The sequence below is a fragment of the Streptomyces sp. NPDC040410 genome (assembly GCF_055595715.1).
The window spans coordinates 196,575-311,917 of the sequence record NZ_JBVIVK010000006.1; the positions used below are offsets into that span (position 1 = coordinate 196,575).

Annotated in this window: 91 protein-coding genes, 8 pseudogenes and 1 riboswitch; of the genes and pseudogenes, 52 read left to right on the forward strand and 47 right to left on the reverse strand. The window is 70.7% G+C overall.

All coding sequences use genetic code 11. From position 1 onward, the window contains the following. Positions 1-70: 70 nt before the first annotated feature. Together ACZ562_RS15280 and ACZ562_RS15285 are read right to left on the reverse strand one after the other, a co-directional pair. Entirely contained in the window at positions 71-742 is a 672-nt protein-coding gene (locus ACZ562_RS15280; protein ID WP_471178335.1) for a class F sortase, read from the reverse strand. A 134-nt stretch (positions 743-876) separates the two neighbouring features. Next, positions 877-1,287 carry a hypothetical protein gene (locus tag ACZ562_RS15285; protein WP_471178338.1) on the reverse strand — a complete coding sequence of 137 codons (411 nt, stop codon included), beginning with the start codon at positions 1,285-1,287 and terminating at the stop codon, positions 877-879. A 166-nt stretch (positions 1,288-1,453) separates the two neighbouring features. Between ACZ562_RS15285 and ACZ562_RS15290 the strand changes: the two are divergent. After that, positions 1,454-1,719, forward strand: a pseudogene (locus tag ACZ562_RS15290) (SRPBCC domain-containing protein); the annotation flags it as partial. Positions 1,720-1,786: 67 nt separating this feature from the next. Here the strand turns inward: ACZ562_RS15290 and ACZ562_RS15295 are convergent. From ACZ562_RS15295 to ACZ562_RS15305, 3 genes and pseudogenes are all read right to left on the reverse strand, one after another. Continuing rightward, positions 1,787-2,044, reverse strand: a pseudogene (locus tag ACZ562_RS15295) (lipoprotein); the annotation flags it as partial. Then, a complete protein-coding gene (locus ACZ562_RS15300; RefSeq protein ID WP_471178341.1) occupies positions 1,996-3,534 on the reverse strand; it encodes a CYTH and CHAD domain-containing protein in 1,539 nt (512 codons plus the stop codon). The gene ACZ562_RS15300 and the pseudogene ACZ562_RS15295, both read right to left, overlap by 49 nt. 50 nt (positions 3,535-3,584) lie before the next feature. Next, a complete protein-coding gene (locus tag ACZ562_RS15305) occupies positions 3,585-4,076 on the reverse strand; it encodes a MarR family winged helix-turn-helix transcriptional regulator (RefSeq protein WP_471178344.1) in 492 nt (163 codons plus the stop codon). Between the two features lie 182 nt (positions 4,077-4,258). On the opposite strand from ACZ562_RS15305, the gene ACZ562_RS15310 reads away from it, so the two are divergent. Continuing rightward, positions 4,259-5,623: a pyridoxal phosphate-dependent decarboxylase family protein gene (locus ACZ562_RS15310; protein WP_471178347.1), complete on the forward strand. Its 1,365-nt coding sequence runs from the start codon at positions 4,259-4,261 to the stop codon at positions 5,621-5,623. Between the two features lie 48 nt (positions 5,624-5,671). On the opposite strand, the gene ACZ562_RS15315 is transcribed toward ACZ562_RS15310, so the two are convergent. Both ACZ562_RS15315 and ACZ562_RS15320 read right to left on the reverse strand, forming a co-directional pair. After that, positions 5,672-7,642, reverse strand: a complete 1,971-nt coding sequence (locus ACZ562_RS15315) for a SpoIIE family protein phosphatase (RefSeq protein ID WP_471178350.1) — start codon at positions 7,640-7,642, stop codon at positions 5,672-5,674. A gap of 53 nt (positions 7,643-7,695) precedes the next feature. Then, entirely contained in the window at positions 7,696-8,340 is a 645-nt protein-coding gene (locus tag ACZ562_RS15320; RefSeq protein WP_471178829.1) for a class I SAM-dependent DNA methyltransferase, read from the reverse strand. 159 nt (positions 8,341-8,499) lie between these two features. Between ACZ562_RS15320 and ACZ562_RS15325 the strand changes: the two genes are divergently transcribed. Then, positions 8,500-8,778 (forward strand): hypothetical protein, encoded by a 279-nt coding sequence (locus ACZ562_RS15325; RefSeq protein ID WP_471178353.1) that lies wholly within the window; start codon positions 8,500-8,502, stop codon positions 8,776-8,778. Between the two features lie 12 nt (positions 8,779-8,790). Here ACZ562_RS15325 and ACZ562_RS15330 read toward each other — a convergent pair whose 3' ends face one another. Both ACZ562_RS15330 and ACZ562_RS15335 read right to left on the reverse strand, forming a co-directional pair. Continuing rightward, on the reverse strand, positions 8,791-9,462 hold the full coding sequence (locus tag ACZ562_RS15330; RefSeq protein ID WP_471178355.1) for a hypothetical protein: 672 nt from the start codon (positions 9,460-9,462) through the stop codon (positions 8,791-8,793). After that, positions 9,459-11,114: a serine/threonine-protein kinase gene (locus tag ACZ562_RS15335; protein ID WP_471178357.1), complete on the reverse strand. Its 1,656-nt coding sequence runs from the start codon at positions 11,112-11,114 to the stop codon at positions 9,459-9,461. Before ACZ562_RS15335 ends, ACZ562_RS15330 begins: the two co-directional genes overlap by 4 nt. 204 nt (positions 11,115-11,318) lie before the next feature. Here ACZ562_RS15335 and ACZ562_RS15340 point away from each other — a divergent pair, with 204 nt between their 5' ends. After that, complete coding sequence (locus tag ACZ562_RS15340) at positions 11,319-12,068, forward strand: YqjF family protein (RefSeq protein ID WP_471178832.1); 750 nt, start codon at positions 11,319-11,321, stop codon at positions 12,066-12,068. A 42-nt stretch (positions 12,069-12,110) separates the two neighbouring features. Here the strand turns inward: ACZ562_RS15340 and ACZ562_RS15345 are convergent. Then, positions 12,111-12,530, reverse strand: a pseudogene (locus ACZ562_RS15345) (5-methyltetrahydropteroyltriglutamate--homocysteine S-methyltransferase); the annotation flags it as partial. Between the two features lie 69 nt (positions 12,531-12,599). Here ACZ562_RS15345 and ACZ562_RS15350 point away from each other — a divergent pair. The 5 genes and pseudogenes from ACZ562_RS15350 to ACZ562_RS15370 form a co-directional block, all read left to right on the forward strand. Beyond that, positions 12,600-12,734, forward strand: a pseudogene (locus ACZ562_RS15350) (transcriptional regulator); the annotation flags it as partial. 139 nt (positions 12,735-12,873) lie between these two features. Further along, positions 12,874-13,626: an IclR family transcriptional regulator gene (locus tag ACZ562_RS15355; protein ID WP_471178360.1), complete on the forward strand. Its 753-nt coding sequence runs from the start codon at positions 12,874-12,876 to the stop codon at positions 13,624-13,626. 98 nt (positions 13,627-13,724) lie between these two features. Continuing rightward, positions 13,725-15,071: a PP2C family protein-serine/threonine phosphatase gene (locus ACZ562_RS15360; RefSeq protein ID WP_471178362.1), complete on the forward strand. Its 1,347-nt coding sequence runs from the start codon at positions 13,725-13,727 to the stop codon at positions 15,069-15,071. Between the two features lie 244 nt (positions 15,072-15,315). Then, positions 15,316-15,756, forward strand: a pseudogene (locus tag ACZ562_RS15365) (PLP-dependent aminotransferase family protein); the annotation flags it as partial. Between the two features lie 54 nt (positions 15,757-15,810). Beyond that, positions 15,811-17,577, forward strand: a complete 1,767-nt coding sequence (locus ACZ562_RS15370) for a serine/threonine-protein kinase (protein WP_471178365.1) — start codon at positions 15,811-15,813, stop codon at positions 17,575-17,577. A gap of 101 nt (positions 17,578-17,678) precedes the next feature. Here ACZ562_RS15370 and ligA read toward each other — a convergent pair whose 3' ends face one another. After that, on the reverse strand, positions 17,679-19,766 hold the full coding sequence (gene ligA / locus ACZ562_RS15375; protein WP_471178367.1) for an NAD-dependent DNA ligase LigA: 2,088 nt from the start codon (positions 19,764-19,766) through the stop codon (positions 17,679-17,681). A 121-nt stretch (positions 19,767-19,887) separates the two neighbouring features. Between ligA and ACZ562_RS15380 the strand changes: the two genes are divergently transcribed. Next, a complete protein-coding gene (locus ACZ562_RS15380; protein WP_471178369.1) occupies positions 19,888-20,154 on the forward strand; it encodes a hypothetical protein in 267 nt (88 codons plus the stop codon). Positions 20,155-20,209: 55 nt separating this feature from the next. On the opposite strand, the gene ACZ562_RS15385 is transcribed toward ACZ562_RS15380, so the two are convergent. Together ACZ562_RS15385 and legP are read right to left on the reverse strand one after the other, a co-directional pair. Then, the gene (locus tag ACZ562_RS15385; protein ID WP_471178371.1) at positions 20,210-20,899 is read right to left on the reverse strand and encodes a hypothetical protein; all 690 of its coding nucleotides are present in this window, start codon (positions 20,897-20,899) and stop codon (positions 20,210-20,212) included. 948 nt (positions 20,900-21,847) lie between these two features. Beyond that, positions 21,848-23,680: a Dot/Icm T4SS effector Zinc-dependent metalloprotease LegP gene (gene legP / locus ACZ562_RS15390; protein WP_471178373.1), complete on the reverse strand. Its 1,833-nt coding sequence runs from the start codon at positions 23,678-23,680 to the stop codon at positions 21,848-21,850. Positions 23,681-23,810: 130 nt separating this feature from the next. Here legP and ACZ562_RS15395 point away from each other — a divergent pair, with 130 nt between their 5' ends. Continuing rightward, a complete protein-coding gene (locus ACZ562_RS15395) occupies positions 23,811-24,149 on the forward strand; it encodes a YbaY family lipoprotein (RefSeq protein WP_471178376.1) in 339 nt (112 codons plus the stop codon). A gap of 223 nt (positions 24,150-24,372) precedes the next feature. Here the strand turns inward: ACZ562_RS15395 and ACZ562_RS15400 are convergent, their stop codons facing one another. Continuing rightward, positions 24,373-26,127, reverse strand: coding sequence for an FAD-dependent monooxygenase (locus ACZ562_RS15400; protein WP_471178378.1), 1,755 nt, complete (start codon positions 26,125-26,127; stop codon positions 24,373-24,375). Positions 26,128-26,667: 540 nt separating this feature from the next. Here ACZ562_RS15400 and ACZ562_RS15405 point away from each other — a divergent pair. The 3 genes from ACZ562_RS15405 (at position 26,668) to ACZ562_RS15415 (ending at position 29,350) form a co-directional block, all read left to right on the forward strand. Further along, a complete protein-coding gene (locus ACZ562_RS15405; RefSeq protein ID WP_471178380.1) occupies positions 26,668-26,892 on the forward strand; it encodes a hypothetical protein in 225 nt (74 codons plus the stop codon). A gap of 247 nt (positions 26,893-27,139) precedes the next feature. After that, positions 27,140-28,903 (forward strand): DNA polymerase/3'-5' exonuclease PolX, encoded by a 1,764-nt coding sequence (polX, locus tag ACZ562_RS15410; protein WP_471178382.1) that lies wholly within the window; start codon positions 27,140-27,142, stop codon positions 28,901-28,903. A 21-nt stretch (positions 28,904-28,924) separates the two neighbouring features. After that, a complete protein-coding gene (locus tag ACZ562_RS15415) occupies positions 28,925-29,350 on the forward strand; it encodes a CBS domain-containing protein (protein ID WP_471178385.1) in 426 nt (141 codons plus the stop codon). Between the two features lie 205 nt (positions 29,351-29,555). Here ACZ562_RS15415 and ACZ562_RS15420 read toward each other — a convergent pair whose 3' ends face one another. After that, positions 29,556-30,008 (reverse strand): YbhB/YbcL family Raf kinase inhibitor-like protein, encoded by a 453-nt coding sequence (locus ACZ562_RS15420; protein ID WP_471178387.1) that lies wholly within the window; start codon positions 30,006-30,008, stop codon positions 29,556-29,558. A 428-nt stretch (positions 30,009-30,436) separates the two neighbouring features. On the opposite strand from ACZ562_RS15420, the gene ACZ562_RS15425 reads away from it, so the two are divergent. Next, positions 30,437-31,267 carry a ribonuclease BN gene (locus ACZ562_RS15425; protein ID WP_471178390.1) on the forward strand — a complete coding sequence of 277 codons (831 nt, stop codon included), beginning with the start codon at positions 30,437-30,439 and terminating at the stop codon, positions 31,265-31,267. 379 nt (positions 31,268-31,646) lie between these two features. Here ACZ562_RS15425 and ACZ562_RS15430 read toward each other — a convergent pair whose 3' ends face one another. Both ACZ562_RS15430 and ACZ562_RS15435 read right to left on the reverse strand, forming a co-directional pair. Next, positions 31,647-31,973 (reverse strand): antibiotic biosynthesis monooxygenase family protein, encoded by a 327-nt coding sequence (locus tag ACZ562_RS15430; protein ID WP_471178392.1) that lies wholly within the window; start codon positions 31,971-31,973, stop codon positions 31,647-31,649. 162 nt (positions 31,974-32,135) lie between these two features. After that, entirely contained in the window at positions 32,136-34,487 is a 2,352-nt protein-coding gene (locus ACZ562_RS15435; RefSeq protein ID WP_471178395.1) for a transglycosylase domain-containing protein, read from the reverse strand. A 538-nt stretch (positions 34,488-35,025) separates the two neighbouring features. Between ACZ562_RS15435 and ACZ562_RS15440 the strand changes: the two genes are divergently transcribed. Continuing rightward, positions 35,026-36,033 carry an NADP-dependent oxidoreductase gene (locus tag ACZ562_RS15440; protein WP_471178397.1) on the forward strand — a complete coding sequence of 336 codons (1,008 nt, stop codon included), beginning with the start codon at positions 35,026-35,028 and terminating at the stop codon, positions 36,031-36,033. After that, entirely contained in the window at positions 36,030-36,809 is a 780-nt protein-coding gene (locus ACZ562_RS15445) for an SDR family NAD(P)-dependent oxidoreductase (protein ID WP_471178400.1), read from the forward strand. Before ACZ562_RS15440 ends, ACZ562_RS15445 begins: the two co-directional genes overlap by 4 nt. A 409-nt stretch (positions 36,810-37,218) precedes the next feature. On the opposite strand, the gene ACZ562_RS15450 is transcribed toward ACZ562_RS15445, so the two are convergent. Continuing rightward, the gene (locus tag ACZ562_RS15450) at positions 37,219-38,448 is read right to left on the reverse strand and encodes a PP2C family protein-serine/threonine phosphatase (protein WP_471178402.1); all 1,230 of its coding nucleotides are present in this window, start codon (positions 38,446-38,448) and stop codon (positions 37,219-37,221) included. A 203-nt stretch (positions 38,449-38,651) separates the two neighbouring features. Continuing rightward, positions 38,652-38,719: riboswitch (guanidine-III (ykkC-III) riboswitch) on the forward strand. An 11-nt stretch (positions 38,720-38,730) separates the two neighbouring features. Here ACZ562_RS15450 and ACZ562_RS15455 point away from each other — a divergent pair. Beyond that, entirely contained in the window at positions 38,731-39,609 is an 879-nt protein-coding gene (locus tag ACZ562_RS15455) for an MBL fold metallo-hydrolase (protein WP_471178405.1), read from the forward strand. A gap of 189 nt (positions 39,610-39,798) precedes the next feature. Here ACZ562_RS15455 and ACZ562_RS15460 read toward each other — a convergent pair whose 3' ends face one another. Next, positions 39,799-40,779, reverse strand: a complete 981-nt coding sequence (locus ACZ562_RS15460; RefSeq protein ID WP_471178408.1) for a DMT family transporter — start codon at positions 40,777-40,779, stop codon at positions 39,799-39,801. An 81-nt stretch (positions 40,780-40,860) separates the two neighbouring features. On the opposite strand from ACZ562_RS15460, the gene ACZ562_RS15465 reads away from it, so the two are divergent. After that, positions 40,861-41,793 (forward strand): LysR family transcriptional regulator, encoded by a 933-nt coding sequence (locus tag ACZ562_RS15465; protein WP_471178411.1) that lies wholly within the window; start codon positions 40,861-40,863, stop codon positions 41,791-41,793. Positions 41,794-41,853: 60 nt separating this feature from the next. On the opposite strand, the gene ACZ562_RS15470 is transcribed toward ACZ562_RS15465, so the two are convergent. Then, the gene (locus tag ACZ562_RS15470; protein WP_471178414.1) at positions 41,854-42,630 is read right to left on the reverse strand and encodes a polysaccharide deacetylase family protein; all 777 of its coding nucleotides are present in this window, start codon (positions 42,628-42,630) and stop codon (positions 41,854-41,856) included. Between the two features lie 327 nt (positions 42,631-42,957). On the opposite strand from ACZ562_RS15470, the gene ACZ562_RS15475 reads away from it, so the two are divergent. Beyond that, positions 42,958-43,809 (forward strand): GNAT family N-acetyltransferase, encoded by an 852-nt coding sequence (locus tag ACZ562_RS15475; RefSeq protein ID WP_471178417.1) that lies wholly within the window; start codon positions 42,958-42,960, stop codon positions 43,807-43,809. A 28-nt stretch (positions 43,810-43,837) separates the two neighbouring features. On the opposite strand, the gene ACZ562_RS15480 is transcribed toward ACZ562_RS15475, so the two are convergent. After that, on the reverse strand, positions 43,838-44,068 hold the full coding sequence (locus ACZ562_RS15480; protein WP_471178420.1) for a response regulator transcription factor: 231 nt from the start codon (positions 44,066-44,068) through the stop codon (positions 43,838-43,840). Between the two features lie 301 nt (positions 44,069-44,369). Between ACZ562_RS15480 and ACZ562_RS15485 the strand changes: the two genes are divergently transcribed. Beyond that, positions 44,370-46,859: a SpoIIE family protein phosphatase gene (locus ACZ562_RS15485; RefSeq protein WP_471178422.1), complete on the forward strand. Its 2,490-nt coding sequence runs from the start codon at positions 44,370-44,372 to the stop codon at positions 46,857-46,859. 153 nt (positions 46,860-47,012) lie between these two features. Here the strand turns inward: ACZ562_RS15485 and ACZ562_RS15490 are convergent, their stop codons facing one another. Next, positions 47,013-47,783 carry a hypothetical protein gene (locus ACZ562_RS15490; protein ID WP_471178423.1) on the reverse strand — a complete coding sequence of 257 codons (771 nt, stop codon included), beginning with the start codon at positions 47,781-47,783 and terminating at the stop codon, positions 47,013-47,015. Positions 47,784-48,505: 722 nt separating this feature from the next. Beyond that, entirely contained in the window at positions 48,506-49,492 is a 987-nt protein-coding gene (locus ACZ562_RS15495; RefSeq protein ID WP_471178424.1) for a serine/threonine-protein kinase, read from the reverse strand. Between the two features lie 411 nt (positions 49,493-49,903). On the opposite strand from ACZ562_RS15495, the pseudogene ACZ562_RS15500 reads away from it, so the two are divergent. Together ACZ562_RS15500 and ACZ562_RS15505 are read left to right on the forward strand one after the other, a co-directional pair. Next, positions 49,904-50,020, forward strand: a pseudogene (locus ACZ562_RS15500) (ankyrin repeat domain-containing protein); the annotation flags it as partial. A 184-nt stretch (positions 50,021-50,204) separates the two neighbouring features. Continuing rightward, a complete protein-coding gene (locus tag ACZ562_RS15505; protein WP_471178426.1) occupies positions 50,205-51,113 on the forward strand; it encodes a serine hydrolase in 909 nt (302 codons plus the stop codon). A 142-nt stretch (positions 51,114-51,255) separates the two neighbouring features. On the opposite strand, the gene ACZ562_RS15510 is transcribed toward ACZ562_RS15505, so the two are convergent. Continuing rightward, positions 51,256-52,158 (reverse strand): hypothetical protein, encoded by a 903-nt coding sequence (locus ACZ562_RS15510; RefSeq protein ID WP_471178429.1) that lies wholly within the window; start codon positions 52,156-52,158, stop codon positions 51,256-51,258. 408 nt (positions 52,159-52,566) lie between these two features. Between ACZ562_RS15510 and ACZ562_RS15515 the strand changes: the two genes are divergently transcribed. Beyond that, a complete protein-coding gene (locus ACZ562_RS15515) occupies positions 52,567-53,457 on the forward strand; it encodes a universal stress protein (RefSeq protein WP_471178431.1) in 891 nt (296 codons plus the stop codon). A gap of 72 nt (positions 53,458-53,529) precedes the next feature. On the opposite strand, the gene ACZ562_RS15520 is transcribed toward ACZ562_RS15515, so the two are convergent. From ACZ562_RS15520 to ACZ562_RS15535, 4 genes are all read right to left on the reverse strand, one after another. Continuing rightward, entirely contained in the window at positions 53,530-54,555 is a 1,026-nt protein-coding gene (locus tag ACZ562_RS15520) for a 6-phosphofructokinase (protein WP_471178434.1), read from the reverse strand. Between the two features lie 212 nt (positions 54,556-54,767). Continuing rightward, the gene (locus tag ACZ562_RS15525) at positions 54,768-55,577 is read right to left on the reverse strand and encodes a LamG domain-containing protein (protein WP_471178437.1); all 810 of its coding nucleotides are present in this window, start codon (positions 55,575-55,577) and stop codon (positions 54,768-54,770) included. 88 nt (positions 55,578-55,665) lie between these two features. Next, positions 55,666-56,487 (reverse strand): SCO6745 family protein, encoded by an 822-nt coding sequence (locus tag ACZ562_RS15530; protein ID WP_471178439.1) that lies wholly within the window; start codon positions 56,485-56,487, stop codon positions 55,666-55,668. Positions 56,488-56,491: 4 nt separating this feature from the next. Beyond that, complete coding sequence (locus ACZ562_RS15535; protein WP_471178442.1) at positions 56,492-57,373, reverse strand: alpha/beta fold hydrolase; 882 nt, start codon at positions 57,371-57,373, stop codon at positions 56,492-56,494. A gap of 485 nt (positions 57,374-57,858) precedes the next feature. On the opposite strand from ACZ562_RS15535, the gene ACZ562_RS15540 reads away from it, so the two are divergent. The 3 genes from ACZ562_RS15540 (at position 57,859) to ACZ562_RS15550 (ending at position 60,971) form a co-directional block, all read left to right on the forward strand. Further along, positions 57,859-59,058 (forward strand): acetyl-CoA C-acyltransferase, encoded by a 1,200-nt coding sequence (locus ACZ562_RS15540; protein WP_471178445.1) that lies wholly within the window; start codon positions 57,859-57,861, stop codon positions 59,056-59,058. 171 nt (positions 59,059-59,229) lie between these two features. After that, on the forward strand, positions 59,230-59,868 hold the full coding sequence (locus ACZ562_RS15545) for an HAD family hydrolase (RefSeq protein ID WP_471178447.1): 639 nt from the start codon (positions 59,230-59,232) through the stop codon (positions 59,866-59,868). A gap of 410 nt (positions 59,869-60,278) precedes the next feature. Further along, positions 60,279-60,971, forward strand: coding sequence for a TetR/AcrR family transcriptional regulator (locus ACZ562_RS15550; RefSeq protein ID WP_471178450.1), 693 nt, complete (start codon positions 60,279-60,281; stop codon positions 60,969-60,971). Positions 60,972-61,158: 187 nt separating this feature from the next. On the opposite strand, the pseudogene ACZ562_RS15555 reads toward ACZ562_RS15550, so the two are convergent. Continuing rightward, positions 61,159-61,677, reverse strand: a pseudogene (locus ACZ562_RS15555) (ROK family protein); the annotation flags it as partial. A gap of 62 nt (positions 61,678-61,739) precedes the next feature. On the opposite strand from ACZ562_RS15555, the gene ACZ562_RS15560 reads away from it, so the two are divergent. Beyond that, positions 61,740-61,910 (forward strand): hypothetical protein, encoded by a 171-nt coding sequence (locus ACZ562_RS15560; protein ID WP_471178452.1) that lies wholly within the window; start codon positions 61,740-61,742, stop codon positions 61,908-61,910. A gap of 179 nt (positions 61,911-62,089) precedes the next feature. Here the strand turns inward: ACZ562_RS15560 and ACZ562_RS15565 are convergent, their stop codons facing one another. Beyond that, positions 62,090-64,156 carry a SpoIIE family protein phosphatase gene (locus tag ACZ562_RS15565; protein WP_471178454.1) on the reverse strand — a complete coding sequence of 689 codons (2,067 nt, stop codon included), beginning with the start codon at positions 64,154-64,156 and terminating at the stop codon, positions 62,090-62,092. 207 nt (positions 64,157-64,363) lie between these two features. Between ACZ562_RS15565 and ACZ562_RS15570 the strand changes: the two are divergent. Further along, a pseudogene (locus tag ACZ562_RS15570) lies at positions 64,364-66,824 on the forward strand (SpoIIE family protein phosphatase). A 63-nt stretch (positions 66,825-66,887) separates the two neighbouring features. Here the strand turns inward: ACZ562_RS15570 and ACZ562_RS15575 are convergent. Together ACZ562_RS15575 and ACZ562_RS15580 are read right to left on the reverse strand one after the other, a co-directional pair. Further along, positions 66,888-67,373 (reverse strand): SRPBCC family protein, encoded by a 486-nt coding sequence (locus tag ACZ562_RS15575; RefSeq protein WP_471178457.1) that lies wholly within the window; start codon positions 67,371-67,373, stop codon positions 66,888-66,890. Continuing rightward, positions 67,370-67,744 carry an ArsR/SmtB family transcription factor gene (locus ACZ562_RS15580; RefSeq protein WP_471178460.1) on the reverse strand — a complete coding sequence of 125 codons (375 nt, stop codon included), beginning with the start codon at positions 67,742-67,744 and terminating at the stop codon, positions 67,370-67,372. Before ACZ562_RS15580 ends, ACZ562_RS15575 begins: the two co-directional genes overlap by 4 nt. Positions 67,745-68,064: 320 nt before the next feature. On the opposite strand from ACZ562_RS15580, the gene ACZ562_RS15585 reads away from it, so the two are divergent. After that, a complete protein-coding gene (locus ACZ562_RS15585) occupies positions 68,065-68,505 on the forward strand; it encodes a DoxX family protein (RefSeq protein WP_471178463.1) in 441 nt (146 codons plus the stop codon). A gap of 151 nt (positions 68,506-68,656) precedes the next feature. Here ACZ562_RS15585 and ACZ562_RS15590 read toward each other — a convergent pair whose 3' ends face one another. Then, on the reverse strand, positions 68,657-71,302 hold the full coding sequence (locus ACZ562_RS15590; protein ID WP_471178466.1) for an AMP-binding protein: 2,646 nt from the start codon (positions 71,300-71,302) through the stop codon (positions 68,657-68,659). Between the two features lie 189 nt (positions 71,303-71,491). Here ACZ562_RS15590 and ACZ562_RS15595 point away from each other — a divergent pair, with 189 nt between their 5' ends. The 3 genes from ACZ562_RS15595 (at position 71,492) to ACZ562_RS15605 (ending at position 75,231) form a co-directional block, all read left to right on the forward strand. Continuing rightward, a complete protein-coding gene (locus ACZ562_RS15595; protein ID WP_471178469.1) occupies positions 71,492-72,535 on the forward strand; it encodes an iron ABC transporter substrate-binding protein in 1,044 nt (347 codons plus the stop codon). A 108-nt stretch (positions 72,536-72,643) separates the two neighbouring features. Further along, the gene (locus tag ACZ562_RS15600; protein WP_471178834.1) at positions 72,644-74,191 is read left to right on the forward strand and encodes an ABC transporter permease; all 1,548 of its coding nucleotides are present in this window, start codon (positions 72,644-72,646) and stop codon (positions 74,189-74,191) included. After that, entirely contained in the window at positions 74,188-75,231 is a 1,044-nt protein-coding gene (locus tag ACZ562_RS15605; RefSeq protein ID WP_471178471.1) for an ABC transporter ATP-binding protein, read from the forward strand. Before ACZ562_RS15600 ends, ACZ562_RS15605 begins: the two co-directional genes overlap by 4 nt. A 315-nt stretch (positions 75,232-75,546) precedes the next feature. Here the strand turns inward: ACZ562_RS15605 and ACZ562_RS15610 are convergent, their stop codons facing one another. Further along, positions 75,547-76,047 (reverse strand): GNAT family N-acetyltransferase, encoded by a 501-nt coding sequence (locus ACZ562_RS15610; RefSeq protein ID WP_471178472.1) that lies wholly within the window; start codon positions 76,045-76,047, stop codon positions 75,547-75,549. Positions 76,048-76,173: 126 nt separating this feature from the next. Between ACZ562_RS15610 and ACZ562_RS15615 the strand changes: the two genes are divergently transcribed. From ACZ562_RS15615 to ACZ562_RS15630, 4 genes are all read left to right on the forward strand, one after another. After that, complete coding sequence (locus ACZ562_RS15615) at positions 76,174-76,860, forward strand: FadR/GntR family transcriptional regulator (RefSeq protein WP_471178474.1); 687 nt, start codon at positions 76,174-76,176, stop codon at positions 76,858-76,860. After that, a complete protein-coding gene (locus ACZ562_RS15620; RefSeq protein WP_471178476.1) occupies positions 76,857-77,771 on the forward strand; it encodes a hypothetical protein in 915 nt (304 codons plus the stop codon). Before ACZ562_RS15615 ends, ACZ562_RS15620 begins: the two co-directional genes overlap by 4 nt. 152 nt (positions 77,772-77,923) lie before the next feature. Further along, positions 77,924-78,271 carry a hypothetical protein gene (locus ACZ562_RS15625; RefSeq protein ID WP_471178479.1) on the forward strand — a complete coding sequence of 116 codons (348 nt, stop codon included), beginning with the start codon at positions 77,924-77,926 and terminating at the stop codon, positions 78,269-78,271. Then, complete coding sequence (locus ACZ562_RS15630) at positions 78,268-79,827, forward strand: TetR family transcriptional regulator (RefSeq protein ID WP_471178482.1); 1,560 nt, start codon at positions 78,268-78,270, stop codon at positions 79,825-79,827. Before ACZ562_RS15625 ends, ACZ562_RS15630 begins: the two co-directional genes overlap by 4 nt. A 134-nt stretch (positions 79,828-79,961) precedes the next feature. On the opposite strand, the gene ACZ562_RS15635 is transcribed toward ACZ562_RS15630, so the two are convergent. Next, the gene (locus ACZ562_RS15635; RefSeq protein ID WP_471178485.1) at positions 79,962-81,620 is read right to left on the reverse strand and encodes a carboxylesterase/lipase family protein; all 1,659 of its coding nucleotides are present in this window, start codon (positions 81,618-81,620) and stop codon (positions 79,962-79,964) included. A 33-nt stretch (positions 81,621-81,653) separates the two neighbouring features. Then, on the reverse strand, positions 81,654-82,904 hold the full coding sequence (locus ACZ562_RS15640) for a choice-of-anchor Q domain-containing protein (protein ID WP_471178487.1): 1,251 nt from the start codon (positions 82,902-82,904) through the stop codon (positions 81,654-81,656). 834 nt (positions 82,905-83,738) lie between these two features. Between ACZ562_RS15640 and ACZ562_RS15645 the strand changes: the two genes are divergently transcribed. Further along, positions 83,739-85,766 (forward strand): FUSC family protein, encoded by a 2,028-nt coding sequence (locus tag ACZ562_RS15645; protein ID WP_471178489.1) that lies wholly within the window; start codon positions 83,739-83,741, stop codon positions 85,764-85,766. Between the two features lie 53 nt (positions 85,767-85,819). Here the strand turns inward: ACZ562_RS15645 and ACZ562_RS15650 are convergent, their stop codons facing one another. Beyond that, on the reverse strand, positions 85,820-86,413 hold the full coding sequence (locus ACZ562_RS15650) for a DUF2867 domain-containing protein (RefSeq protein ID WP_471178492.1): 594 nt from the start codon (positions 86,411-86,413) through the stop codon (positions 85,820-85,822). 94 nt (positions 86,414-86,507) lie between these two features. Here ACZ562_RS15650 and ACZ562_RS15655 point away from each other — a divergent pair, with 94 nt between their 5' ends. From ACZ562_RS15655 to ACZ562_RS15665, 3 genes are all read left to right on the forward strand, one after another. After that, complete coding sequence (locus ACZ562_RS15655; RefSeq protein ID WP_471178494.1) at positions 86,508-87,065, forward strand: TetR/AcrR family transcriptional regulator; 558 nt, start codon at positions 86,508-86,510, stop codon at positions 87,063-87,065. Positions 87,066-87,352: 287 nt separating this feature from the next. Beyond that, positions 87,353-88,408, forward strand: coding sequence for a PP2C family protein-serine/threonine phosphatase (locus ACZ562_RS15660; protein ID WP_471178497.1), 1,056 nt, complete (start codon positions 87,353-87,355; stop codon positions 88,406-88,408). A gap of 105 nt (positions 88,409-88,513) precedes the next feature. Continuing rightward, positions 88,514-88,954 (forward strand): OsmC family protein, encoded by a 441-nt coding sequence (locus tag ACZ562_RS15665; protein ID WP_471178500.1) that lies wholly within the window; start codon positions 88,514-88,516, stop codon positions 88,952-88,954. A 28-nt stretch (positions 88,955-88,982) separates the two neighbouring features. Here the strand turns inward: ACZ562_RS15665 and ACZ562_RS15670 are convergent, their stop codons facing one another. Further along, positions 88,983-89,876 carry an oxygenase MpaB family protein gene (locus ACZ562_RS15670; RefSeq protein ID WP_471178502.1) on the reverse strand — a complete coding sequence of 298 codons (894 nt, stop codon included), beginning with the start codon at positions 89,874-89,876 and terminating at the stop codon, positions 88,983-88,985. Positions 89,877-90,038: 162 nt separating this feature from the next. Between ACZ562_RS15670 and ACZ562_RS15675 the strand changes: the two genes are divergently transcribed. Beyond that, positions 90,039-90,836, forward strand: coding sequence for a VOC family protein (locus tag ACZ562_RS15675; protein ID WP_471178505.1), 798 nt, complete (start codon positions 90,039-90,041; stop codon positions 90,834-90,836). A 57-nt stretch (positions 90,837-90,893) separates the two neighbouring features. Here ACZ562_RS15675 and ACZ562_RS15680 read toward each other — a convergent pair whose 3' ends face one another. From ACZ562_RS15680 to ACZ562_RS15695, 4 genes are all read right to left on the reverse strand, one after another. Continuing rightward, entirely contained in the window at positions 90,894-91,328 is a 435-nt protein-coding gene (locus tag ACZ562_RS15680; protein ID WP_471178507.1) for an ATP-binding protein, read from the reverse strand. A 191-nt stretch (positions 91,329-91,519) separates the two neighbouring features. Further along, complete coding sequence (locus tag ACZ562_RS15685; protein WP_471178510.1) at positions 91,520-92,569, reverse strand: hypothetical protein; 1,050 nt, start codon at positions 92,567-92,569, stop codon at positions 91,520-91,522. Between the two features lie 185 nt (positions 92,570-92,754). Then, positions 92,755-93,021, reverse strand: coding sequence for an HPr family phosphocarrier protein (locus tag ACZ562_RS15690; protein WP_471178513.1), 267 nt, complete (start codon positions 93,019-93,021; stop codon positions 92,755-92,757). 31 nt (positions 93,022-93,052) lie between these two features. Continuing rightward, on the reverse strand, positions 93,053-94,288 hold the full coding sequence (locus ACZ562_RS15695) for a PTS transporter subunit EIIC (RefSeq protein WP_471178516.1): 1,236 nt from the start codon (positions 94,286-94,288) through the stop codon (positions 93,053-93,055). A gap of 287 nt (positions 94,289-94,575) precedes the next feature. Between ACZ562_RS15695 and ACZ562_RS15700 the strand changes: the two genes are divergently transcribed. The 6 genes from ACZ562_RS15700 to ACZ562_RS15725 all read left to right on the forward strand — a co-directional run bounded on the left by ACZ562_RS15700 (position 94,576) and on the right by ACZ562_RS15725 (position 99,223). Continuing rightward, positions 94,576-95,304 (forward strand): GntR family transcriptional regulator, encoded by a 729-nt coding sequence (locus tag ACZ562_RS15700; RefSeq protein WP_471178518.1) that lies wholly within the window; start codon positions 94,576-94,578, stop codon positions 95,302-95,304. A gap of 467 nt (positions 95,305-95,771) precedes the next feature. Then, positions 95,772-96,005, forward strand: a complete 234-nt coding sequence (locus ACZ562_RS15705) for a PTS sugar transporter subunit IIB (protein WP_471178520.1) — start codon at positions 95,772-95,774, stop codon at positions 96,003-96,005. Next, positions 96,002-96,466 carry a PTS sugar transporter subunit IIA gene (locus ACZ562_RS15710; RefSeq protein ID WP_471178522.1) on the forward strand — a complete coding sequence of 155 codons (465 nt, stop codon included), beginning with the start codon at positions 96,002-96,004 and terminating at the stop codon, positions 96,464-96,466. The genes ACZ562_RS15705 and ACZ562_RS15710 overlap by 4 nt, the downstream gene beginning before the upstream one ends. After that, a complete protein-coding gene (locus ACZ562_RS15715) occupies positions 96,463-97,197 on the forward strand; it encodes an HAD family hydrolase (protein ID WP_471178525.1) in 735 nt (244 codons plus the stop codon). Before ACZ562_RS15710 ends, ACZ562_RS15715 begins: the two co-directional genes overlap by 4 nt. Then, positions 97,194-98,213, forward strand: a complete 1,020-nt coding sequence (locus tag ACZ562_RS15720) for a Gfo/Idh/MocA family protein (protein ID WP_471178527.1) — start codon at positions 97,194-97,196, stop codon at positions 98,211-98,213. The genes ACZ562_RS15715 and ACZ562_RS15720 overlap by 4 nt, the downstream gene beginning before the upstream one ends. After that, a complete protein-coding gene (locus tag ACZ562_RS15725; protein WP_471178530.1) occupies positions 98,210-99,223 on the forward strand; it encodes a Gfo/Idh/MocA family protein in 1,014 nt (337 codons plus the stop codon). The genes ACZ562_RS15720 and ACZ562_RS15725 overlap by 4 nt, the downstream gene beginning before the upstream one ends. A gap of 110 nt (positions 99,224-99,333) precedes the next feature. Here ACZ562_RS15725 and ACZ562_RS15730 read toward each other — a convergent pair whose 3' ends face one another. The 5 genes from ACZ562_RS15730 to ACZ562_RS15750 all read right to left on the reverse strand — a co-directional run bounded on the left by ACZ562_RS15730 (position 99,334) and on the right by ACZ562_RS15750 (position 107,691). Then, positions 99,334-103,749 (reverse strand): AAA family ATPase, encoded by a 4,416-nt coding sequence (locus tag ACZ562_RS15730; protein WP_471178532.1) that lies wholly within the window; start codon positions 103,747-103,749, stop codon positions 99,334-99,336. After that, positions 103,739-104,836: an effector-associated domain EAD1-containing protein gene (locus ACZ562_RS15735; RefSeq protein WP_471178534.1), complete on the reverse strand. Its 1,098-nt coding sequence runs from the start codon at positions 104,834-104,836 to the stop codon at positions 103,739-103,741. Before ACZ562_RS15735 ends, ACZ562_RS15730 begins: the two co-directional genes overlap by 11 nt. A gap of 4 nt (positions 104,837-104,840) precedes the next feature. Continuing rightward, the gene (locus ACZ562_RS15740; RefSeq protein WP_471178536.1) at positions 104,841-105,875 is read right to left on the reverse strand and encodes a trypsin-like serine peptidase; all 1,035 of its coding nucleotides are present in this window, start codon (positions 105,873-105,875) and stop codon (positions 104,841-104,843) included. A 38-nt stretch (positions 105,876-105,913) separates the two neighbouring features. After that, positions 105,914-107,269, reverse strand: a complete 1,356-nt coding sequence (locus ACZ562_RS15745) for an alpha/beta hydrolase (protein WP_471178539.1) — start codon at positions 107,267-107,269, stop codon at positions 105,914-105,916. A gap of 305 nt (positions 107,270-107,574) precedes the next feature. Further along, positions 107,575-107,691 carry a GlyGly-CTERM sorting domain-containing protein gene (locus tag ACZ562_RS15750; protein WP_471178542.1) on the reverse strand — a complete coding sequence of 39 codons (117 nt, stop codon included), beginning with the start codon at positions 107,689-107,691 and terminating at the stop codon, positions 107,575-107,577. A gap of 262 nt (positions 107,692-107,953) precedes the next feature. On the opposite strand from ACZ562_RS15750, the gene ACZ562_RS15755 reads away from it, so the two are divergent. The 4 genes from ACZ562_RS15755 (at position 107,954) to gap (ending at position 115,266) form a co-directional block, all read left to right on the forward strand. Then, positions 107,954-109,216 (forward strand): AAA family ATPase, encoded by a 1,263-nt coding sequence (locus ACZ562_RS15755; RefSeq protein ID WP_471178836.1) that lies wholly within the window; start codon positions 107,954-107,956, stop codon positions 109,214-109,216. Next, complete coding sequence (locus tag ACZ562_RS15760) at positions 109,213-112,998, forward strand: hypothetical protein (protein WP_471178545.1); 3,786 nt, start codon at positions 109,213-109,215, stop codon at positions 112,996-112,998. Before ACZ562_RS15755 ends, ACZ562_RS15760 begins: the two co-directional genes overlap by 4 nt. A 212-nt stretch (positions 112,999-113,210) precedes the next feature. Further along, positions 113,211-114,167 (forward strand): GlxA family transcriptional regulator, encoded by a 957-nt coding sequence (locus ACZ562_RS15765; protein ID WP_471178548.1) that lies wholly within the window; start codon positions 113,211-113,213, stop codon positions 114,165-114,167. Positions 114,168-114,267: 100 nt separating this feature from the next. Continuing rightward, positions 114,268-115,266, forward strand: coding sequence for a type I glyceraldehyde-3-phosphate dehydrogenase (gene gap / locus ACZ562_RS15770; protein ID WP_471178551.1), 999 nt, complete (start codon positions 114,268-114,270; stop codon positions 115,264-115,266). Positions 115,267-115,343 lie beyond the last annotated feature (77 nt).

Genomic DNA, 115,343 nt, shown 5'->3' on the forward strand with positions numbered 1-115,343 from the left:
CAGTGGTCTCGGTACAGACGCTACGACCGCGACAGGGGATGCACCACTCGAACGGAGCAGGCGCGCCGGCCTAGACGAGGTGGGCGAAGACCACCAGGTTCTCCGTGTAGTCCTTGACGGTGCGGTCGTAGGCACCCGCACAGGTGATGAGCCGGACCTGCGCCTGCGGGGTGTCGCCGTAGACCCGCTCGCTGGGGAAGTTGTCCTTGTTGAACGTCTCGACGCTGTCGACGACGAAGGACGCCTTGCGCCGGTCGGCGCGTACGACGGAGAAGACATCCCCCTTCTTCAGATAGCGGAGTCCGACGAATACGGCCGCGGACGTCTTCGTGTCGACGTGCCCGGCGATGATCGCTGTGCCCGCCTCGCCGGGAGAGGCTCCGGCGGCGTGCCAGCCGACGAGGTTGGTGTCAGCGGCGGGCGGGGGTTCGAGCTGACCCGTGGGGCCGATGGCGAGGTCGGTGAAAGGAGCGTCGACCGAGATCTTCGGGATGAGCAGCCGTACCGGTCTCGATCGCGGCAGGTGCTTTCCCGCCGGAGCAGCCGCGGGTGGGGCCGCCGGGGCGGCCTGCGCGGCGACCGGCGGCAGGGGGGAGCTGTCGGACGGTGTTTCCCTGCCGCCGAGCAGGCTCACCGCCAGGACCAGGAGGGCTACGGCGCACAGCACCATCAGGCTGGTGCGGGGTCCCTGTTCGGTGGGCGCCGGTTCGGTGCTCGTGGGGGCGGATGGATGAACTGCCATCGACATCACCTCTTCTGGGGCACAGCGGTACCTCTTCTGGGGCACAGCGGTAGACGGGACGGGGTGGCGGAACGCGAACCGGGCCGCCACACAGCGCGCGGGGGCGGCCCGGCTGCTATCGCGTCCGGCATGGGTCAGGCCACACTTCCGGCTGCCTTGTTGCGGCGCATGGCGTACATGCCGGTGGCGGCGACCGCCAGGACGGCGAGCCCGCCCGCGGTCATGTCCGGTGCGGCGAGCGCGCCCCCGCCGGTGTGCATACCGCCGTGCGGCTTCCTGTGTTCACCCTTCTTGTAGGTCTCGGGGTCGTACTTCGGGTCCTTCGCGGTGGCCCAGTCGTCGCCGCCGACCGCGGTCAGCGCACCGCCGCCGGTGTGCACACCGCCGTGTGGCTTGCCGTGGCCGTCCTTGTCGTGCTCCTTCTCCTGGCTGTAGGAGGAGTCCTCGTGGCTCCAGTCACCCCCGGCCGCGTAGGCGCCGGGTGAGGCGATCGCGATGACGGCCGAAGCCGCAGCGACCGAGAGAAACGTGCGGGCAGAACGCATCTGACAGTCCTTCCGCCACGGCCGGGCAGCTGTCGCTTCGTCAGCTGATGTGACCCGGCCCTGACGTGATCGACCGTCAGACAGTTCTTGCGATCCCACCACTCAAGGCGCCCACTCGGGGGAATGCCGAGCGGTCGGCTGGCGACCGCGGCACTGGTTTGGCGTCATGTACTCCACGCGGGTCCCGTGGCATGTGGACGCCTCGCGCACGGCCGTGTACCGGGCGCTGGTGGACGCCGACGCGATCGCGAAATGGCGGGTGCCGGACGGGATGAGCAGCAAGTGCACGCGTTCGACGCCCGCGAAGGCGGAGTGTTCCGCGTCTCGCTGACCTGTGACGTGCCGACCGGTACCGGCAAGTCGCACCCGCACACCGACACGTACCACGGTCACTTCGTGCAGCCCGTGCCGGACGAGCTGGTGGTCGAGGTGCACCTGGTTTTCGACGCGGCCTCGAAACCCGGCGGGGCGGGCGTTCAGCTCGCGGCAGGTTCCGCTTCGCCAGTTCGTACGCCGGGAGCCTCGCCTCGTGTTCCGCGGTGTCCATCCCGCCCAGGTGCAGGACGACCGGACCGTCCGCGGTGGTGACGGCGAGGGCGCGCTCCTTCTTGTTCTCCTCCAGAATCTCGCTCGTGTAGAGGTACTCCACCTCGACACCGGCGAGGTCGCCCGACGTGAAGGCGCGGTACTTCTCCTTGCTCGCGCCTGTCAGCGGCGGAGCGCCTTGCGCAGTCCGGGCTTCGACGCGCGGGCCCACGCCTCCGGCACCTGCCGCTCGCGCTCGCGGGCCACGGCTTGTTCCTGGCCGTACAAAAGGCCCCAGGTGAAGCCGGGCTCACCCGTCGAGTGTGCGGCCAGCGCCAGCTTCCGCAAGGCGCCCCGGGCCACGACGCTGTCCTGGTGGTCGCCGAGGACCTTCTGTACGGCCTTGACGCGTTTGCCGAGACGCTTCGCGGGTTTGCCGAGCGAGGCACGTGCCGGTTCCGTGGCGTAGCGGACCTTCTTGGCGGACTTGCGGGCCTGATGGAGTGCCGTGTCGCGCTCCGTCCCGGGGGGCAGCTCCAGCGCGTGTGCCGCCCGGCCGGCCAGCCGGTCGAACTCCTTGAGAATCGCCTTGATCATCACCTTCTCCGGCTTGCCGGCGGCCTTGCGACGCAGCGGGGGCCGCGCTGTCAGCGTGGCCAGCGAGTCCAGAAGCATGAGGTGGCGGCGCGAGTTGAGCGCGTCGAGAGTGCGCTGACGCGCCTCCGAGCTGTTGGTGACGTGCCACACCTGAAGTCGGGCGGTCACGGGGCCGAGGACCAGTTCCCGCGGCAGCGCCCCGATGCGTGCGCCGAGCCGTTCCTGGAGGACCTCGTGGTCGCGTTCTGCGCCGAGTTCGCCGCCCAGCCACTTGAGCTCCGCGCGGACCGGATCGGTGGCCTTGCGATCCAGCACGGACCGGTAGGAACGCAGGATGCTGCGCAGCCGGCGGCACGCGACACGCATCTTGTGCACCGAGTCGGGCAGATCACGGCGTACCGCCGGGTCGAGGGCCACAAGGGCGTGCACCTGCTCCGCCACGTACTTCAGGACCTCTTCGCCGGCCGAGCCCGGCACCACGCTCTGGGCACGCCTGTCGGGCAGGCGGGGCGCTGCGATCCCGGTCTCGTCCAAAGCCCGGGCCAGTTTGGACGCGTGGCTCGCTCGGTCGATGCCGTGCTTGCGCAGCGTCTTGTCCACGATGTCCAGAAGCGAGGGGTCGGTGTCCTCGGCGACTTCCACCTCCATCTCGGTCCAGGAGGCCACTGTGTCCCCGCCGAGCAGGGAGGTGGCGCGGACCGCGTCGATGCTCAGCTCGGCGAGGACGGTGCCCTCGGTGTCGACGAGCTGCCGGGTGCGGCGGGTCGAGCGGATACGGACGACCGGTCGCAGTTCCGCACCGCGGGTGCGGGAGAGGGCCAGGTCACGCAGTGTGTCCGGAACCCCGTCGCTCAGCGGGGCCTGCACCTCGTCCCGGCTGTCCCCCGACACGGGCAGCTTGAGGTGCCAGCCGGCATCGGCCCCGCCCGTCCTTCGCCGCAGTGCGGCCGACGTGCCGGCGAGGCGCAGGTCGTCCGTGTCGTAGTACACGGCGTCCAGTTCCCCGGTGTCCCGTTCCACGACGGACTCGATGCCGTCCACGCCGCTGAGGTCGGGCAGCCACGCGGTGCCGTCGGCGGAAGGGGCTTCGTACTTTCGCTCTGTCTCTCGCTTCGACTGGGCCATATCCTGCGCGTACACGCCTGGGCCCGGATCAAACGCTCGCGGGACAGGTCCTACCCGGCGTCGTCGCGCAGCGCCCTGTGGATCTCGCTCAGCGCGCTGGTCAGCCGTCCGTAGTCGTCCTTGGCCACAGGCTTGACGAAGTACTCCTCGACGACGTGGGCGTGGACGTCCGCTGCCCGCAGGAACACCCGGCGGCCCTCGCCGGTCGGTTCCACCAGGGCCACTCTGCGGTCCTCGGGCGACGGCACGCGGCGCACCAGACCGCCCTCCTCCATGCGGTCGATCAGACGCGTGGTGCCGCTGCTGGTGAGCGTGAGGTCGTCGGCCAGATGCCGCTGGGAGACCTCCTCACCTGGTTGACGGCACAGGCGGATGAGCACCTCCAGCATCGTGTGGCTGATCCCGCACTCCCGGCGCAGCGCACTGTCGATCCGCTGTTCCAGGAGGGTGGCGGACTTGATCAGCAGCCCGAAGTCGCGCACGAGCGGGCTGTTGGCGGCGCTGGCGGCGGCTTCGTCGCCCCGCCGGGTCGTGTCGTCCACCTGTTCTGGCCCTCCGGGTCCGGTCTGTGTGGCCCCCGACGGGCCACCACCTGTCCTGCGACTCTACTGCCAGATCACCTACTGACGTCTCAATCGCTGAGCAATCAATTGCTGACTAGTCAACTAAATCCTATGGTGGGTCCAGTCACCAACCGCGGCGCCACCAGAGGAGAGGGGTAGCAGTGGATCTGCAGCACTGGCTCGGCCGGGCCACCCACGCGATACAGGACTGGGCCGACGCCTTCGGCCCCTACCAGCCGCACCCGTCCGTCCTGGTCGACGACGACCGCTTCGGCGCGGCCTTCGAGGAGTTCACCGGGAGGCTCAAGCACAACTACCCGTTCTTCCACCCGCACTACGCGGGACAGATGCTCAAGCCCCCGCACCCCGCCGCCGTGGTCGGTTACCTCACCGCCATGCTGATCAACCCGAACAACCACGCCCTGGACGGCGGACCCGCCACCGCCCGAATGGAACGCGAGGCCGTCGCGCAGCTCGCCGCGATGTTCGGCTTCGACACCCACCTCGGCCATCTCACCACCAGCGGCACGATCGCCAACCTCGAAGCCCTCTTCGTCGCCCGGGAGCTCCACCCGGGCCAGGGCGTCGCGTACAGCGAGGACGCCCACTACACCCACGGCCGCATGTGCGGTGTCCTCGGCATGAAGGGCCATCCCGTACGCACCGACGGCCAGGGCCGGATCGACCTCGACGCACTGGAAGACCTGCTGCGCACCGGCGAGGTCGGAACGGTCGTCCTCACCACCGGCACCACCGGACTGGGCGCCGTCGACCCCGTCGACCGGGCCCTGCCCCTCGCCGGGCGCTACGGCGTCCGCATCCACGTCGACGCCGCCTACGGCGGCTTCTTCACCCTGCTCGCCGGCGCCGACGCCCCCGAAGGACTCCCGCCCGAGCCCTGGCGCGCGATCGCGCAGTGCGACTCGATCGTCGTAGACCCGCACAAGCACGGGCTCCAGCCATACGGCTGCGGCGCCGTACTCTTCCGCGACCCCGAGGCGGGCCGCTTCTACCTCCACGACTCGCCGTACACCTACTTCACCTCCGCCGAGCTCCACCTCGGGGAGATCAGCCTCGAGTGCTCACGCGCCGGCGCCTCCGCCGCCGCACTGTGGCTCACCTTCCAGCTCCTCCCGCCCACCCCCGACGGGCTCGGCCGGGTGCTGGGAGCCGGCCGACGAGCCGCGCTGAAGTGGGCGGACCTGATCACCGCGGCCGACTTCCTGGAGCTCTACCAGCAGCCCGAGCTGGACATCGTCAGCTACTTCCCCGCGGCCGAACCCGCCACCCTGACCGGGATCGACACCGCGTCCGCCCGCATCCTCGCGGACGGCATGACCAGCCCCGACCCGGTGTTCCTGAGCACCCTCAAAGCGGGCCGGACGGCGTTCACCGCACGCCACCCCAAGATCACCGCGGACGCCGAGGGAGCCCGGATCCTGCGCAGCGTCCTCATGAAACCGGAGTCCGAGCACCACGTCGAACACCTTCACACCCGGGTGGAACAGCTCGCCCGGGACCGGTGACCCCGGGCGGGTGCGGGTCGCTGCCACTGCGGCCGGACACCGCGGATGCTATGCGCCCGGGATCTGCTGTTCGAACCAGACCACCTTGCCCGTGCTCAGCCGAGTCGCTCCCCAGCGCTGTGCGAGCTGATTGACCAGGAACAGGCCGCGGCCGCCCTCGTCGCCCGGCTCGGCGTGCCGCATCCTGGGCACCTGGGGCGAGTCGTCGGTCACCTCGCAGCGCAGCACGTCCGTGCGCAGCAGCCGTAGCGCGATGGGCCGGGAGGCGTACCGCACGGCGTTGGTCACGACCTCGCTGACCATGAGCTCCGTCGCGTCGAGCAGGTCTTCCAGGCCCCAGCGGCGCAAAGCCCTGCGCGTCAGGCGGCGCGCCTGTCCCGCGGTCATCGGATGGGGGTCCAGGTACCAGTACCCGACGCTGTCCGGAGGGAAGCCCTCGAGCCGCGCGGTGAGCAGCGCGATGTCGTCGTCCCGCGAGCCCGGGACCATCGAGCCCAGGACATGGTCGCAGAGGAGCTCCAGCGAAGGGCCCGTGAGCCCCTCCACAGCGGCCTGGAGGCTGGTGCGCAGAGCCTCGACGCCCGTTCCCACATCCGTGTCGCGGGATTCGACCAGTCCGTCCGTGTACAGCAGCAGGGTCGCGCCGGTGGGCGCGGGCATCTCCACGCACTCGAAGCTGACGCCGCCGACCCCGATCGGTGCGCCCGGCGGCACGCGGAGCACGTCGCAGCGGCCGTTCGGGTACAGGAGCGCGGCGGGCGGGTGGCCCGCGCTCGCCATGAGCAGCCGGTGCGAGATCGGGTCGTAGATCGTGTAGAGGCAGGTGGCGATGTGGTCGCTGCCCAGGCGCTGGGCCTGTTCGTCGAGGTGGTGCAGGACCTCGTCCGGCGGCAGGTCCAGGCCCGCGAGGGTCTGCACGATGGTGCGCAGCTGGCCCATGATCGCGGCGGAGGTCATGGAATGGCCCATGACATCACCGACGATCAGCGCGACGCGGTTGCCCGGCAAGGGGATCGCGTCATACCAGTCGCCGCCGACCTGAGCGGTCTTCGACGCGGGCAGGTACCGACTGGCCAGCCGCACGCCGGTCGGCTCGGGCAGCGACGAGGGGAGCATGGTGCGCTGCAACGTGTCCGCCACGGACGCTTCATGGCCGTACATCACCGCCTTCTGGATGCCGATGGCGGTGTGGGTCGCGAGCTGTGAGGCGACCAGCAGATCGTCGCCGGTGAAGGCGGAGCGTTCCGGACCGCGCAGGAGAACCACGGTGCCCATGACGTGGCGGCGACCGCGCAGCGGGGCGATGATCACTCTGCGGCCGGGTGGCAGCAAATCCGCCTCACTCGCCAGGGGGCCGAGCAGCTCGGCCACCGCGGGCACCACCCCTGGCACATCGCCGAACGCCGGCCGCCCGGCCAGCAGCAGCTGCGTGAGCCGGCCCGTGACGGCTGGCTGCACGTGCTCGGCCACATTCGAGCGCGTGGGACGGGTTGCGCGCGGCGGCGTCCGAGACGGTTCCGCGTGCGCGGCCTCCGGTGCGTTGTCGATGCTGTGCAGCCGCAGGACGACGGGGGCGGCCGACTTCTCCTCGCCGACGGGCAGCGGATCGTGCAGATGGACGATGACCGTGTCCGCGAAGGCGGGGACGGCCGCCCGGCGCAGTTCCCGAAGGGTCTCGTCCAAGTCCATCCCGCGGGCGATCCGCCGGGTCGCCACGTCGAGATACTGAAGCCGGTCGGTCTGTGCCCCGACACCGCCTGCCGGCGGCGAGGCCGGTTCCTCCGCGGACTGTTCGGCTGTCGGCCGCCCGGCTGCCGACTGCCCTGTTGCCGCCTTCCCGGCCGTCGACTGCCCCGCCTTGCCTCCGGCGCTTCGGCCGTGCGGAGGCGGCGGCGGGGGTTTCCGGGTGGCCCTCGAGCCCAGCGGCCTGACAGGTGCGACGGGCTCGGCGAGGCCCGGCGGACCCGACCGCCGGACGGCCTCGCCGGGGCCTTCATGCAAGGGGTGGTGCTCCGTCACGCGTTTCGTCCCGTCCAGTGGGGTCGCGGTCCGCGGTGATCGTCCGTGCCTCCTCAGTCACGCCGCCGGCAGCAGAGGAAGATCTGCTCCTCGGGCGGGACGTCGGCGACCGCCGGGGCATAGGTGTACGAGGACTCCCTGACGATCTCGAACCCCTCGTCCTCGATGACCTTGTGCAGATCCTCGCGCAGGTAGCCGGAGACGCGGATCGTGTTTCCGAGGAACGGGATCTCGAAGTCGTCCACGTCGGCCTCCACCATCGACAGGACGAACAGCCCACCGGGAAGCAGCAGATGGCGGACCGTCCGCAGGGCGAGGGGGATCTCCGCGCGGGGCAGCATCAGCAGCGAGAAGAAGGCGGCGACGGCATTGAAGGAGCCCAGGTCGCGAGGGCCGCCCGGGCGCAGGTCGGCGAGGTCCAGCTGATGGAACGTCGCGGCGGGGACGTACTGGCGGGCGAGTTCCACCATCCTGCCGGACAGGTCGACGCCCACGACGTCGAAGCCGGCATCCGTCATCTGGCCCGCGGTCGGCACACCTGTGCCGCAGCCGAGGTCGAGCACGCGGGATCCCGGCCGCAGGGACTCGATCAGCCAGTCCCCGGCGGAAACCTGGCCCTCCTTGTGCGGGAAGGCCTCGTCGTAACGGTCGCCGATGGCGTCGAAGGCCTCGGCCTGACCTGTGCGGTCAATCTGCATGCCCGCGTAGCCAGTACCGCTGTCCCTGTCGATCACGAAAGCAACCTTTCGTAGAGCATGGTGGATTATTTCATAAACGGGTGAACGCCGGTCGGTCCGATACGAACGCGGTTCCGCTCGACGCGCGGAAGACGAGCAGGCTACCTATGATCGTTATGCGTGGCACATACCTTCGACGAACTCGTCGAGAAACAGCGCGCAGCGCGTCAGGCGCACAACCGGGTGGAAGAACTGCGGAACTCTTATGGCCCGCCCACCCAGCACACGTGGACTGCGCAGGAGACCGGAACCTACGAGACCGCCCTGCGGGCCTGGCGTGACCTTGACAGGGACGCACGGACCGCGGTGGCCGACTACGCGAAGGAGCAGAGCCGTCCGCGCCAGGAGGTCGAGGCGGAACTGGACGCGGCTCTGCGGCAGACCGGCTCGGACACATAGGCCGGCACACCGTCAGGAGCAGTCGTATGTGAAGCGTGTGGTGGCCGTCTCGCGGGTGGGGGAGAGGATGCGCAACTCCGCCTCGGCCCCGTAGCGGCCCTCACCCTGGAACGTCCACAGCAGATGTACCCGTGCCCGCTTCTGGCCCCGGGACATCACCTCACGCAGGACACCCGACGTCGTGCCGTCGCTGCGCACCCACCGGTAGGACACGGTGCCCGGCCGGCCGTTCGTCGTGATCGCGCCGACGATGTCCGCCGTGCTGTCGCATTCCAATGCCGTCTGGCGGGTCGTGACGGTCACCGCTTCAAGATCGAGGGCCGTGCCGGAACGGTGCCAGGCGAGGAACGCGATGACCACGATCAGCACCAGCGTCGGCAGAGCATGACGGCGCAGGCCGCGGCGCGGACGCGGGGCGGGCATCGGCACCGCGGGCAGCGTCGTGTGGGAACGGTGCGCGAGAGCGGCGGTCACACCGGGGCCGAAGCGCAGCACGGTGCCCTCGACGCGATCGGGCCGGGTCTTCGGCGTGGGCGGCGCCTCGGCGGTCCGGTCCTCGACCAGCGTGGTGTCCGGCTCGGGTCTCTGGAACCAGTGGCTGGCCAGCACGGTGGCGCTGTACTCGGCGTCGGCGGTGGGGGCGTCGCCGGCGGACGGGGGAGTGCGGTCGTCGGCCGGAGTCATCGGATGGTGCACCGCCTCGTCAGGAGTTGCTGCGACGCGCCGCCGTCGGCGGACGCGGGGGCCGTCGTGGCCTGCACGGCCCAGTAACAGCCGTTGCCCTGAAAGGTGTGGTCGACGGTGAGCGTGTACTGCGTGGCGCCGCTGCGGTCGAACGTCTGGGGCGCGCCGTCCGGCGTGCCGAGCTGCCCACTCGTGTCGCCGGTGTACCAGGAGACGGTGACGGTGACCGGCCCTGGGCCGTCCGTGGTGACGGTGACGGTGGTCGTCCCCGTCGTCGGGCCTGTCTGACGGAACTCGGACACGGTGACGTCCTTGACCGCGGGCGCGACGGGCCCGGTGGGCGCGGTGGGGGATGCGGCCGTCGGGGTGGTCGTGGCCGTCGCCCCGCCGGGTGTGGTCTCGTCGGCCGTGGCCGGGGCCGACACGGACGCTGACGGGCCGTCGGAAGCCGAGGTCTCCGACACGGACGGGGAGGGGCCGGGCGATTCGGTGGATGTCGAGGACGCGGACGGGCCGGCGGACTGGGCCGGCGTGGCAGGGCCGCCCGGCTCCACTCCCGGCTGTGCACTGGTCGTGGCGAGCGCTTGGGCCGCCTGCTCGCCGGCCACGCCGCTGTTGTCCGGCATCCCGTACGCCAGAAGGATCGCCAGGAGCGCGGCGGCAGCGGACACGAGCATCCCCGGGCCGGTGGGCCGCCACGCCGGTGCCCGCCCACCGGCCCGGCCCGGCCCGCGGCGCAGGACCGTGCGGGCGGTGTCCGTCGCGGTCTCCGGGCGGCCGGCACGGGCCGACGGGAGGAGCAGCGCCAGCAAGGCCGCGAGCGCCGCGAGCCTGGCCCGGCCGCGCTCCTCCCAGTCGGGGCCGTGGGCGGCGACGGCCGCCGCCTCCAGCTCTGCGACGAACTCCTCGGCGTGCGAAGGCCGTTCCTCCGGCGACTTGGCCAGGCCACGACGGACCAGCGACCGCAGCCCCTCCGGAACCTCCTCGGCCGGGATGGGCGCATCGACGTGCCGCAGCGCGAGCTCGGCGAGATTGCCGCCCGCGTACGGCTTACGGCCCGTCAGGCACTCGAAGAACGTCGCCGTGGCCGCGTACACGTCGCCGGCGGGGGAGGCAGGCGCACCCGTCCACTGCTCCGGGGCCATGTAGGACGGCGTTCCGGCCACGCCGGCGGTCTCACCGTTGGACACCGCGATGCCGAAGTCGACGAGCTTCGACGCGCCGTCTGGCATGACCAGGACGTTCTCGGGCTTGTAGTCACGGTGGACCACGCCGATCCGGTGCGCGTCGGCCAGCCCGAGCAGAGAGCCCTTGAGGATCACGAGTGCGGCCTCGGGGTCCAGCGGTCCCTGCCCGGTCAGCAGGGACCGCAGTGAGACGCCGTCCACCAACTCCATCACGATGGCGGCACCGTCGGGGCTCTCCACGTACTCGTACAGCCCGGCGACGTACGGGCTGTCCAGTCCGCCCAGCAGCCGGGCCTCCGCGCGGAAGTCGTGTACGAAGCCCGGGCGGGTCTGCAGCGACCCGCTGAGGTACTTCACGGCGACCGCGATGCCGGTCCCCTCGTGCACGGCCAGCACGACCCGCCCGCTCGCCCCGGAGCCGAGCTCCAGCGACTCGGTGTACCCGGGAACTGCCCATGTGTTCATCCGCATCCCCTCTGGGCGGTACCTCCACGGCCGTGTGGCTTCGGGCCACGCGACCAGAGACACATTTTTCGGCCACCTCGGTTGCAGTGGGCGGGACCCGGTTGCGGCGCCGGAGTCGGAGGTCCTTCGGCCGACAAGGCGTCCGGCCGTCGGCCTGAAGGACATACTGACGGGGTGACGTCAGCATCACACCCGTACGTCCCGGTGCCACCCAAGGCCGTCACAGCCGATGCCCCGGGGAGGATCGGGCGGCCTCTGCTCACCCAGTCCTGGCTCGACCTGACCTTCCTGCACTGGGCCGCGGATCCGGCCGACGTGGCCGGCGTGCTGCCGCCCGGGACCGTCCCCGACACCCTGAACGGCGTCACCTATGTGGGTCTGGTCGCGTTCCGGATGCATCGCGTCGGTTGGCTCCGGCTTCCCGGCGTCCCCTACCTCGGCAGCTTCCCCGAGACCAACGTCCGCCTCTATTCGGTCGACGCCCACGGGCGGCGCGGAGTCGTCTTCTGCTCGCTCGACGCCTCCCGCCTGGTGCCGGTCGCGGTCGGGCGGCTCGGCTTCCGGATGCCCTACCTGTGGTCCCGCATGGCCGTCCGCAGCGACGGCGACACCGTCACCTACACCAGTTCGCGGCGGTGGCCCGGCCCGCGCGGCGCCCGCGGCAACATCACCGTCCGGGTGGGCGAACCCATCGAGGAACCATCGGAGTCGGAGCACTTCCTGACGGCCCGCTGGGGCATGCACAGTGCCTTCTTCGGCCGCCCTGTGTACCTGCCCAACGCCCACCCGCGCTGGCCCCTGCGCCGAGCCGAACTGGTGGAGTGCGACGAGGACCTGGTGGCCGCGGCAGGTCTTCCCGAACCGGTGGGGGAGCCGGTGAGTGTGCTGTACTCGCCGGGCGTACCGGCCCGCTTCGGCCGCCCCGCCCGCCCGGCCGGCATCCCGGCGCCCTGACCGACGAGTCCGCCGCAGCGCAGCGTGGCCGTCGCAACGGCCGGCGGCGAAGACGGTGTCGGGGCCCAACTCGGGCACGACATAGTGGTAGTTGGTGTCGAACCACTTGGTCATCTCCAGCGGCGCGACGTCCTCGGTGCCGCGGGCCATGGCGAGTAGCCGTCCAGGGCGTCCGCTTCGACGGCGGCGCGATGCCGTGAGGGGATCGCGCCGACCATGACGGTGGTGTCCAGTACGTGGTCGTAGTACGAGAAGTCGCCGGTCGGCACCTCGTGGAGGCCCGCGTCGGTCATTTGTCGCCAGTTGGCGCGGCGCAGGCCGACGGCGGTCCGGTGGAGGGCGGCGGCGGTGACGCGGCCCTTCCAGTAGCCCTCGACTGCCTTCTTCAGTTTCCGGTTCGGGCCTTGGCGGGGTAGCCGTACTGGTGGCCCGTGCTGCCGCGGCTGCGGACTGCGATGTCACGAAACTCTCCTTCGCGAGCTGTGTTCGTCGAACGACCCCGGCGACGGGGTGAGGACGCGAAGGAATCACTGGGACCGCGTCGTCACCGCCTGGGCCGCAGGCGGCGACCAGGCCATGGGCGACGCCTGGATCGAGCAGATCGTCGATCTCGGCTCCCGGTGGGGCCAGTACGAATATGTCACCAACATCGGCTTCGCGGCCTAGAGGATCTGCTCAAAGCGTCCCCAATGGCATCTGAGCGGGAAGCCTCCGCTCAGGAGGCTCGGCGGTCTTCGGCTCCCCCGAGCCGTGGAGGGGCTGCGCGTGCCTTGCCTGTGCCGCGCGCCCGGCGCAAGGTGGTCGTATGGGTGACGGCCCTACGCTCATCACCTCCGTGCAGCGGGCCTTCCGCCTGTTGGAGGCGGTGGGCTCGCACGTGAACGGCGCGCCGGCGAAGCAACTGGCGCGTGAGACGGACCTGCCCCTGGCCACCGCCTACCACCTGCTGCGGACGCTGGTCCACGACGGATACCTGCGGAAACTGGACGACGGCGGGTTCATCCTGGGTGACAAGGTGCAGTCGCTGCGCACCACGAGCCGCGGGCAGGCGCTGCTCAGCCGTGTCCGGCCCACGCTCGCCGCTCTGCGGGACGAACTCGCGACCGCCGCCTACCTCACCTTCTACGAGGACGGCGAGATCCGGGTCGCCGAGATCGTCGACGGTCCAAGGACGCCCCGGGTGGATCTTTGGGTGGGATTCGAGGACGCGGGGCACGCCACCGCGCTGGGGAAGTCCGTACTGCGCGAACTGGACGACGACTCCCGCAAGGACTATCTCTCCCGGCACACCCTCGCCGACCTCACGCCGCGGACCATCACCAGCCCTCCGGAACTGCTCCGGCAGGTCGACTCCTCACCCGTGGCCCCGGCCGTCACGGATCTGGAGGAGTACTCTCTCGGCACGGTCTGCGTCGCCGTGCCCGTCTACAGCGGGGACACGCTCGGCTCGCTCGGCGTCTCGCTTCCGGCGGACCGGCTGTCCCGGCTCGAGGAGATCCGGACGCGGCTGATTCCGACCGCAAGCCGCGTGACCAGGGGCCTGTCGCTCACTATCTGAAAATCCTCTCCTTGTGGCGTCCGATCCGAACCCGTTTCCTGGATGAAACGGAAATTCCGGGAATGTGCCCGCGCACGAGTGAGGACATCGGACACAACATGAGCCAGGCCCGAGACCATGGTGACGACCACCGGCCGACGCGGCCTTTCAGGAACCGACTGGCCCGATCCGGCGCGTCGGCCCGCAAACGCCCCGCCGCACGGCTGGCCTCCGGTACGCCCGTACTGCCCGTGCTGATCGTCTCCGTCATCGTGCTCGTCGACCTCTTCGGCGGAGCAGGGATGATCTGGCTGCCGCTGCTCGCGGCCGGGCCCGCGCTGGCCGCCACCACCAGCGGGCCGCGCGGGGTTTTGTGTGTCGGTCTCCTCGCCGCCGTGCTGGGCGCGACACTCGGAGCCCGGGACGGTGTTCCGGGCCACGAGCTGACCGCCGTCCTGTCCGCCCTGGTGGCCGTCACCCTGGCGAGTGGCCTGGCCAGCGCCCTGCGCGGACGTCGCGAACGGGTCCTCGCCGCCGTCCGCTCGGTCGCCGAGGCCGCCCAGCACGCGCTGCTCAAGCCCGTACCGGCCGCGGTCGGCCCGTTCCACGTGGCCGTCCGCTACAGCGCGGCGGCCGCGGAGGCCCGTATCGGAGGGGACCTCTACGCACTGGTGCCCACGCCGTACGGCGTCAGGCTGATCGTCGGCGATGTGCGCGGCAAGGGGCTGCCGGCCGTGGGGACCGCCGCACTCGTGCTCGGTGTCTTCCGCGAGGCCGCCTACGACGAGCCCGACCTCCTCGCCGTCGTCAGCAGGATCGAGCGCAGCCTGGCGCGCAACCTCGGTCACGACGACTTCGTCACCGCCGTCGTCGCCGGATACCCGCACTCAGGGCATCTGGAAGTGGTCAACTGCGGACACGCCCCTCCGCTGCTGGTACGGGAATCCGGAAGCGTCGAGGCGCTGGAGCCGACCCAGCCGGCGCCGCCCCTCGGACTGCGCGCCCTCACCGGCGAGACCCCCAGCCTCCAGGTGCTGCCCTTCACCGAAGGCGATCAGTTGCTCCTCTACACCGACGGCGTCACCGAGGCGCGCAACCACGGCCGCGAGTTCTACCCGCTCGCCGAGGGGCTCGCCCGCCACGTGTCCGACGAGCCGGAACGCACCCTCACCGCGCTCCACGACGAACTGCTGGCGCATGTGGGCGGCCGACTGCACGACGACGCGGCGCTGCTCCTGCTCCGTAAACCGGCCACGACCGAGCACGCCATTCCCCATGCGACCGCCCCCGAACAGGCGACCGAGTGCCCTCGCGGCGGCGGGCCCCGCACCACCCCGTCCCCTTCCGGGTCCTCCGCCCCGGACGAGGGCAGCGGCGGAAGCCGGGCTGCTCAGAAGAGCGAAGGCGCGGTGGACCCGGACCTCACGCTCGCCTTCACACCGTGCGGCCGAAACAGCAGCGGCTGACGGCCCCGTTCACCGTCCCGCGGCAGACCTCCGTGGACGGTCATGGGGACGGTCATTCGACCCGGAAGGCGCGCCGCCGGCTGCGGATCCGGGCGGTTGCTCCAGTGCCCGCAAAGCATTCGATCCGATCACGGCGGCTGACCACCGGCGGCCGGAGGCTGACCGTACGGTGCCGGGCCCTGGCGCGGCCGGTACACCCACACCCCCTCCGCAGCCCCGCCCCGCGCAGCCGTAAACAACCGGCGAACTGGGCACGCTGCCGTACGAGCTGCTGGCCGGCGCCCGTGCGGCGGTGGACTTCCTCGCCGCCCTGGCACCGGAGGCGCCGGGCAGCCGCCGCGAACGTCTGCTGGCCGCCTTCACGGCGATCGAGTCCCACGAGGACACCCTGCGGATTCGTATCGAGCGCGGGCTGACGGAGATCGGCGGAGTCACCTTGTACTCCAGGGCCGTACGACGCACCCCGACCCTGCTGCTGACCCTCGCCGGCCGCGAGTCGGCGGCCGTACCGAAATAACTGGCAGAGCGTGGCGTCGACGCCCCGGCCGGAACCTTCTACGCCGCTGAGGCCGCGCGTCGGCTGGGGCTCGGGGACGTGGGGGGGCGTTCGGACCGGTCTGGCACCCACAACTGTGTCGAGGACGTGGACCGGCTGCTGGAGGCGTTGGCGAGCGTCGCCCCCTGACGGAAGCGGAGGGCCGGAGCGCCGGAGCGCCGGGCGTCGCATAAGCTCCTCCGCATGAGTGAGGGGGAGAACGGCAGACGGGTCGTCGACGGGCGCTTCGAGCTTGAGGCTCGGCTCGGTGGCGGCGGGATGGGCACGGTATGGCGCGCCCGCGATCTGCTGCTGCACCGGAATGTGGCGGTCAAGGAGGTCCGGCCGCCGGACGTGGACCTCGCCGAGTACGACCCCGAGAAGGCGGGGATGCTGCGTGAGCGGGTCCTGCGAGAGGCCCGCGCCCTGGCCCGGGTCGAGCATCCGAACGTGGTGACGATCCATCACATCGTCGACGGCGGCGAGGGCACCTACCCCTGGCTCGTCATGGAACTGGTCGAGGGCGGCTCGCTCGCCGACCGGCTGGCCCGCGGCCTGATGCCCCCCGCGGAGGCGGCCCAGATCGGGCGCGGCGTACTCGACGCCCTGCGCGCGGCGCACGAGGTCGGCGTCCAGCACCGCGACGTGAAACCCGCCAACGTCCTGCTCCGCACCGACGGCCGTCCGGTGCTCACGGACTTCGGCATCGCCGCGATCCGGGAGTCCACCACCCTGACCGTCACGGGATCGATCATCGGCACGCCCGACTACATGGCCCCGGAACGGATCTCGGGCGACCGGGGCGGACCCGCCGCGGACCTGTGGTCGCTGGCGATGATGCTGTACGTGGCCGTCGAGGGCCTGCATCCGCTGCGACGCGACACCACGCTGGCCACGCTGGCCGCCGTACTCCAGGAAGACGTACCGCCGCCGGTACGGTCTGGGGCCTTGGCGCCGGTGCTGGCACGGGTCCTGGTCCGCGATCCCGCGGCGCGGCCGGACGCCGGGACCGTCGACCGGATGCTGGCCGCCGCGGCGCAGGCCGAAGAGCACCACGAGCCCACGTCCTACCCGCTCGCATCTCCGGCGTGGCCCGGAGCACCGACCTCGACGACGGGCGAGACCTGGTCCTCAGGAACGTCGTACCCACCTCACGGACCCCTGACGGGAGGGACCTGGCAGCCGCAGGACGCTCCCCCGGCACACCTGCCGCCGCCACCACCGCTGCTGCCTCGCACCGCCGATGTCCAGGCGGCGAGAGCCGTTCCGCGGCCGAGGCGTTCGCGGCGCGTCACGGTCGCCTCTTCCGCGGCAAGCATCGTGCTGGTGGGCACTCTCACCTGGATGGTACTGCCGGACGGCAGCGACGCGGACGCGACGACGACCCAGGGCGGTGCCTCGGGAACCCGTGCGGGCCAGTCCACGTCCCGGTCCACGCCTCAGTCCACGCCCCAGTCCACGCCCAAGGAGGTCAAGGAGACGCCGTCCACCGGCGACACCGCCTCGAATACCACCGACCTGCTCACCCCCGACGGCATCCGGACCGCGATCAAGGCCATCGAGGAGGCGTCGGGAAGCGACACCTTCGGTGACTTCACCGTCTATCCGGACTATGTCTCGGCGAATGTGATGGTCAAAGGCAGCCGGACCCGGTACGTCAGCTACGACTACCGCGCCAACGGTGGCGCGGAGGAGGGCATCATCAAGGGGCAGCTGATGGGGGGTGAGGAGCCGGTGAGCCTGGAGAACTTCGATTGGGACGCCGTTCCCGCGTTGCTCAAGCGTGCGGACAAGGAACTGAAGGTCGAGAATCCGACGAGCCGCTACCTACTGGTTCGTCAGCCGAACAACATCTTCAACACGCCCGCGGGCATGGCTGTCTACCTGAGCGACGATTACGGCGTGGGTGGCTACGTGGAGGCCGACACACAGGGCAAGGTGACGAAGGTGATGGCGGACGACGACTCCTGACGAGGTGTCGAAGCCGATCACGGCGCACATCACGAGGAAGCCGAAGCGTCAGCCAGTCGGAGAGTCACACCCCCGAGCGGTGCCATGGCCGGTCCTCACTGTCAGTCGAGGAAGTCGGCTATGAGGGTGGCGAATTCGTCGGGGGCGGCCAAGCGGATGCCGAGGGCTTCGGCCTTGTCGCGCTTGGATCCGGCTCCCTCTCCGGCGACGACCAAGGTGGTCTTCTTGGAGACGCTGGACGAGGAGCGGCCGCCCGCGCGTTCGATGAGCTCATTCATCTGGTTGCGGCTGAGCTTCTCCAGTGCTCCGGTCATCGCTCCGGTCACCACCACTGTCATCCCGGACAGCGGCCCGCCCGCAGGTTGCGCGCCGGCTTCCTGACCGCCGGGGTCACTGCCTGCCGGGGCCGGTGGAGTGGCGCCGGGTTCGGTCATGTTCACCCCGGCCGCGACGAGTTTGTCGATGAGCGGGGCGAGTTCGGCGAGTTCGGCCACGATGGACGGGGCCTTCTCCGTGCCGATGCCCTCGACCTGCTGCATGGAGGCGGCGTCGGCGGCGCGGATGGTGTCCATGGTGGCGAAATACCGGGCGATGCGGCGGGACATGGACCGGCCCGTGCCCCGGACGCCGAGGGCACACAGCACCCGTGACAGCGGCCGGCCCTTGGCGGAGCTGATCGCCGCGAGAAGGTTGTCGGTGCTGGTCTCGCCCATCCGCTCCAGGCCCAGAAGCTGTTCCCGGGTGAGAGCGAACAGGTCGGCGAGATCGGTCACCAGGCCGGCCTCGACGAGCTGGACGACCCGGGTGGCACCGAGGCCCTCGATGTCGAGCTGGTCGCGGCCGGCGGCGTAGGACAGCGCGGCCACCAGATGGCAGTTGCGGCCGTTCTCACACCGCCAGCGCTGTTCGCTGGTGTCGATGCCCGAGCCGCACCGCGGACACTCCTCGGGGAAGAGGATCGACTGCTCGTCACCGGTGCGCAGATGGGCCACGGGGGCTTCGATGCGCGGGATGACGTCTCCGGCGCGGTACACCATGACGTGGTCGCCCATACGCAGGTCGCGGCGGGTGATGTCGGCCGGGTTGTGGAGGGTGGCGTACGTGATGGTGGAACCGTCGATCTCGACGGGTTCCAGGACGGCACGCGGCGCGATGATGCCGGTGCGGCCCACGTTCCACTCCACGTCGAGCAGTCGCGTGATCTTCTCCACGGCGGGCAGCTTGTAGGCGATCGCCCACCGCGGCGCACGCGACCCGGAGCCCGCGGCCTGCTGGTCGGCGGCCAGGTCGGCCTTGATGACGATCCCGTCGATCCCGAACGGCAACCGCGCGCGGAGCGCGGCGATCTCCTGGACGCGGGCCAGGACCCGCTCGACGGTTTCGGCGGTGATGCCGGGCACGGCGGTGGTGGCGGTGGTGTTCACCCCGAGCACGGCCGCCTCGGTCATGAGGTCGCTGTGCGGGAGGTCGCCCAGCCGCGCGGCGAGGGCCGAGTCGCTCGCGGCGAGGGGCAGCAGGCCGTAGCCGAAGAACGTCATCGGCACCGTGTAGGCGCGGTCCTTGGCGCGCAGGGTGCCTGCCGCTGCGTTGCGCGGGTTCGCGAACGGCTGCCCGCCGTGGGCGGTACGCACCTCGTTGGCGTGCTCGAACTGGGCCGTGGTCATCAGGACCTCGCCACGCACCTCCAGGGTGACCGGCTCGGCCAGCTCGTCCGGCAGGCCCTCTATCGTACCGATCGCGTGCGAGACATCCTCCCCGGCCGTTCCGTCGCCGCGTGTGATCAGCCTCGTGAGGCGGCCATGGGTGTAGCGGGCGGCGATCGCCAGCCCGTCGAGCTTCGGCTCGACACTGAACCGGCTGACGTCGTGGCCGATCCGGCGGGCCAGCGAGGCGGTCCAGGCGGTGAACTCCTCGGGCGAGAAGACGTTGTCCAGGCTCAGCATCGCCACCGTGTGCGGTACGTCCCCCTCCACGGCGCCGCCGGCGACCTTCCCGGTCGGCGAGTCGGGCAGCACCTCATCGGGATGATCGGCCTCCCACGCCGCGATGCCGCGGACCAGCCGGTCGTAACTCTCGTCGTCCAGCACCGACGTGCCGCCCGCGTAGTAGGCGGCCGAAGCCTTCACGGCGTCCTCCACGGCCTGTGCGTAGGCGGCGGCGTCCACGATCACTGTTGCAGGTGATGTCATGCGGACCATCCTGCCTGCCACCACTGACAATCCCGCTGACCTGCAACTCCGGGATCCGGAAAATGACCTCCTTCACTTGCGCGGCGGTCCGTTGTCAGTGCCGGGTGCGACGCTGCATGTCATGGATGAGCTCGAGTTCATGCGCGGCCGGGTCTACGGCGCCGACCACGACGACGCCGGACCCGTCCCCGGCCGTGCCTACGTGGAACTGGTCGGCGGGCCGCTGGACGGCCTGCTCCTGGACGTCACCAGTCGGCCCTGCCACGAGCTGCGCGAAGGCGTGGCGTTGCCGACGGAGATAGGCGGCTACGGGCCCGGCGGCCGTGCCCTGTACGCACCCCGTGCCGAGGGAAGCCGCCGCTTCGACTGGCGCGGCGACACGCCCTGACCGCGCCCGGCCCGGCACAGTCGGGTCGGTCCGCTCACGGTCGGGCACGCCGGTGTCAGGCGTTCGCTGGTGCGGGCTGCTCCTTGTCCTGTGAGGCAGCCGTCTGCTGCTGAGTGTCGGGTGCGGTGTAGAAGACGGCTGCGCCCTGCTTGTTGCGCTGGGCCTGGTTCCTGGCGACCAGCCCTTCGAGCGTGGTCCGCACGACGGTCGCCTTGACGTTGCGTTCGGGATGGGCCTGGCCGAGTGCCGTGGCAATCTCCGCCGCCGATCGCGGTTCGCTCTGCTCGCCGAGGTGTCGGCGCACCAGGTCGACCAGCGTGGGCTGCGCGGTCTTCGCGGCCGCTTCCTTGCCCGTGCGCTTGGTGGTTGCCGCCTTCCCGGCGGCGGACGGGGCTTCAGTGGGGGTCTTCTTGGTCCGTGCACGCTTGCCCGTGACGGACTTGGCGGACTTGGCGGGCTTGGCAGCCGTGGCGGACTTGGCGGCAGCCCCCTTGCGGGGACCGGGTACCACGCTGCCGTCCGAGGGGGCCTCGGCCTCAGCGGGAGCGGGCGCCGGAGCGACGTCGATGGCTCGCTGGATGTTCACCAACACGGTGTGGTCACGCTGGAGTGCTGCCAACTGCTCCTGCAACGCGGCGATTTCAACGCCGATTCGTTCCTGTTCTTTGGTGTTGTGTTCAAGGTCGGCGGTGACTTGAGCGGTGTACTGCGATGTCAGTTCGGTGACGGAGACGGTCTCGGACATGGGGGGTACAGCCTTTCCTCGATACGGGGCCGGAGGTGAACAGTCTGCCGAACGTGTGTGGCCCTCCGGCCATGTGCCTGCGGGGCGCTGGAACAAGCCGATGCGCAGTGCCTTGCCTAAGAGATAGTACGGACAAGCGGAACAGGCCGTTCGTCTCTTGCACGCATGTAATCGGCGAGAGGGGGCGTGGCAGAGGCCGCCGAGGTGACGGAATCGCATCCCAGTGTCACTGGCGTCAGCATGAACGACGGGTGACTTTTCGTACAGGCATCGGCTTGGGCCGTGTGTCTCGCATGGTGTGTGAGCCACATGTGACGGCTCGTCAGATCATCGGCTCGCATCCCTGTGAGCGGGAGGTTCGTGCGCCCAGGAGCGATTCGACGACTGACGTGCCTGAGGAACCTGATAGGCAGGGTGACCCTTTGGGCGTCGTAAATCGGATGCCCGGCTTCGGTGTCCGCAGTACGGTGGGCGTCGTTCAGGTGCGAAGGCTGCGGCTACTTCTCCTGTCAAGAGAGCAACGCGGGTTCGAATCCCGTCGCCGGCCTCGGCCGGTGTCGTCCAGTGGCCCAGGACGCTTATGTGCCGCCGCCGAGTCAGATCTCTGAACAACCGAACGCGAGCCGTCCGCCACGGGGGATCCAGGCGGACGGCTTTCGTCGTGCGACGAGTTCGCGGGGGCTCCTCGGACAGGGGGGTTTCCGGCAAGGCTCCCAACACGTGAGCGACCCACGCGGCCGCCGACGCGGCGGGCTGGTCACGGTTCCGGTCGAGTTCCTTTTGCAGTGGGACGAGTTGATGCCCCGCCGATCGGGCCTCGCACCCTTGCGACGCCTTCGCTACCCACGAGAAGACGCTGCGTGCCAACCCGGGCCGCCACATGGGCGTCCCCGCGTTGGAGCCGGAGAGCTCACTGTTCTTCCCACGTCCGGCGGCTGCGGACCAGCCTCAGTCAGTGAACCGGGTGACGATTCCGCCGAGGGACTCCCAGCCCGTGACGCTGGGGCCCCACACCTTCCCGTCCCACCACTTGTGGAACAGGGCGGAGTCGGTGCCCGTGAGGAAGAGATCGAGGCGGCCGGGCTCCCAGGAAACGGCGGTCGGCGGGCTGGTGCAGATTCCGCCGAGGGATTCCCAGCCCTTGACGCTCGGGCCCCAGGCGTTTCCGTCCCACCACTTGTGGTAGAGCGCGGAATCGGTGCCGACCACGAAGACATCGAGCCTGTTCGCGCCCCACGAAACGGCGGCGGGGGTTCCCATGCAGGTTCCGCCGAGGGATTCCCAGCCGGTGACGCTCGGGCCCCAGGCGTTTCCGTCCCACCACTTGTGGTAGAGAGCGGAATCGGTGCCGACCACGAAGAGATCGAGACGGTTCTGTCCCCACGACACCGCCACCGGCCGGCCCATGCAGATGCCGCCGAGGGATTCCCAGCCCTTCACGCTCGGGCCCCACGAATTCCCGTCCCACCACTTGTGGTACAGGGCGGAATCGGTGCCGACCACGAAGACATCGAGGCGGTTCGCACCCCACGAAACCGCCACGGGGTCGCCCATGCAGATTCCGCCGAGGGATTCCCAGCCGCTGACGCTCGGGCCCCAGGCGTTTCCGTTCCACCACTTGTGGAAGAGCGCCGAGTCCGTCCCGATCACGAACAGGTCGAGGCGGTCGGGTCCCCAGGAAACCGCCTCGGGCGGGCTGGTGCAGATTCCGCCGAGGGACTCCCAGCCCTTGACGCTCGGGCCCCAGGCGTTTCCGTCCCACCACTTGTGGAAGAGCGCCGAGTCCGTGCCGATCGTGAAGACGTCGAGGCGGTCGTGGGCCCAGGCCAGTGACGTCGGGCGAGTCCTGCAGATTCCGCCGAGGGATTCCCAGCCCTTGACGCTCGGGCCCCAGGCGTTTCCGTCCCACCACTTGTGGTAAAGCGCGGAATCGGTGCCGATCCCGAAGACGTCCAGCCGGTCGGACTCCCACGACACCACCGGGCCCGAGGACGGCGAAGGCCCGTACATCGCGTGTACGGCGGCGATGTCGTCCGTGCTCAGGCCCGTGCGCTGTCCGATCGCGGCGCCCTGCACGGTGGGTACGACGGTGTCCTGGCCGTTCTTGGAGAAGGCGCTTCGCGGGTAGTGCATGATCGACCCGTAGTCGTACGCACCGATGTCGTCGCCGTCCGATATGTGCTGGTCGAAGTTGTGCTCGAATCCGGTCTGGATGTTGGCCCAGACGATCGTGACGAACTTGTCGCGGTCCTCGCGGCTCTGCTCGTGCCAGAGCCCGACCGCGTGCCCGATCTCGTGGATGCAGTTGCCGGCCGTGCAGCCGGTGCCGAGGGTGATGTCCTGGCGGCCGCCCTGGCGCCCGACGTGCGAGGAGCATCCACTGCCCGGCACGAACCGCACGTAGTCGGGGAACTGGCCGGAATTCGCCGCTGTCCGCAGCACGAAACGGATCCGGGTACGGGACTGCCAGTGCGCGATGGCGTCGGTGACCCGCTGCTGGTTGGGCAGGGTGCCGTCGATCTCGTACGGCACCAGGCTGTTGGGCCACCGGAATTGGCGCCCGGTGATGATGACGGCCGACTCCGGGATCTTTCCCTCCGATTCCGCCTTGAGTTCCGCGGTGCGTCGTTCCACTTCCGCGGTCGTACCGAGGACGATGTCCCCCTCGAAAATGGCAAGACCGTCGATCTCCACGTACTGGACCGGCTTGGCCGCGAAACTCACGCCGTCGATCAGTGCGGTCTTCACCCCGCCCGAGGACCGGAATTCACCGTGGCCCACACCTGCAACACTGGACTCTGCTCCGGACACGTCTGTTCCCCCTGTTTTCGACTTCCCACCCACGCGCACAGGGCGCTATTTTGCGGAAAGTAGCGGGGAATATGACGACCAACAAGGCCTGGGTGGGCGTATGCCAAGCGTAGAAATCGCTGTCTCTCTCGCACCCGGCACTCCGGTTCCGGACGATCCGGTGACGCTGCGGGCGCAGGTCGAGGAGGTCACGGCCGCCGATGCGCCGGCCCGCGTCGTCTCCCGCGTCGTCGCCCACGAGGTCCGTCTCACCCACACCACCCGTCTCACCCTCTCCGTGCCACCGCCCGATCCGCGGGCGCGGTACACCGTGCGCGTCCACGCGGACCTCGACGGCTCCGGCGTGATCGCCCCCGGTGACCTCGTTTCCACCAGCAGCAACCCGGTTCTGACCCAGGGCGGACCGGAGCAGGCCGACGTGCGGTTGAAGCCCGCCTGAGGTGACCCCGACCGCCGGTCGGCCCTGAACGGTGAATCGGTCATGGACGGCCCATGTGGTCAGAGGCTCAACTCGCTGCGCTTCTCCGGCGATTGCCGCCCGGACGGGATTCCGGAACCACGGCGCAAGTCTGCGGCACCTGCACGCCGGCGGTCGCGGCCACCCCTTCGTCCACATCCAGGTGAGCAATCGGCTACGCCGGAGGACGCCGAGGCACGGCTGTTCACGCCGGTACGCACAGCGTCGCGAGGTAGGCGGACAGGGCCGGCGCCGTGTCGGTGAGCGGGAAGCGGGCGCCGAGGTACCCGTCGGGGCGGACGACGAAGCCGGTCGAGTCGTTCGGACGATAGAGCCGGGCGAACTCCCCGGCGGCGTCGCGGTATCCGGGGATGGGCAGGGTGTCGGGGGCGGTCAGAGCGGCTTCGCGGGCGAGGACGGCGATGGTGTGCGGACCGGTCCCGGACAGCTGGCCGGAGGTGTTGCCCGTGTCGCTGCCGGCCGTCAGCGGCAGCCTGGCACCGACGGCGGCCTCGGTCGCCGCAGCGGCCGCGGCCAGGACGGCATGGTGGGCCCCGTACAGGAGAACCACGTGCCCCGTACGGCCGCGCAGGATGTCGAGCAGGCGCAACGGGTAGGCGGCGACGGGCACGGTCAGCCCCGCGCAGTCCGGGGCACGGTCGCCCGGCTGGGGCGCGTCGGACGGCCCGTACCGGCTGCCGGCGAGCGGGCCGCCCCGGTAGCCGACGAGCAACTGGGCTTCGCGGAGCATCAGGGTCCGCCGGTCGTCCGGGTCGGTCTCCATGCCGCGCGTGGCGTGCCGGACGGTCCGGCCGACGACCTCCTCGCCCACGGGGCGGCGCTCGGCGTCGTAGCTGGCCAGCAGGGCGGGCCCGGCCTCGCCCCGGACGACGAGAGCGAGCTTCCAGGCCAGGTTGCAGGCGTCCTGGATGCCGGTGTTCATGCCCTGGGCTCCGGTGGGCGGGTGGATGTGGGCGGCGTCGCCCGCGACGAAGACCCGCCCGTCCGCGTAGCGGTCGACGATGCGGTGGCTGATGCGGAAGACGGACGACCAGCGCAGCCGGGAGAGGGCGCCCGGCTTGGGGGAGAGGCGGTCGACGACAGCCTGTATGTGGGCCAGCTCCGGGACGCGCCCGCCCTCCAGGCCGTGCGCCACGCCGTCGCCCTGTACAGGCACCTCATCACTCGCCCGCGTGGAGAGTTCGGGCGGGACCAGCATCGACATCCGGTAGCGGCCCGTGCCTGGCAGCGGGATGCAGACCAGCACATCGTCGGTGGAACCGTCGTCGGCGCGGTGGCTCGACCGTATGCCGTATCCGTGGGGCATGTCCCAGTCGGCCTCGACGTCGCCCAGCATGTACTCCTCGGCGAAGGCGGCGCCCTCGTAGGTGAGGCCCAGCCGCTTGCGGACGATGCTGTGTGCTCCGTCGCAGCCGATGAGATAGCGGGTGCGCAGCTCCTCGTCGGCGCCGGAAGCGTTGCGCAGCCGGGCGGTGACCCCGTTCTGGTCCTGGGTGAATGAAAACAGCTCGGTGCCGCGTTCGACGACCGTACCCAGACCGGCGACGTACTCCTCCAGGAGGCGCTCGGTCTCGTACTGCGGTAGCGCGGCGAATTCGTAGGGAACCTCGGGCGGCAGCGCGAGATCGATCCGCGCCATTTCCTTGCCGTTGACGTAGATCAGCTGGCCGCGCAGGACAGCGGCGGCCTCCAGGACGGTACGGGCCAGGCCCATCCGGTCCCAGATCTCCAGGGTGCGGGGCTGAATGCCCACCGCCTTGGCATACGGCAGGCGGGTCGGCAGCCGGTCGACAACACGGCAGCGCACTCCGTGCCGGCACAGCTCGGCGGCCGCGCTCAGCCCCACCGGGCCGGCGCCTGCGATCAGTACGTCGGTTGTCGGGGCGTGCGCCACGGGTGCCTCCCAGTGCCTGGCCCCCGGACCGGTCCCGTACTCCATACTCACCCGACGGCGCATGGGTCGCGAGCCGGGCACGGCCCCGGGCTCCAGGCCCCCGGGCACTTCCGTGGGAGTCCGCAGCCGGGTGCCCGGCTGGGAACGCAGCCGTGCTGCGAGAGTGGTGGCGTAACGGGTGCAGGGCTGCGCTATGCTGGATCCGAAGCAGGCCGCCGAATTCCGGTCGGCTGGCTGTGCGTTGGTGGTCCAAGGAAAGACGTCCCGCTTCCTGCGGGGAGATGCAGGTGCAAGGCCTGCCCGGCGCTCAAGTACGGACCCTGCCCCCGAATGCCCGTGGGGGCGGGGTCCGTTGTCGTCGGCGAAGCCGATCGTGTCGTGCCTCTGGCTGAAACACCGGCTCTGTGACCGCTGTCCGGCCGAGTTCGGTCCGTGTCCCGCGGCTCTCGAGCGCGGCGCCGACCGTGTGCCGCGACGAGTCGTGGTGTGACGGACGGTCCGACCTGACGTGCCGGGCATCAGGTGAGGGCGAGGCGACGCTGGAGGCTGACATCCGCGACGACCTGGCCGGCAGGGGACGGGCTCGTGCAAGGCGGTGTCCTCCACGTCGAGTGGCGCGAGGCACCCGACCCCGGGATCCGGTCCGCCCACGACGCGCTCGTGGCGCCGGTGGCCGCCACCTCCTGCGATGTGGACTCCGCGATCCTGGCCGGACATGTCCTTCCCGACTCGCCGTTCCCCCTCGGCCACGAGCGCGTTCGGCACGGCCGCGCCGGGCTGACCGCGCACCGAGGCCTGCGCGGCACCTGACGAACACGCGGCTCGGCACGCGCCGATCGGACTGAGCCGTGCCGCCGAGGCCCGGACGAGCGGGGAGACATGTCGGCGACGGGACGTCGCCGCCGTCATGCACGAGGCGGCACACGGCAGCGAGTGGGTCCGACGCAGTGCCCTGATCACCGGCCGACGAGGTAGACCACGGTCCGGTCCAGCCCGCTGGAGCGGTTCGCGGGGATCCAGGGACGTGGACGGCCTGCCGCCGCCCTACCCTGGAAGCGTGGCTCGGTCCAATGACGAGGTCGCCGCACTGTTCCAGGAATACGCGGACCTGATCTCGATCACCGGAGGAGACGCGTTCAAGGCGCGTGTCTACGAGAAGGCCGCCCGGGCGATCGGCGGCTACCACGCCGACGTCTCCACGCTCGACCTCAAGGGGCTCCAGCAGATTCCGAACGTCGGCAGGTCGATCGCCGAGAAGGTCGTCGAGTACTTCCGCACCGGCGGCGTGTCCGCCGTGGACGCGCTCCGGGCGAGGATCCCCGCCGGGGTACGGCGGCTGACGGCGATCCCCACGCTCGGCCCGCGGAAGGCTCTGATGCTGTACGAGGAGCTGGGCATCTCCTCGATCGACGAGCTGGCCGACGCCATCCGCGCGGAGCGGCTTCGCGATCTGAAGGGCTTCGGCCCGCGGACGGAGGAGAACATCCTCCACGGCATCGGTCTGCTCCAGGCCTCCGGAGACCGCGTCCTGCTCGACGTCGCCATGGATCTCGCCGAGGGCATCGTCGCCGAGCTGTCCACGGTGACCGGCTGCCGGCGCTGCGCGTACGCCGGGTCGCTGCGACGCCTGCGCGAGACGATCGGCGACATCGACGTCCTCGCCGCGGCGCACGACTCGGGCCCGCTCATGGGGGCGTTCACCGAGCTGCCGTACGTCACGGAGGTCGTCGCTCGGGGCGGGACCAAGACATCCGTCCGCACCACCGAGGGCCTGGCGGTCGATCTGCGGGTCGTACCGCCGGACGCCTGGGGAGCGGCGCTGCAGTACTTCACCGGATCGAAGGCGCACAACATCCGCACCCGCGAGCTGGCCGTGCACAAGGGGTTCAAGCTCTCCGAGTACGGGCTGTTCGACGTCGAGGGCGGAGAGAAGATCGTCTCGGAGACCGAGGAGGAGGTGTACGCCCGTCTCGGCCTGCCGTGGATTCCGCCGACGCTGCGCGAGGACCGCGGAGAGATCGAGGCCGGGCTGCTCGGCGAGCTGCCCGAGCTGGTGGCAGAGGCGGACATCCGGGGCGACCTGCACACGCACACCGACCTCACCGACGGGCTCGCCCCGCTGGAGGAGATGGCCCAGGCGGCCGCCGAGCGCGGATACGCCTACTTCGCGGTCACCGATCACGGGCCGAACCTGTACATGCAGCGGATGACCGACGAGCGGATGCTGGCACAGCGTGAACGTGTGCGCGAACTGGACCGCGCGTACGGCAGGCAGGGCAAGCGCGGCGGCATGCGCCTGCTGCACGGTGCCGAGTTGAACATCGACCCGGACGGCGGCGTGGACTGGCCGGAGGAGTTCCTGGACGGCTTCGACCTGTGCGTGGCCTCGGTGCACTCGCACTTCAACCAGGGACGCGGGGCGATGACGCGCCGGATCGTACGGGCCTGCGAGAACCCGTACGTCAACATCATCGGTCATCCCACCACCCGCCTCATCGGCAAGCGTCCGGGCATCGACGCCGACCTCGACGAGGTGTTCGCCGCCTGTGCGCGTACGGGTACCGCCCTGGAGGTCAACGCCCACCCGGACCGGCTCGACCTGCGCGACGAGGACATCCTGCGGGCCAGGCGGCACGGGGTGAAGTTCGCGATCGACAGCGACGCCCACGCCCCCCTTCACCTGGCAGGCATGCGCTACGGCGTGGGAACCGCGCAGCGCGGCTGGCTGACCAAGGACGACGTGATCAACACCTGGCCCGAGACACGGCTGCGGCGCTTCCTGCGCAAGGGGCTGCGCGGCCGACCCGCGTCACCCCACTGATCCTGGACCTGGGAGGTCTCCATGACCCGGCTGATACGCGACGTGATGTCGCCCGGTGCGGCCGCCGTCGAGCCCATGACGACGCTGGCGCGGGCCGCCCGCATGATGCGCGAGCAGGACATCGGGGACGTCCTGGTGGTGTACGACTGCGACCTGTTCGGTGTGCTCACCGACCGTGACATCGTGGTCCGGGCCGTCGCCGAGGGACTGGATCCCGACACCGCGACCGCCGGTTCCTCGTGCACACGTCCGCCGGTGGTGACGCTGACGCCGGACGACACGACCGACCGTGCGGTGGAGCTGATGCGACAGCACGCCGTACGCCGGCTCCCGGTCGTGGAACGCGGTGGCTGCCCCGTCGGCATGGTGAGCCTCGGCGACCTGGCCACGACCGAGGACCCGCACTCCGCGCTGTCGGACATCAGCAAGGCCGACGCGAACCACTGAGCCGTTCCTAGTGCCGCGTCAGCCAGGGTTTGCCCGTCAAGGAGCGGCGTCCGGCGCGTGCTCTCGGCGTGCCGGCCGGAAGTCCTCGTACTGGACGTACTCGGGCTTTCGGCCGGTGCGGCGGGTGGGGGCATCTCCCATGCCCTTGAGGCAGTGGGGGAGGGTGCCGGGCGTCGCGACGGGGCGAACCTTGGCTGACGCGGCACTAGCGTTGGTACAGCCCCACGAGGGTGCCACTGGCGATGTGCCGTTCGTCCAGCGCCCGGTGCACCTGGTCGGCGCTGGGAGCGTGGGGCAGGACGCAGGGTTCCGCGAGGGCGTAGAGACGGAAGACGTAATGGTGGGCCTCGTCTCCCGGGGGTGGATGCGGTCCGCCCCAGCCCTCTCTCCCGTAGCCGTTGACGAGTTCGGTGCCGCCGGGCGGGCGCTGACCCGGATCGACACCGTCACTGTGCGGATCGATGCCGACCACGATCCAGTGCGTGAACGTGCCCGACGGCGCGTCGGGGTCCTCGCACAGCAGAACCAGTTCGGCCGCGTCGTCCGGGGCGCCGCTCCACGTCAGCGGAGGGGAGACGTTCTCTCCCTCCAACGCGTACCGGCGCGCGATGAAGGATTGGTCGTCGAACGCGCTGCTCTTGAGATCGATACCAGTCATGTGCCCCGGAGTACCCCTGCCGGTGCCTGACATGCGGGAGGCCGTGGCCTTCGAGGGGCCTCGCCGGAATCGCCCTGCCCGGACTCGCGGGCGGTCAGAACGATCAGAGCAGAAGACTTCTGGAGGGGCGGGAGGGTATGTACGGGGTACGGGAAGGCCGGGCGGGAGACGACAGGGTGTGCGCCCGGTGCATCGCCGGGTTGCTGCGTTGCCGACACCTACGCGCTCGGCACTGCCGGGTGATCCATGTGGGTGTGTCAGGTTTCGCCCGTCTCCGAGTCGGGAAACCGTCAGCGGCGCTCCAGGCGGCCGGGGGTCATGGTTCTTCCCGGACGGCTGCGGGCCGGAGCGCGAGATCGAGGGGCGCCGGCTGCCGAGTGTCGTGCGATGCGCGAAGGCCGGGCCGGCGCCCCGGGGAGCGAGGCGGTATGAGGGATTCCTCCGGCGCGTCCCGGGAGCGGCGGCGCGAACCGGGGCGTTTGCGGACCGCCTGGCACCACTCGGCCGCCGGACGGCTCTGGCAGCACGGCGGAGAGCTGGAACTGCTGCACCGGGCCATGGGATTCGCGGCGCTCGGTCTGGTCACCCTGGCCCCATTGCTGATCGTCGTCGCGGCCGCCGCGCCCTTTCAGCAGCGGGGCTTCGCCCTGTGGGTGATCGACGGTATGAGCTTGTCGGGGCGCCCGGCGGAGGCCGTACGGAACCTGTTCACCGCGCCCCGGAAGGTGCTCAGCACGACCAGCGCGTTCAGCGTGCTGGTCCTTGCGCTGTTCGGTGTCGCCTTCGCGGCCAGCGTGCAAAACGGGTACGAACGGATCTGGCAGCTTCCCGCAGGTCCGTGGCACGCGGTGTGGCGGCGTGCGGTGTGGCTCGCCGCGCTGACGGCGTATCTGTTCGCCGAGACCCAGAGCGTCGCGGTGATGCGCCAGGGTCTGACGGCGTCGGCCGTCCGTATCCTGCTCACCGCACTCTTCGGGGTGCTGTTCTTCTGGTGGGGGCAGTACTTCCTGCTCGGTCAGCGGGTGTCGTGGGGAGCACTGCTGCCGGGCGCCGTGGCCACGATGGCGGGCCTGGTCGGCCTGCGCTGGTTCTCGTATCAGGTGTTCTCACCGCTGATCGTGAACAACGCGGTCAACTACGGCGCCGTCGGCACCGTTCTGATCGTGCAGTCCTGGCTGATCGGCGTCGGCTTCGTGGTCTTCGGCGGCGCCCTGCTGGGCTGCCATGTTCACAACGCCTGGCAACGGAGGGCCGGGTGACCTGTCGGGGGCCGGTTCATTCGTCAGGGCGACGCGAGCGGCCGAGAGGTTCCGGCGCTCGCATCGCTTGTTTGGGAGGTGGCCCCACTCGCCGCACCGGGCCCTTGCCCAAGTACATTCCCGTACGAGGGCCAGGGCCCGGCACGCCGAAGCACGCACCTGACGCCGCGGGGCCCCGCCCACCGGGCGGACGACGGGAATCTGACGACAGAAGCTAGTGCCGCGTCAGCCAAGGTTCGCCCCGTCGCGACGCCCGGCACGCCCTCTCGCCGCACCGGCCGAAAGCCCAAGTACGTCCAGTACGAGGACTTCCGGCCGGCACGCCGAGAGCACGCACCGGACGCCGCTCCTTGACGGGCAAACCTTGGCTGACGCGGCACTAGGCCTTCGTCGGCGCCGCCTGCTGCACGACCTCGAAGGACCACAGCGTGGACCCGCTCGCCGCCGGCTTGGGGCGCTCGCCCTGCGCGTCACCGCCCTGGTGGGCCGCTTTCATGGGGCCCTCCATCCAGGCCTGGAAGGACTCCTCGTCACGCCAGCGCGTGTAGACGAGGTAGCTGTCGGTGCCCTCGACGGGACGGAGGAGTTCGAACCACTCGAACCCGTCGGAGCTCTCCACCGCATGGGCACGGGAGGCGAAGCGCTTCTCCAGCGTCTCCCGCTGCTCGGCGGGGACGGTCAGTACGTTGATCTTGACTACGCTCATGTGCCCCATCCTGCCGCACCTCGCCCGGCGGATGCGGAGCGGCTCGTACCCCACGCGGCTCCACGGGGCGCCGCCCGGACCGGAGGAGGGGGCACCTGGCCGGAGGTGATGGCACGACTGCTGGGACAGCAGGCGCGCCCGCCGGTTCTCGGGGGGGCGCCGCTACGGAGATCCCGTGTCGCCGGTGCCGGTCCCGTTGAGCGACGGTCCGGTGTCGGCAGGGCCGGACTGCGCCGTCGTGCTGGGGGCGGGGCCGGGCGGAGGAACGGTGGTTGGCACAGGAGCTGTCGTCGTGGGCGTGGTCGTAGTCGGTGGGGGAGCGGTCGGCGCGACCGTGCTCGGTGTCGGCGTGGCCGCAGCGGTCGTCGCCGGGGTGAGCGGGGGCGTCGGTGTCGGCCCGTGGGTGGGTGCCGTGGTCCGTGTCGGTTCTGCCGACGCGGGCCTGCTTGCCGGGGCTTGGGCGCCGTGGGGCTGCGCGGGTGCCGTCAGACGGAAGTCCTCCACCGGCTGGCCCTTCAGGGCGGCGGTCATGTAGGCGGTCCATATCCGGGTCGGATACGAGCCGCCGTTGACACGGCTGATGCCCGCGGCGTCGCCCAGAGAGACACGGGTGTGGGTGGTGGGCTTCTCGGCGAACATGGCGACGGAGGTGGACAGTTGGGGGGTGTAGCCGACGAACCACGCGGAGAGGTTGTTGTCCGTGGTGCCGGTCTTGCCCGCGGCGGGCCTGCCCAGGGCCGTGGCCAGATAGCCGGTGCCCTCCGCGCTGACGACGTTCTTCAGAACGGACGTGACCTGGTCGGCGGTGGCCCGGGTGAACGCCCGGACGGCCCGGTGGCCGGGCAGGTCGTAGGACTTGTCGTTCCGGGTGAGTTTCTGCACCGACCAGGGAGCGACGCGCTTGCCGTGGTTGTCGAAGGTGGCGTATGCCCCGGCCATGTCGAGCGGGCTGGGGGTGGCCACGCCGAGGGGGAGGGCGGGGGTGGCGCCCATGTCGGGTGTGTCGGAGGGGAGGCCCGCGGCGATGGCGGCCCTGCGGACGCCTGCGAGACCGGCGTCGGCGCCCACCTGGGCGTACACCGCGTTGACGGACTTCATCATGGCCTCGCGCAGGCTGATCCGGCCGTAGTCGACGTCGTCCTCATTGGGCGGGCAGTAGTGCAGACCGCGGGGCAGGCCCGTCACGCAGCGGCGGCTGGTGCCGTCGTAGTGCGTGCGGGGGGTGATGGCGTGACCGTCCTGAGTGGTGGCGCGGTGCTGCAGAGCGGCGGCGAGAGCGAACGGCTTGAACGTGGAACCGCCCTGGAGGTCGTGCCGGATGGCGTCGTTGTAGGGACGGGCGGCGTAGTCGGGTCCGCCGTAGGCAGCGACGATCTTTCCGGTGGACGGGTCCACGGACGCTGCGCCGACCCGGATGTACGTGGCCTTGCGGGTGTCCGGCAGTGGCCGCAGTCCCTTCTTCGCCGCCGCGGCCAGTGCGTCCTGGTTCTTCTTCACGAAGGTCGTGGTGATCTGCCAGCCGCCCGCCCCGAGTGTGGCTTCGTCGAGGATCTTGTTCTCGACCAGATAGCGACGGGCGATGTCGATGAGGTACCCGGCCTGGCCGCCGACCCCGGGGGTGGGCTCGGGGGCCCGGGGAACCGGGAAGGTCATCTTGGCGCGCTCGCCGCCGCGCAGGTAGCCCATCTCGACCATCCCGTCCAGGACGTAGTTCCAGCGGGCGATGGCCGCCGCCCTGTGTGCCGGGGTCGCTGTGGAGACGTCGTAGATGCTGGGAGCCTTGAGCAGGGCGGCGAGATAGGCGCTCTGAGGGACGTTGAGCTGCGAGGCGCGGATGCCGTAGTACGCCTGTGCGGCGGCTCGGATGCCGTACGAATTGCGGCCGAAGTAGCTGGTGTTCAGGTACCCCGCCATGATGGCGTCCTTGCTCTGCGTCTCACTGACCTTGATCGCGATGATGGCCTCCCTCACCTTCCGGCTGAGAGTCCTTTCAGGGGTGAGGTAGTAGCTCCGTACGTACTGCTGGGTGATCGTGGACCCGCCCTGCAGCTCCTTGCCGGTGACGGTGCTCCAGGCCGCGCGCAGGATGCCACGGGTGTCCACCCCTTTGTTGGAGTAGAACGTACGGTCCTCGGCCGCGACCACGGCGTGCTGCGCGTTGACGGAGATCTCCGACAACGGCAGCGATGCGCGGTTGACGGCGCCGGTACGGCCGATTTCGCCGCCGTCGGCGTAGTAGTAGACATTGCTCTGGCTCACGGCGGCCGTGTTGGGATCGGGAACCGGGACGGTCACGTACAGGGCCAAGAAGGCGACGACGGCGAGCAGGACCACGGTGATCAGGCTGCTGAGCAGCATGCGCCAGGTGGGGAACACCCGGCGCCACCAGGGCATCGCGTGACGTGCCGCCTTGCGGATCCGCCGAGCGCGCGTACGGGTCTGGCGCGCGCTCCGCAACTGCTCGCGCCAGTCCGCAGCCGCTGAACGGGCCGGTTCGCTCTCCCCTTTGCTCATGCGTCCGCAACTCCTCTGGCCGACATGATCGGTGTGCGCCGCCCTGGTGGCGGAGGGGCCGGCCGGATGCGGTGCGCCACTCGGAATCGCCGTATGTCTGCCTGATGGAATACCGTCTTCCCTTTCGTGGCCGAACCTCACTCACCATCAGTCGACCCGCCTGTACTGCCCGACCGGTGCGCACTCGGGGACGGCAAGGGCGCCGCCGCCCAGCGTTGTTGCGAGGGACTGCGTGAGGGCCGAGTCGGTGAAGGGTTCAGCAGGCTGAGTCGAGTCCGGCCAGGCCCGGCCGCGCGCCCTCTGCGACGGCCGCGGCGGCGGCGGGTGGCACCTCCGCCCAGGCCGGAGCGGCACGTCATGTCCACAGGACCCGCCCCCGGCTACCCGCCTGTCAACCCAGCCCGCCTCCCGACCTGCGCGCTTCTCCGTCGGACAGGCGTTCCGGGCCCGCCGCGAGCGGCGTGTGGTGAACGTCACGCCACTCAACGTACCTACTGGTCGGTATGGTCACGTGGAGCCGTGAGCGACAGGAGGCGTCATGTCTGCGACCAACCGCCAGATCCGACTGGCAGCCCGCCCCATGGGCGAGGTGAAGCCCGATGACTGGCAGCACTGTTCGGAGCCCGTCGAGGAACCGGGACCGGGCCTGTTCGTCGGCCGGACACGCGTCATCTCCCTGGACCCCGCCATGCGGGGCTGGCTGGACGACCGCCCCTCCTACCTGCCGCCGGTGGGCATCGGCGAGGTGATGCGCGCCGGATCGGTCGTCGAGGTCACCGCATCCGACCACCCCGACTTCCAGCCCGGTGACCATGTGGTCGGCACGTTCGGCGTCCAGGAGTACGTGGTCTCCGACGGCAAGGGAGCCATGAAGATCGACACCTCCCTCGCACCGCCCTCGACCTATCTCGGGGCGCTGGGCATGCCCGGCATGACGGCCTACTTCGGACTTCTGGACGTCGGGGCACTCAAGGACGGCGAGACCGTCGTGGTGTCGGGGGCGGCCGGCGCGGTCGGCACCATCGCGGGTCAGATCGCGAAGGCCAAGGGCTGCCGGGTCGTGGGCATCGCCGGAGGACCGGAGAAGTGCGCCCTGCTCACCGACGAGCTGGGATTCGACGCGGCGATCGACTACCGCGCCGACGACGTGAGGAAAGCGCTGCGCCGGCACGCCCCCGACGGCATCGACGTCTACTTCGACAACGTCGGAGGGGACATCCTCGACGCGGCCCTGACCCGGCTGGCGATGCACGCGCGCGTCGTGGTCTGCGGTGCGATCAGTCAGTACAACAACGCCACACCGGTCAAGGGCCCCTCGAACTACCTCACGCTGCTGGTGCGCCGTGCCCGCATGGAGGGCTTCGTCGTCTTCGACTACGCCAAGCGCTACGCGCAGGCCGCGCAGGAGATCTCCGCATGGATCGGCGCCGGCCGCATCAAGGTCAAGGAACATGTGGTGAGGGGGACCGTGGACGACTTCCCCGACACGTTGCAGATGCTCTTCCGCGGCGAGAACGTCGGCAAGCTCGTACTGGAGCTGGCATGACAGCAGCCGAGACCGGGTCCGGCGGCCCGCTCCGGGGCAAGGTGGCGATCGTCACGGGCGGAGCCGGCGGGCTGGGCCGGGCCACGGCGCTCGCGCTGGGGAGGGCCGGGGCGCGTGTGGTCGTCGCGGACCTCGATGCGCAGGGCGGCCGGGAAGTGGCCGACATGGTCGGCGGCACATTCCGCGCCTGTGACGTCTCCGACCTCGACGGCAACCGTGCCCTGGTGGACTTCACCCAGGAACAGTACGGCGGCGTCGACATCGCGTTCCTCAACGCGGGGGCGGCGACCGGCTGTGGTGTGGGCGCGGACTTCGATCTGGCGCGCTACCGCCGGGCGATGGGCGCCAACCTCGACGGCGTGGTCTTCGGCACCCACGCTGTGCTGCCCGCGCTGCGGGCCCGCGGCGGAGGCTCGATCGTGGCGACCGCGTCCCTGGCGGGCCTCGCGGCGGTGCCTCTCGACCCTCTGTACGGAGCCAACAAGCACGCGGTCGTGGGACTCGCACGCGCACTGGGACCGGCTCTCGCGCCGGACAACGTGCGCTTCAACGCGGTCTGCCCGGGGTACGCCGAGTCGGGGATCATCGAACCGCTGCGCGACATGCTCGCCGAGCAGCAACTGCCGATCATCCCCGCCGAGGTCGTGGCGGACACGGTGCTGCGGATCGTCGTCGGCGACGCCACCGGGGAGTGCTGGTTCATCCAGGCCGGCCGGGAACCGGAACCGTTCCGTTTCCGCGGCGTCCCCGGCCCGGGCAAGCCTGTCGGCGTCTGAGCACATGCGCGCCCGTTCGCGTCGGCGGGCGGGGTGCCGGTGTCACGGCCGGTCGGGCGAGCGGGGGAGCGTGGTATCGGCGGAGCGGAAGCCCTGTGTGGGCGGGAGGGGTCGCGCGGCGGCCGGCCCATGGACGCAGTCGGCACCCTGTTGTCCCATGTGCTGCCGCCGACGACCGGCCGGCCGCTCCCCACGCCGGCTCTCGGCGGCCCGCGGCAACCGGCCGGACCGGGCGCGCCTCACGTACGACCCGGCCCCCTCCCGCCCCGCGGCCGCGGGGGGACCGGCCCGGAAGCCTCAGCCGGTGCTCGGGCCGAACCCCTCGCGCGTGTCCGCCGGTTGGCCGGAGAACGGCCACCGCCGTGCCGCGGCGAGCGACGGCTGCCTCGACGGCACCCCGCACACGCGGTCACAGCCGGATGACGATCAGGGCGGTGTCGTCGGTGTTGCCGGTGGGCGGGAGCAGGTCGGCCAGGAGAGCGTCGGCCAGGGCCTCGGGAGCGGCGTGCCGGCGCCGGGTGAGGGAGTCGGCGAGGCGCGCCAGGCCGGTGTCGATGTCCTCGTCGCGGCGTTCCACGAGGCCGTCGGTGTACAGGATGAGGGTGGCGCCCTCGGTGAAGGGCGTGCGCGCCTGTGGGCGGGACAGGTGCTCGGGGCGGGCCGCGAGTGGAGGGTCGGTGGCCCGGTCGAGGAAGGTGACGGTGCCGTCGGGGTGCGCGAGCGCGGGTGGAAGGTGGCCGGCGGAGCTGTAGGTGATGGTGCGGCTGTCCCAGTCGATGAAGGTCGTCACGGCAGTGGTTGCCTCCGCACCGTCGACGAAGCGGGCGTACAGGCCGAGGGCCTCCAGGGCCTGGGCCGGACCGTCGGCGACGCGGCAGGCCGCGCTCAGCGCACTTCGCAGCTGGCCCATGGTGCAGGCGGCTGCCAGACCGTGGCCGACGACGTCGCCGACGGCGACCGCGAGGTTGTCGCCGGGCAGGTCGACCAGGTCGTACCAGTCGCCGCACACGTTCAGCGCGCCGATGGCGGGCCGGTAGCGGACGGCCGCCTCATGCGGCCCGGTCGGGCCGGGCGCGGGCAGCATGGCCGCCTGCAGGGCCAGGGCGACCTCGCGTTCGCGGGCGTGCGCCGAGCGCAGGAGTTCGTTGACCTCCTGCAGTTCGCGGGCGCGGGTGTAGAGCTCGGCCTCCAGCACGCGGGCCCTGCTGTCGCCGCCCGGGCCACCGCGGGCCCGGATGAGTTCCGTGACCTCCTCCACCCGGTGCACGATCAGCGCCACCCGCCCGTCGCGACCGACGACGGGTGCGTTGACCGGGCTCCAGTAGTGCACCCGCCACACGCCGGGCCGCTCGGGATCCTCGATGTCGTAGCGGATCAGTGCCATCGTGTCGCGCTCGCCGGTGTCCACCACACGGAGCATCGACGCCTGGGTCTCCCGCATGCCGGCCGCGGCCGGTTCGTTCGGGTTCTCGGGGAAGACGTCGAAGATGTACCGGCCCAGCAGCTGCTCGCGCGTGCGCCCGGAAAGGCGCACGAAGTCGTCGTTGGCGTCGGCGTACACCAGGTCAGGGGTGAGCAGCGCCACCATGCCGGGCAGGGCCCGGAAGACCTCGGCATAGTCGATCTGCGGTTCCCACATGTCCTGCCTGCCTCGGCGCCGAGCGTCACTGTGCCGTTCCACGATAGGAGCGAACCCGCCCACGCGGCCTGGGCACTGCTCCCTCCGGGGCCAGGAGTGCTCCGGAAACAGCGTGGAAGCACGCTTGCGGATCAGAAGCATCCGTATACCGAGCCTGACCCGCTGCTCGTTGATCAGCCCGGTCCGCGCGTAGTAGATTCCGCTCGGCGGCGCGTGAGCGCCTGCCCCGGACGAGATGGGCGCCGTACCCGGCCTGCTAAGACGACGCTCTCGGGAGGCGTCATGGCCGGAAACGCACAGCAGGCCGACTTTGTGTCCGAGGCCCCGGAGCCGCGCGCGCTGGACGTGGACTGGATCCATGGATCGCCGTCCGCGAAGCACAACACCGATCCGGACATCCAGGTCCACGCATACGACGAGCACACGTTCATCCTGCGCCAGAACATGGCCATCGACTATGAGGCGCCGTTCCTGTTTCTGATCTTCGGCAACGCCCGGGCCGTACTCATCGACACGGGAGCCACCGAGTCCGCCGAGTTCTTTCCGCTGCGCCGGGTGGTCGACGACTTGATCGGGCGCTGGTTGGCCGGGCATCCACGGGACGGCTACACCCTCCTCGTCCTGCACACCCACGCCCACGGCGACCACATCGCGGGCGATGCCCAGTTCATCGACCGCCCCGGCACCGAAGTGGTGCGGGCGGATCTCCACAGTGCCTGGGAGTACTTCGGATTCGCCGACGACCCCGACCGGGTGACCCGCGTCGACCTCGGCGGCCGGGTGCTGGAGTGCCTCGCCACCCCCGGTCACCATGAGGCGGCCGTCACGTACTACGACCCGCACACCGGATTCCTGCTGACCGGCGACACGGTGTATCCCGGACGGCTGTACGTGGAGGACTGGGCCGCCTTCGGCAGAACCGTCGACCGCTTGATCGCGTTCGCTGACACCCGACCGGTCACCCACATCCTCGGCTGTCACATCGAGATGACGAACGAGCCCGGCGTGGACTACCCGGTCCTGACCACCTACCAGCCGGACGAGCCGCCCCTGCAGATGACCACCCGCCAACTGCGCGAGATCCGCGAAGCGATCGATGAGATCGGTGAGCGGCCCGGACGGCACCCTTTCCCCGGCTTCATCATCTGCAAGGACGAGTGAGCACTCGCGGCCCCCGAAGACGGCCGCTTCGCCTGTCCCGACACCGAGTCCGCTCTGTCGGCCCCCGGCTCGCCGTGGGCGGCCCTCGGATACGACGCTGACCACCTCGCCTTCGGCCGCCGCAGCCTGGACGACCGCGTCGGGGCACTGCGCGCGCCGGGGCAGGCCTGTCGCCACGACGGGGGCTGTTCAGCCCGTGAGGGCGGTCGGGGAACGGTGTGGGCAAAGCGGAGTTGCCGGTGTGGCGTTCGGTGTGGTCTCGCAGCAGCCGGCTTCGGCTGCGTCCGCGGGGGCGACGCGCCGGGCGCGTTCGACGGCCTGTCCCCAGTACGTTCCGGCGACGACAAGCATGGCTCCGAGAGCGGAGGGCACGGTGAGACGGTCGTCGCCGAAGCCGATGCCGACCAGGAGGGCCCAGACCGGTTCGGTGCCCAGGAGGAGACTGGCCCGAGTCGCGGACGTGCGCTGCACGGCCCAGGTCTGGGCCAGGAAGGCGAACAGGCCGCAGAACAGGGCCAGGTAGACGAGTTGGGTCCAGGTCCCTGCGTCGGCCCGGGCGAGGACCGGCAGCCCGCCCGCAGCGGGCAGGAAGAACAGTGCCGCACCGACGACGCTCTGCACGGTCGTCAGCTGCAGTGGGCGCAGCGTCCGGCCGGTGGTGACCCGTCCGACGAGCACCACATGAGCCGCTCGGACCACCGCTGCCGCGAGCATCAGCAGATCACCGGCCCCGGGAGGGCGCAGGCCATTGCCGGACACGAGCAGGCCGACGCCCGCGACGCACAGACCGACCGCGAGGAAGAACCTGGCCGGCGTTCCGCCCCGCCGTCCCGCGCGATCCAGGAGCGGTGTGAGCACGAGGGTGAGGCTGATGATCAGACCGGCGTTCGCGGCACTGGTGTACGCGACGCCGTAGGTCTCCAGCGCGAGGACGGCGGCCTGCGTGAGACCGAGCAGGGAACCGAAGCCGATCTCGCCTCGGGTGAAGAAACCGGGTCTGCGCAGAGCGGCGACGACCGCGACGCAGGCGAGAGCGGAAATGAGATAGCGCAGGAACAGGACGATCAACACCGACGTGGCGCCCGTGGCCGTCTTCGCCGTCAGATAGCTGGAGCCCCAGACGATGGCGACGGCCAGGAGCACCACATCCGTACGACGGGTGGCTGGCATGGCGCCTACGATTCACGACCAGCATTTTGAAGTAAATGACGAGTTGCTCAACCAACCCTTTAGCAAAGCTACACTGGACCTGTGGACGAAAGACAGCTGCGCGTCCTACGGGAACTGGGCGAGCTGGGAAGCGTCACCGCGGTCGCGGAGGCGATGCGGGTGACACCTTCGGCGATCTCGCAGCAGCTCCGGCTGCTGCAGCGCTCGATCCCCGTCCCGCTCACCGAGCGCGACGGACGGCGGCTTGTCCTCACGGCCGCCGGGCAGGCTCTGGCCGACGCGGCGATCGGGGTGGAGGCGGCTCTGGCCCGAGCGCGCCACACCATCGACGCATTCGTCGAAAAGCCCGACGCCGCGGTGTCGGTGGCGGCCTTCCACAGCGGAGCCGCGGCGTTCTATCCCCTGTTGCTGCGGCGCCTCAGCGCCCCTGGATCCCCCCAACTCTCCCTCCACGACGAGGACGTGGCGCAGGACGACTTTCCACCCCTGACCCGCCACTACGACCTCGTCATCGCCCACCGGCTCGACCACGCGCCGGCGTGGCCTCGGACCGCGATGGCCACCGCCCTGCTGAGTGAACCGCTCGACGTCGCCCTGCCTGCCGATCACCCCCTGGCCGCGAAGCCCTGCCTGACATCTCGTGATGTCGCCGACCAGCCCTGGATCACGGTGCACGACGGCTTTCCGCTCATCGCCACCGTCGAGGCCATCTCCGCCGCCGCGGGACGACGACTCGAGATCGCCCATCGCATCAACGAGATCTCGGTGGTCGCCGAGGTGGTCGCCGCCGGCGGCGGAGTCGCCCTGATGCCGCGCTGGACGGCTCGACCGCACCCGGCTGTGGTCCTCCGGCCTCTGAGCGACGTTCATGCTCACCGCCACGTCGACGTGCTCCATCGTCCCGAGCGCGTGGCGCGAAGGGCCGTACGGACCGTGCTCACGGAACTGGTACGCGCCGCGGAAACCGTTCGAGGCCGGGGCGGCGCCGGCGGTGATCAGGACGCAGGACGGTAGGAGGCAGCGGGGTACCGGGCGAGACCCGAACCCAGTGCGGGCCGGGCCATGACCCATATTTCAGCGCACCGGGAAGCCGAACGAATATCCCTGCTGCTTCAGCCACGGCAGGACCTCGCGCAGGGCGGCCACGGTCTGGGAGCGGTCCCCGCCGGCGTCGTGGAAGAGGATCGTCGGGCCGTTGGCGATCTCGTTCTTGACGGTGGCGACGATGGCGTCAGCGCCCGGGCGCTCGAAGTCCTTGGAGTCGACGTTCCAGCCCAGCGGCCGCATCCCCCGGGAGGCGGCGAGGTGGCGGCTGTAGGGGGTGAAGGCTCCGCCCGGGGCCCGGTAGTACATCGGTTGGACGCCTCCGGAGGCCTTGGTGATCATGCGTTCGGCGTCGAGGATCTGCTGCGACTGGTAGGAGTCGGCTTTGGTGTCCATGGTGGTGTCGTGCGCGACGGAGTGGTCGCACAGCCGGTGTCCGGCCGCCACGACCGCCTTGACCAGGTCCGGGTGGGCCGCGGCCTGGGTGCCCACCATGCAGAAGGTGGCCTTCACGCCGTTCTCCCGCAGCACCTCCAGTACCTGGGGCGTCCAGACGGGGTCCGGCCCGTCGTCGATGGTGATGTTGACGCCCCGGGTGCCGTGGTCCGAGGCGTGGGAGATGCCCACGGAAACCGGCGCCCGGCCGGAAGGTGCGGACGGGCGCGCCGAGACGCCCGTCCCTGCTTGCCGCCCGTCTGCGGAACCGGCCTGAGCGGTCCATACCGAGGTGGCGGCCGCCACCGCCGTCACCCCGACCGCCGCCGCGATTACCCGGCTGTACCATCCCCGCCCGCCATGCCGCGCCATGTCAGCCCTGTTCCTTCTCGTCCCGGTGGGTCCCCTGCACTGGTCAGGACGGAGCAAGGGCACTGCGGGATCCGTCTGTTACCGATCACGGACAATTCCGCAGGGGTTCCGAAACGCATGAGCATCCGCACGCGGAGCGGATGAGTACGTACCAACCTCCCCTGGGCTCGGCGGCGGTGCCGCTTCCGCGGCCGTGCCGATCTCGTCGATGCCCCGACGGAACGCTCTGCTCCCTGCTGAGCCGCAGCGGCGGCTCCGCCGACAACGGCGGCCAGACGCAGCCGACGAGGGCGATGGGCCGGCACTGCCCCGTGATGGGATGTGCTCATGAGTGAGTCGTCGCTGCGAGACCGTATGGAGACGTACTACGCAACCGTGCCCCTGCTGTTCGCCGAAGCCGAGGATCACGGTCCGCTGCGCCTCTTCGTGCGAAAGGAGCCCGGCGCGCCGTACTACGGCGGCCCCCATCACGCCAGGCCCGCGTCGGCGAGCTCCGCGGCTGCCACCGCTGCCGACATCGCCCTGGTGCGTGCCCGGCAGCGAGAGCTCGGCGTGCCGCATGCCTTCGAGTGGCTCGCCGAGGTAACGCCTTCGCTGCGCGTCGTTGTCGAAGAAGAGGGGCTCTCGGTCGCTGAACGCCCGCTGATGGTCCTCGATCCGGATCACCGGCTTCCCCCACAACGCCTTCCCGACGGCTTCACGATCCGGGCCCTTGACGCCGGTGATCCCGCTCTGCCCGCCGTCCTCGCCCTCCCGGGACTGGCCTTCGCGGCAGCGGCCACGGTAGGGGCGCCGACAGGCCGCACCGAGCTGGCGACGGCAGCCGGGAAACTTGCCGTCGACGGCACGACGGAAACGACCCGCCCGTCACTCCGCGCCGGCCACAAGACGCTCGTCGCAGCTTTTGCCCCGGACGGTGTCCCCCTGGCCGCAGGCCACTACCACCCGGCCGCCGGAGCCGCCGAGATCGGCGGCATCTGCACCCTCCCCATCGCCCGACGCCAGGGGCTCGGCGCCGCTGTCACGACGGCTCTGGCCCACCACGCCCGCGACCACGGTGTGCGCACCGTCTTCCTCGCCTACGCCCAGCAAGCAGTCGCCCGCATCTATGCCCGCCTGGGGTTCCGCCCGGCCGGCACCACTCTGCTGATCGCCGGCCAGCCGGCTCGCGGTCAGTGACGGGAATGGGTGGCGTCGGTGGTGGGGGTCAGAGGCCCAGGGTGATGGCCAGTCGGGTGAGTTCGGCGGTGGTGTTGATGTTGAGTTTGGTGCGGATACGGCGCAGGTAGGCGTCGACCGTGTGCTTGGAGAGCCCCATCTGGCGGGCCGCCTGCAGATAGGTGCAGCCGGAGGCGATGTGTCGCAGGGTCTCCAGCTCGCGCGGGGCCAGATCGGTCGCGGGGGCTTCGGTGGACGGCGCGGTGGGTGTGAGGCTCATGGGATGTTCTCCGCCGGATCGGCTCGGGCATCGCTGCTCACACCCTCGTAAGCAGGGGATAAATGCCTGAAAGCTGCGATTTATCCACTTTTGAAAATGCTGCCCGCCTGACGTCATCACCGTGTCCGCCGACTGTCACAGGCGCGTCACAGGCCTTCCCGGACCCCGCGCCCGAACGCCCCCGGACAAGGCCCTCGTGCCCTTGGTGGGGTGGTGCCGGGTTGGTGGTCCGGGTGTTTGCGGATGATGCTTGTGAGGGGGCCCCGGGCTGTGCGGGTCGGCGAAGGGCTGATGAGTGGTGATGGAGCGTTATCCCTCTCCTCCCGGTGAGCAGGCGCCGACGGGCGCTGTGGCGCGGGCGGCGTATACGGCCTCGGCGATCGTTGACGAGCGGGGCGTCGTGACGGGGTGGAGTGAGGGGGCTCGGCGACTCTTGGGCTATGGATCCTCGCAGGTGGTGGGGCATCCGGCGGCGCGGCTGCTGGCCGAGGGCGTCGACGGTGTGGGCGAGCGGGCGCGACGGGGTGTGGCCGGGAGACAGAGGTGGAGCGGGGCCGTGGTGCTGCGGCACCGAGACGGCCGCCGTCTGGAGCGGCGGCTGCTCGCACACCGCAGGCGGCACGGCCCGGTCGCTGAGTGGCTGGTGGTGTCCGCCGTGGTAGGAGCGCCGGGCCCACTGGAAGGTGAGCTGTCAACGCCGGGAGGTGAGGCGTCAGCGCTGGGGGAGTGGGTGTTTCACCAGTCCCCGTGCCTGCTGGCCGTCTTCGATGCGGATCTGCGGCTGGTGCGGGCGAACGACGGCATGAAGGGTGCGCTGTCGCTGAGCGAGGAGGAGATGCGGGGGCTGCGGCTGCCGGAGATCGTGCCGGATCCGGTGAATGATCGGACGGAGGCGGCGATGCGTCTGGTGCTGGAGGGCGGCGAGGCGCAGCACATGGACGCCGCCGTCGGCCCCGCCGGCGGCACCGCGGAGCAGAGCCGGCCGGCGTCGCTGACCCCGCTGAAAGACGCGGCCGGCCGGGTGCACGCGGTGTGCCTGACGGCACACCATCCGCTGCCCGGGCATCTCGCGGGGCAACGGATGCTGTGGCTGGACGATGCGAAAGCCCGCATCGCCGCTGCCGGGGATGTGCAGCACACGGCGCAGGAACTGGCCGACGTCGCAGTCCCCCGTTTCGCGGACTTCGCCGCCGTGGACCTGCTGGACGTTCCCCGGCGTGGCGGTGAAACGCCTGCCGTTCCTCCGGCCGGGCCGCTGAGCATGCACCGCACGGCTGTGGCCTCGGTCCGCGAGACCGGCCCCGCCTCCGGCTTCGCGGCGGAGGAGCCCTCCTCCTTTGCCGCGGGCAAGTCCTTGCGCTATCCGGCGGTGTCGCCGGTGGCCCGGTGCCTGGCTGAGGGCCGTGGCGCGGTGTACGGCGTGGGCGATCCGGCTTTCGACGACTGGGCGGCGCAGGACGGTCATGCCGCGTGGCTGCGGGAGGCGGGGATTCATTCGGCGATGGTCGTGCCGATGCGGGCCCAGGACGGCGTCACGCTCGGGGTGGCCCTGTTTGGCCGCCACCGGCGCCGGGAGCGCTTCGACGCCGGCGATGTGGCGGCGGCGGAGGAGCTGTCGGCCCGGGCGGCCGCGGCCATGCACGGCGGGCGCCGTACGGGCCGGGAGCACACCACGACGATGACCTTGCAGCGCAGTCTGCTGCCGCAGACGCTGCCGGATCAGCAGGCGTTGGAGGTCGCCACCCGATATCTGCCGGCCGGCGGCCGGGCCGGGGTGGGCGGGGACTGGTTCGATGTGATCCCGCTGTCCGGCACGCGGGTGGCATTGGTGGTGGGGGATGTGGTCGGGCACGGCATCCGGGCATCGGCCACGATGGGCCGGGTGCGGACCGCGGTGCGCACCCTGGCCGATGTCGATCTGCCGCCGGACGAGTTGCTCACCCACCTCGACGACCTGGTCATCCACCTGTCCGCGGAGGAGAGCGGTGCGGAGGGCTCGGCGGAGAGTGCCGGGGGCATCGGCACGACCTGCCTGTACGCGGTCTACGACCCCGTCTCCCGCCGCTTGAGCCTGGCCCGGGCGGGTCATCCGCCGCCGGCGGTGGTGAGTCCGGACGGCGCGGTCCGTTTCCTGGACGTGCCGCCCGGCCCGCCGCTGGGGCTGGGCGGGCTGCCGTTTGAGACGTTCGAGACCGAGCTGCCCGCCGGCAGCGTGCTCACCTTGTACACCGATGGTCTGCTCGCGGCGCGCGAGCACGACATCGACGAGGCCCTGGACCAGATGTTCCAGGCGTTGGCCCGCCCCGCGAGCACGCTGGACGCGGTCTGCGACCGGATCCTGACCTCGATGCTGACCCACCGCCCCGACGACGACGTCGCGCTGCTGGTGGCGCGCACCCGTTCCCTGGGCACGGACCGGGTCGCGACATGGGAGGTGGCCCACGACCCGGCGGCCGTCGCCCGGGCCCGTCGGCAGGCCGCCGACCAACTGGCCGCCTGGCAGCTGGACGAGGCCGGCTTCATCACCGAACTCGTGGTCAGCGAGCTGGTCACCAACGCCATCCGGTACGGCCGTCCCCCGGTCCGGCTGCGCCTGATCCACGCCGGTACGACCCTGATCTGCGAGGTCTTCGACTCCGCCGGCACCGCCCCGCACATGCGCCGTGCCCGGGTCTTCGACGAGGGCGGGCGGGGCCTGCTGCTGGTCGGCCAGCTCGCCCAGCGCTGGGGCACCCGGCACACGGCGGCCGGAAAGACCGTCTGGGCCGAGCAATTCCTCACCCTCGACTGACAGTGGGGATCCAGACCCGGCCCCAGACCCATCGGCAGTGTCCTTGCGGGGGCAGGGAAGAGTAAAAGGCGACGAGGTGAAGGCTGTGGTGGGCCTTCACCCCGTCGCGTTGGGTGTGGTGGTCGGGAGTCAAAGATCCCGTCCGTGCGTGTCCTACACCGCCGGGGCCGGTTCAGCGGGCGCCGGGGCAGCCGGGGCCGGTTCGGCCGGGGCAGGCTCCGCCGGGGCGGGCTCGGCCGGGGCCGGGGCAGGCTCAGCGGGTGCCGGCTCAGCGGGCGCCGGTTCGGCCGGGGCCGGGGGCGCCGGGGCAGCCGGGTCGGGCTTCGCGGGGTCCGGCTTCGCGGGGTCCGGCTTCGCCGGGTCGGGCTTCGCGGGGTCGGGCTTGGCCGGGTCGGGCTTCTTGTCGTCCGGCTTCTTCTCGTCGGGCTTCTTCTCGTCCGGCTTCTTGTCCTCCGTCTTCTTGTCCTCCGTCTTTTCGTGGGTCTTCTCGGCCTCGTGCTCGTCCTTCCAGTGGTCCTTGTGCTTGTCCCAGTGGTCCTCGTGGTGCTTGTTCTTCTCCCAGTAGTGGTAGTCGTTGTAGGTGTCCCAGAAGTACCACTTGTGGTGGTGCTTGACGATGTAGTAGCAGTCGTAGTGGTCGTCCCAGTAGTACTTGTAGTACTTGCCCCAGCAGTAGTACTTCTTGTGCTTGTTGTGCTTCTTATGCTTGTTGTGGTGCTTGCTCCAGCAGTAGTTCTTGTGCTTGCCGTGGTGGGCGGGAGCCATGGTCGACGGTGATGCCTCGGGCATGGGGGCCGCCGTGGCGGCGGTGGCCGGCAGGATGACGCCTCCGCCGACGACCACGGCCGACGCCACCGCGGTGGCGATGCCCAGCCGGCGCTTGGGGCGGGTGGTGTCGTCCTGCTTGCGGATGATGCGGTTCACGATTCCTCCTGAAGGAAAAGGGTGCGTATCTGTGCCCGGGGCCTCGTTGGGGTTCCGGTGTTCTGGTGAGGCCCGCACTTCAAGTAGGCCCGCCCGGTCCCGGCGGGTCATGTTCCGAGGGCTCGGGACTTGACGGATTCCACGGCGCCGGGTACAAGCCCCGCAGTCATTGCGCCGCCGCCGGGTGCGGCGCACGGAAAGCGCCTGACTCCCGCTACGGCACCGCCGCACATACCGCTGCCGTCCCGCCGCCGTGAATTCGCGCTGGCGTGCGGGGAATTCGCCACGTCGTGCCGGGAATTCGCCACGTCGTGCCGGGAATTCGCGTAGCGCGCGAGATGGAGGGAAGAGCCGGAGGCGCCGGTTTCGGCAAGGCGGCGGACAGCGGGCTCACCGGACTGCTGGATCGTGCGCCAGGCAAGCGTCTGGCCTGCGGATCGGGTGGCCGGTGCGCATACGTGAGTCCGAGGTGGAGCTAGCGCAACCGGGCCGCGTATGTGCCGCGTTGCAGGAAGCGGGCTGCACTCATGATCTCCCGGCTGGCTCCTGGCCGGCACCGCCTCGCCATGCCCTACGCCGCTCCGGCGACGCCGCTCGGCCGGCCTGGCCCGGGACGCGAGGCGTGCTCCCGGCGCTCGGCGGCCGGGGCCGCCGCGGGTGCTGATGCCGCATCCCCGCCGCACGGCACAGGCATCGACCACCGTCCCCGCCCACGTTCCGCCTCAGGAGCCGGGAGGCCGGGCAAAGACCGGCCGGGCCCAGACGGGCGGATCGGGGGGCGGTTCGGAGGGTGGTGTGGCCCGGGCGGCGTGGTGGTCCACCTGTGTCGGCGGGTGCGTGCTCGGGCCCGCCTCATGCGCGGCGGCGCGCAGGGCGGCCACGAATTCCAGGCAGGAGCCATAGCGGTCCTCGGGGACCTTCGCCAGGGCTTTGGCCAGGGCGTCGTCCATGGCCGTCGACGTGCCGGGCCGTTTCTCGCTCAGGGCGGGCGGCTGGTCGTACTGATGCGCCCACAAAAGCGCCATGTCGTCGTCCCGCCGGAACGGCGGGGCGCCCGCGAGGGTCTCGAACACGACGCAGGCGAGGCTGTACAGGTCGCATCTGCCGTCCACCGGGCGGCCGGAAATCTGCTCGGGCGCCATGTAGTCGATCGTGCCCACGAACTCGCCCACGGTGGTGAACCCGGTCAGGGACAGCGATTTCTTCGTCAGCCCGAAATCCGTGAGATAGACGTGCTCGGGGTGTTCACTGTCGGTGCCCCGGGCGACCAGGACATTGCCGGGCTTGACGTCCCGGTGCACCAGATCATGTTCATGGGCTGCGTCCAGGGCGGAGGCGACCTGGGCGGCGATCCGCAGCGCGGTTGCCACGGGCAGCGGGCCGTCGCGGGCGAGCAGTGCCCTCAGATCCAGCCCCGGCACATAGCGCATGGCGATATACAGGACACCGTCCGTCTCGCCGGCCTCGAAGATCGGCACGATGTGCGGATGGTCGATCGCGGCGGCCACTCGCGATTCGTGCGCGAAACGGCGGCGGAAGGTGTCGTTGCGGACCATGTCCGGGGTCAGCAGCTTCAGTGCCACCATGCGGTCCAGACGCAGATCCCGTGCGCAGTACACCACGGCCATTCCCCCGCGGCCGAGCTCACGCTCCACCCGGTAGCCCGCGATCTGCGTCCCGATCAGCCCCGACGCACGGCCCGCTGCCACACCCCTGCCCTCCGGCCCGCGCGGCCGCGTACGCCACGCATCCGGCCACGCACCAGCACGTACCCTCCGCCCGCACCTGACCGGCAGCGGAGCCGCGCGCCCCGCAGGCCGCCGCCCGCGCCGCGCCATCGGCCCCGATCGGTCACCCGGACAGGGGCCGTCCCGGCGGCCCACCCCGGTACGCCGAAACCGATAAACCTCCCATTCATATACAAATACTATCCAGCGGCCCATGTCATCGCCCGGCCACGCCGCACCACCCGGCCACCGGCCGGCAACCCCCTCGTGCACCTGGGCCGCCCTTGTCGGAGACGCTTCTCGCGGGCCGTAGCCCGGTGCTGGTCGCGGCGCCGGAGAACGGGCCACGCAGTCCCTTCCGCGTGCTTCGGCCGCCTCGGGGGAGCGGAGATCGCCGACCTGCTCCTGGCGGCCGGGGCCTGCCCGGATACTGAGAGCAGCGGCCTCGGTCCGGAGGGCACGCCGTTGTGCGCGGCCGCATCCCGGGCGCACACGGAGACAGTGCGCGCATGCGTCACGGCGCGGGGCGGCGGAGTCGCGGAGTCAATGCCGGGATGACATCCGCCCCGAACCTGTGGCTGTCCTCACAAAAAGTGCCGAATGGGTCTTTTCGTGGCGCCGGTCACGTCACGAGGCGGGCGTCTTGTCTACGTTCGCAGGTCCGTGCCCCTGTCACAAGAACCGCCGAGGCCCCATGCCGCACCGCCCGTCCCCCCAGCCGCCCCCGCAGAGCACGAGAAGGCGCAGCCCGCACGGCAGGCGCGCCGGGTTCGGCGCGGCACTGCTGGCCGGCTCGGTGGCGACGCTCCTCACGGTCGGCACGCCCACCCCGGCGCCGGCGGCGGCAGCCACGGCGGCGGAGCGTTCCGATGCCGCCGCGTCCGACGCCGCACGGACACATCCGCAGGGGAGGGGGCGGGTGACGGCCGCGGTGCTCGAACTGGACAGCCCGGGCGGGGAGCCGCAGGTGTACGGCGACGACGTCCCCTACGACACCGCCAGTGTCATCAAGGTCGACATTCTCGCCGCGAGGCTGGTCCAGGCGCAGGACGCCGGGCACCGCCTCACCCCACAGGAGCGCACCCAGGCTGAGGTGATGATCGAGCGCAGTGACAACGCGGCGGCGAACGCGCTGTGGCGGCGAATCGGTCTGGCCCCGGGTCTGGAGACGGCGAACAAACGGCTCGGGCTGACCTCGACCACGGGTGGGCCCGGGGCCAAGTGGGGGCTCACACGGACGACGGCAACCGACCAGATCCGCCTGCTGAGCGCGGTGTTCGACACCGGCCGGGACTCACAGGCAGGCTCCACGGGCCTGAGCGAGGCCTCCAGGAACTACATACGCACGCTGATGACCCACATCACCGAGGGGCAGGCGTGGGGCGTCTCGGCGGCCTCCGACTCCGGTTGGGCGCTGAAGAACGGCTGGCTGCAACGCGACACGACCGGGCTGTGGGACGTCAACAGCGTCGGACGGATCACCGCGGGCGGACGCGACTACCTCGTCGCGGTCCTCTCCGACGGCAACGCGACGATGAAGGACGGCATCGCGCTGGTGGAACGCACGGCCCGCGCGGCGGTCTCCTCGGTGACGCACGCGTGAGGTCACGCGCCCACGCTTGTCGGTGTGGCCGTGGGTTCCTTCTGTCATCGCACGGCATCCCCGTCGGGTCTTGCTCCGGGGAACGTGTCGTGCCACGCAGGCACGGGCGCGCGTGTTCGGCCTCGGGGGGCTCGTGGCGCGGTCAGGGTCGGCCGGTGCACATCCGCTCGATGGCATCCAGGACACCCTTGCGGTTCGCGTGTGTGCGTTCGTAGCGCTTGAGAACGCGCAGATCCGAGGCGGACAGCGCGTGGAGCCGCCGCTCGATGTCCTCCACGCTGAGCTGGCTGAAGCCGACGACGGGCAGGTCTTCTTCCCTGCCCTGTGCTCCTTGGTCCTGCCCGGTTGTGCCGGTCACCTCCGGCACTTCCGCCACGAACTCCTCAGCAGCGCTGTTGTCCTGTCCGGGCCATGCCGCCTCGCGCAGCCGGTCGACGACGGCCCGCACCGTGCGGGTGGCCGCATGGGCGAGGCCGCCGTTCTTGGTCTCTTCCACGCGCAGGGCGTCATGCGCGGCGGCCACCGACCGGGCCTGTTGGGCGAGGCTGTCCTCCAGCCTGTTCAGCAGCTCCTCGTCCTGTCGGCGAACCGTGGTGAGCAGATCGAGAGTGGCGCGGTCCTCGACCCATTCGGCGAGGACCTCACCGGCCCGAGTGGCGGCCAGCGCCCGGGCCGCGACGGCGTACTCGTCCTCGGTGTTCCTCAGCAGCTGCCGCTCGTCGGCAGGTCCCCGGCCCCGCAGGACTCCCGTCACCGTTCTCTGCCCGACCGTCAGCGGCAGCATGGCCGTGCGGACGGTGGTGCGGGCGGCGAACCGCGCCAGGTCGACCGTGCCGCCGAGGAGGCCGCGGGGGCGCAGGCCACGTACATGGCGTTCGATGCGGTGAATGCTGTCCTGTATGTCGTCGGCCTGGCATTCCAGCATCTCCTGGTACGGGCCGGGCGGTGCGACCGCCGCATCCGCCCGCAGCCGGTCGAGCGCCGCGGCATGGGCCCGGTGGGCATCCTCGAGCGCCAGCACCAAGGTCTCGGTCATCACTGCCATGGGGACTCCCTGCATGCGGGGATCGGGCGGCGCACAGCCACGCAGGAGACACGGCTGCCCCCTGCCACCCGGCGGCAGGGGGCAGCCGGGACCATCCTGCGAGGCTCGTCCCAAGATCACCCGTCGGGAACGACCCCCGCGCATGGCCCGCCACCCTGCTGGAGGACGGCGGCCCCGCGTTGTCGCCGGCATGCCGACGGCACACGCCATTCACCCATACGGGTGACTTCAGGCAGCTGCTCGTGAGACCGGACCCGGCACGAGGCCCGGTCGTCGATGGCGCGGACTACCGGAGAAGCCGCGCATCCGGTACGGGCGCCGGTGCGGGCGTGCCGTGGAACAGTGGACGGGGAGGGACACGGGCCGTGTGCGTGCCTCAGGCGGGTGCACGCCGGGCGAAGGAGCGCGATGAGTCATCCTGTGCTGGCGGGTATCGACGGGTCCGCAGGCAGTTCGGCTGCGGCGGACTGGGCTGCGCGGGAGGCCGTTCTGCGGGGCGTCCCGCTGTGCCTGGTACATGCCTCCCCGGTGCTCCCGGGCACGGCGGTGCCCCCGACGGCCGTGGACAGGCTGCGTGACGTGGGTGAGCGGACGCTCCGGCGGGCGATGGCCGACCTCAGCGACCGCCACCCGGACCTCGAGGTGCGGGGCGAGCAGGCCGATGAGGCCCCGGCCCCGGCACTCCTCGCAGCGGCACGGACTGCCGGGCTCCTCGTCGTCGGCACACGGGGTACGGGCGGATTCGACGGTCTCGCGGTCGGCTCGGTGGCCCTGCGGATGGCGGCGGCCGCTCCGTGCCCCACCGTGTTGGTGCCCCCACGGCCCGCCGGTTCCTTCGGAGAAGGGACGCACGCGGCACGCGGCGCCGCCCGGGTAGTAGTGGGGTTCGCCGCGGACCGCCCGGTCAGTGAGGCGGCGGACTTCGCGTTCGCGGCCGCCGAGGCGCGCGGAGCATGTCTGCAGGTGGTCCGGGCATGGGCATTTCCTGCCGAGTCCGTGTCTCCCAGGACGCTGGTGGTGACCGAGGAGGACCGCGCCACTTGGGAGGACCAGGAGGTCGTGCGGCTCTCCGACGCGCTGCGCCCATGGGAGGAGAAGTACTCGCAGGTGACGGTCCGCGCCGATGTCAGGCTGCTCCATCCCGCGGAAGCTCTCTTGCACACGTCCTGGGGTGCGGAGCTGCTCGTCGTGGGCCGCCGTACCGATCCGCGGGCGGCCGAGGGCCGACTGGGCCCGGTCGCTCACGCCGTACTGCACCACACCCGTTGCCCCGTGGCGGTCGTACCGCACACCGGCTGACGGCGGCTGACCCGCAAGCAGGTCCTGTGGCGGAACGGCTGTCCGACGACGATCCCGCGAGTACCCGGTCCGTCAGCCGAAGAACACCTCGAACTCGTCGTACAGCGACGGATCGACCAGCTTGGCGGCCGCTGTGGCATCGGCGAGCGGGTGTCGGACGATCTGCGTGCCGTGCAGGGCTACCATCACGCCGAAGTCACCGTCCTTGACGGCGTCGACGGCGTGCAGGCCGAAGCGCGTGGCCAGCCACCGGTCGAAGGCGCTCGGGGTGCCGCCGCGCTGGATGTGACCCAGGACCGTGGTGCGGGCATCCTTGCCCGTGCGTTCCGAGATCTCCTGGGCCAGCCACTCGCCGATGCCGGACAGCCGTACATGGCCGAACTCGTCCAACGTTCGGTCCTTGAGGATCATCTGTCCCTCCTTGGGGACAGCCCCTTCGGCGACCACGACGATCGGCGCATAGTTGATCTTGAAGCGGCTCCTCACCTGCTCACAGACCTGATCGATGTCGAAGGGCCGCTCCGGGATGAGGATCACGTTGGCGCCGCCCGCGACGCCGGCGTGCAGGGCGATCCAACCCGAGTGCCGCCCCATCACCTCCACCACCAGGGTGCGCATGTGTGACTCGGCGGTGGTGTGGAGGCGGTCGATGGCCTCGGTCGCGATACCGACAGCGGTGTTGAACCCGAAGGTGAAGTCGGTGCCGGACACGTCGTTGTCGATGGTCTTCGGTACGCCCACCAGGTTGATCCCGTGACGGCCCAGCTCGGTGGCGACACCGAGCGTGTCCTCGCCGCCGATCACGACGAGCGCGTCCACGTCGTGCGCGGCAAGGGTGTCCCGCATGCGCCGCAGTCCGTCCGCGTGCTTGAGCGGGTTGGTGCGGGAGGAGCCGAGGATGGTTCCGCCGCGGGGCAGGATTCCGCGCACGCTGGGGATGTCCAGCGGCACGACATTGCCCTGCAGTGCGCCGAGCCAGCCGTCCCGCAGCCCGACGAAGTCGAAGCCGTACTGCTGGACGCCTTTGCGGACGACACTGCGGATCACGGCATTGAGGCCGGGACAGTCACCGCCGCCGGTCAGCACTCCGACCTTCATGGCTTCCTCCCTCTGGCCGGTCACCCCGCCTGGTCGCAGTCGCATCGGGGATCCGATCCGCTGGCGGGGCCATGGATCAGCCCCCTCCAGCCTCCCTCCATTCGATCCGCGGCCGCCACTCCGCCGAAGTCCAGCGGGAGATCTTCGGCCCGTCCCGCACCTGCGCCCCGCACACACGTGGCACGACGCCGGGGCGGCCGGTCAGGGACCGGTCATCGCGCGGTGAATGATGTGTCCCACCCGCGCACGCGGTGGATGCGAGCGGTCTTGGGGTAGGAGGCGGCGGTCTGGGAGCGAGGGCCGATCTCGAAGAGGTCGATCATCAGAAAGAGCGGATAACGGGGCGACTGAGGTACTCGTTTCACAACGACGCCCTCGCAACCGATGATCGTGCCCGACGGTCCCCAGACGGCCGTCCAGGTGTGCGGCTTCGACGCGTCCAGGGGAAGGGCGACTTCCGTCATGTCGGTCGTCAACCGCTTGTCCGAATGCGCTTTCATCCCGCACCGGGCGTGGCTCTCGCCCGCGCCGACAGCGTCAGCGTCGATCTCGAAAACGCAGATCTCGCCGCTGTCCTCCTCGGACAGGTGCTCCGTCCCCACGAGCCACGCCGCGAGCATGCACCCTTCGTCCAAGCTCGCGCTCACGGTCACCTCCACATGTCCGGCGGCGGGCGCCCACAACAGACGTTCCGGTGTCTCGGTGCGGACGACGAGCCCGTCCGGACGATGCCGGTGTGTTCCTCGTCCAGAGCCGGACGGCCCGGAGAAGACCCCGGTCTGCAGGTTGGACACGCGCAGTGGGGCGTCTTCCTCTCGCCAGTCCGGCTGATCGGCGTCGATACGCAACCGCAGCCCGGAGCTGTCGATGTCGTACCGTGCCCGAGACCGCTCTGGCGATGTCCAATGCGGCAGGTAGTGACCGACCCAGCGATCGTCCCTGAGATGCGGAGCGGTGAAATCGTCCTCGAAATCCGGCTCATGAGCGGGCGGTTCGGGGAGACGATCTGCGTTGGCCATCATGACGACATCATGCCGGATGAGGACTTCACACAGGGCGGGGCAGGGCAGGGTGCGGCGAGCGTGCGTGCCAGGCGGCGGGCGCCCGGAGTCAGCCCACCTTGAGGAGGCCGGCTTCGACGACGGCGCGGCCGAAGGGGCTCGCGAGGTCGGCGAGACGTTCGCAGTCGCCGTCACCCAGGACGGCGTAGGCGGGAAGGGCCAGGCGGTCGGTGCGGTCCTCGATGTGCCGGCGCAGGCGTATGCCTTCCGGGCTGAGGGAGTCGCCTTCGAGGAGACCTCGCGTGCGCAGGCGCTCCTCGGTGGCGGCCCACTCTTCCTCGGGCCATGCGCGGCTCGCCTTGAGGAAGTCGACGGGAACCTCACCGGTGGCGGCGTGCAGAATCAGGGCTTCCAAGCCCCCGACGCCCTCGCTCAGCAAGCACGCGACATGGCCGTCGCCACGGAACTCCCTGAGCAGCGTCTGGGCATGCCACAGCCGCAGTACTGGTTCCTCCGGCCAGGGCAGCGCGGCATGCGCGGCGAACAGCGGACGGCCCTGGGCGCGTTCGCAGGCCGCCTCGGCGGCCCTGCGGGTCAATGCCAGGACCTCGTCCAGGGCGGGGAGCTCGTGGATCCCGGCCCGTCGCAGGGCCTCGCTCGCCGCGGCGTGCCGCGCGTCCAGCACCTGCTGCGGTGTCGCCGCGTCCCAGACCCCGTCGACCGCCTTCCGCACCACATGGGGGTTGAAGTTGTAGAAGGTCGAGACGACCAGCTCGGCGGATGCTCGGCCGAAGGCGGCGCTCCGGGAGGCGAAGTACCCGGCGCGTCCGCTCAGTCCGAGGTCCGCGTACCGGCGCCTTGCCTCGGGGGCGAAGTAGATCATGCTGTGCACGGGCTCGAGCCGGCGCCAGGCTGCTCGCGCTGTCTCCATGAGGTCACCTCTTCTGAGAGTCGGCTGACGGGGTGTTCGCTGTGTTTCCGTACTCGCCGTGGGTTCGCAGGTGTTCGAGCAGCAGGCGGTTCAGCATCTCGGGTGCCTGCTCGGGAACCCAGTGGCTGACGCCCTGAAGGGTCTCGAACCGGTAGGGCGCGTCGACCCAGCGCCTGGTCTCCTGCGCGGCAGCCGGGCCGAACGCGCTGTCCTCCGTGCTCCAGACGTACAGCGTGGGCACGTCGATGACGCCGATCGCGCCGTCAGGGCGGCCGGCTCGGTACCAGTTCAGCGCCGCGGTGAGAGCACCCGGCTGTGACAGGTGCCGCACGTACGCCTCGACACTGTCCTGCGGAACCTTCCCGGCGTAAGAGGCGCGAAGCGCCTCGGCGTCGCCTGCGAGCATGCGCTCCTCGGTCGCGGGCGTTTCGCGCCAGTCGATCATGTACTGCGATCGTTCGCGCTGGTCCTGATCGGTGCGCAGGGTCGTGGCCAGGGCGCCGGGGTGCGGGGTCGAGACAACCGTCAGGGTACGTACGCGGCCGGGGTGGGCGTCAGCGGTCCACCAGGCCACCGCGCCTCCCCAGTCATGGCCGACGAGGTCGAACGCAGCCCAGCCCAGTTCTTCCGTGATCGCGACCACATCGTCGACCAGGACGCCGATGCGGTAGTCCTCGGGCCGCTCGGGGCGAGCCCCGGGGGAGTACCCGCGCTGGTCGGGCGCCACCACCCGGTAGCCGTGTGCGCCCAAGGCCGCGATCTGCCGCTGCCATGCGAGCCCCGTCTGCGGGAAGCCGTGCAGAAGCAGCACCGGGCGGCCCCCGGGCGGGCCCGCCACGATCGCGTCGAACTCGCCCGCAGCAGTGGAGATGCTCAGCTGGGTCACGATCCGCCCCTTCATACCGACTGGTCGGTTAGCTTTCAGTCGTGCAAACGGGTTGTCAAGGCCGAGGGTGCGCGGACGCTCTCGCGACGGCGGCCGCGCGCCGTCTTTCGGCCAGTCGCCGGGAGTCGATTGCGGCTGGTTTCGCGCGAGACGGGTGGCGTCGGCGCTGCCCGTGCGGTGCGACCCGCGGGGCCCCGGGGCGGGGGTGATCGTGGCGCCCTGGGGCCCCACTCGTGACCCGGGGCACCCGCGAGCCTCGGTTGAACATGACGCCAGATTCAACTATAACGGGTGCAGGTCGGCCTCGTCGCCCCGCCCGGCGGCCGTGAGGCATGTCGCCGGTATCGGGGAGACGGTCAACGACCGCTCACAGCGCCCCAGTCGGCGCTCGGCACCGGCTACCGGCGTCGAGCCCGGCTCACCGAGCTCGGGATTCGCCCCGAAGCTCCCAGACGAACCGGACCGACAGGAAAGAGTGAGGCGACATGAGGGAAGCAGTGATCGTTTCGACGGCACGGACGCCGATCGGCAAGGCGTACCGCGGCGCGTTCAACGACACGCAGGCACAGGAACTCGCCGCCCATGCCCTGTCGCACGCGGTGCGGCGTGCCGGGCTCGAGGGAGGCGAGGTCGAGGACGTGATCTTCGGCAGCTCCCTACAGCAGGGGTCGTCCGGGGGCAACATCGGGCGCCAGGCCGCTCTCCGTGCCGGACTTCCGGACACCGTGTCGGGGATGACGCTCGACCGGCAGTGCTCGTCGGGCCTGATGGCGATCGCCACGGCCGCCAAGCAGATCGTCGGCGACGGGATGCAGGTCGCTGTCGGGGGTGGTGTCGAGTCGATCTCCCTTGTGCAGAACGACCACATGAACACCCACCGCATGGCGGATCCGTGGCTGGTCGAGCACAAGCCGAGTATCTACATGCCGATGCTGCAGACGGCGGAGATCGTCGCCGAACGCTACGGGGTGAGCCGGGAACGCCAGGACGAGTTCGCGCTGATGTCACAGCAGCGCACCGCGGCGGCGCAGGAGGCCGGGCGGTTCGACCAGGAGATCGTCCCGCTCGACAGCGTCAAGAAGGTCCTCGACAAGCAGTCCGGACAGGTGCTGGACGAGGCCGTGGCCCTGACCCGGGACGAAGGCAACCGCCCGTCCACCACACTCGAGGGTCTGGCAGGACTGGCGCCGGTGCTGGCGGACGGTCAGGTGACCGCGCACGCCACCGTGACGGCGGGCAACTCCTCGCAGTTGTCGGACGGGGCCTCGGCTTCGGTGCTGATGGAGGCGAAGGAAGCCGGGCGTCGCGGACTGGAGCCGCTGGGTACATACCGGGGTATGGCCGTTGCCGGTTGCGGTCCGGAGGAGATGGGGATCGGCCCGGTGTTCGCCATACCGAAGCTGCTGAAGCAGCACGACCTCACCATCGACGACATCGGTCTGTGGGAACTCAACGAGGCGTTCGCCTCCCAGGCGCTGTACTGCCGGGACGAACTGAACATCGACCCGGAGCGGTTCAATGTCAACGGCGGCGGAATCTCGGTCGGCCATCCGTACGGGATGACCGGTGCCCGCCTGGTGGGGCACGCCCTGATCGAGGGCAAGCGCCGTGGGGTGCGGTATGTGGTCATCTCGATGTGCGTCGGCGGCGGCATGGGCGCAGCGGGACTGTTCGAGGTCGCCTGATGTCCGCCGCCCATGGAGAGGACCGGTCGGTGGCCGCGGCAATCGCCTCGTATTCCTAGGCTCTGTCGTCCCATCAAAGGCAGATGAGTCGGGTTCTCGTGCGGCCGGCGGCACATGGCTGCCGTCGCACGGGTCGGTCGAGAGCCGTCCGCGGCAGAAGGAGTGGATACCGTGTCGAACGTGGTGGACAGGGCCAGAACCGCGGTCCTCGTGGACTTCGGAGGGGTCATCACCTCCAGCGTGCTGCAGGCTTTCACCGATTTCGGCGCCTCGCTCGGCGGCGACCCGCGCCTGCCGCTGCGCCTCCTCAGCCGGGACCAGCCGTCACGCACGCTCCTGGCAGACCACGAGTGCGGCCGTATCGACGCGACAGCCTTCGAGCGAGGATTCGCCGAGCGTCTCCGCGCCCACGGCGCCGACGTCCCGGCCGAGGGGCTCACGGCCAGGATGCAAGCGGGGATATCGACGGACCAGGACGTGCTCGCCCTGCTCGGTGATCTGCGCGCCGCCGGGTATCCCGTGGCGCTGGTATCCAACTCGTTCGGAACCGGCACCTACGACGGTGTCGACCTCGCGGCTCTGGCCGACGTGGTCGTCATCTCCTCCGAGGTCGGGGTCCGCAAGCCGTCCCGGCGCATATACGCGATGGCATGTGAGCGTCTCGGCGTCCATCCCGAGGAGTCGGTCATGATCGACGACCTGCAGCAGAACCTCGACGGAGCGGCGCGGATCGGTATCGGGGGCGTGCTGCACACCGGTGCCGCCGACACCCGCCGGCAACTCGCCGAACGCTTCATGATCACCGCCTGACCGGTCGGACCGGGCGATCCCTCCTGCGGCAGCGTCGTCAAGCGCCCCGCCGGAGGGCGCGCCGAGATGGGACATCGCCGTCAGCGCTTGTGCGTGTGTGTCCCACCGCACCACACAACAGGGCGCCGCCCCCGGAGAGTACGGCGACCCGGTGCGACCGGCGCGTCCCGGCGCGGAGGCAGTGGCACCCGGCCGTACAACTGCCTTGGGCGGCAGGGCAGTACGGCGATGCCCTTTCACGACACGGACGGTGCGGCGCTGCCCTCGAACCTGGCCGGAGTGCCTGAAACCTCGGCCGATTCGGCGTCTTTCGTACACAGCGGGAACCGACTCCGGAATGTTTCCGCGAGCGCCGAGCACAGCCTGGCGCATTTGTGACTCTGGCGTCGGATTCAAGTATCGTTCCGGGAATGGAAACCACTGCGTCCGAGGAGAATTACAGCGAGAAGGCACCGCCGATGGCACCTCTCTCGCCACTTCGCGAGCCCCCGACGACGAAACGCGGAGCGCGGACACGGGCCGCATTGGTGAAGGCCGCGCGGAAGGTGTTCGAGCGGGACGGCTACCTCGACGCCCGCCTGGCCGACATCACCAAGGAGGCCCGGTGCGCGGCGGGATCCTTCTACACCTACTTCGCCAACAAGGAAGAGGTGCTGGCCGCCGTTCTCCTGGAGGCGCAGGAGGACATGATGCACCCAGGCATGGCCCGGGTGCAGGGTACCGACGAACCGTATGCGGTACTCGAGGCGAGTAATCGCGCGTATCTCGAGGCATACCGACGGAACGCGAAGCTGATGGGACTGCTCGAGCAGGTCGCACAAGTGGAGCCGGAGTTCCGTGAATTCCGAAGCCGACGCGCGGACGCGTTCATCGGCCGCAACGCCCGCGGCATCGCCGACCTGCAGGCGCGGGGTGTCGCAGACCCTGAGGTCGATCCGATGATGGCTTCCCGCGCGCTGTCGGGCATGGTCAGCGCGATGGCCTACAACGCGTTTGTACTCGGCCCTAGGCACGCGGAAGGCACGCCCACGGAATTCGAGGAACTCGTGTCCACGGTCACCCGGCTCTGGGCCAACGCCCTGCGGTTCCCCGGCCACCGCTGACACGGGAACAGCCCGGCAGATCATGTCCGCCCCCGCCAAGCCGTGCGGGATCAGCGGCTGTGGCGCCGTCGCAGCGCCGGCCGACGCGTCCACCGCGGGACCGCCGGATCGCAGGACGTGAGTCCCTTGCCCGGTCGCGCCGCCGGTCTCGGGGGGCGTGTTCTTCGCGGTCGGCGCTCTTGCCCGGTCAGTCCGACAGAAGCGCGGACAGTTGCGGTGAGTAGGTCGCGTGCAGTACCAGCGCGGCGCTGCCCACGACGGCGGCGTCCGTGCCGAGCGGGGAGGCCGCGACCTCCACGGCACGGATGTGACGGGCCAGCGGTCTGCCGGCCAGCGCGGAAGCGACGACGTCGACGTACCGCGACTCCACATGCTCGATGCCGTGTCCGCCGAGGATGATGAGGTCCACGTCGATGAAGTTGGCGATGCTGACCGCGACCGAGGCGACATGTTCCGCGGCCTCGTCGATGACCGCGGTGGCGACGGGGTCGCCGGCTCCCGCTGCGAGCTGGATCGCGGCATGGTCGACGGAGGTCGGATCCTGGTCGAACGGTTGCGACAGCACACTGTTGCCGCCGGGGCGGGTGGCGAGTCGTCGGTGCACCTCGGCGACGATCGCGGACGGGTTGACCAGCCTCTCCAGGCAGCCTCGGTTGCCGCAGTAGCATTCCGGCCCGTCGGGCAGTACGGAGGAGTGGCCGAACTCTCCCGCGTTGAACGAACCGCCTCAACAAGGACACCCGCAAGCTCGTCGCCGAGACCGTCGACATGGTCAAGTCCCTGCGGAAGGGCGACAAGCCGGAGATCAACGACGACAAGTCGTACGACAACGGCTCGAAGGTCGTCCCGGCGTACCTCCTCCCGCCGGTCATCGTGACCGAGCAGAACGCGGCCGAGGTCTACGCCGGCGACCCGAAGCTGGCGCCGCTCACCAAGTAGGCCTCAACCGCTGCTGTCCCGCGTCACCGGGGGCCACGTGCCTGGGCGCGGGACAGCAAGGCGGGGTGGACGGCCGACGACTGCGCGCCGGATGTACAGCGGCCGACGGCTGTGCCCTTCGCGCGGACCGGTGGCTCCCGGCCCGGAGGGCGGGCGCTCCCGGCGGGCCGCTGTACGGGCTACAGGGCTCGAGCGACCAGGAGGGCGACGTCGTCGTGGTCGTCGGGGTGGCGGAGTCCGTACAGCAGGAGGTCGCATGTCTGCTCGAGGGGACGCTGCGGCTCGTCGAGGAAGCTGAGGAGGACGTTCAGGCGGTCGTCGATGGGGTGGTGGCGGGTCTCGACGAGGCCGTCCGTGTAGAGGACCAGCAGATCGCCGGGTCTGAGTTCGATCGTGGTGGCCTCGAAGGGGATGCCACCGACGCCGAGCGGCGCCCCGGTGGGGAGTTCGAGCAGTGTGGGGGCCTCTCCGGGACGGGCCAGCGCCGGCGGCATGTGTCCCGCGTTGGCGATGCGGCACCGTCTCGTGCGGGGGTCGTACACGGCGTAGAGGCAGGTGACGATGTAGTGCTCCAGGTCGCAGGTGATTTTGTCCAGGTGCTGGAGAACGGCGGCGGGGGCGAGGTCGAGGTCTGCGTAGGCGCAGGTGGCGGTGCGAAGCCGGCCCATGGTGGCGGCGGCGTCGATGCCGTTGCCCATGACGTCGCCGACGACGAGGGCGGTCTTGTCGCCGTCCAGGGGGATGACGTCGTACCAGTCGCCGCCTACTTCGCTGGTGGCCTGGGCGGGCTGGTACCGCGAGGCGAGTGCCAGACCGGTCTGGTGCGGCGGGTGGTCGGGCAGCAGGCTGCGCTGGAGAGTGAGGGCGGTGTTGCGCACGCTCTGGAACCAGCGGGCGTTGTCGATGGCCACGGCGGCGCGGCTGGCCAGCTCACTGGCGAGGACGACGTCGTCCTCGTCGAACGGGAGCGGGTTGCGGGTGCGCTTGAGGTCGAGGGCGCCGAGGACCTCGCCGTGGGCGATCAGCGGCACGGCGAGATAGGAGTGGACGCCGGCGCGGGCCAGGAGCGTGGTGGCTTCGGCGTCGCGGGCGATGCGCGGCAGATCCCGTTCGCCGACGTGGCGTACCAGAACCGGGCGGCCGGAGTGGACGCACAGGGTGACCAGGCGGTCACCCTCGTAGGCGGCGAGGTCACCCGGAGGGTCGGCGGCGCGCAGGGCCACGGTGGGGTGGGCCGCCTTGAGGGCGAGGGCGCGGAAGAGTTCCGGGCCGTTGTCCGGTCTGCGCGTGCGGCGGCAGGCCAGGGCTGCGTCGAGGACGTCCACGGCGACCACGTCGGCGAGCTCGGGGGTCGCGACCTCGGCCAGTTCATGAGCGGTCCGCTCCACTTCCAACGTCGTGCCGACGCGGGTGGAGGCGTCGGCGATGAGCGCCAGGCGTCGCCGGGCCCGGTCTGCCTCTCCCGCCGCACGGTGCCGCTCGGTGACGTCGACGACCGAGGCTGCCGCACCCAGGACACGCCCGCCGGGATCCTCAAGCCGGTAGAAGGACATGGACCAGGCGTGCTCGTGCTCGGGGTCGGCCGGGGGGCGGCCGACGTGGTACTGGTCGAGCAGCGGGGTGCCGGTGGTGAGCACCTGGCGCAGTGCCGACTCGACGGTGTCCACGTCGGGGAAGGGCAGGGTCTGTCTCAGATGACGCCCGATGTGGTCTTCGGCGGGGATCCCGTCGATACGTTCCAGCGCCGGGTTGACCAGGAGATACCGCAGGTCGGGGTCGAGGAGGGCCAGGCCGATCGGGGACTGGTTGATCAGCCGCTCGCCCAGGGCCAGGTCGGTCTCGACACGCTGGAGCAGGCTGTGGTCGGCCGCGATGCCCAGGGCGTATACATCTCCGAGATCGTCCAGCAGGCGTATGTTGCGGAACTCCATCAGGCGGCTGCTGCCGTCCTTGTGCCGGATGGGAAAGGCGCCGGCCCAGCTCCGGCCGGTCTCCAGCACCTCCGTGAACAGGCTCGCCACGGCCTGCAGGTGATCGGGGTCGATGAACAGTCGCGCCGCGTACTCGCCGAGGGCTTCTTCCGGGGTGTAGCCGAAGAGCTCCTCGGCCTGCGGGGTCCAGAACACGATGCGTCCGCGGGCGTCCACGACCACCGCGGCCAGGCTCAGCACATCCAGCAGGCCGGTGGGCCGGGGCGGCTCGGGGCCGTACTCGTCACCGTCGGGCTGGACGGATTCGGCTGCCATCACATCCTCCTCCGCCGGCGGCAGGATGTGCCGGCCTTTGCCGGCGTACCGCACGCCTGGGTTCCGAGCACCCCCTTCCATGCTGCCTCCGGCTTTCCGTCTTGCCCAGCCCGGTGCTGCCCGTCCGTGCCGGCCGGCAGCCGTCCGCCGGGGGTCGTGCACGTCGGGCGGACAAGCAGGAACATGGTCCTGTAAAGGATGGCTGCCATGGATTCTGCGCGAGAGGGGTCCGCCGCGCCCGCGTCCACAGGGCCGCGCGATCTCTTCGACGCCTCCACCGACGCGGCGGCGGTGGTGTCCTCGGCCGGTGTCGTCGTCGGCTGGACCCGTGCGGCCGAAGCGCTCCTCGGCCACCCGGCGCCTGACGTTGTCGGCGGCTCCGCCGCGCGCCTGCTGGCGCTGCCCGGGGATCCGGTACGGGTGGCAGGCATCGCGGAACGGTGCCGTGCCGGGATGGGGTGGAGCGGTCTCATCCCCCTACGGCATCGCGAGGGCGGCCACATCGACGTCGACCTGCGCGTCTCCGCGTCCTTCCGCATCGGCGCGGACGAGTGCTTTCTGATCTCGGCACGGGAGCAGAAGCAGCCATGGACGGTGGGCCAGTCCGTTCTCGACGGGTTCCTGACGCGTGCGCCGGTCGGTATGGCGGTGATGGACCTGCAGCTGCGCTATGTGTGGCTGAACGACACCCTGGAACGCTTCGGCGGTGTGCACCGCGAACAGCGGCTTGGGCTCGGCTGAGCGACCTGTTGCCCGGGCTGCAGGCGCAGACCATCGAGGGATTGATGCGCAAGGTCCTGACGACCGGCACGCCGGTGACCGACTACGAGTACACGGGATGGAGTTGGGCCGATCCACACCGTCAACACGCCTACTCCACGTCCTTCTTCCCGCTGGTGGACGCCGACAACTCCGTGACCGGAGTCTGCTACATGGTGCAGGACGTCACCGAGCGGTGGAACGCCCGCCGGCTCCTGTCGCTGGTCAACGAAGCCGGGACCAGCATCGGCAACACCCTCGATGTGATGCGGACGGCCCAGGAGCTCGCCGACTTCGCTGTTCCCCGGTTCGCGGACTTCGTCATCGTCGATCTCCTGGAGCCCGTCCTCAGTACCGAGGGGCACGGAGCGTGGCTGACCGATGCGGGGCCGGCACCGGCAAAGCCGGTGATGCGCCGCGCTGGAATGCGTTCCGTGCGAGAGGGCTGCCCGGAGGCCGTGGCGCGGATCGGGGACAGAGTGGACTTCCTGCCTCCGCCGCACGGCGTGGACCTGCTCATCAGCGGCGAACCGGTCCTCATCCCGGTCCTCGACCCGGCCGATGACCTGTGGGTCGCCGAACAGCCCGCGAGAGCGGCAAGCATCCGCGAGTTCGGACTGCACTCCCTCATCTCCGTGCCGATGCGGGCGCGGAACACCGCTCTGGGCCTCACGACGTTCGTACGGTCGCTCAACACCGTCTCCTTCCAGCCTGACGATGTCCTGCTGGCCCGGGAGCTGGTGGCACGAGCGGCGCTGTGCGTCGACAACGCCCGCCGCTACACCCGGGAACACACGTCAGCCGTCACCCTTCAACGCAGTCTGCTGCCGCAGGCTCTGACGGGCGGGACTGCGCTGGAGGTGGCCTCTTCCTATCGGCCGGCGGACCCGACGGGTGGAGTCGGTGGCGACTGGTTCGACGTGATTCCTCTGTCCGGCGCCCGCGTGGGCCTCGTCGTCGGCGATGTGGTCGGCCACGGCATCACCGCGGCGGCGAGCATGGGCCGGCTGCGCACCGCGGTGCAGACCCTCGCGGACATGGAGCTGCCTCCCGGCGAACTGCTGGCCCACCTCGACGACCTCGTGCTCCGGTTGAGCGAGGAGAAGACCGACGGCGAGGAGGCCGGCCAGAGCGCGACCGCCTTCCTCGGCGCAACCTGTCTGTACGCCGTCTACGATCCGGTCACCAGGCGTTGCACCATGGCCCGGGCCGGACACCCGCCCCCGGTCGTCGTCGCACCCGACGGGCACGTCTCCTTCCCGGAACCCCCTGCCGGACCTCCGCTCGGTCTGGGAGGGATGGCGTTCGAGGCCGCCGAGATCGAGCTCGCCGAGAACAGCCTGCTCGGCCTCTACACCGACGGCCTCATCGAGGGAGCCGACCGCGACATGGAGCTGGGCATGTCCCGGCTGGGCGAGGTGCTGGCCCAGGCGGGCTCCGACCTCGGAACACTGTGCACGTCCGCGGTGCAGCAGCTCGTGCCCGTGCCGCAGCCCGACGACATCGCTCTCCTCCTGGCGCGCACCCACGCCCTGGGCGCCGATCACGTGGTCTCGTGGGACGTGCCCCCGGATCCGGCCGCCGTCAGTGACGTCCGGGCCCGGTCGACTCGCCAGATGGCAGCCTGGGTCTAGGGGAACTGGCCATGACGACGGAACTCATCGTGAGCGAGCTGGTCACCAATGCGATCCGCTACGCCGAACCGCCCGTACGGCTACGACTGCTCCGCGACGACCACTTGACCTGTGAGGTCGCCGACGCCATCAGCACCGCCCCACGGCTGAGGCATGCCAGGAGCATGGACGAAGGCGGCCGCGGCCTCTTCCTGGTGGCCCAGCTCACCCATCGCTGGGGCGCCCGGTACACGGCCGAGGGCAAGATCATCTGGGCTGAGCAGGAGATCCCGTGAAGCGACTCCGAAGCAAGTCCGGGTGCTTGACGACCACACAACGGGTGGGGCGGGCCTGGGCGTTCAGCCGGCGAGGAGGTCGTCCATTTGGCCGACCGCCTGCTTGAGGCCTTCCTCCATGCCCATGGTCATCAGTTGTTCCATCTGCTCTCGGGTGTCGAAGGCGGACCGGATCTCCATGCGGGTGCCGTCGCCGTGCTCGGTCAGCGCTACGCGCACGGTGGTGGTCGGCATGGTGAGGTTCGGGGCTCCGTCCTGGTCGGCGAACCCGTCGGTGAACTCCAGGGACGTGGGCGGGGCGACCGACGTGACACGCCACCAGCCGCGGTGTTTGTCGCCCTCGGGGCCGGTCATGAAGTAGGTGACCTCGCCACCCGGGGTCAGGTCATGGTTCTCGACGGTGGCCGGGTAGGTCGGCGGTCCCCACCAGCGCTCCAGCCGACGAGGGTCCGCCCACAGCTGCCACACCGTTTCGACCGGTGCTGCGAAGTCGGCGATCAGAGTGAGGGTGAGGTTCTCGAAGTCCTTGTCCACACTGGTCACGCTCATCTGTCCTGTCCTTCCTGCGGATTGTGCGCTGCCGCCCGGGGGGCCTGCGTGAGCAGGGAGGACATCCGCTCCACCCTGCCGCGCCACAGAGCTTCCAGTTCGCCGAGGGCCTGCCGTGCCCGCGCCACGGCATCGGGCTCGGTGAGGACGAGTTGCTCCCGTCCGCGACGCTGCTTGGTGACCAGCCCGGCTCGCTCCAGCACCCTCACGTGTTTCTGGACCGCGGCGAAGCTCATCGGGTAGGCCGAGGCCAGGCGTGAGACCGACAGCTCGCCGTCGACGCAGCGGCGGAGTATGTCCCTGCGCGTCGTGTCCGCAAGGGCGTGGAAGAGCCGGTCCAGGCATCCGTCGGCAGCTTCATCTACAACCATTTGGTTGTATGTTAGTCCGTCGCATGCCGTGTGCAAACCGCTGACATCACGCTCGGCGGGGCCGACCCGGCTGGCCGGCACGACGAAGGCGCAGCCGGTCTCTCACCTCGCCTCGGGCGCGCCGAGGCGTTCCGTGAGGCGGAGGCAGCCGGCAATGCGCCCCGCTCCGGCCTGAAGTACGTTCCACGTGCCGGTTTCGCACGAAGTGATGTGAACTTCCCGGCCGATCTACACGTATACAGCAGACGCGGGGTGGGGGCAGCGCCGCGCCCCGGCCGCAGATCACCGTACAGCTGTATTCACACTCATCAGGAGCGACGATGGACGCCTCGAAACTCACCGCCCGCCAACCCCTTGCCCTCGGGCTGTTCCGTACCGTGATCGGCTTCCTGTTCGCCTGCCAAGGAGCGGCGACGGTCTTCGGTCTGCTGGGCAGAGAAGCGACCGAGGCGGGGGATTGGCCCTACTGGTACGCCGGCGTGATCGAGGTCGTGTGCGGGTTCCTCGTCATGGTCGGCATCGGCACGCGCGCTGCGGCGTTCCTGAGTTCGGGCGCCATGGCCTTCGCCTACTTCACCGTCCATCAGAAGGATGGCTTGTTCCCCCTGCAGAACGGGGGAGAGGGCCCCGCTCTCTACTGCTGGTCCTTCCTGCTGCTGGTGTTCACGGGACCGGGAGCCCTGTCGCTGGGCGAGCTTTTCCGCGCTCGTCGCACCGGAGCCGAGGCGCGATCCCGGGAGACGGCCGTCTCGTCCGCCTGATCCGAGGCGCACGGCCGTGTACGCCCCCGACGGCGGTCTCGGTCACATCCCACGCGGCACGGACCTGACGGGTCTGTGCGCGCCGGGCACCGGCTTACGGTCTGAGGCAGCGGGCTCCCCGAATCGGAAACCGGAGCCCGCTGCGACGGCGTCACAGCCACCGGACCCTGCGCGCCACCCTGGTCACGACCGCCGCGTAGCCGACGCCGATCACGAGGGAGGCGGCCATGGCGGTGAGGGGGAAGTCCTCCTGCAGGTAGGGGTAGACCTGGTAGTGCGTCAGGTAGATGTAGAGGGAACTGCTTGCCAGGATGCCCGCGAGCGCGCTGAGCGGGCCGAGGCTTGGCAGGGTCGGCACCCATATCAGCAGCGCCAGGCCGGCGATCACGAGGGTCGTGCGCAGGGGCTGGTCCTGGAACAGGCCGGGCACGGTGAGCAGCAGGACCGCCGTCAGCAGCGCCCGTCGGCGCGTGGTGCCGGCCCGCGCCGCGGCCCACCCGAGCGCGAACAGCCAGAAGACCACTGCGGGGTTCAGCTGGGGGCGGAGGGAAACCAGGTCCAGCAGGTCGTAGCGGCCGACCAGGCCGACGCCCACAAGGGCCAGCGGCACGCCGAACGCGTGGCGCCGCTCCAGCCGGTCCAGCAGCGGTACCGCCATCAGGGCAGCGAGGACGATCAGGTAGTAGACGAGGGCCTCGACGAACCAGTAGGCCCATTCGAAGCGGTCGGTTCCCTGGTCGAGCAGGCTGTTGAGCAGCACGGCGTTGGCCGGATCGTAGAAGTCGGTCAGGAGCACCGCGCCGGTGATCCACACCATGCTGGGTACCGCGATGCGGGCGATGGTGCGCCCCACATGCCGTACGCGCTCGCGGCGGCGGGCGTCCGTCAGCTGGAAGCGGGCGAAGTTGTAACCCGCGACGCCGATGAGGATGTGGGCGAAGCCCTTGAGGGTGAAGACCTGGATGTGCGAACCGACGATGAGGACGATCCCGACGGCGCGCAGGGCGATGCTGGTCTCCAGGGTGCGGCGGGTCCTGAAGGACCTGGGGACCGTCCAGGATCGCGGCACCCTGCGGACTCCCGGGGCCCGTTGCCCCGGCGGCGGTTGCGCTCCGTCCCCTCCCAACGGCCCCTTCGCCACGGGCGCTGCCATGGTTCGCAGTTCGCGGATCGTCTTCGTGTGCCAGTCGGGGGGCAGGTGCCCCAACGCCTCCTCCAGGCGCAGGGACATCTCGACGTAGCAGAGGGAGTCGCCGCCCAGGCTGACGAAGCTGCTGTTCTCGGTGACATCGGCGCCGTCCAGGATCTCGGCGTACAGGTGGAGGAGGTCCGTGCCGGGGCCGGGCGGCTCCTCCTCCGCGGGACGCGTCGATCGCCGTACGGCCTCGTAGTCGGGCTTGCCCGTGGCCAGGCGGGGGAGTCGGGCGAGCGCGCGGACCCGTACGGCGCGGGCCGGGAGGCCGCACTCCTGCATCACCAGCCGCCGGATCCGTGCCTCCTCACCGGCAGCGCACAGCGCGGCCACCGCAAGCGCCTCCCCGTCTCCCGCGCAGTACGCCGTGACCCCGTGCTCCTCCAGCAGGTTCTCCACCTGCTGCGGGTCGATCCGCAGCCCGAGGATCTTCGCGAAGCGGCTGCGGCGGCCCACGATCTCGTACAGCCCGTCGGGCGCACGGCGGGCGAGGTCCCCGGTGTGCAGCACGTCCACGGTCCGGCCGAGGGAGAGGTCGGCCGGGCTCTCGGCGTAACCGAGCATCACGTTCGGCCCCGAGTAGACCAGCTCACCGACGTCCGGACCGTGGCCGTCGACCGGTTGCAGCCGGAAGGAGCCGCCGGGTATCGGGACGCCTACGGCCTCGGGGCGCTCGACGGCGAGGTCCGGCGGGAGGTAGGCCATGCGGGCCGTGGCCTCGGTCTGCCCGTACATCACGAACAGCTGCCACCCGGAGCGGCACCCCAACTCGGCGTAGTGCGCCACGCGTTCCGGTGTCAGCCGCCCCCCGGCCTGGGTGACGCGACGCAGATGCGGCAGTTCCATCCCCTCGAAGCCGACCCGGTCGAGCAGGTCGAAGGTGTACGGCACGCCGGCCAGCGAGGTGCCGCGCGCGGCGCGGAACGCCTCCCAGAAGGCGGCGTCGGACACCGATCGCTCTGTGAGGATCAGCCCGGCGCCGCGCAGCAGATGGCTGTGGATGACGGACAGGCCGTAGCAGTAGTGCATGGGCAGCGTGGTGGCTGCCCGGTCGGTGTCGTCGATGCCGAGGTACGCGGCTATGGATTCGGCGTTGGCCTGGAGGTTCTCGTGGGAGAGCCGCACGAGTTTGGGCGAGCCCGTCGAGCCGGAGGTACTCAGGAGCAGGGCCAGGTCCGGGTGGAGGGTGTGGGCGCTCTCGGGATGCCTCTCGTCGAGGGTCCACATCCCGTCGGCGTCCGGTCGGGCCACGACGTCGGGCTCGTACGCCTGTGTCAGCGAGAGGATCGTGCTCTCGCTGTCCCCGGGGACGAGCAGGACGGGGTGGCCCGCGGCCAGGGCGGCCAGGTGCGTGATGAGGGCGTCGGCCCGGTTGGCCCCGGCCAGCAGCACCAGCCGCCGTACGGGCCCGAGGCGCTCGGCGGTGGCGGCCACCCGCTCGGCCAGCCGGCGGTACGACAGCTCCTCGTCCGGGGTGATGAGCGCGACGCGGTCGCCGTACACGGCGAGTTCACGCGCGAGCGGTACGCCGGTCGGCCGCGGGAGCGGTTCTGGGGGCGAGATCGGACCGGCTGGTACCGGGAGGGGCCCGGAGAGGTGGATCACGGGGGCGCGCCCTTTCCGCGGCAATGTCCGCCGCTAGCACAGAGCCCTTGACGATTAGGTAAGCTTTACCTTATTCATAGCATGGTCATAATCAAGCCACGGCAAGGTCACAGGGACTTGCCGTGACGCTCCCTTTCCACCGACGTGACCAGCGGCGCAAAGGCGAGCCACGCAGGAAGGCACATCACCATGCGACGCCCCTCGGCTCGCCGGATCACCGCGCTGCTCGCGGCCGGTCTGCTGCTCCCCGCCCTCGCCGCGTGCGGCTCCGACGACAAGGACAGCGGGGGAGAGGGCGACTCCGCGCTCGTCATCTACTCCGGCCGCAACGAGAAGCTGGTCAAGCCGCTTCTGGACAAGCTGGAGAAGGCGGTCGGTACCAAGGTCGAGGTGCGCTACGGCGAAAGCGCGGAGCTCGCGGCCCAGATCCTGGAGGAGGGCGACCGCACCAAGGCCGGGCTGTTCTTCTCCCAGGACGCCGGCGCGCTGGGCGCCCTGTCCAAGGAGGGCATGCTCCAGAAGCTCCCGCAGGCGACCCTCGACGAGGTCGATGACGCCTACCGCGGCTCCGAGGGCGACTGGGTCGGCCTCTCCGGACGCGTCCGCGTCATCGCGTACAACCCGGACGAGGTCGGCGAGGGCAGGGTCCCGGACAGTGTCTTCGACGTCGTCAAGCCGGAGTGGAAGGGCAAGGTCGGCTTCGCGCCCACCAACGCCTCCTTCCAGACGTTCGTCACCGGCATGCGAGTCCTCAAGGGCGACGACGTCGCCCGCAAGTGGCTTCAGGACCTCAAGGCGAACGGCGCCAAGACATACGCCAACAACCTCGCCACCCTGGACGCCGTCGAGTCCGGCGAAGTCTCCCTCGGCCTCGTCAACCACTACTACTGGTACGAGCGGGTCGCCGAGAAGGGCGAGGACAAGGTCGACGCCAAGCTCCACTTCCTGCCCGGCAAGGACCCCGGCGCGCTGATCAACGTCGCGGGGGCGGGCATCCTCAAGGACGGCGGACAGAGCGAGGTCGCGCAGAAGGCCGTCGACTACCTGTTGTCGAAGGAGGCGCAGACGTACTTCGCCGACACGACGAAGGAGTACCCGCTGGCCGCGGGCGTCACCAGCAGCGTCGAGGGCCTGCCGCCGTTCGAGTCGCTCGAGTCCCCGGACATCGACCTCGGCAAGCTGGAGTCGCTCCAGCAGACGCTGGCCATGCTCCAGGACGCCGGTCTGGTCTGACGCGCCGTGCGCACATCGTCCACCTCAAGCCCGGCCGGAACGCCCGCCCCGGCCGGGCGCGAGCCTGCGCCCGGACCGGGCGCGGGCCGTAATGCCCGCGCACCGCGCATACCGGGGAAGAGCCGCACGGCAGGAAGAGCACGTACGGCCGGCCGCAGGCCGCCCCTCATCCTGCTCGCCCCCGCCTGCGTGGCCGCCCTCTTCGCCCTGCTGCCCCTCGGCTACCTGGGCGTCCGCGCCCTGGAACGCGGCCCCGCCTACGCCTGGGAAGTCGTCGCCGACGAACGCACCCTGGACCTCCTCGGCCGCAGCCTCGCTCTGACCGCCGTGGTCGTGGCGGCATGCCTGGTGCTGGGTGTCTCGCTGGCCTGGCTGACCATGCGCACCGCACTGCCCGGAGCCAGAGCCTGGTCGGTGCTGGCCACGCTGCCACTGGCCGTGCCCAGCTACGTCGCCGCGTTCGCCTGGCTGTCGGCCGAACCCGACGTCGCCGGGTTCGGCGGGGCCGCGCTGGCCCTGACGCTGGTCAGCTTCCCCTACGTCCATCTGCCGGTCGCCGCCGCACTGCGCGGCATCGACCCGGCGCAGGAAGAGGCCGCGCGCTCCCTCGGACACGGGCCTTTCCGTACGTTCCTCCGCGTGACCCTTCCGCAGCTGCGGCCCGCGGCCGCCGGCGGCGCGCTGCTCGTCGCGCTGTACGTGCTCTCCGACTTCGGCGCCGTCTCACTGATGCGCTACGACACCTTCACCCGGGCCATCCACACCTCGTACCGCGCGTCCTTCGACCGCACCCCGGCGGCCGCGCTCAGCGTGGTGCTGGTCGTGATGACGATCGCGCTCGTGGCCGCCGAGGCCCGTACGCGCGGACGCGCCGGGCACGCCAGGACCGGTACGGGCACCGCCCGCCCGGCGGTCCCGGTCGCCCTCGGCCGGTGGCGGCCCCTCGCCCTGCTGTGGTGCGGGGCGGTCGTGGCCGTCGCCGTCGGCTTCCCGCTGGGTACCCTCGGCTACTGGCTGTCCGTCGGCAGCTCGGCCACCTGGGACCTGGGCGGGCTCGCGGAGACCGCCTGGGCCACCCTCGGGGTCGCGGCGGCGGGCGCCGGCCTCACCACGGTCCTCGCCCTGCCGGTCGGGGTGATCGCCGCCCGGCACAAGGGGCGCGGCGCCCGTCTGCTGGAACAGGCGGCGTACGCGGGCCACGCACTGCCCGGCATCACGGTCGCCCTCGCGCTGGTGTTCTTCGCCGTGCGCTACGCGTACCCGCTCTACCAGCAAACGCCCCTGCTGGTCTGTGCCTACGCCGTGCTGTTCCTGCCGGTCGCGGTGGCCGCCACCCGCGCGGCCGTGCTCCAGGCACCGCCCGTCCTGGACGACGTGGCCAGGTCGCTGGGACGGCGGCCCTGGCAGGTGCTGCGGGAGGTCACCGTGCCGCTTGCCGCGCCCGGCGTGGCTGCCGGCGCCGCGCTCACCTTCGTGGTCTGCATGAAGGAACTCCCGGCGACCCTGCTGCTGCGCCCCACCGGCATGGACACCCTCGCCACCCGGCTGTGGACCGAGACCGGGGCCGGATCCTTCGCCGCCGCCGCCCCCTACGCCGCCGCGCTGATCCTGTTGGCAGCCGTCCCCTCGTACCTCCTAGGCAGGCACCGGACATGAACGAACTCCACGTCGACGGGCTCACCAGATCCTACGGAGCCGGGGAGCCGATCCTGCGCGGGCTCGAACTCACCGTCCCGGCAGGCGCGTTGACCGCCGTGCTCGGCCCTTCAGGCTGCGGCAAGACCACCATGCTGCGCGTCGTCGCGGGGTTCCTGCGCGCCGACGCGGGCACCGTCCGGCTCGGCGACCGGCTCCTGAGCGGGCCGGGCGTCCACCTGCCGCCGGAGCGTCGCCGCATCGGCATCGTGCCCCAGGAAGGAGCGCTCTTCCCGCACCTGAGCGTGGCGCGCAACGTCGCCTTCGGACTGACCGGCGTCGACCGGGACGAACGGCGGCGCCGGACCGGGGAGTTCCTCGAACTGGTCGGCCTCGTCGGATACGGCGACCGCATGCCGCACGAGCTGTCCGGCGGCCAGCAGCAGCGCGTCGCCCTGGCCCGGGCGCTCGCCCCGAGGCCAGGGCTCGTGCTGCTGGACGAGCCGTTCAACGCGCTCGACAGCGCACTGCGGGCGGGCTTGCGGGCGGACGTACGATCCGCGCTGCGGGCCACCGGAGCCACGGGGGTCCTCGTCACGCACGACCAGCAGGAGGCCCTGTCCACCGCCGACCTCGTCGCGGTCGTGCGGGACGGCCGGGTCGCCCAGTGCGACACCCCGCAGAACCTCTACCGCCGCCCCGCCGACCCCTGGATCGCCGGCTTCGTCGGCGACGCCGTCCTGCTCTCCGGCACCGTCGACGGAGACGGCACGGCCGTGACGGCCCTGGGCGCCGTCCCCCTCGCCACCTCGCCCGACGGCGTCCGCGCCGGCACGGTCCTGCTCCGTCCCGAACAACTCCGCCTGGCCGCCGCGGACTCCGAGGGCACGGTCAGGGGCACGGTGACCGACATCTGCTACTACGGACACGACGCCATGGTCACCGTGGCCGTCGACGGTCACGACACCCCGGTCGGCATCAGGGTCGCGGGCCCCCTGTCGGTCCGCCCGGGGGACGAGACGGGCATCCGCGTCGAGGGTGAGGCGGGCCTTCACCCGTAGCGACGGTTTCCAGGGCTCAAGATCAGCCAGGCGTCCTTGTGTCCGGCTTGCATATATATGCGGACTGTGTCATAGTTTTTCTGTGCGAAACCTCTACCCATGGAGTTAACACCGCATGATCAACGGAGCCCACCCCCATGCTCCCGCCTTCCACGTGAACATTGCCCTCGCCCGCGGCTGCGCCGATTGCCGCGGCTGGGGAAGCGTTGTCAACAACGGACGGTTCGAGCTCTGCCCGATCTGTCAGGCACCAGCGAAACCGCACTGATCGCCACGCGGTGCACCCGGCATGGCGCTCTGCGACTGCCGCCGGGCTCACACGGCGCGCCGCATGCACACCAGCTGATCCCGCTCGTCCCACGACTCGGTGACGGTGAAGCCGAGCCGCTCGTACAGGGCAATGGCACCCGTCCGCCATTCCCACACCGACAACTGCACGGTGCCCACGCCGCTTTCCGCGGCATGCTCCAGCGCGGCACCGACCAGGCCGGACGCGACACCCCGGCCTCGGAAGGCCAGATCCGTCCAGAGCCTCTTGACCTCGCAGCGCCCGCCGACGGGGGCGGTGACGACCAGGCAGCCAACCGCCGTGTCCCCGCTCAGGGCCACCAGGACGACATCGTCGACGAACGCGGTACGCGGGTCCAGGACCTCTGCCCGGTAGCGATCCGGCAGGCCGTCCACGTCGGAAACGGCCTCGCCCTTCTCGGCTTGCGTCTGCAGATGGTAGGCCGCCAACAGCCGGGCCGGCCCGTCCTCGGCGGAACGGGCCCGGCCTGGCCAGCGGACGATGACAACCTCGCGCTGATCAGTCATGACGCCAGCATCACATGACACATGTCAGGGCACGCTCACAGGCAACGCAATGTTTTCGTCGGCCATTGACTCCGCCCACCCCTACTGGTTGAGTGGCTCATCCACTGAGCCACTGGGGAGGACGGCGTGGAGGCATTGCCCCGAGAAAGCATCGTCGATGTCCTGGAGAGCCGTCTGCGTGAGGACATCCTCACCGGACGCCACCCGGCCGGCAGTTACCTGCCGCCCGAGCGCACGCTCGCCGACGGGTACGGTGTCACCCGCACCACCCTCAAGCACGCCTTCGGACGCCTCATACAGGCCGGACTCCTGGAGACCCGGCACGGGGTCGGCACGCGCGTACGGGACTACCTGCGCCTGGGCGGAGCCGATCTGCTGCCCATGCTGGTACGCCACAGCCCCGACTGGATCGGTGAGGTCTTCGAAGTGCGACGCAGCATCGGAGCGTTGATCGCCGAACGCGCCGCGGCCCGGGCCGACGACCGGCAACGCGACGAACTGCGCGCCCTGCTGACGGCCGTGGGGGAGGCCCCCGACGCCGACGCCGTACAGCTCGCGGACATCGAGGTCCACCGGGCCCTGGCCAGAGCCACCGGGAACCGCGTCTACGTCCTGCTGACCAACACCCTCTTCAACGCCTATCTGCCGGTGCGCGCCGCGCTCAGGGGCCCGTTCACCGACGCCCGGACCGCCCGCGGCCGACTGGCGCCGGTGGTGAACGCGGTGGCGGCCGGCGACGAGACCGGCGCCCGGCGCGCGGCACAGGAGTACCTGACGGCGACCGAGCGGATCATGCTGGAGGGCCTCGCATGAGCCCGGCCACAATCACAACCGCGAAGTGCGGCACGCGTGTTCGCGGCACCGTCTTCAGCGAGACGATGCTCGGCACGCTGCGACTCGACGACGAGGACCGAACCCGCCGGGTACGCCTCGACCTGACGGTCTCGGCGGAGCGCGTCATGCGGCTCCTCGGCACGACCGGGGCCCGCGCCACCGGCCGGATACGGATCGCCGGCCGCGCGGACGATCCCCGCGCCGAGGGCGAGTTGGAGATCTCGCCGCTCACGCGACGCCGTATCCGCTATCGCGTCACGTTCACTGCCGACGGCCGGCGGCTGACCCTCGACGGCTGGAAGTCCATCACCCCGCGCAGGCCCGTCGCCTCGATGACCGTGCTGCCGTACACCCTCTACGAGGCCGGCGTACGGATCGGCACAGGAACCCTTCGCTTCCCCCTCGCCACGCAACTCCTCCCGTTCCTTGCGAGTTTCCGCTTCCCGCGACGGGAGAATCCCGGCACCCTTCTCGCACCCCGCTGGCGCGGTGAGCCGGGCCGAACCGAGGTCTGGTACACCACCGTCACCGACCCGGCCACCGGCTGCGGACTGTGGCTGCACCACGAACTGACCGCGCCCGCCGACGGATCCCAGCCCTACGCGCACGGCTGGGCCGCGGTCTTCCCCAAGGAAGGCCCCGTTCGGCACGCGCGTTTCGGCCCCGCCCGGTGGACCCCCGACCCGGCCGGTTTCAGCGCCGACGGAGTCACGGTCCGGCCCGGCCACCTGACCGGATCGGTCGAGGACGGCGCTCTGCGCTGGCAGCTCGCCGAACGGCCCGCGGACGAGCCGCTGTTCACATTCCCCCGCTGCTCCCGGCCGCCCAGATACTCCCTGCCGCACGCGCCTCCTACGACGGCACCTTCACCCATGATGACACGACGCTGACGCTCACCGCGGCCCCTGGCGCTTCAGCCCGGATCTACGGTCACGGCAACGCCCGCCGCTGGGCCTGGCTGCACGCCGATCTCGGCGGCGGAGACGTCCTGGAGATCGTCGCCGCCGTCTCCATGCGCCCCGGCCTGCGCAGGCTTCCCCCCTTGGTCTTCCTCCGCCTGCGCCGGCACGGCCGCACCTGGCCGCGCCGCGTCGAGCGATCTGCGGTCGGCTGGGCCGGACCGGGCCGGTTCCGTGCCTCCATCGGCCTGCCCACGTGGACGGTCACCGGCCGCAGCGGACTGCGCCGCATCCGCGCCGAAGTCATCCAGCCGGCGGACCGCACCCTCACAATGGACTACACCGACCCCGACGGCCGACACGCCATCTGCCGCAACAGCGAACGCGCCGACGCGCACATCCTGCTGGAGCGACGGCGGTTCGGCGGTTGGCGCACCGAGGCCGAATGGACACTCGACGGCACGGCCCACGCGGAAGTGGGCACCCGATGAGCCTCACCGGCCTCGTGGCCGCCCTCATCGCCGACGACGGCACCGCCCACTGGCCCCGACGCGTCCCCGCCAGACTGGAGACGCTCCTCACCGGGATGCCGCTCGCCGCCCGGACCGGCCTACGGGCAGCGGCGCATGGCGTGGACGCCTACGCGATGGCGCGCACCGGACGCACACTGGCCACCCTCACCGCAGCCCAACGGGAGTCCGTACTGGGCGGACTCGCCGCACGGCCCGCACTCCTCCCGCTCCTGGACGCCCTCAAGGTGCCCGTCCTCCTGGCGGCCGGAACGGAGCGCATGCTCCAGGGCGGTCTCGCACCGCGCCACCCCGTCCGCAGGGATCCCCCGCTCGACTGCACGCCCGCACATGCCTGGCCCGCTCGCTCCACCGCCGACGCCGTGGTCATCGGCTCGGGCGCGGGCGGGGCGATCGCCGCACGGACCCTGGCCCGGGCCGGGCTCGACGTCGTCGTCCTCGAAGAAGGACAACACCACCCCACCGAGTCGTTCGGCCGGCGCGCACCGCTCGACCGGTTCGCCGAGCTCTACCGGGACGGCGGAGCGACCGTCGCGGTGGGCAACCCGCCGCTGCTCCTTCCGGTGGGCCGAGCCGTCGGCGGCACCATGGTCGTCAACTCGGGAACCTGCTACCGCACTCCGGACCACGTCCTCACCGGCTGGAGCAACGACCACGGATTCACGCTCGCCGGAGACTTCGGCCGCCGTCGTCACGGACGCCTCGGTGCTTCCCAGCTGCCCCCAGGTGAACCCGCAACTGAGCATCATGGCGGCGGCCCTGGCGATCACGGAGGCCCACCTTGGTGGATGAGGCCGGAGACCGGCGTGCGTCTTCGGCCACGATCCGGGCGACGTGTTTCCTCTAGAGTCGGCCGTATGACGGAGGCACCGGCCCAGGACCGCGGTGAGCGGTCCCGTGACCTGATACTGGACAGTGCCGGCGAACTGATGTCGCGTCACGGGTACGCCGCCACCTCCATCTCGATGATCTCCGCCGCGTGCGGTCTGCCGGTCAGCTCGATCTACTGGCACTTCGGCAGCAAGGACGGGATCTACGTCGCTGTGCTGGAGCGAGCCAGGACCACGCTGCTGGCTGCCCTGCCCCCGGCCGAGGTGCCGGGCACCGATGTCGATCAGCGTCTGGACACCTTTCTCGCGGAGGTTGCGGACGCGTTCCAGCGTCACCCGCACGGTGTGAAGCTGCTGCTCGGGCTGGGCATGGTGCAGCAGGACGCCAGTGCGGCGGCCGTTGCCGAGGTGCGTCGCTACCGCGACGCGCTGGTCGACTGGGCCCGGGATTCGGCGGGCTCCGTCTTCGCAGTTCGCGACCGCCCTGAGGTGGCGGACGAGTTGGCGCGCTTCACGCTCAGGATGGCGAGCGGAACAGCGGTGGCCCGTTGGTTTGAGCCGGGTACCGTGCTGGAGACCGGACCGCTGCGCGTGGCGTTGCTCGCGCTGGCGGCACACAACGGCGTTGCGGTACGGGGCGGTCCGGGTGAGGACGCCCCGTCGCGCGGCGTCACGACCAGGGACTGACGTCCCGGGAGAAGCCGGCCACCGTGGCCAGGGGCCCCGTCGCCCGTTGCCCGGTTCGCATTGGCCAGGGCCTTTGGGCACTGCCATATCGGCCGGCGCTGGTCCGGCGCCCCGGACCAGCGCCCGCGTGAACCTCACCCCACCGCCCCTCGGTGAGTCGGGGACTGCCAGAAGTCGCAGTGGTGGTCGGCCGCGAACCCGGTGGTGGGGCCGACCCGGTCCGGTGCCAATACCTGGACGCGGTCCCCGTCGGTCGTGTAGCGCGGCCAGGCGGGAGTCCCGGGTGCGTTGGGATCGCCATCGGCCACGAACCGGGCCCAGTACGCGGTCATCGTGGCGGACAGTCCACGCTGGGCAGGTGTCAGGGGCGGCACCGCGTCCATGGGGAAGAGATAGGCCAGTTCGGAGGCGTGGAAAGCGCCCTGCGGCGTGTGTGGTGCCGGGATGAACGGCGGTGCCTGGGGATCGGCGAACTCGTAGGCGTAGACGGGCGCCCGGGTGTCGTACAGCCGGCTGTCGGCCCGTGCCGGGCAGGCGAAGTGCTCGTCGGTGCCGACGGCGGAATAGGCGAGGTTGGGCGACGGATACGCCGAGGCGGGGTACGTGTCGAGGACCGCGGCCGCGCGGTCTCCGTACTGCAGTCTGATCAGGGCGGCGTACGAGGTGGGGCTGAGCGGGCCGCCGCCGAGCAGATCCACGTACAGCCCGGTGAAGTAGCGGTATTCGTCGTGGGTGTTGCCGCTCAGCGTCGGCACCGCGTTGACGCGTCCCTCGGTCCACGCCGTGCGCGGAGCACGGGGCAGGACGCGGGTACCGGTGTTCGGGGCCCACAGCGACGCGATCCCCGTACCGGTGGCGCGGATGAGGTCGGTGGTGGGCACGGCCCGCAGACAGGCCGCGGCCGTCGACGGGTCGGCGCAGCCGACCGAGGCCGCGAAGCCGGTTCCTCTCCGCTCGGCCGCTGCGAGCGTGAGCGGTGTCAGAGCGCCGTCCGCGGCGCAGCTTCCGCTCTGCTGGATCGCCCGGTGGAACAGGCCTTTCGCCGTCGGCGAGGCGATGTGGAGGCAGGTGTCCGCCGATCCGGCGGACTGGCCGCCGAGCGTCACCCGGTTCCGGTCGCCGCCGAAGGCGCCGATGTTGCGCCGCACCCAGCGCAGCGCGGCCTGCTGGTCCATCAGTCCGAAGTCGCCGGAGGCACGGTCCGTGCTCTCGGCCGACAGCGCGGGGTGCGCGAGGAACCCCAGTGCTCCGAGGCGGTAGTTGACGGTCACCACGACCACGCCGCGTGCGGCCAGTGCCGCCCCGTCGTAGTCGCTGCCCGCTCCGTAGACGTTGCCCCCGCCGTGCAGCCACACCAGCACCGGCAGCTGCCGGCCAGCGGTGCGGGCGGGTGTCCACACATTGAGGTACAGGCAGTCCTCCGTGGTGCTCCCGGTGCGGTTGGACTCGCCGGGCAGGACGGGACCCCCGTCGGGGAGCAGCGTCAGGGGCAGTTGGGCACAGGGGTGCGCCGGTGCGGTGGCGTTGCGCACGCCGGACCACCGCGCGGTGGGTCGCGGCGGACGCCAGCGCCGCTCACCGGTCGGCGGGGCGGCGAACGGAATCCCCTGGAAGACGCGCCCGCCGTCGCCGGCAGCGGTGCCCCGCAGCCAGCCCCGGTCGGTGCGCACGACCAGGGAGCCGGGGCCGGAATCGGCGCGGGCCGCGGGCGAGGGAACGGTCAGTGACAGGAGCAGGGCCGCGACGGCGGCGGTGGCGCGGGTCAGGGTGTGGCGCAGGCTCGGGGCTCTCATCCATCGCTCCAGGTGCCGGTGCTGGGTCGGGGATCAAGGCGTGTGCTCGTAGGCGCCGATGTCGCAGGCGGCGCCCTGGGGACGGGTGACGCCGCGCTGATCCGTGGCCGGGCAGCCGTCGGCCGCGTCCAGGGCGGGGCTGCCCGGCAGCAGTGCCGCGGTGTTCGTGGGGCCGCCGTTGTCCGCGAGCGGTCCGATCAGCGGCTCACGGCTGGGCAGATCGCCCCCGGCGGTGAGCCGGCAGCTGCCGTCGCCGTCGATGTTGTGGCCCAGCGACGCGATGGTGGCGAAGGCCTTCGCGCAGTCGGCGGGCGCGCCGTCGACGGTGTTGCCCGCCACGACGGAGTTGCGCAGTGCCAGGCGCCCCAGCGGCAGATCGATGACGTCGGGGAGGGGCGCCGGCAGGCTGTCGAGGTAGGCGGGCGCGATGTTGATGCCGCCCCCGGCGTCGCTGGAACGGTTCCCCGTGATCGTCGAGTTGAGGATCTCCACCGGCCCCAGGCCGCGGATGTCGATGCCTCCGCCGTAGCCGCCGAGGCTGCCGGGGCGGTCGCCGGGGTTCGTCACCCGGTTGTCGGCGATCGTCGAGTTCGTCACGGTGCCGCTGTCGTCGAATCGGATGCCCCCGGCCTCTCCGGCGGCGTTGGCGCTGACCGTGCTGTCGACGAGATCCAGACGGGAGTCCGGGACATTGAAGATGCCGCCGCCGTAGCCGGCGGAATTCCCGGTCACGGCGACCCGACGCAGCGTCAGATGCCGTCCGTTGGCGATGCCGCCGCCACCGGTGTCGGTGAAGGGCAGTTCGCGCTGTCTGGCCCTTCCGCCGGTGATGGTCACATCGGACATGTGTGTGTCCGCCCGCAGGCGGAAGACCCGGTCCAGGTGGTCGGCGTCGATGACGGTGCTCCGCGCACCGGCGCCTCTGATCGTGGTGGGTGCGTCGACGTTCAGGTCGCCCGTGGTGGGATCGGGATGGTCGCCGGTGATCAGCCGGGGGTCGGGCGGGATCGTCAGCCGGTAGTGGCCGGGAGGCAGCGTGATGGTGCTGCCCGGCCGGGCGTTGGCGGCCATCACCGCGGCGCGCAGGCTGCACGCGCCGGACGCGGTGAGGCACCGGCCGTCCGTCGGGTCGGCGTCCACCGCGTCGGACGTGGTGTCCACGGAGAACTCCGCAGGCTCGGTGGCCGCGGGCGCGGCGGCGGATGGGGCGGCGGCTGCGAGGTTGGCGGCGGTGGCGAGGACGACGATGGCGGCGAGTGCCGCCGGGGTGGCACGGACCCTCATGCGGTGAGCTCCCCTCGGCGAGGAAGGTGGGGGCTTGCGAGGACTCGGCTTTGCGAGGACCTCGGGCTGGTGCGGGGGGCGGGGAACGCGGCCGGGGCGGGCGGTCGGCGGGAACAAGCCCCCGGTAACCCGGGTCTCTGTAGCGAGCGTTCCATTCAGAGCGGTCTCTGTCCACGGACCGGGCAGGAGAATGGCCGAATGGCGGCGCCGCCGCCGCGCGGGCAAGAAGTCCCTTGGAAGTCATGGGCGTTGGCCGTTCGGATCAGCCGGCGGGCGAGCCGGAGTGGGACGACGGCGGACGCACCGGTCAGGCGTCTCCCGCGCGGACTGCGTGGGCGCCGCATCGGGGGCGATGAGCAAGGGGGGCGGGAAACAGGCCACGCACTCTGTGGGTCTTCGCGGTCCCGCTTGCCGCGGCGGTAAGGGAGTCGGCACTTGAAGGCGCGCCCCTCAGCCTGCCCGTCGGCACTCCGTGACTGATGGCGGGCCCACCCCCTGGCGTTGTGCAGGCGAGCGCGACCGCGACATGCCGATCTCAGGCCCGGGACCGGGCCGCGGACGCTGCCGCGCACGCGGCGCCACGCCACGGCGCGCGGCAAGCCCTTGCACGCCGTTGTGCCGTGCGGCCGCGGCGTGGGGGTCCGGATGAGAGGGCTCCGGGATGCTCCTGGGTGCCGAACGCCGCGTTCGTCGCTCTGGCATGCACTTCACCTGCAGCGGTCCGACAATGGTCCAAGGCAGGCATGACGCGACGACGCCGGGATCACTGCGCCTGCCGCCACCGCGACAGCAGTGAAGCAGCCGGAGGCGGGGATGGTCCGCGAAGTGGCTCGGATGACGGTGCTGCGTCGGGCGGCGCAGACCACGGTCGCTGCCAGTGCCGGGTTCTACATTTGTCTGTACGGATTCGAGCAGCCCGTGGCGGCGCTCTACGCGCTGTTTGCCCCGATCGCGTTGGGGCCGCTGTCCTCTATCGCCGGAGCCGGCCGGCAGCGGGCGGAGGTGATGCTGCGCGCGCTGCCGTTCGGCCTGATGCTCGTCGCCCTGGGCACGGCACTCGCGGCAAGCACCTGGGCGGCTGTGGCCGGGATGGCGACCGTCGGGTTCGTGCTGGGTTTCGCCCCGGTCGGCGGCCCTCGCAGCGCGGGGGCGGCACCGGGCCTCCAGCTGTTCTACATCCTGGCGTGCTTCCCGCCCTACGCCCCGCAGACACTGCTGTCCCGGCTCGCAGGGGCGGGCGTGGGCGTTCTGGCGCTCGCCGCCTGCAGTTCACTTCTCTGGCCCGGCAGGCCTGCGCCAAGCTATCGCGTACGGCTGGCCGACGCCCTCGAAACAGCCGCTGCCGCCGCGGTCGGCCGCGTTCCTGTCGGACACCTTCGTGACCGGGGGGAGCAGCTGAGGTTGTCGAACGTGCCACCAGGCAAGCGCCCTACGGGTCCGGGGCGCAAGGACCGGGCGCTGACCCAGGCCGGCGCGGAGTCCCGCCGTCTCCTGGAGGGGCTCGCCGAACTGTCGGCGCGGCACGGTGCCGCGCCGGTCACCGACCCTTCGTGCGACGACCTGCTGTCCCGTGTCGCGGACGTGTGCGCGTCGGCCGGCGCGGCACTACGGGCCGGCGCCGGGATTCCGTCGGTCGTGCCCCTGGAAGCGTCGATGGAACATCTTCAGGCGGAACGTACCCGGCGGAGCGTGCCGCCTCAGCGGTCGGACATCGGCGTACTGCGGAAACAGTCCGCTGTGCTCGAAGTCGCAGCGGCCGCATGGGTCGCGGTCACCGCACTGGGCATCGCGGAACGCGGGCGGACGCCACCGCCGGCCGCGGGGGATGTGTTCTGGTACGCCGACCTGGCCCCGCACAAGCTGTGGGCCCGGCGAATCGGCGCCAATCTCACGCGGCGTTCGGTGTGGTTCCAAAACGCGCTACGGGTGGCACTCGGACTGGCAGCGGCCCGGCTCGTGGCAGGCACGCTCGACCTCGCCCATGGGTTCTGGGTCCTGCTGGCGGTGCTGACGTTGGGACGCACCACCGTGGGGGCGACGTGGGGCGCGGTTCGGCAGGCGATCGTCGGCAATCTGGTGGGGGCTGCGGCTGCCGGCGTCCTGCTGCTGACTGTGGGACAGCATTCGGACGTCTATGCGGCCCTGCTCGTACCGGTCATGCTCATGGCGTTCATCCTCGGGCCGCTCCTGGGCATCGTCTGCGCACAGGGCCTGTTCACCTTTCTGGTGGCCCTCGTGTTCGCCCAAGTCACACCGGTGAACTGGCAGTTGGCCGAAGTACGTCTGATTGATGTCGTCACCGGCAGCGTCATCGGTCTGCTGTGCGGACTGCTGGCCTGGCCGGCCGGTGGGCAGCGGGAGGTCCGCCGCACGATGGCCGATCTCCTCCGGGCGTGCGGAGCCCTCATCCCGCCCACCGCCGATCTGCTGACGAACCCCTCGGCATCACGCACAACGCTGCCGACCCTGCCGCTGCTGCACCGTCTGCGGCTGGCCGAGGCGGCGTACGCGCAGTACCGCAACGAACCCAGCAGGGCCCAGGAGCATGCGCCCGCCGACTGGCACGCGGTCCTCATCGTCGCCCAGCAGACACTGCAGGGCACCCATCGCCTGCTGCGCTTCGACCTCACCTCGTCCGGCCCTCCGCCCGACCCGGTGCGCCGGGCAGGCGGCGCCGAGCCGAACCGGCCGGAGCCGGTACCCGACGGTGGACGGCCGACGCGCACGGTGACGGAACAGGCAGTGGTGCAGCCCGTGCTCGTGGATCTCGATGCCTGGCTGACCGGCATAGCCCGCCGGCTCGACCGAATCACCGCATCGGTCCCGACGTCCTGGATCCGGAGCACCGGCCCGCCGGGCTGAACGGCGGCCGCTCGCGCTCGCCCGGGCGATGCGCGACCCTCCGCTGGGCGTCGTCAGCCCCCTTTTCTTTCGGCGGTTTTCGCCTGCCACGTGCGTCCCATCGCTCGAATCAGCGCCGGATACACGCCCACGTACCGGAAGGGCTTGATACCTGCCATGTACACCGCGCCGAGAAGTCCGTTCGGCTTCACCAGGACGGCCATCTGGCCGCGGTAGCCACCGGCCCCGTCCGGCACCCAGCTGATGTGCATCACTGCATGCACGGTCCGGTTGGCTGTCTCGGCCGCCCACTCGTCGTGCAGTTGGTAGACGGAGGTGAACGGAACCGAACGGGGGTCGGGCCCCCGCGGGGCCTCGCGGAGGTCCGCCGGCAACCGGTCACGCAGCGTCCGCACCCGGGCGCCGACTCCGGCGCTGGGCTTGTCCCAGCCGAGCAGCCGTCCGAGCCTCCAGCGGAGCGCGAAGAGCATGCGGTACGCCGGGGAGGAGATGTCGTCCGTGCCGTTCGCGATCTGATGCACCAGGTACGGGAGATCGTCGGGGCCGCCTGGTGTCGGCAGCGCCCACACGTCCTCGACGTGGAAGTCGCGGGCAATCTCGTGGATCCGCCAGGGACGGGACGTGTGTGCGGTCGAAGGGAGTCTCATGAGCCGGCCCCTATCTATACGATGCCGTATAGATGAAGGCTAGCCCTGTCTATACGCCTTCGTATAGACAGGGGCCCGTGAGGGGAGACACATCATGGCCCTTGCCCGCACGCCTCGCCGCAAGTGGGTCGAGGAGGGACTGCGGGCGCTCTCCGCCGGCGGTCCGGGGGCTGTCCGGATCGAATCGCTGGCGCAGGCACTCGGCGTCAGCAAGGGCGGCTTCTACGGGTACTTCCGCAACCGGGGCGCACTGCTGACCGAGATACTCGACACGTGGGAGCGCGAGGTCACCGAGGCGGTGATCGAGCGGGTCGAGAGCGGCGGCGGAGACGCCAGGGCCAAGCTGGGGCGCCTCTTCACGATCGCCGGGTCCGGCGACAGTCCGCTGACGGGCACCACCGCCGAACTCGCGATCCGCGACTGGGCCCGGCGCGACGAGGCCGTCGCTCAGCGACTCCGCCGCGTCGACAACCGGCGCATGGAATACCTGCGCTCCCTGTTCGCCTCCATCTGTTCCGACGAGGACGATGTCGAGGTCCGCTGCATGATCACCTTCTCGCTGCGGATCGGCAACCACTTCATCGCCGCCGACCACGGCGCACGCAGCCGCGCGGAGGTGCTGGAGCTGACGAGGAAGTGGCTCCTGAGGTGATAGATCATGGGCAGGGAGGCGTCCATCAGGACTATGGCACCGCAGGGCGCCCGCCGTGATGTCTCGCGTTGGCACCCCGTCTCGCGTTGCCACCCCGTCCGGAAGAGTCGGATGGTGGTTGAGGAGGCACTCGTTCGCCGACCTGCCGTCTGCCCCGGTCGCCCGGTGGCCGACGCCCGCGCGCGGGCGGCCGCGAGAGCGGAGAAAAGGTGAGCACGACAGGTCCACATGCCCCGGACACGGTGAGCAGCCGGAGTGGAGGAGTCAGGTCCCTCTCCTGGCGGGCCATGGTGTTCTGGCTCGCGGGGTTCACCGCGGCCCTTGTGGTGAGCGGCGTCGGCTTCGGCCGGGAGACGCGACTGGCGCCCTTTCTCGTCGTCCTTCCCGCGCTGATCGCCGGGCGGGGCACCGTTCGGCAGACCGCCGTAGCCTCGGTCTGGGTGACGCTGGTCATCATCGGCTCTCTGATCGACAGCCCACTGGAGACGGCCGGGGCCAATCTGGTGGTGGTCGTGTTCGCGCTGGTGTTCAACGGCCTGAGCGTGGCCCGTGCGGCGCAGCGGATCCGCCGCGAAGGAGAGATAGCCCGGCTGAGGTCCGCGGCGGCCGCTCTGCAGCGCCAGATTCTGCGGCCGTTTCCCCTCGTGACCGATGAGCTGCTCGTCCATGGGCTTTACGAGCCCGTGGAGGAGGACAGCCGGGTCGGGGGCGACATCTACGAGGTGGTGGCCTCGCCGTACGGCAGCCGCGTCTTCATCGGTGACGTGCAGGGCAAGGGCCTGCCCGCCATCGGCGCCGCCTACGCCGCGCTGAGTGCTTTCCGCGAGGCCGCCATGGCGGAGCCGACGCTCACCGGCGTGGTGGACCTTCTCGAGGAGGCGGTTCTGCGGCACAACTCCTTTGCCGAGCACGTGGGTGAGCGTGAGCGCTTCGTCACCGGTTTGGTTCTCGGCATCGGCTCCGAGCTGGAAGTCCAGGCGGTCAACTGCGGTCACATCCCGCCTCTGCTTCTGCAAGGCGAACACGCCGGGCCGCCGCTCCAGGACGAGCCGAGTGTCCCGTTGGGCCTCGACTCCCTGGCTCCGGCGCCGCGCACCGTCGAATGGTTCGCCTTCCCTCTGGACGCCGCTCTCCTGTTGTGCACGGACGGCGTCACCGAGGCCCGCGACCCCTCGGGCAGGTTCTATCCGCTGGAGGAGCGTGCCGCGGCCTGGGGGAGTGTCCCGGCCGGCGAAGTGGCGCCGACCCTCTACCGGGAGCTTCACCGGCACACCGCCGGGGCGCGCAGTGACGACACCGCTGTCATGGTCCTCCGCAGGAGATCGGCGGCCGGAGCGCACTGACGGGCGCATCCCGGCTTGGCCTGGGGGACCTGGATCCGCCATGACCTACCGCTTCACGGCCCGATTCCCGGGTGGTCTGCGCAGCGCGACACTACTGTCGTCGGCATGACCGAGAACACCCTGCGGTGTGTCACCATCGAGCGGACCGGCACCGGCCACTTCACCGCGTCGAACGCTCGCGGTGGCACGATCGACTTCGTCACCGGATCCGACCCCCAGGACGGCACCGGCTTCACCCCTGTCGAGCTCTTGCTCGCCGCGATCGGGGGCTGCACCGCGGCGGACGTCGACGGTGCGACCAGCCGCCACGCAGAGCCGACCAGGTTTGCCGTCACCGTGACCGGCAACAAGATCAGCGACGAGCTCGGCAACCGGATGACCGACCTCGTGGTCACCTTCGCCGTCGCCTTCCCGGACGGCGACAACGGCGATCGCGCCCGCGTCATCGCTCCCAGGGCGGTCAGGGTCTCCCACGACCGGCTCTGCACGGTCAGCCGCACCGTCGAGATCGGCACGCACGTCACCGCGACGGTTGCGGACGCCTGAACTCTGGCGTCAGCCGGCCTCGGCCACCTCATGCAGTGCCGACGGCCGGTCCCGGGCTCGGGGGCGGAGAGGTCATGGCCCATCGGATGGCGCCGGTCAGGGCGTGACCGGCCAGCGGTACGGCGGTGTCCTCGATCACCGGTACACGCCAGAGCCTCAGCGGACCCCGCGCCCACGGCGGAAGACCGGCCACCGCGTTGGCCGCGAGCACGCCGTAGGCCGGCCGCGCCGCGAGCGGCAACGGCGGCCGGACGAGGATGAAGCGCGCGGCGGAGCGAGCCTCCGGCGTGACCCGCAACTCCGGCCGGTAGGAGGCCAGCCGTGCGGCCAGTTCCGCCCGGTTGCGCGGAGGATGGATCACTCCCAGGGCCGTTGCCACACGGGCCGTGTCCGCGACGTACGCGTCATACCCGGCCGCGTCCAGCGGATGGGCGCCGTATCGCTGGTGAGCACGCAGGAAGCTGTCCGTCTCGGCGGCGTGCACCCAGCCGAGCAGATGTGGGTCCGCCGCGTGGAAGGGCTCGCCCCTGTCGGTCACGCCCCGCACCCTCTCGTGGATGGCACGCACACGGTCGACGGCATGCTGGGCGTCGTCGGCCGTGCCGAAGGTGGTCACGGCGAGAAACGTGCTGGTGCGCTGGAGTCTCCCCCATGGATCTCCGCGATAGCCGGAATGCGCGGCCACGGCGGCCATGGCAAGGGGATGCAGGGACTGCAGCAGCAGAGCGCGCAGTCCTCCGATGAACATCGACGCGTCACTGTGCACCACTCGGATGGGCCGGTCGGGGCCGAACCAGCGCGGTCCCGCCCTTTCGTGGATCCGTGCGCGGTTCTGGGGCCCTTCGGGGCCCGCGACACGGCTGAAGAGTGCCCCGCCGAGCCGTTTCCGCAAGGAGGAAACGGCAGCGTCGTACGTTTCCATGTGACCAGTGTCCTGCATGCCTCACCCCACCCAGCGGGCGGCGCCCGAAGGAGTGGTCGTCGTCCTGGCGGGACGCTCATATCAACGCAGCGTGGTCGGCGGGCGCTTGTCGGTGCCGGGTGTCACGCTGAGGTCACAAAGGATCTGCGAAAGGGAATCGCCATGATCACCACTGACTTCGCGCCCGGCTCCCCCTGTTGGCTCGACCTCGGTGCCCCTGACGTCCGGGCCGCCGCGGCCTTCTACGGCGCGGTGCTCGGCTGGGACTACGAGTCCATGGGGGAGGGGGAGGACATGGAAGGCGGGATGTTCCGGAAGGACGGCAAGATCGTCGCCGGGCTCGGCAGACTCACCGAGGAGGGCGCGCGCTCGGCCTGGATGATCTACTTCAGTGTCACCGACGCGGACGCCACGACCCAGGCCGTGGAGAGCGCGGGCGGCACGGTTCGGGTGGCGCCGATGGACCTCGACAACTGGGGCCGGATGGCGCAGTACAGCGACCCGCTGGGGGGACAGTTCGCCGTCTGGCAGCCGGGGGAGAACAAGGGTGCCGAGCTTGTGGACGAGTCGGGCTCGCTGTCCTGGGTGGAGCTGTACACGAGCGACGGTGCGGCCGCGAAGGAGTTCTACGGCAGCGTCCTCGGCTGGCAGTTCAGCGCCATGGAACTGCCGGGCGGCGGGGGCACGTACACCCTCATCACGCCCGGCGGGCTTCCCGAGGAGCGCATGCACGGCGGCCTCATGGAGGTCTCCAAGGAGGACCTCGCCCTGGCGAACGGGCGGCCGTACTGGCACCCCGTCTTCGCCGTCGCCGACTGCGACGCCGCGGTCGCCAGGGTCACCGAGAACGGCGGCAGTGTGCAGATGGGTCCGGTGGACGCGGAGGGTGTCGGCCGGCTGGCCGTCTGCCTCGACCCCTCGAACGCGGACTTCGTGGTGCTCACCCCGGTGCGGAGCTGAACCGCGTCGGCCCAGGCCGTTCGAACGGCGGGCCGGGGTCATCGCCACAGAGAGCCTTCAAGCGGCAACCTCTGCCCAGTGTGTGGCGCCTTGTGCATGGGTGTATGTGCCCTGCCGCGTGGACACGGCCGCGACGATGTTCAGGCCGCGACCGTGTTCGTCTTCCGGTGCCGGCGTCGGGGGAGCTTGCCTGGGCCCGCCGTCGGTGACCTCTACGCGCAGGCCGATCGGTTCGTTGCAGTGGATGTGCAGGGTGGCCGGCGGCAGTGCGTGGAGCAGTGCGTTGGTGATGAGTTCCGAGGCGACGAGCAGGGCGGTTTCCATGGAACTCTCAGGCGTGCGCTGTTCTGTCAGGAAAGCCTGCACGCGGCGACGTAGGCGCGGCACCACTGCTGTGTCGGCGCTGTCCAGCGCGATGGCCAGGCAGGCCGCGGCCACGCCGGGCGTGCGGCCGGGACTGCGTGATTCGCCGCGGTTCAAGCCGTCGGACACCGCCGAGGCCCCGGTGGGTGCCGTCGATGGTCCTCGCTGAGGGGGCGCTTGAAGTGGCATGACGGGCCTCGGCTTTTGATCGACAACTGGTAATAACCAGATATGACCAGTTTGGGTAAGTTGGCGTCGCCTGTCAACGGGAAAGGAGTGCCGAAGTCGGCTCATGCCGTGGAACGGACAGCGAAGCGCCGTCAACGCCGCTGTGCGGCTCGCCGGGCTCGGTGGGACCAGTCGCGGAAGACTTCCAGGGGCTCACCGTCTTCGTGCCAGGGCCAAGAGGTGACCACGGGGCCGATCGCCTGGAACACCGGCAGTGCCTCGCGCAGGCGAGTGGCTTTGGCCAGCACGTAGGCGAGGAGATTGAGGTCGGCGAGCGCCTCCGCGTGCGCGAGGTGACCCGGTTGCGGCCAGGCGGCAAGGGCCTCGTCGACCAGAGCGCGCTGGTGGGGTTGATCCCAGTGCCGGTGTGCGGTCAGTCCTGTGATGCCTCCGGCTTCCTGCAGGACGAGGTATTGGGCGAGGCTGGTGGTGAGTGACAGTGCGGCAACCGGCGAACGCGCTGGCGCCTGAGCTCGGACCGCGTCCGCGAATTGCAGCATCCCCGCATGAGAGCCGCATTCACGCGGGGACAGATAGTGCAGCACTTGCATATGGGCTTCGCGGTTCCACGGGTCCCTCGCCTTGACCGCCTCCCATGCCCATCGCACATGGGCGCCACCGGCCCGGGTCAACCGGTAGCAGGTGAGCATGGCCACCCAGGGCGCCGGGTCGGCCGGAAGGAGCTCGGCCGCTTGCCGTCCCAAGGCGAGGACCGGGCCGAGATCATGCGCCGCACCGTCACCGGAGCACTGCGCGAGCCAGGCATTGGCCTGGAAGAGCAGGGCGTCGGGGCAGTCCGGGCGCCGGGCACGCCAGAGGCGGGCCAGGATGGGGGCTTGCGGGAGCGAGCTGAGGACCAGCAGGCGGTGCATGCGCCGGTCCCAGTCACTGCCCGGCTCACGCAGCGCCTGTTCGATGGGGTAGGTGAGGGCGCCGCGGTCGTTGGCTTCCGCGAGGTTGTCGCCCTGGGCGGCGATCTGGGCTTCCAGATGGGACACGGCTCGACTCAGTTCGCTGTCGTCCAGCTCGGGCACGAGGCGGCGTGGTGGTCTTCGGCTTCCCTGGCGGAACCACACGGGGTCGTTTCCTTCTCTGCGGACGGCCGCGGCAGTCGCCGGTACGACTGCCGCGGTCCGTGTCATGTCGGTGAGTCAGCGGACGAGGCGACGTCGACCTCGGTCCAAGAGGCCGTGCGGGACGGCCTGCACGCGGGCCTGCGGACCGGATCCCGCCGCCAGAGGGGAGGAGCCGGCGGCCAGGCCGAGCGTGCGGACGCCGTCGCGTAGTGCGCGACGCACGAGGACAGGAGTGGGGCCCGTTGTCACCGTCACGTGTCGAGCTCCCGGGTCAGCAGCTGTGCCAGTTCGTCCAGAGCGGCCTCGGCTTGGTCGCCGTCTGCCGTGAGCGTGACCCGGTCGCCGTACCGGGCGCCGAGCGTCATCACGCCCAGCAGGCTGTTGGCGGCGACCGGTTCCTTGTCGCCGACGGCGATGGTCACGGGGACGGGTGCCTGGCCGGCGGCCTGGACGAAGGTGGCGGCGGGCCGGGCATGAAGGCCGCTGCGGGAGCCGATGACTACGACGCGCTGCGCCATGGGCGGATCCTTTCGGAGGGCGGGAGTGGCCTCAGGAGGAGGCGGGCTCGGTCTGGTGCTGCTCGGTGGCGTCGTCCTCGCGGCCGGGGGTGCGCAGGTTCCAGCGGCGGATGACGAAGCGGAACAGCACGTAGTAGAGGGCGGCGTAGGCCAGGCCGATGGGCAGGAGCATCAGGGGATGCGTGGCCTTGCCCCAGTTGAGGACGTAGTCGATGAGGCCGGCGGAGAAGGTGAAGCCGTCGTGGATGCCCAGGGCGTTGACCAGGGCGAGAGAGGTGCCGGTCAGGAATGCGTGGACGAGGTACAGCGGCCAGGCGACGAAGAGGAAGGAGAACTCGATCGGCTCCGTGATGCCGGTGAGCAGGCTGGTCAGGGCGGCGGAGAACATGATGCCGCCGACTGCCTTGCGCTGCTCGGGCCGTGCTTCGCGCCAGATGGCCAGGGCGGCGGCGGGCAGGGCGAACATCATGATCGGGAAGAAGCCGGTCATGAAGATTCCGGCGTCGGGATCGCCGGCGAAGAAGCGGTTGAGGTCGCCGTGGACGTTGTTGTAGTCGCCGAGGATGAACCACACGACGGAGTTGAGGATGTGGTGCAGGCCCAGGGGGATCAGCAGCTTGTTGGCCATGCCGTAGATGCCGCCGCCGATGACGCTGTTCTGATCGACGGCTTCGCCGACGGCGGTCAGTCCGTTGTTGAACAGCGGGTAGAGCAGGCTCATCAGGACACCGACGACGAGGGCCGTGACGGACATGATGATGGGCACGAGCCTTCTGCCGCTGAAGAATCCGAGGTAGGGCGGGAGCGTGGTGCGGTAGAAGCGCTGCCACAGCACGGCGGACAGCAGGCCGATGACGATGCCTCCCAGCACCCCGAAGTTGATGGTCGCCTGCGCGCCCGACGGGTCCTTCTCGCTGTGCAGGACGATGGGGGACATGGCGGCGAAGACGCCGTCCAGAACGAGGTAGCCCACGACCGCGGCCAGGGCGGTCGAGCCGTCGGCCTTCTTCGCGAAGCCGATGGCGATACCGACCGCGAAGATCAGCGGCAGGTGGGTGAAGAGCGCGCCTCCGGCGGAGGAGATCACCGACGCTGCATCCTTCAGGCCGGCGAAGCGGCCCAGCACGTCGTCCTGCCCCAGCCGCAGCAGAAGCCCGGCGGCAGGCAGTGTCGCGATCGGCAGCATCAGGCTGCGGCCGAGTTTCTGCAGGCTTCCCAGTCCGGAGCGACGGGAGGAGGTGGCGGGGGCGGATGTGCTTGCACTCATGACGACCTCGATGGGTGTGCGTGCTGGAGGAGACGGCCGCGGCAGACGGCGGGGCCGGGTCCGGCAGTGAGCGACGCCGGAATGAAAGTGGACCGTACAGGTCCTGTCTGGTTATGACCAGTGCCCTGCCAGAATTACCCCGCGGCTCAAGAGGTGTCAATGCCGTGGTCGCGCGACGGCGTCATGCCGTGCACTGGCTTGCCGCTTAGCGGCGAGCCGCCCCGGGGGTGCATACTGGTCATGACCAGTGCAGCGGCGCTCCGGCGCACTCAGTCAAGGGGAACCCCATGGCACGACAGCAGCAGATCGACGCCAAAGGCGTGCTGCCCAAGCACGCCCAGCTGCGCGCCATCCTGGTTGACATGTGCACCAACCAGCTCGCCCCGGGCGATGCGCTGCCCAGCGAGCGCCAGCTGTGCATCGACCACGGCGTGAGCCGCGTGACCGTCCGGGAAGCGCTGGGGCAGCTCGTCGCCGAGGGGCTCGCCGTCAGGGTGCACGGCCGCGGCACCTTCGTGGCCGAGCGGGCCCACCGCTCCGAGCTGCGTCTGGCCTCCTTCCATGAGGACATGCGCCGTCTCGGCCTGGAGCCGGGCACCGTGGTGCTGTCCGTCGGGCGCGACACGCCCTCTGCCGCCACCGCTGCGGCGCTCCAACTGCCGGACGGACGGCAGACCTGGCATGTGCGTCGCCTCAGGCTCGCTGACGGAACCCCGATCGCCGTCGACGACGCCTGGTACGACGCCGAGCTGCTTGCGGACCTCGACGAGGTCGACTTCACCGTTTCCATCTACGAAACCCTGGCCACGCGCTACGGCCACCCCGTCAACCGGGCCGAGCAGACGGTCGGTGCCGGAGCGGCGTCCTCGGAGATCGCCGCAGTGCTGGGAGTTGTCAAGGGTGCGCCGGTGATGACCTTCGACCGCATCGCCTACAGCGGCAAGCAGCCGATCGAGCACGCCTACACCTGGTTCCGTGCCGATCGGTACAAGGTCCACATGACGCTCGCCGACTAGGACCTGTCCGGGCGATCTCACGGCGGAGGAAGGCGGCGGCGCCCTGTCGGTTCCGGTGAGCGGGGTGTGGTGCGTGCGGCTGCGAGGCGGAGGAGGGCGTCGACGCGGAGCGTCGGCAACCGACGACAACGCGGCAGATGTGCGTGCCACACCCCGCGTCTCCGCCGTGGTCGGCCGGACGGGTCCTAGGTGTGCTCGCTCATGACTTTGGTGACAGTCGGCTGATCAGGGGCCGGCCCGCGAGGCGGTGTGTCGGCGTCGAGTGTTGTGGAGGGGGGCGGGTTCTGCGGCTGCCGAGCCGCGGGCTGCGCCGCTTGTGACTACGGCCAACGCATTGTCATGGACGCGTCAGATGCTTCTTGCGTCGCCCATCCCGGCGCGCTACGGTCTGGTCATTACTGGTCATGACCACTGCCTGTGGGGTGCGCCATCGGCGGCCCCGGCAGTGCGGTCCCAAGGAGCAACTGATGTCAACAAAGGCGCAGCGCATCGTCGACGGGCTGGGCGGAGCAGAGAACATCGCCGAGCTGGAGGCCTGCATCACCAGGCTGCGTACCGAGGTACGAGACCCGGCAGCCGTGGATGTCCAGGCTCTCAAGCAGGCCGGTGCGCACGGCGTGCTTGTCTCCGCGACGGTGGTGCAGGTGGTCGTCGGCGCGGAGGCGGAGACGCTCGCCGACGACATCAAGGAGTTGCTGTGAGCCTCGCCGTCTACGCCCCCCTCCCCGGCAGGCTCATGGCCCTGGGCAAGGTGCCCGACCCTGTGTTCGCCGGCCAACTGGTGGGATCCGGAGTGGCCATCGACCCGGACGCAGGGGCCGGCCCGGTGGATGCCGTGGCACCCGTCAGCGGAACGGTCGTCAAACTGCACCCCCACGCCTTCGTCATCAAGACCGCTGACGGCACCGGCGTCCTGGTGCACCTCGGGATCGACACCGTGCGGCTGGGCGGCAGCGGCTTCGCCGCCCATGTCACCGAGGGGGAGAACATCAAGGTCGGCCAGAAAGTGATCACCTTCGACGCGGACGCGGTCCGAGCCCGTGAGCTGTCCGCCGCATGTCCCGTCGTCGTCCTGGACTCGGCCCCCGGATCCGTGCAGCCGCCTTCCGTCACCGGCGACATCACCGCCGGGGCGCTGCTGTTCTGCTGGGCCGCCTCATGACCGGCGGCGGCGCCCTGCCCCTGGGCCTGGCCGAGGCGGTCCTGTTGGACATGGACGGCACCCTGGTGCTCAGCGAGGACGTCCACCGCAGAAGCTGGCATGCCCTCTTTGACGCCTGGGGCCTGTCTGTCTCCGACAGTGAATACGAGCAGCACTACATGGGCCGGCGCCCGGCAGATGTCCTTGCGGACGTGCCCGGGCCCTGGGCGGACACCGGTGTCGACAGCGCCGTTGCCGCCATGACCCGCTTCATCCTCGACCAGGCCCACACCATCCCCGTCGTTCCCGGCGCAGCCGACCTCATCCGCCGCCTTCACACCCAAGGCGTGCCCATCGCGGTCGTGACCAGCGCGGGAGCGGTGTGGGCCGAGCGCATCCTCGAGGGCGCACTCAAGGTGCGCTCCCTCATCGACGTCGTCGTGACATCCGAACAGGTCACGCACGGAAAGCCGTCACCGGAGGGCTACCTCGCCGCATGCCGAGCGCTCGGCGTCGCTCCCCGTCGGTGTGTGGCCTTCGAAGACTCACCCTCGGGGATCCGCGCACTGACCGCAGCAGGCATCCGCGACATCGTCGGCGTGACGACCACCACGACCGCGGCGCACCTCATCCGGGCCGGCGCCCGCTGGACGGCGCCGGGCCTCGCCTACGAAGCCGTGTGCCAGGCCACTCCCGCGCCACGCGAGCGACTCGCACCGCCCCGCAACGACCAAGAAAGCACGCGTCCATGACCACACTCGACGTCGCACTGATCGGAGCGGGCTTCATCGCCCGCACCCACCTGCCCGCCTGGACCGCCCTGGGCGCACGGGTACGGATCTACTCCACGGACGGCCAGGCGCCGCGCCTGGCCGAGGACTTCGGAGCCATCGCGACCACCTCCCTCGGGCAGGCACTCGACGGCGCCACCGTCGCCGACATCTGCACTCCCACCCCCACGCACCGAGAGCTCGCACTGGAAGCCCTCCGCGCCGGCGCCCACGTGGTGTGCGAAAAGCCGCTGGCACTGACCACCGACGACGCTCGCGTCATGGCCGACGCGGCCGAGCAGGCCGGCCGGCATCTCTTCCCCGCCCACGTCGTGCGGTACTTTCCGGCCTACGCACGCGCCCGCCACACCATCCGCGAGGGCCACCTCGGCCGCATCGCCGTGGCCCGTTTCACCCGCGCCGGCCGGTACCCGACCTGGAGTCCGTGGTTCGCCGACCCCGCCCTGTCCGGCGGCATCCTCACCGACCAGATGCTGCACGACATGGACATCGCCCGCTGGCTCTTCGGCGACGTCGTACGGATCCACGCCACCCAGCGCGCCCACCACACAACCCTCGCAGACGAGGCACCCGTGGCAGCCGGCTGCGCCACCCTCACTCACGCTTCCGGCGTCATCACCCAAGTCCAGGGGCTCTGGGGACCCCCCGCAACCCAGTTCCGCTACACCTTCCACATCGCCGGCTCCAACGGCACGCTCACCCACGACTCCCTCGCCCACCCGGCCCTCCGCATCACCTCCAGCGCCCCGGGCGAGACCGACGGCGTGCCCACCGGCGACTGGGGAGAAGATCCGTTCCTCGCCCAGATCAGGGACTTCGCCACCGCCTGCACCGGCGGGCCGGCCCCCCGGGTCAGCGCCGACGACGCAGTAGCCGCCGTACGCCTGGCAGCCGCCGCGCGCAAGTCCGCCGCCACGGGGCGAGCCGTCGACCTGCCGGTGCCCGCGGCCCCGCTCACAGAGGAACCCACCCGATGAAGATCGCCATCCTCTCCTTCGCGCACGTCCACGCCACCACCTACCTGCAACTGCTGCGCGACCGATCCGACGTCGAACTGATCACCACGGACCCCGACGGCGCTCCGGACGATCCCTCACGCGGCAAGAACCTGGCCCACGCCCTCGGCGTGCCCTACGCCGACAGCTACGACGAAGCACTGTCCCACGCCCCACAGGCAGTGATCGTCACCAGCGAGAACAGCAGACACCGACAGCTGGTCGAGCAGGCCGCGGCAGCGGGCGCCCACATCCTGTGCGAAAAACCCCTGGCCACCACGGCGGCGGACGCCCAAGCCATGATCGACGCCTGTGAGTCCGCCGGCGTGAGCCTCATGACCGCCTACCCGGTCCGCTTCCACCCCGCCTTCACCGCACTGCGCCACGCGGTGTCAAGCGGTTCCATCGGCGAACTGATCAGCGTGCACGGTGTCAACAACTCGTCCAACCCCGCCCTCAGACAGCCCTGGTTCGCCGACCCCGCACTCTCCGGGGGTGGCGCCGTCATGGACCACACCGTCCACATCGCCGACCTCATGGACGTACTCCTCGACGGCGAACAACCCACGCAGGTATACGCCCAGGCCAACCGGATCCTCGCGTCCGGAGCCGAACCAGCGGAAGTGGAGACGGCCGGGCTGATCACTCTCACCTACGCCAACGGCCTGGTCACCACCATCGACTGCAGCTGGAGCCATCCCCCCACCCACCCCACCTGGGGCGGACTCACTCTGACCTGCATCGGCCGGCAGGGAACAGCCGACTTCGACGCCTTCCCACCCCTCCTGCGCGGCTACAGAACAGACGAGGCGCAGACACGTTGGGAGCCCGGCACCACCGACCTCGACGCCGCCATGCTCGAGGCATTCCTCACCGCCGCACGCACCGGGCAGCGCGCCCACCCCGACGGGCCCAGCGGGCTGCGAACACTCAACATCGTTCTCGCCGCATACCAGTCCCTGCTCACCAACCAGCCAGTCGCGCCACAGTGACTGAGCCGACGGAGCATGCGGTGTCGGTGTCACCGCCGAGGCCGGGCCGCCTCCATACGTGATCGCGGGCCGCCCGGGAACTGGTGCCCTGCCGATGTCCGGAACCCCGATCAGCCCCCGGCCCCCGAATCCGCAACGAGGACGATGCGGCTCGCGGACCGGGAGTCGTCCTTCACCGTGACCCGGTAGAGCCCTGGCCACGGGAATCTGGTCTCGGCGAGCAGGTCGTCGTCGCGGTGCGGCCGGGCCGGGGACTCCGCCGACCACGAGGGGTCGTCGGCGAGGCTGCACCGCACACGAGCCGACGACTTGGCCCCGTGGACCAAGATCCGGCAGTACTGTCCCGCCGCCACGACGTCGGGCACGGTCAGGGAAAGCTCGTGCCGATGGGACGAGGGCAGCCCGATGCCCCCGTCGTCCTGCAGGGGTCGCGCAAGGCCGCGCCGGGACGATCCGGGGGCGGACTCGATCGGTTCCGGCCCCAGCTCGGCATCCTCCACGAGCACGTTCCGCACGACGTCCAGGACGGTGGCATGGGCCGTCAGCTCGCCGTACCGGACAGGGACGAAGAAGTCCGCGCGCCCCGGCGAACCGGCGGAAAGGCGGGGCACCAGACCGTCCCCGTCGGCGTCCCACCGGGCGACCCTCCCGTGCGGACCGACCAAGGGCGTTCCGTCGTTGTGCAGCCGCACCATGCTCATCAGCGGGCGGACCGTGCCGCGGGCTTCGACGCGGACGCTCTGCACGGTGGGCTGCCCGACGCCCACCACGGCCTGGACGCCCGGCAGGAGAACCGCGTCCCCTTCGCGCCGGGTGAACCGCGCATCCGCGGCGAGCGCGGCGTCACCGCCCAGCCTTTCGACGTCTTGGAGCTCCAGGCGACGTACGCCCCCGTCGTCCTCGACGCAGCGGTAGTCGGGAAGCAGGTCGTAGAACCCGGGCATCGTCCGCATGAGCTGTCGCATCCGCTGGGCGGGCACCCTCCCCACCGGGTCGGAGAATGTCTGTGGGCTGAGGATCTCCAGGGCTTTGGGGGCGCCCCGGAAGGGTGTTCCCAGGCAGATGAGCTGCCGGGTGAGCTCGGCGAGTCCGCGGGCCATCGCCGCGCGGACGACGAGGCCGCCCGTGGAGTGGGCGACGAACACCAGCCGGGGTTCCGATCTGCCGTACCGTGCTCTGCCCAGGCGTGCGACCTCCGGATGTGCCCGCCAGCGCTCCAGATGCCGCTCGGCCGCCCGCACCAGAAGAGCCGCGTTGTGTGCCGCGGACAGGCGCCAGTCGTAGGAGAACTCCAGTACGGCCTCAGGACGGGCGGCGCACTCCCGCACGCGCCGCACCAGACGCGTATAGGGTTCCAGGCCGCCGAGCAGAGGCGCCCAGGTGGCCGTGCGCAGGAGGCCAAGGGGACGGACGCGTCCGGTGTCGCTGTCGCGTTCGCCCGCCGTGAGCTCCAGAGCACGGGCTCCCTCGGGCAGCCAGGCACGGAGCAGATCCGTCGCGGACTTGTGTCCCCACAGCAGCCTGCCGGACTCGGCGTCCGCCAGCACGCTGCCCATGAATCCAGGAACGACGACCACCGCGTCCCAGGTGACCGGGGGCCCCGGTACCCGTGAGCGAGGTCGGCTGCCGGCCCTGTTCTTCGTGAACTGTGCCTGGTCGACCTCGAACTGATAGGTACTCACCAGGGCGTGGTTCCAGGATGGCTGGTGTTCGGCTCCGCTGTCGATGTACGCGCCGACGACCGTGCCACGGAGGGTGCTGTTGTTGGCGGCCAGCCAGGTCGCGGAGTCCCCCTCCGGCCCGGTCTCCGCCCCGGAGCCGTCCTCCCGGCGAGCAGCCGTTCCTCTCCTCGCCTCCCGCGTCCTCTCGGCGAGGTCCCGCACGTCGTCGTCGCTGAGTGATGTCCGCAGGACCTGTCCGGCGGGGCCCTGGACGTCGACTCCGAGCAGCCGGGCCGCCTGCGACACCAGCTCCGGCACCTGGTCGCCCACCTCGGCGGCGAGTTCGCGGACCAGCGCGGGATGCCGGGCCCGCTCGCGCCGGCCGAGCCGGGCGACGCGCTCCACCACCTCTTCCCGCAGCCGCCGTGCCTCCATGGTGTCCGCGCTGTCCTCCCGCCGGTGCAGGCGCAGTTCGGCCACGGCGACGCTCAGCAGAGGCACTTCCCCGAGCCCGGGGGCCCGGGCCGCCGCCCGGCGTGCCTCGCGCAGCAGAGCGCGCGCGGCCCGGAAGCGTCCGAGGTCCTCCTCGATACGGGCGCCACTCACGGCGATCTCCACGAAACCCCGGGTGTCGGAGACGCGGGAGGCCAGTTCGAGCGCCGGCTCGATCAGCCTGCGCGCCTCCTCCGTCCGGCCCAGCAGGGCCAGCGCCCGGATGTGCAGCGCGGCCAGCTCGACGTCCTTTGTCACATGGTCCGCACGTTCCTCCAGCAGGCTCAGGGTCTCCTCGGCCCTGCCGTCGGCCAGCCGCGCGGTGCCGACCCGCAGTGCCTGCCGTTTCCAGGTGTCGTCGTCGGCCTGGCGCAGGAGGCCGGGGTCGACGGTGATGCCGAGCCGTTCGGAGACGTAGATCCGGCCCCGTACGGGCAGTTCCTCGAGGGCGGAGTCCAGCAGCGGGCCGGCCTCGCGCATCCACCGGCGGTCCAGCGTCTTGGACGCCTGTCCCAGGGACAGGCGGTGGTAGAGCTCCTCGGCGCGGTGCTCGGCAGCATTGGCGGGGTCCCGCTGGGCCAGGTCCGCGTAGTAGGCGACGGCCTTGCGGTGGATGCGATTGACGAGGGCGCGTCCCTCGCCGCGCAACATCGGCAGCATCACGCGGCGCACGTCGGCGCGGTGGACGACGGCTTCCCGCCCCGGCACGTCCTCGACCAGGGCGGCCTCGTGCCGCAGCCGGCGGAACAGTGCCAGGGCCCGTCGCTCGTCGACCTCCTCCAGCCCGCACGGCCCGGCCAGCACGTTCCGGATGACGTCCGGGGTGACACGGCGGACGGTCAGCCCGGGACTGGCGATGCGGCGCAGATCGGGGTCCTCCAGGTGGTCGAGGATGCGCCGGTAGAGGATGCCCTGGCGCTCCTCCGGCTGCAGACGCAGCTGGACCTGGCGGCGCAGCGACGCGTCGCGCAGGGCCCGCGGCCCCTCCCTGCGGAAGAGCTCGGCGGCCAGCTTCAGGCTGAGCGGGTCGGATCCGACCGTCCGGACGATGGACTGCAGCGCCGCCTCGTACTCCCGCCCGCTGCCGGGCAGCAGCCGGCGCACGAAGGCCCGGGCGGTGTCGGGATCGAAGCCCTCGAGGGGCAGTTGCGTGAACCGCTCGTCGTCGACCGGTGCGCGGCCGGCCGCGACGATCCGCAGCCATGGGCATGCCGTCTGCAGGAGTTCGAGGAAGTCCAGCAGCCGGGCCAGGGCGAGCGGCCCTTTGCGCTGTGCCTGTTCGAACGTGTCCAGAACCAGCAGGACCGGCCGGTTCCTGGGCTGCAACGCTCTGCTCAGCATGTGGGCGAACAACGCGATCAGGGCCTTTTCGTCGCCCAGGCGTCCCGTCCTGTGCCCCTTGCTGCCCCGCTGCTCGCTCTCCGCCCTGCTGTCCGCCTGCAGGGTGGTGCGCACGGCTCCCTCCAGCTCGGGCACCGCACGCGCGTGGAGTTCGGGCAAGGCCACCCGCAGCTGGCGCAGCACCTCGCCCAGCACCGTGAGCGGCTGCTCCGGCACCAGGTCCGTGCGGTCGAGGGCGAGGTAGGCGAAGAGCATCCCCTCCGACGGCCGGGCCCGTGTGACGTTGTCCAGCACGAACCGGGCCACGAGGGTGGACTTCCCCACGCCGCCCGGGCCGTGGATCAGCAGCCAGCAGGGCGAGCCTGGTGCTCGGGACGGTTTCAGAACGAACCTGTCCACTCGCCGCAGTTCCCGCCTGCGCCCGCAGAAGGTGGGATCCGCCAGAGCCTCCAACGGCTGGAACAGCCTGACCAGTTCGATGTGCCGGCTGATGTCGTCCGTGCCGGGCAGGGTGAGGGATCGTTCGGCCAGCGCGGCGCGCGCCTTCGGCGCGTCGTCGAACCAGCCGACGATTGTGAGGGCGGCGTGCAGTTCTTCCAGACGCAGCTCGTCGAGCGGCCGCGCGGTGCCCGTCAGCAGCCGCTCCGCGCACTCCCGCGCCGTGTCCTGTCCTGCCCCGGCACCCGAGCGCAGTGCGGCCAGCAGGCGGTCCGGGGTACGCAGTCGCTCCAGCGTCGCGGTGCGCACGGCCGGAAGCAGGCGCCAGCGCCGGTGCTGACGGGTGGTCACCCGCTCGCAGTCGTGGGAGAGGAACTCCCGCAGGACCGCTTCCGCCCTGGTGTCACCGGGCCCGTGCGCCACCAGCTCCGCCGCGTCGAAGGCGCTCACCAGGGCCGTCCTCCTGCGCAGGGCCCACCGCAGCGGCGCGATGTCGCCGGCGCCGGAGGGGGCACCGGCGGCAGGGGTGGATCGCAGCAGGTTCAGGACGTCGTCCTCGGTGACCTCCCGCGCGGACGAGGACTCAGCAGCCACCTGTTCCTCCGTACATCTGGAAGAGCTGCCGGCCGCGGTGCGCCGCCACATGGGAGATCCGTTCCAGCGGCAGGGGGATGCCGGGGTCGTGGTCGCCACCGGTGGCCTCGCGCAGTACCTCCTTCACGAGGAGGTCGGCGACCTTCGGCGCGATCTGTGCCCCGGCGCTCGTCGCGATCTCGCAGAAGAAGTCACGCAGGTCCTCGACACGGATCGGGCCCAGGTGCGTACGCCACACGTACGGATCGACGGACGGCTGCAGTCGTCCGTCGTAGGCGATGAGGACCAGGTGCAGGCGGTCACCGGTCTCCCCCTCGGCCACCGCCTCCGCGAGGCCCTCCACCAGTCGCAGCGCCGGCGGGGTCAGCGCCGTCCCGACCAGGCCGTCGAAGACGAGCCAGTGATCCTTCCGAAGGGCGCGCATGTGCCGTTTCGCCACATTCACCAGCCGTCTGACCCGGGCGTCCTCGGAGGCGAAGGGGTCACAGTGCCCCAGATCCCAGTCGAGTTGGTCGGCGAGCGCGGTGACGATGTCGCCCACCTTGACGGGCGGCACATAGGCCGACAGGTCGATCTTGTACGGCGTGATGTCGTGATTGCCCAGGACATGGCAGAGCAGATGCCAGGTCCAGGTCTTGCCGGATCTGCGGTCGCCGTCGACGATCAGCACCCGGCCGCCGCGCGCTTCGAGCATCTCGCGCAGGATCGCGCGCAGTTCGCTCCGGTCGATGAACGCCCTCGACCGCCCGCCGCCGACCAGTAGCGCGGCGCACGGGTCGGCCTCGTCCATGGGCGGTTCCTGGGTCAGGAGCACCTTGAAGATCTCGTACTCGGTGCTGCCCGGGTCCTGCGAGACAACCTGGACCAGGGCCCGTAATCTGCCCGCGGAGGCGCCGTGTTCCAGCACGCGTGGCCATACGTCGGTCATGGGTCCCTCCCAGTCGACGGCTGCCTTCAGCAGGCCGGCGGACGCGACGAACCGCTTGACGGCCTCCTTGCCGTCGTGCGCCTTCAGCAGCGCGTCCAGGAGTTCGCGGGCCTGTGGATCGTCGAGATCGAAGAAGAACTGGTCGAGCAGGAGCGCCACCGCGTCACCTCAGCCCCGCGCGCGCCATGCCCGCGACGACCCGCTCGATCCGGACGCCTTCGTTGCGGTACTCCGCCTGCGCGCTGAGCGGTCCGATCCGGGTCCAGCGGCGGTGCAGGGCGACGAGTCGCCACCGTTCGTCGAAGACGGGCGATCCCGAGGATCCCCGGTCGGTGTCGGTCCAGTACTGCACGACGTCGTCGTCGACGTAGCGGACGACGTTGTGCCGCGCGGCGAACTTCTTCACTCCGCCGTTCGGGTGCTGGACGATGTAGAGGCGGTCGCCCACGTCCACGGTGGGCCGCTCGGGCAGTTCGATCACGACCGCCTCGTCGGGCAGGGGTTCGGCCGCCTTGATGACGGCCCAGTCGTCCGTGGCGTCACCGACGACCGAGCCAGGATCGCAGGCGACACTCACGTGCTCCAGGTCGCGGCCGTCGAGGTCCTGCTCGTAGCCGAACCACGCCTCGACCCGCTCCGCGCGGGCGCCGTCGCTGCCGCACAGCACATGATGGGTGGTCAGCAGCAGGTCGGGGCCCACCCGGAAGGCGGTGCCGTGGTACCGGCGCCCCCGGTCGTCGGTGACGAGCAGCCGGCACACCGCCGTGGCCTGCTCCATGCCCCGGCGCAGGAAGGCCACGTCCTGGAAGGTGCTGGTGCTGAAGATCTTCCGTTCCAGGGAGTCCGGGGTCGTGAAGTGCTTCCAGGCGCCCGGCGATGGCTCCGGTTCGGGTGCCTCGAGAACCGGCCGGTCGCCGACCAGTTCCTTCAGACGCTCCGCCACCGCGAGATCCGGCCCGGCCTCGATCAGTGAGAGCAGCGCCCTCAGCTTGCCCTGGTTGCGGGAGGCGGTGATGAGGTCGAACCAGACGCCGTTCACCGGCTGCTGCCAGTTCACGTGTGCGGTCGCGATGCCCGCCTGCCGTGCCATGGTCTTCACGCCCGCCGGCTCGTCGTAGAAGGAGACGAGCAGTTCGTGGAGCTCACGCGCGCCGGGCGCGGTCCATTCGAAGGGAAGACGGTCGAGGAAATGCGTCATTGCTGTCACCTTGCTGCGCTCTGGCCGGTCTGCGGGTGTCACTTCTGCGGCTGGAATGACCAGTAGGACCCCTCGGCGTGCGGCACTGACACCAGCCCGAAGCGCCGGGACGGCGGGAGAGCCTGACGCAGCAGCCCGTACACGTCGGCGAGAACGGACGTGTGGTCGCCGAAGTACGAGTGGCCCATCAGTCCGGTGTCGAGGGTGGTGGCGTCGATGGTCACAAGGCCCGGGGCCACGACGATCCCGGCACCCGCCTGACCGGCGCGCGGAGCGGCCGCGAGCGTGCGCGAGGCGGCCAGGGCCCGGTCGGCCGACGACGCGTACAGGGTGCAGCCGGCTGCCTGCCGGGCGATACGGGGAAGCCGCTGCCGGAACACCTCCGCGTCGACGTCCGGGGCGGCGAAGATCAGCTGGCCGAGCCGGCCGGAGCCCGGGGGCAGGCCCGTCGCGTCGAGGTCGGCGAGCGCTTCGGTGAGCAGCCGGTTGCCCATGCTGTGGGCCAGGACGTGCAGCTCGCCCACGCCCGTCTCCGTCAGCACCCGGAGCAGGAATTCCAGGAAGTACGGCACCGCGCGGCCGACGGAGTTCTCGTCCGCGACATAGCCGCCGACCGTGCCCTTCGACGGCCAGCTGTAGAGCAGGGGGACGCCGGTGAAGTTCAGGTCGTACGCGATCTGGGCGGCACGTATTGCGGCGTCGGCGAACGAGACGTTGTAGCCGTGCACGAACAGCAGGGCTTGGTCCACCTCGCACTCGCCGAGCCGTTTCCGGGCCAGGTCGGTGAACTCCTGGGCGGTCGACGTCGCCACGGCGCCGAGTGTCGCGACCTTGGCCGGGTCGTCACGAAAGCGCAGCCGCCACGGGCGGCGTTTCTCCGCGGCGCCCATGCGGTGGTCGTCGGGGATGCCCACCCGCGCCTCACCGAAGGCCAGTTGACCGCGCTCCGCGCCGAAGCCGGTCCCTTTCGCGCAGGGCGCGCGGTCCGTGGCGTACAGCACCGGAACCAGCAGGGAGCGCTGCCAGTCGACCCAGTGCGGTGGCGGGGCGGCGGGGCCGAACCGCTCCTGGCGGGCCGCCAGAGCGTCGAACTCGGCGGCCAGCAGGGTTCCGAGCGGGGCATGGGCCTCGAAGGCCGCGGCCACCTCGCGCGCCGCCGAGTCGATCGCCTCGTACGTCTCGGGTGTCGGCGTCTCCACCGTGCCGCCGGTCGCGGAGGCTTGCTGTGCGGCATCCAGCTGCCGCAACGCCGTCAGGACGCGTAACTCCAAGCGCTCGAGGTCGGCCCCGTGCACGAACTCCGCCGCCTTCGGCCACACTTCCGCGACCGCGGGAGCGAGCGGTCCCCAGTCCTCCACGTTCCCCCCAAGGACTTCGACAAGCGAACGGGGCATCTAGAGGCCCCCAAGGCATCATAAGGCGCGTTACGGCCACCTTGGGGGCCAAGTGCGCAGGTCGTGAGCCGCGTTGGGCTCACGGGCCGACCGGCCTCTGTCACGGACCTGCCGCGCCGTCACATCCGCGGCGTCTTGCCGACTGCCGGCGCCGGCCGCACGACAGCGGGCCCGCGAGGCGGGCGGACGGTTTCCGCAGGACCGGGAACAGGTCCAGGTCCTCCGCGATCGCCGTCGGGAGGCACGGTGTCGCCCTTCGGCCTTCGCGGGCCTGTCCGCTGCCGACCGTCCGCCCTGCCTGTGGCTCAAGACGCGTCCTCGGTGGGCGGATTGCGGCGGCGACGGGCCCAACAGCCGATCAGCGCCGCGATGACGTTCAGTGCACCGCCGACCACGGGCGCGAGTTCGAGAACAGAATGCATGGGTCACTCCTGCCGAGCGGGATGGTCGGGGCCGGCCGGCACCACCAGCCAGGACAACCGCAGGGCGGAGGGCCCGGACAGGGTTCCGGAAGAATCCGGAGACTTCGCCACGACGTCTTCCGGCACTTCCGGGCTGTGCCCCACACTGATCTCGGAAGCGACCGATGGACGAGAGGGAGACGGAATGGGCCCTCCGGAGCCTCCGACATGCTCGCCGGAGGGCCGCTCGGAGCCCCAGCCCGATCTCTCGGTCGTGCGCACGATGGCGGACCTGGCGCAGGAGTTGGACGCACTGCGGTGTCGGCTCGGACTCTCGTACGGAGATCTGACGAGGAGGGCCAAGAGCCAAGGAGTGCTCGGCACCGGCTCCCTCCACGACATGCTCGGCCGCCACCAGATCAGTGAGCGGAAGCTGCGCCTGTTCCTGGCCGCGTGCGAAGTCAGGTCGCAGGAGCTCGACGCGTGGGTCGTCGCCTGGCGTCGCGTGCGATCCGGAATTCCGTCCGGCAAGGCCAGGAACTCTTTCCAGCACCTCATCACCAGACACACGAGACTGTTCGCGGGCAGGCGTGAAGAAATCGCCCGGATTCTGAACTTCGTGGGGGAGCGGGGCTCAGGCTACGTCTTCGTGGAAGCTCTGTCCGGGTTCGGCAAGACCTCGTTACTCGCCTACCTCGTCGTCCGGCACCCAGAATTCGTGTTCCACTTCATCAACCAGGGCGACAAGCGGGTGGGCGGGGGTTTTGATCCCACCGATCCCGCCGACATTCTCAACAACCTGTGCGAGCAGCTGAATCCAGCGCATACGAGCACACAGGATCTCCGGTCCCTGGAGGCGGAGTTCCACAGCCTCCTGGCGAAGCCACGCCCCAGGCCGACGGTTGTCATGCTGGACGGAATCGACGAACTCGACCCGCCCGGGCGCCAGTTGCGTACCCTGCTCCCGTTGAAACCGCCCCCCGGTCTCGTCATCGTCCTGTCCGCCCGGAAATGGGGCCGTGACCGGAGAGACGGCAGCTACCTCTCCGACGTCGGCCTCTCGGAAGCCGATATGGACCTCCATCTGACGCTGCGCGGCCTCGACGAGGGCACGCTCGTGGCACTGCTGCAGCAGGTCGGATGCCAGGACCTGTCCCAGGACGGCGCGTTCGTGGCGGACCTGCACGCTGTTTCCCAGGGCGATCCCTTCTATCTCCGGTTCCTCGTGGAGGACGTGGCGACCGGCCGGATCACGCCCACGAACGTGGACCGGACGCCGGCCGGGCTCGAAGGCTACCTGGACCAGCAGTTCGAGTTGCTGGCCGGCAGCGCTCACCGACCGCAGCACGTCGAGATCCTGGGCTTTCTCCTGGAGGCGCGGGTGCTCTCCCGGACGGATCTCGTCGCGTTGGTGGACGGTCTGACCGGGCTGAACTTCCAGGGAATCGTCCGGGAGCTGCAACGGTTCCTGCTCGTCCATGACGAGCAGTACACCTTCTGCCACGATCGGTTCCGGGAGTACTTCAGGAGCAAGGGCGGACTGTGACGGCAGGGGACCCGGCCATCGCCGATGAGATCGCCGAACGGGCGCGGAAAGGAGAGTTCGCGGAGCGCCTGCGGACGCTGTGCCGGGAGTGGAAACGGCATCGGACCGAGTACGCCGTGGCTCATGCCGTACGAAACGCAGCCGAGGAAGGCCGGGCCGACGAGTTGTACGACGTGCTCGTCGACGAGGAGTTCCGCGTCCTGCGTGAATCGTTCGACGGCATCAACGCATTGCGTGCCGATCTCCACATAGGCCGGGACCATTTCAGCCGGCGCACGCCCGATCTCGTCCGTTTCCTGCACATCGTCTTCGCCGAACAGACGAGTGTGGACGACCCGGAAACGCTGCGCGTCCACCGCAAGCACTGCCAGGGATTCGCCGATTTCCTCCAGATAGACCGTCTGCCGGAGGAACGTGAGCTGCGGGGGCTGCACCGGGCCCTCGGACGGTTCTTCCCTGTGCGCTCCGCCATGGACGACCCGACGGGTGAGACGACCGTCCGGTTGGAAGGGTACGAACTGGGGGTCTGGCAGTGCGCGTGCAGCCAACTCGCGGGGTTCACCGGGCGCTACGACTTCGTCTGTCCCTGCGGAGGGTTGCACGGCAACGGCAGGCTGGCGTCGGATACGGCGAAGCGCCCCGCCTGCCCGAAGTGCGGGCAGCGGCCGGGTTACGTCCGGTGCCCGCGCTGCGACACCCGGGTGACCCTGGTGAACCTGTGGCGGCTGCGCCGCGGCAACGCCCACCCGTCGGTCTACCGGGTACCGCTTGTCCTGGATCTGGTCGTCGAACACCCCGACGCCCCGCCCCGGCGGGTGCGGTTGCCGCTCATGCAGCTTCCCGTACCGCTCGGTCTGCGGGAACGGGACGAACACATCACGTTCGAACTTCCTGACCTGCTCTGGCTGGAGGAATTCTCACAGGCCGCGGACGCCCTCCAGGCCGGCAGCAAGCTCGTCGGACTGGCGGACGTACCACGCTACGACAGGAAGACCGAGCTGTGCGACGTGTTGGAAGCGGTGTTCCGCCGGACCCTGTGGGCGCGTAAGGGGAGTGGATACCGGGACTTCGGCAGACACGTCCTGCAGTGGGTCGGCGACGGCCGACATGCGGGTCCTGGCTTGTCCGGCACCTACACGCGCGGCTTCGAGATCCGTATCGGCTACAACCTCGCCACGTCGGACGCCAATCCGGAAGACCTCCTGCGGTACATCGACGTGTCCGCGGAGTGCACCGTGGCGGCCTCGCCGCTGCTGCGGGGCAACGCCGCCCTGGTCAGCCGCCGTATCGCCCGTCCCGCGGCACTCTCCGCTCCACACCTGATTCATCTCAGAGCGCAGATCAACTGGAACGACAGGCTCACGGCCACCCCGCCGGAGGTGTCCGACACGCTCACAGCCGGCCTGGACAGCTCCGGCATCGTGCCGACCGGTCGGATGGTGAAACCCGGAGAGGTCGTCGTGGGCATCGCCTCCCCCGTCGATCCCGCCGACCTGACACCGGAGGAGAGACTGCTGCGGGCCGTCTTCGGCTCGCCCGGGGAGGGACATTTCAGAGACGGTTCGCTCGTCATGCCGGGCCGTCGCCCCGGACGCGTCCTCGCCGAACACATCAGCCACGAGGGTCTCGTGGAACTGGACATCCCCGAGATGCCAGGACGCTTCGTGACCCTGAACCGTGCGCCCGGCCGGCGAGGCAGCGTCCAGGTCACGGTCACCTTGGTCGTGGACGAGACCCTGGAGACCGGCGACGCGCTGCTGGGCGACGCGGACGCGACGGCCGTCGTGTGCGGTGTCGTCGGTCCCGCGCTCCTCGGGAGAACTGCCGACGGAGCGGGCGAACCGGATGTGGTCGTGGCGCCCGACCACCCCTGGGCGCCACCAGCGCGTGCCTCGTCGCCGCACATCGTGCGGGTTCGCCTGCGCAAGAGGGGGCGTGCCGGGCGGGAGACCGTCTCCCGCTCGACAGGGTGGTATGCGCTGGGTACCCAGCAGCCGCTCACAGGCGAGGGCGGCGACGGCTTCGGACAGCGACTGGCACCCGCGGACTTCCACTGGCTCGTCGCCCGACGAGCACGTCGAACGGCGCTGGAACTCTACGGGGCGCACAGCGACTGCACCGAGCAGCGCGTCCAGCTCTACAGGTTCCTGGTGACAGGAGAGGGCGAGCCCACCGGACCCCCACAGCCTCCCCTTTCCCAGTGGGCGTCGCTGCGGGACTCCCCGTCGGAGGGCATGCGCCGGTGGGATCGGCTGCTGCGCAGCGCTCGAATCATCCCCGCCCTGGCGGCGGAGGGCGTGGTGCTGCGTCTGATGACCGACGCCGACGTCCTGGCGGATTCGTGCGGCGAGGTGACCCGGTCCGACGGACTGAGCCTGCATGACGGGCGCCCGCTGCCCGGAGGCCTGCTGTGCCAGAAGATCTTCGGTCCGGTCAAGGACCTGGTCTGCGGGTGCGGCAACCGCCGCAGTGCATCGAGTACGGCAACGAGCTGTGGCACGTGCGGCGTCCCGTTCCTTCCCAGCAGCGATCGCCGCAGCCGCATGGGCCACGTCGAACTTCCGGTGCCCGTTGTGCACGGATGGTTCCTGCGCGGCGCGGGGGGCGCATGGCTCGCGGGGGTGCTGGGGCTGAGCGAGCGGGGCCTGCGCGAGCTGGCCGACGGCTTGCGGTTCCTCGTCGTCGATCCGGGCCGGACCTCGCTCGCTCGCGGGCACCTGCTCGGTCTGCGCGAATGGGGCCGCGTCGAGTCCGGGTCTCCCGGGTCCGAGGCGAGCGTGGTGACCGGCGGGGAAGCCGTGGAGACGCTCCTCGGGTGGGTCGCGGACAAGTCGCCCTCACGGGTTCCCACGGACGGGATCGTGTTCCGGCGCCTCCTGGTGCCGCCGCCAGCCCTACGGCCCGTGGTGGTGTCGTCCGACGGACGCCTGACGGAATTCGATCTCCAAGGCCTTTACCGCTCCGTCGTGTCGGCCTCCGCGCACTTGCGCAGACGGATGGACGATGGCGCCATCGCCCATGAGGAGCGGCGTGAGCTGCAGAAGAAGGTGGAGCAACTCCTCGACAACGCCGCCCTGGACGAACCCCAGACGAATGGGGTCGGACACAGGCGGCGCTCGCTCGCCGACGACCTCGTAGGCCGGAACGGGTCGTCCGGCCCGGTCCGGGACGCCTTCCTGACGAGGTCCGCCGACTACAGCGCGTACTGCAGGCTGGTGGTCGGTGACACTCCCGATCCCGACACCGCCCTGGTACCGAGGGCGCTCGCCTGGAACCTGTACTTCCCGCGGCTGATGAAGGCGCTCGTGGACGCCGGCATTGCCGGGAACATCAAGACCGCGCGGCGGATGGTGCAGACCCGTGCGGACGCCGCGCTGCCGCACCTGGAGGGGATCACCTCTCGCACGGTCGTCCTGGTGTCCCTGCCCACCGGCCCCTGGCGGCTCATCGCCCTGCGCGTGCGTCTTACGGGAGATCTCGGCCTGAGAATCCATCCGGACCTGCTCGACCGCATCGGGTGGGAGAGCCTCGGCACGGGAGTACGGATGTTCAGCCTGCTGACGGACACTGCTGTACAGGAAGCCGAGAACCTGCTGACGCCCGGTCGGCTCGATGGCGTGGCCGCTGCGGCCCCGGAGCGCCAATCCCCGCGAACCTCTCTGTTCGACCTGGACCGGCGGACGCTCGTCGACGACCTGACCGTCGCGGCGCGAGACGGCCGTGCCTTTCCCCTGGCCCCGGAGGACCACTTGCTGCTGTGTGACGACCAGTGGCCACAATGACGCCCGGCACCGCCGGGGACACAAGGCGTGCTGAGAGATGTACCACCTGATCGCCCACCACATCGCAGAGATCCAGTCCGCATGGCCTCGCCCTGTGCCCGGCGCGGCGGCCTGCGGCGCGAGCCCCGTGAGCCACGGGGTTCGGGACATGAGGGTGCCGCCGTCAGCAAGGGCGAGCGGGTCGGCCGCACACCCCTCGTACCCTGTATCCCGTGCCATCCTCCCGCCTGCATCGCGTCGCCGTCCTTGTGCTCGACGGTGCGAAGCCGCTCGATGTCGGCATCCCTGCACAGGTGTTCACGACCCGGGCGAGCATGCCGTACGAAGTGCGGGTGTGCGGGGCGGCGCCCGGTCTCGTGACGGGTGGCGACGGCCTGTCGTACCACGTCGCTCACGGCCTCGACGCGCTCGCGTGGGCGGACATCGTCTTCATTCCCGGCTACCGGTTCCCGGACCGCGACGACCCGCCGCAGGCCGTCGTCGACGCGTTGCTCGCCGCCCACCGTCGGGGCGCGCGGCTCGCCGCCATCTCGACGGGCGCGTTCGCGCTCGCTGCCACGGGTCTGCTCGACGGCAAGCGCGCCACGACGCACTGGCATTACTCGCGGGCGCTCACGGCGAGACATCCGCTCGTCCGGGTCGACGAGAACGTGCTGTTCGTCGACGAGGGGAGTGTGCTGACGTCGGCCGGCGCCGCTTCGGGCATCGACCTGTGCCTGCACATTCTGCGCGGCGACCTCGGGGTGGCCGCGTCGAATCACGCGGCCCGGCGCCTGGTCGCGGCCCCCTACCGCAGCGGAGGTCAGGCGCAGTATGTGCCGCGCAGCGTGCCCGAGCCGCTCGGCGAGCGGTTCGCCGCCACCCGTGAGTGGGCGCTGCACCGGCTCGGCGAGCAACTCACCCTCGAAGTGCTAGCCCGGAATGCTGCGGTCTCGCCGCGCACATTGTCGAGGCGCTTCGTCGAGGACACGGGATACACGCCGATGCAGTGGGTCATGCGCGCCCGCATCGACATGGCCCGTGAACTGCTTGAGCGTTCGGAGCGGAGCGTCGAGCAGATCGCCGCCGACGTCGGACTCGGCACCGGTGCGAATCTGCGGCTCCACTTCCAGCGCATCCTCGGCACCACCCCGAGCGAATACCGGCGCACCTTCGCCCAGCGCGAGTAGCCGGCCGCCTGGCGCGATCCTTTCGAACCGTGGCGCTCACGCCGCGGTCCTGGACAGCCGCCGCGCGCGACGCTGGTGGCGAACGGAAGGGACACCATTCATGACTCGCATCGCCATCAACGGATTCGGCCGCATCGGACGCAATGTGCTGCGCGCGCTGCTCGAACGCCCCAGCGACATCGAGGTCGTCGCCGTCAACGACCTCACGGAGCCCGCCACCCTCGCGCGGCTGCTCGCCTACGACACGACGGCCGGCCGGCTCGGTCGGCCGGTGACCGCCGACGGGGACGCCCTGGTCGTCGACGGCCGTCGCATCACGGTGCTCGCCGAGCGCGAACCGGCGCGGCTGCCGTGGGCCGAACTCGGCGTGGACATCGTGCTCGAGGCGACCGGCCGCTTCACGTCGGCCAAGGCCGCCCGCGCGCATCTCGACGCGGGCGCGAAGAAGGTGCTCGTCAGCGCGCCGTCGGACGGCGCCGATGTCACGCTCGCGTTCGGGGTCAACACCGCCGCGTACGACCCGGCCGTGCACACGATCGTCTCGAACGCCTCGTGCACGACCAACGCGCTCGCGCCGCTGGCCGCGGTGCTGGACGAACTCGCCGGCATCGAGCACGGCTTCATGACGACGGTGCACGCCTACACGCAGGAGCAGAACCTGCAGGACGGGCCGCACCGCGACGCCCGCCGCGCCCGCGCCGCCGCCGTCAACATCGTGCCGACCACGACGGGCGCCGCCAAGGCGATCGGCCTCGTGCTGCCGAACCTCGACGGCAAGCTGTCGGGCGACTCGATCCGCGTACCGGTTCCGGTGGGGTCGATCGTGGAACTCAACACGACCGTCGCTCGCGACGTGACGCGCGACGACGTTCTGGCGGCGTACCGGACCGCGGCGGAGGGGCCGCTCGCCGGCGTCCTCGAGTACTCGGACGACCCTCTCGTGTCGTCCGACATCACAGGCAACCCGGCGTCGTCGATCTTCGACTCGGCCCTCACCCGCGTCGACGGCCGCAACGTCAAGGTGGTCGCCTGGTACGACAACGAGTGGGGCTTCTCGAACCGGGTGATCGACACGCTCGAACTCCTCGCGGCTCGCTGACGGGACGTCGGGGGTGACCCCCTCGGTCTGCGTCAGGCGCGGACCGAGGGCAGCGCCCTGCCCCGCAGAGACCGGTG

Coding starts and splice junctions, on each gene's coding strand:
- ACZ562_RS15280 (WP_471178335.1), bottom strand. CDS start 742: ATGGCAGTTCATCCATCCGCCCCCACGAGCACCGAACCGGCGCCCACC.
- ACZ562_RS15285 (WP_471178338.1), bottom strand. CDS start 1,287: ATGCGTTCTGCCCGCACGTTTCTCTCGGTCGCTGCGGCTTCGGCCGTC.
- ACZ562_RS15300 (WP_471178341.1), bottom strand. CDS start 3,534: ATGGCCCAGTCGAAGCGAGAGACAGAGCGAAAGTACGAAGCCCCTTCC.
- ACZ562_RS15320 (WP_471178829.1), bottom strand. CDS start 8,340: ATGCAGATTGACCGCACAGGTCAGGCCGAGGCCTTCGACGCCATCGGC.
- ACZ562_RS15330 (WP_471178355.1), bottom strand. CDS start 9,462: ATGACTCCGGCCGACGACCGCACTCCCCCGTCCGCCGGCGACGCCCCC.
- ACZ562_RS15335 (WP_471178357.1), bottom strand. CDS start 11,114: ATGAACACATGGGCAGTTCCCGGGTACACCGAGTCGCTGGAGCTCGGC.
- ACZ562_RS15355 (WP_471178360.1), top strand. CDS start 12,874: ATGGGTGACGGCCCTACGCTCATCACCTCCGTGCAGCGGGCCTTCCGC.
- ACZ562_RS15360 (WP_471178362.1), top strand. CDS start 13,725: ATGAGCCAGGCCCGAGACCATGGTGACGACCACCGGCCGACGCGGCCT.
- ACZ562_RS15370 (WP_471178365.1), top strand. CDS start 15,811: ATGAGTGAGGGGGAGAACGGCAGACGGGTCGTCGACGGGCGCTTCGAG.
- ligA (WP_471178367.1), bottom strand. CDS start 19,766: ATGACATCACCTGCAACAGTGATCGTGGACGCCGCCGCCTACGCACAG.
- ACZ562_RS15380 (WP_471178369.1), top strand. CDS start 19,888: ATGGATGAGCTCGAGTTCATGCGCGGCCGGGTCTACGGCGCCGACCAC.
- ACZ562_RS15385 (WP_471178371.1), bottom strand. CDS start 20,899: ATGTCCGAGACCGTCTCCGTCACCGAACTGACATCGCAGTACACCGCT.
- ACZ562_RS15395 (WP_471178376.1), top strand. CDS start 23,811: ATGCCAAGCGTAGAAATCGCTGTCTCTCTCGCACCCGGCACTCCGGTT.
- ACZ562_RS15400 (WP_471178378.1), bottom strand. CDS start 26,127: ATGGAGTACGGGACCGGTCCGGGGGCCAGGCACTGGGAGGCACCCGTG.
- ACZ562_RS15415 (WP_471178385.1), top strand. CDS start 28,925: ATGACCCGGCTGATACGCGACGTGATGTCGCCCGGTGCGGCCGCCGTC.
- ACZ562_RS15420 (WP_471178387.1), bottom strand. CDS start 30,008: ATGACTGGTATCGATCTCAAGAGCAGCGCGTTCGACGACCAATCCTTC.
- ACZ562_RS15425 (WP_471178390.1), top strand. CDS start 30,437: ATGAGGGATTCCTCCGGCGCGTCCCGGGAGCGGCGGCGCGAACCGGGG.
- ACZ562_RS15430 (WP_471178392.1), bottom strand. CDS start 31,973: ATGAGCGTAGTCAAGATCAACGTACTGACCGTCCCCGCCGAGCAGCGG.
- ACZ562_RS15435 (WP_471178395.1), bottom strand. CDS start 34,487: ATGAGCAAAGGGGAGAGCGAACCGGCCCGTTCAGCGGCTGCGGACTGG.
- ACZ562_RS15440 (WP_471178397.1), top strand. CDS start 35,026: ATGTCTGCGACCAACCGCCAGATCCGACTGGCAGCCCGCCCCATGGGC.
- ACZ562_RS15445 (WP_471178400.1), top strand. CDS start 36,030: ATGACAGCAGCCGAGACCGGGTCCGGCGGCCCGCTCCGGGGCAAGGTG.
- ACZ562_RS15450 (WP_471178402.1), bottom strand. CDS start 38,448: ATGTGGGAACCGCAGATCGACTATGCCGAGGTCTTCCGGGCCCTGCCC.
- ACZ562_RS15455 (WP_471178405.1), top strand. CDS start 38,731: ATGGCCGGAAACGCACAGCAGGCCGACTTTGTGTCCGAGGCCCCGGAG.
- ACZ562_RS15460 (WP_471178408.1), bottom strand. CDS start 40,779: ATGCCAGCCACCCGTCGTACGGATGTGGTGCTCCTGGCCGTCGCCATC.
- ACZ562_RS15470 (WP_471178414.1), bottom strand. CDS start 42,630: ATGGCGCGGCATGGCGGGCGGGGATGGTACAGCCGGGTAATCGCGGCG.
- ACZ562_RS15475 (WP_471178417.1), top strand. CDS start 42,958: ATGAGTGAGTCGTCGCTGCGAGACCGTATGGAGACGTACTACGCAACC.
- ACZ562_RS15480 (WP_471178420.1), bottom strand. CDS start 44,068: ATGAGCCTCACACCCACCGCGCCGTCCACCGAAGCCCCCGCGACCGAT.
- ACZ562_RS15485 (WP_471178422.1), top strand. CDS start 44,370: ATGGAGCGTTATCCCTCTCCTCCCGGTGAGCAGGCGCCGACGGGCGCT.
- ACZ562_RS15505 (WP_471178426.1), top strand. CDS start 50,205: ATGCCGCACCGCCCGTCCCCCCAGCCGCCCCCGCAGAGCACGAGAAGG.
- ACZ562_RS15510 (WP_471178429.1), bottom strand. CDS start 52,158: ATGGCAGTGATGACCGAGACCTTGGTGCTGGCGCTCGAGGATGCCCAC.
- ACZ562_RS15515 (WP_471178431.1), top strand. CDS start 52,567: ATGAGTCATCCTGTGCTGGCGGGTATCGACGGGTCCGCAGGCAGTTCG.
- ACZ562_RS15520 (WP_471178434.1), bottom strand. CDS start 54,555: ATGAAGGTCGGAGTGCTGACCGGCGGCGGTGACTGTCCCGGCCTCAAT.
- ACZ562_RS15525 (WP_471178437.1), bottom strand. CDS start 55,577: ATGATGGCCAACGCAGATCGTCTCCCCGAACCGCCCGCTCATGAGCCG.
- ACZ562_RS15530 (WP_471178439.1), bottom strand. CDS start 56,487: ATGGAGACAGCGCGAGCAGCCTGGCGCCGGCTCGAGCCCGTGCACAGC.
- ACZ562_RS15540 (WP_471178445.1), top strand. CDS start 57,859: ATGAGGGAAGCAGTGATCGTTTCGACGGCACGGACGCCGATCGGCAAG.
- ACZ562_RS15550 (WP_471178450.1), top strand. CDS start 60,279: ATGGAAACCACTGCGTCCGAGGAGAATTACAGCGAGAAGGCACCGCCG.
- ACZ562_RS15560 (WP_471178452.1), top strand. CDS start 61,740: ATGGTCAAGTCCCTGCGGAAGGGCGACAAGCCGGAGATCAACGACGAC.
- ACZ562_RS15565 (WP_471178454.1), bottom strand. CDS start 64,156: ATGGCAGCCGAATCCGTCCAGCCCGACGGTGACGAGTACGGCCCCGAG.
- ACZ562_RS15575 (WP_471178457.1), bottom strand. CDS start 67,373: ATGAGCGTGACCAGTGTGGACAAGGACTTCGAGAACCTCACCCTCACT.
- ACZ562_RS15580 (WP_471178460.1), bottom strand. CDS start 67,744: ATGGTTGTAGATGAAGCTGCCGACGGATGCCTGGACCGGCTCTTCCAC.
- ACZ562_RS15585 (WP_471178463.1), top strand. CDS start 68,065: ATGGACGCCTCGAAACTCACCGCCCGCCAACCCCTTGCCCTCGGGCTG.
- ACZ562_RS15595 (WP_471178469.1), top strand. CDS start 71,492: ATGCGACGCCCCTCGGCTCGCCGGATCACCGCGCTGCTCGCGGCCGGT.
- ACZ562_RS15605 (WP_471178471.1), top strand. CDS start 74,188: ATGAACGAACTCCACGTCGACGGGCTCACCAGATCCTACGGAGCCGGG.
- ACZ562_RS15610 (WP_471178472.1), bottom strand. CDS start 76,047: ATGACTGATCAGCGCGAGGTTGTCATCGTCCGCTGGCCAGGCCGGGCC.
- ACZ562_RS15620 (WP_471178476.1), top strand. CDS start 76,857: ATGAGCCCGGCCACAATCACAACCGCGAAGTGCGGCACGCGTGTTCGC.
- ACZ562_RS15630 (WP_471178482.1), top strand. CDS start 78,268: ATGAGCCTCACCGGCCTCGTGGCCGCCCTCATCGCCGACGACGGCACC.
- ACZ562_RS15635 (WP_471178485.1), bottom strand. CDS start 81,620: ATGAGAGCCCCGAGCCTGCGCCACACCCTGACCCGCGCCACCGCCGCC.
- ACZ562_RS15640 (WP_471178487.1), bottom strand. CDS start 82,904: ATGAGGGTCCGTGCCACCCCGGCGGCACTCGCCGCCATCGTCGTCCTC.
- ACZ562_RS15645 (WP_471178489.1), top strand. CDS start 83,739: ATGACGGTGCTGCGTCGGGCGGCGCAGACCACGGTCGCTGCCAGTGCC.
- ACZ562_RS15650 (WP_471178492.1), bottom strand. CDS start 86,413: ATGAGACTCCCTTCGACCGCACACACGTCCCGTCCCTGGCGGATCCAC.
- ACZ562_RS15655 (WP_471178494.1), top strand. CDS start 86,508: ATGGCCCTTGCCCGCACGCCTCGCCGCAAGTGGGTCGAGGAGGGACTG.
- ACZ562_RS15660 (WP_471178497.1), top strand. CDS start 87,353: ATGGTGTTCTGGCTCGCGGGGTTCACCGCGGCCCTTGTGGTGAGCGGC.
- ACZ562_RS15665 (WP_471178500.1), top strand. CDS start 88,514: ATGACCGAGAACACCCTGCGGTGTGTCACCATCGAGCGGACCGGCACC.
- ACZ562_RS15670 (WP_471178502.1), bottom strand. CDS start 89,876: ATGGAAACGTACGACGCTGCCGTTTCCTCCTTGCGGAAACGGCTCGGC.
- ACZ562_RS15675 (WP_471178505.1), top strand. CDS start 90,039: ATGATCACCACTGACTTCGCGCCCGGCTCCCCCTGTTGGCTCGACCTC.
- ACZ562_RS15685 (WP_471178510.1), bottom strand. CDS start 92,569: ATGACACGGACCGCGGCAGTCGTACCGGCGACTGCCGCGGCCGTCCGC.
- ACZ562_RS15690 (WP_471178513.1), bottom strand. CDS start 93,021: ATGGCGCAGCGCGTCGTAGTCATCGGCTCCCGCAGCGGCCTTCATGCC.
- ACZ562_RS15695 (WP_471178516.1), bottom strand. CDS start 94,288: ATGAGTGCAAGCACATCCGCCCCCGCCACCTCCTCCCGTCGCTCCGGA.
- ACZ562_RS15700 (WP_471178518.1), top strand. CDS start 94,576: ATGGCACGACAGCAGCAGATCGACGCCAAAGGCGTGCTGCCCAAGCAC.
- ACZ562_RS15705 (WP_471178520.1), top strand. CDS start 95,772: ATGTCAACAAAGGCGCAGCGCATCGTCGACGGGCTGGGCGGAGCAGAG.
- ACZ562_RS15715 (WP_471178525.1), top strand. CDS start 96,463: ATGACCGGCGGCGGCGCCCTGCCCCTGGGCCTGGCCGAGGCGGTCCTG.
- ACZ562_RS15720 (WP_471178527.1), top strand. CDS start 97,194: ATGACCACACTCGACGTCGCACTGATCGGAGCGGGCTTCATCGCCCGC.
- ACZ562_RS15725 (WP_471178530.1), top strand. CDS start 98,210: ATGAAGATCGCCATCCTCTCCTTCGCGCACGTCCACGCCACCACCTAC.
- ACZ562_RS15740 (WP_471178536.1), bottom strand. CDS start 105,875: ATGACGCATTTCCTCGACCGTCTTCCCTTCGAATGGACCGCGCCCGGC.
- ACZ562_RS15745 (WP_471178539.1), bottom strand. CDS start 107,269: ATGCCCCGTTCGCTTGTCGAAGTCCTTGGGGGGAACGTGGAGGACTGG.
- ACZ562_RS15750 (WP_471178542.1), bottom strand. CDS start 107,691: ATGCATTCTGTTCTCGAACTCGCGCCCGTGGTCGGCGGTGCACTGAAC.
- ACZ562_RS15755 (WP_471178836.1), top strand. CDS start 107,954: ATGGCGGACCTGGCGCAGGAGTTGGACGCACTGCGGTGTCGGCTCGGA.
- gap (WP_471178551.1), top strand. CDS start 114,268: ATGACTCGCATCGCCATCAACGGATTCGGCCGCATCGGACGCAATGTG.